Origin of the sequence: Stenotrophomonas testudinis, from assembly GCF_024499815.1 — a bacterium.
Lineage (GTDB): Bacteria > Pseudomonadota > Gammaproteobacteria > Xanthomonadales > Xanthomonadaceae > Stenotrophomonas.
Genome location: NZ_JAMOKY010000003.1, coordinates 55997 through 170691 on the forward strand (window position 1 = coordinate 55997; position 114695 = coordinate 170691).

101 protein-coding genes, 1 tRNA gene and 1 pseudogene (2 of these 103 running past the window's edge) are annotated in these 114695 nt (G+C 66.9%); 55 read left to right on the forward strand and 48 right to left on the reverse strand.

Annotated features, from left to right (window positions below; translation table 11 throughout):
• The 3 genes in view from NQ204_RS02900 to NQ204_RS02910 are tightly spaced (each overlapping or abutting the next) and all read right to left on the reverse strand, a layout consistent with a single transcriptional unit that may run on beyond the window.
• Positions 1–16, reverse strand: partial view of a hypothetical protein gene (locus tag NQ204_RS02900; protein ID WP_256643028.1) — the 5' portion only. The gene continues 1010 nt to the left of window position 1, outside the view; only the first 16 of its 1026 coding nucleotides appear in the window; the start codon lies at positions 14–16; its stop codon lies off the left edge, out of view.
• Positions 13–888: an ABC transporter ATP-binding protein gene (locus tag NQ204_RS02905; RefSeq protein WP_108769286.1), complete on the reverse strand. Its 876-nt coding sequence runs from the start codon at positions 886–888 to the stop codon at positions 13–15. The genes NQ204_RS02900 and NQ204_RS02905 overlap by 4 nt, the downstream gene beginning before the upstream one ends.
• On the reverse strand, positions 888–1247 hold the full coding sequence (locus NQ204_RS02910; protein WP_116864484.1) for a GntR family transcriptional regulator: 360 nt from the start codon (positions 1245–1247) through the stop codon (positions 888–890). Before NQ204_RS02910 ends, NQ204_RS02905 begins: the two co-directional genes overlap by 1 nt.
• A gap of 611 nt (positions 1248–1858) precedes the next feature.
• On the opposite strand from NQ204_RS02910, the gene NQ204_RS02915 reads away from it, so the two are divergent.
• The 6 genes from NQ204_RS02915 (at position 1859) to NQ204_RS02940 (ending at position 7944) form a co-directional block, all read left to right on the forward strand.
• Positions 1859–2446: a glutathione peroxidase gene (locus NQ204_RS02915; protein WP_108770710.1), complete on the forward strand. Its 588-nt coding sequence runs from the start codon at positions 1859–1861 to the stop codon at positions 2444–2446.
• A gap of 95 nt (positions 2447–2541) precedes the next feature.
• The gene (locus NQ204_RS02920; protein ID WP_116864482.1) at positions 2542–3519 is read left to right on the forward strand and encodes an FKBP-type peptidyl-prolyl cis-trans isomerase; all 978 of its coding nucleotides are present in this window, start codon (positions 2542–2544) and stop codon (positions 3517–3519) included.
• A gap of 22 nt (positions 3520–3541) precedes the next feature.
• Positions 3542–4888, forward strand: coding sequence for a UDP-glucose dehydrogenase family protein (locus NQ204_RS02925; RefSeq protein WP_256643029.1), 1347 nt, complete (start codon positions 3542–3544; stop codon positions 4886–4888).
• The gene (locus tag NQ204_RS02930; RefSeq protein WP_116864480.1) at positions 4881–5120 is read left to right on the forward strand and encodes a SlyX family protein; all 240 of its coding nucleotides are present in this window, start codon (positions 4881–4883) and stop codon (positions 5118–5120) included. Before NQ204_RS02925 ends, NQ204_RS02930 begins: the two co-directional genes overlap by 8 nt.
• A 10-nt stretch (positions 5121–5130) precedes the next feature.
• Positions 5131–5820 carry a DUF2058 domain-containing protein gene (locus tag NQ204_RS02935; protein ID WP_256643030.1) on the forward strand — a complete coding sequence of 230 codons (690 nt, stop codon included), beginning with the start codon at positions 5131–5133 and terminating at the stop codon, positions 5818–5820.
• Between the two features lie 51 nt (positions 5821–5871).
• Positions 5872–7944: an acyltransferase family protein gene (locus NQ204_RS02940; RefSeq protein WP_256643031.1), complete on the forward strand. Its 2073-nt coding sequence runs from the start codon at positions 5872–5874 to the stop codon at positions 7942–7944.
• A 15-nt stretch (positions 7945–7959) separates the two neighbouring features.
• Here NQ204_RS02940 and NQ204_RS02945 read toward each other — a convergent pair whose 3' ends face one another.
• From NQ204_RS02945 to NQ204_RS02960, 4 genes are all read right to left on the reverse strand, one after another.
• On the reverse strand, positions 7960–9147 hold the full coding sequence (locus NQ204_RS02945) for an MFS transporter (protein ID WP_116864477.1): 1188 nt from the start codon (positions 9145–9147) through the stop codon (positions 7960–7962).
• 79 nt (positions 9148–9226) lie between these two features.
• A complete protein-coding gene (metH, locus tag NQ204_RS02950; protein ID WP_256643032.1) occupies positions 9227–11911 on the reverse strand; it encodes a methionine synthase in 2685 nt (894 codons plus the stop codon).
• Positions 11908–13002: a homocysteine S-methyltransferase family protein gene (locus NQ204_RS02955; protein WP_116864475.1), complete on the reverse strand. Its 1095-nt coding sequence runs from the start codon at positions 13000–13002 to the stop codon at positions 11908–11910. The genes metH and NQ204_RS02955 overlap by 4 nt, the downstream gene beginning before the upstream one ends.
• 7 nt (positions 13003–13009) lie before the next feature.
• Entirely contained in the window at positions 13010–13939 is a 930-nt protein-coding gene (locus tag NQ204_RS02960) for an ArsR/SmtB family transcription factor (RefSeq protein ID WP_108769275.1), read from the reverse strand.
• Positions 13940–14102: 163 nt separating this feature from the next.
• On the opposite strand from NQ204_RS02960, the gene NQ204_RS02965 reads away from it, so the two are divergent.
• Both NQ204_RS02965 and NQ204_RS02970 read left to right on the forward strand, forming a co-directional pair.
• Complete coding sequence (locus tag NQ204_RS02965) at positions 14103–15251, forward strand: acyl-CoA dehydrogenase family protein (protein ID WP_116864474.1); 1149 nt, start codon at positions 14103–14105, stop codon at positions 15249–15251.
• Positions 15252–15444: 193 nt separating this feature from the next.
• Complete coding sequence (locus NQ204_RS02970; protein ID WP_116864473.1) at positions 15445–15732, forward strand: hypothetical protein; 288 nt, start codon at positions 15445–15447, stop codon at positions 15730–15732.
• A 256-nt stretch (positions 15733–15988) separates the two neighbouring features.
• On the opposite strand, the gene NQ204_RS02975 is transcribed toward NQ204_RS02970, so the two are convergent.
• Genes NQ204_RS02975 through NQ204_RS02985 form a run of 3 tightly spaced genes read right to left on the reverse strand, consistent with a single transcriptional unit; the run spans position 15989 to position 21093 of the window.
• Positions 15989–19159, reverse strand: coding sequence for a multidrug efflux RND transporter permease subunit (locus NQ204_RS02975; RefSeq protein ID WP_256643033.1), 3171 nt, complete (start codon positions 19157–19159; stop codon positions 15989–15991).
• Between the two features lie 15 nt (positions 19160–19174).
• The gene (locus tag NQ204_RS02980) at positions 19175–20437 is read right to left on the reverse strand and encodes an efflux RND transporter periplasmic adaptor subunit (RefSeq protein ID WP_256643034.1); all 1263 of its coding nucleotides are present in this window, start codon (positions 20435–20437) and stop codon (positions 19175–19177) included.
• Positions 20437–21093, reverse strand: coding sequence for a TetR/AcrR family transcriptional regulator (locus NQ204_RS02985; RefSeq protein ID WP_116865200.1), 657 nt, complete (start codon positions 21091–21093; stop codon positions 20437–20439). Before NQ204_RS02985 ends, NQ204_RS02980 begins: the two co-directional genes overlap by 1 nt.
• A 275-nt stretch (positions 21094–21368) precedes the next feature.
• On the opposite strand from NQ204_RS02985, the gene NQ204_RS02990 reads away from it, so the two are divergent.
• The 3 genes from NQ204_RS02990 to NQ204_RS03000 all read left to right on the forward strand — a co-directional run bounded on the left by NQ204_RS02990 (position 21369) and on the right by NQ204_RS03000 (position 28317).
• The gene (locus NQ204_RS02990) at positions 21369–26345 is read left to right on the forward strand and encodes an NAD-glutamate dehydrogenase (protein ID WP_116865201.1); all 4977 of its coding nucleotides are present in this window, start codon (positions 21369–21371) and stop codon (positions 26343–26345) included.
• A gap of 205 nt (positions 26346–26550) precedes the next feature.
• Positions 26551–27324 (forward strand): NAD kinase, encoded by a 774-nt coding sequence (locus NQ204_RS02995; RefSeq protein ID WP_116863280.1) that lies wholly within the window; start codon positions 26551–26553, stop codon positions 27322–27324.
• 48 nt (positions 27325–27372) lie between these two features.
• On the forward strand, positions 27373–28317 hold the full coding sequence (locus tag NQ204_RS03000; RefSeq protein WP_108769267.1) for a 5'-nucleotidase: 945 nt from the start codon (positions 27373–27375) through the stop codon (positions 28315–28317).
• A 73-nt stretch (positions 28318–28390) separates the two neighbouring features.
• Here the strand turns inward: NQ204_RS03000 and NQ204_RS03005 are convergent, their stop codons facing one another.
• From NQ204_RS03005 to asnS, 12 genes are all read right to left on the reverse strand, one after another.
• Positions 28391–28942, reverse strand: a complete 552-nt coding sequence (locus NQ204_RS03005) for a DUF2939 domain-containing protein (protein WP_256643035.1) — start codon at positions 28940–28942, stop codon at positions 28391–28393.
• 42 nt (positions 28943–28984) lie between these two features.
• Positions 28985–29977 (reverse strand): aldo/keto reductase, encoded by a 993-nt coding sequence (locus NQ204_RS03010; RefSeq protein WP_256643036.1) that lies wholly within the window; start codon positions 29975–29977, stop codon positions 28985–28987.
• Positions 29977–30663, reverse strand: a complete 687-nt coding sequence (locus NQ204_RS03015) for a DUF2461 domain-containing protein (protein ID WP_256643037.1) — start codon at positions 30661–30663, stop codon at positions 29977–29979. Before NQ204_RS03015 ends, NQ204_RS03010 begins: the two co-directional genes overlap by 1 nt.
• A complete protein-coding gene (gene sbcB / locus NQ204_RS03020; RefSeq protein WP_256643038.1) occupies positions 30660–32099 on the reverse strand; it encodes an exodeoxyribonuclease I in 1440 nt (479 codons plus the stop codon). The genes NQ204_RS03015 and sbcB overlap by 4 nt, the downstream gene beginning before the upstream one ends.
• Complete coding sequence (locus NQ204_RS03025; RefSeq protein WP_116863285.1) at positions 32099–33466, reverse strand: FAD-dependent oxidoreductase; 1368 nt, start codon at positions 33464–33466, stop codon at positions 32099–32101. The genes sbcB and NQ204_RS03025 overlap by 1 nt, the downstream gene beginning before the upstream one ends.
• A 31-nt stretch (positions 33467–33497) precedes the next feature.
• Positions 33498–34772: a kynureninase gene (gene kynU / locus NQ204_RS03030; RefSeq protein ID WP_116863286.1), complete on the reverse strand. Its 1275-nt coding sequence runs from the start codon at positions 34770–34772 to the stop codon at positions 33498–33500.
• 138 nt (positions 34773–34910) lie between these two features.
• Positions 34911–35432 (reverse strand): 3-hydroxyanthranilate 3,4-dioxygenase, encoded by a 522-nt coding sequence (locus NQ204_RS03035; protein ID WP_116863287.1) that lies wholly within the window; start codon positions 35430–35432, stop codon positions 34911–34913.
• A gap of 19 nt (positions 35433–35451) precedes the next feature.
• A complete protein-coding gene (gene can / locus NQ204_RS03040; RefSeq protein WP_116863288.1) occupies positions 35452–36114 on the reverse strand; it encodes a carbonate dehydratase in 663 nt (220 codons plus the stop codon).
• A gap of 71 nt (positions 36115–36185) precedes the next feature.
• Entirely contained in the window at positions 36186–36824 is a 639-nt protein-coding gene (locus tag NQ204_RS03045; RefSeq protein ID WP_116863289.1) for an FMN-binding negative transcriptional regulator, read from the reverse strand.
• Between the two features lie 10 nt (positions 36825–36834).
• Positions 36835–37149: a hypothetical protein gene (locus NQ204_RS03050; RefSeq protein ID WP_108769257.1), complete on the reverse strand. Its 315-nt coding sequence runs from the start codon at positions 37147–37149 to the stop codon at positions 36835–36837.
• Positions 37150–37156: 7 nt separating this feature from the next.
• Complete coding sequence (locus NQ204_RS03055) at positions 37157–37456, reverse strand: hypothetical protein (protein ID WP_108769256.1); 300 nt, start codon at positions 37454–37456, stop codon at positions 37157–37159.
• A gap of 33 nt (positions 37457–37489) precedes the next feature.
• Positions 37490–38884 (reverse strand): asparagine--tRNA ligase, encoded by a 1395-nt coding sequence (gene asnS, locus NQ204_RS03060; RefSeq protein WP_116863291.1) that lies wholly within the window; start codon positions 38882–38884, stop codon positions 37490–37492.
• 129 nt (positions 38885–39013) lie between these two features.
• On the opposite strand from asnS, the gene NQ204_RS03065 reads away from it, so the two are divergent.
• From NQ204_RS03065 to zipA, 6 genes are all read left to right on the forward strand, one after another.
• Positions 39014–39352 carry a HesB/IscA family protein gene (locus NQ204_RS03065; protein ID WP_108769254.1) on the forward strand — a complete coding sequence of 113 codons (339 nt, stop codon included), beginning with the start codon at positions 39014–39016 and terminating at the stop codon, positions 39350–39352.
• Between the two features lie 196 nt (positions 39353–39548).
• Positions 39549–39986, forward strand: coding sequence for a 30S ribosomal protein S6 (gene rpsF / locus NQ204_RS03070; protein ID WP_049445625.1), 438 nt, complete (start codon positions 39549–39551; stop codon positions 39984–39986).
• Positions 39987–39997: 11 nt separating this feature from the next.
• Positions 39998–40228, forward strand: a complete 231-nt coding sequence (gene rpsR, locus NQ204_RS03075; protein WP_002804494.1) for a 30S ribosomal protein S18 — start codon at positions 39998–40000, stop codon at positions 40226–40228.
• Positions 40229–40333: 105 nt separating this feature from the next.
• The gene (rplI, locus tag NQ204_RS03080) at positions 40334–40786 is read left to right on the forward strand and encodes a 50S ribosomal protein L9 (protein ID WP_079222386.1); all 453 of its coding nucleotides are present in this window, start codon (positions 40334–40336) and stop codon (positions 40784–40786) included.
• A gap of 251 nt (positions 40787–41037) precedes the next feature.
• Positions 41038–44541 carry a chromosome segregation protein SMC gene (gene smc, locus NQ204_RS03085; RefSeq protein WP_256643039.1) on the forward strand — a complete coding sequence of 1168 codons (3504 nt, stop codon included), beginning with the start codon at positions 41038–41040 and terminating at the stop codon, positions 44539–44541.
• A 46-nt stretch (positions 44542–44587) separates the two neighbouring features.
• A complete protein-coding gene (gene zipA / locus NQ204_RS03090; protein ID WP_108769252.1) occupies positions 44588–45325 on the forward strand; it encodes a cell division protein ZipA in 738 nt (245 codons plus the stop codon).
• A 117-nt stretch (positions 45326–45442) separates the two neighbouring features.
• Here the strand turns inward: zipA and NQ204_RS03095 are convergent, their stop codons facing one another.
• Together NQ204_RS03095 and NQ204_RS03100 are read right to left on the reverse strand one after the other, a co-directional pair.
• On the reverse strand, positions 45443–45880 hold the full coding sequence (locus tag NQ204_RS03095; protein ID WP_116863293.1) for an REP-associated tyrosine transposase: 438 nt from the start codon (positions 45878–45880) through the stop codon (positions 45443–45445).
• Between the two features lie 168 nt (positions 45881–46048).
• Positions 46049–47161, reverse strand: coding sequence for a pyridoxal phosphate-dependent aminotransferase (locus NQ204_RS03100; RefSeq protein ID WP_256643040.1), 1113 nt, complete (start codon positions 47159–47161; stop codon positions 46049–46051).
• Between the two features lie 200 nt (positions 47162–47361).
• Here NQ204_RS03100 and ligA point away from each other — a divergent pair, with 200 nt between their 5' ends.
• The 9 genes from ligA (at position 47362) to NQ204_RS03145 (ending at position 61340) form a co-directional block, all read left to right on the forward strand.
• On the forward strand, positions 47362–49827 hold the full coding sequence (gene ligA, locus NQ204_RS03105) for an NAD-dependent DNA ligase LigA (protein WP_256643041.1): 2466 nt from the start codon (positions 47362–47364) through the stop codon (positions 49825–49827).
• Between the two features lie 52 nt (positions 49828–49879).
• A complete protein-coding gene (locus NQ204_RS03110; protein ID WP_256643042.1) occupies positions 49880–50365 on the forward strand; it encodes a GNAT family N-acetyltransferase in 486 nt (161 codons plus the stop codon).
• An 11-nt stretch (positions 50366–50376) separates the two neighbouring features.
• The gene (gene epmA, locus NQ204_RS03115) at positions 50377–51318 is read left to right on the forward strand and encodes an EF-P lysine aminoacylase EpmA (RefSeq protein ID WP_207776467.1); all 942 of its coding nucleotides are present in this window, start codon (positions 50377–50379) and stop codon (positions 51316–51318) included.
• Between the two features lie 174 nt (positions 51319–51492).
• On the forward strand, positions 51493–52191 hold the full coding sequence (locus tag NQ204_RS03120) for a DUF3011 domain-containing protein (protein WP_488192336.1): 699 nt from the start codon (positions 51493–51495) through the stop codon (positions 52189–52191).
• Between the two features lie 47 nt (positions 52192–52238).
• Positions 52239–53303, forward strand: a complete 1065-nt coding sequence (gene mtnA / locus NQ204_RS03125; protein WP_116863299.1) for an S-methyl-5-thioribose-1-phosphate isomerase — start codon at positions 52239–52241, stop codon at positions 53301–53303.
• Positions 53304–53563: 260 nt separating this feature from the next.
• Positions 53564–56278 (forward strand): DNA gyrase subunit A, encoded by a 2715-nt coding sequence (gene gyrA / locus NQ204_RS03130; RefSeq protein ID WP_256643043.1) that lies wholly within the window; start codon positions 53564–53566, stop codon positions 56276–56278.
• 215 nt (positions 56279–56493) lie between these two features.
• Entirely contained in the window at positions 56494–59034 is a 2541-nt protein-coding gene (locus tag NQ204_RS03135) for a membrane-bound PQQ-dependent dehydrogenase, glucose/quinate/shikimate family (protein WP_256643044.1), read from the forward strand.
• A gap of 89 nt (positions 59035–59123) precedes the next feature.
• Positions 59124–59783, forward strand: coding sequence for an XAC2610-related protein (locus tag NQ204_RS03140; RefSeq protein WP_256643045.1), 660 nt, complete (start codon positions 59124–59126; stop codon positions 59781–59783).
• Between the two features lie 144 nt (positions 59784–59927).
• Positions 59928–61340, forward strand: a complete 1413-nt coding sequence (locus tag NQ204_RS03145; protein ID WP_256643046.1) for a serine hydrolase domain-containing protein — start codon at positions 59928–59930, stop codon at positions 61338–61340.
• A 114-nt stretch (positions 61341–61454) separates the two neighbouring features.
• Here NQ204_RS03145 and NQ204_RS03150 read toward each other — a convergent pair whose 3' ends face one another.
• Both NQ204_RS03150 and NQ204_RS03155 read right to left on the reverse strand, forming a co-directional pair.
• Positions 61455–61847 (reverse strand): DUF3037 domain-containing protein, encoded by a 393-nt coding sequence (locus NQ204_RS03150; protein ID WP_116863303.1) that lies wholly within the window; start codon positions 61845–61847, stop codon positions 61455–61457.
• On the reverse strand, positions 61825–62601 hold the full coding sequence (locus NQ204_RS03155) for a HipA family kinase (protein WP_108769241.1): 777 nt from the start codon (positions 62599–62601) through the stop codon (positions 61825–61827). Before NQ204_RS03155 ends, NQ204_RS03150 begins: the two co-directional genes overlap by 23 nt.
• A gap of 156 nt (positions 62602–62757) precedes the next feature.
• On the opposite strand from NQ204_RS03155, the gene NQ204_RS03160 reads away from it, so the two are divergent.
• From NQ204_RS03160 to NQ204_RS03195, 8 genes are all read left to right on the forward strand, one after another.
• Entirely contained in the window at positions 62758–63087 is a 330-nt protein-coding gene (locus NQ204_RS03160) for a hypothetical protein (RefSeq protein WP_256643047.1), read from the forward strand.
• Between the two features lie 181 nt (positions 63088–63268).
• Entirely contained in the window at positions 63269–65731 is a 2463-nt protein-coding gene (locus NQ204_RS03165; protein ID WP_116863305.1) for a S9 family peptidase, read from the forward strand.
• A gap of 122 nt (positions 65732–65853) precedes the next feature.
• On the forward strand, positions 65854–66180 hold the full coding sequence (locus tag NQ204_RS03170) for a hypothetical protein (protein ID WP_116863306.1): 327 nt from the start codon (positions 65854–65856) through the stop codon (positions 66178–66180).
• An 18-nt stretch (positions 66181–66198) separates the two neighbouring features.
• On the forward strand, positions 66199–66540 hold the full coding sequence (locus NQ204_RS03175) for a hypothetical protein (RefSeq protein WP_116863307.1): 342 nt from the start codon (positions 66199–66201) through the stop codon (positions 66538–66540).
• A 136-nt stretch (positions 66541–66676) separates the two neighbouring features.
• Complete coding sequence (locus NQ204_RS03180) at positions 66677–69064, forward strand: GH92 family glycosyl hydrolase (protein WP_256643048.1); 2388 nt, start codon at positions 66677–66679, stop codon at positions 69062–69064.
• Between the two features lie 93 nt (positions 69065–69157).
• Positions 69158–69577: a hypothetical protein gene (locus NQ204_RS03185; protein ID WP_116863309.1), complete on the forward strand. Its 420-nt coding sequence runs from the start codon at positions 69158–69160 to the stop codon at positions 69575–69577.
• An 8-nt stretch (positions 69578–69585) separates the two neighbouring features.
• Positions 69586–70380 (forward strand): SGNH/GDSL hydrolase family protein, encoded by a 795-nt coding sequence (locus NQ204_RS03190; protein WP_256643049.1) that lies wholly within the window; start codon positions 69586–69588, stop codon positions 70378–70380.
• 31 nt (positions 70381–70411) lie between these two features.
• A complete protein-coding gene (locus NQ204_RS03195; RefSeq protein ID WP_256643050.1) occupies positions 70412–70879 on the forward strand; it encodes a hypothetical protein in 468 nt (155 codons plus the stop codon).
• A gap of 9 nt (positions 70880–70888) precedes the next feature.
• Here the strand turns inward: NQ204_RS03195 and NQ204_RS03200 are convergent, their stop codons facing one another.
• Positions 70889–71434 (reverse strand): thioesterase family protein, encoded by a 546-nt coding sequence (locus tag NQ204_RS03200; protein WP_116863312.1) that lies wholly within the window; start codon positions 71432–71434, stop codon positions 70889–70891.
• A 69-nt stretch (positions 71435–71503) separates the two neighbouring features.
• Between NQ204_RS03200 and NQ204_RS03205 the strand changes: the two genes are divergently transcribed.
• From NQ204_RS03205 to NQ204_RS03220, 4 genes are all read left to right on the forward strand, one after another.
• On the forward strand, positions 71504–72085 hold the full coding sequence (locus NQ204_RS03205; RefSeq protein WP_116863313.1) for a TetR/AcrR family transcriptional regulator: 582 nt from the start codon (positions 71504–71506) through the stop codon (positions 72083–72085).
• Between the two features lie 79 nt (positions 72086–72164).
• The gene (locus NQ204_RS03210; RefSeq protein ID WP_256643051.1) at positions 72165–72944 is read left to right on the forward strand and encodes a hypothetical protein; all 780 of its coding nucleotides are present in this window, start codon (positions 72165–72167) and stop codon (positions 72942–72944) included.
• 71 nt (positions 72945–73015) lie between these two features.
• Positions 73016–73804 carry a hypothetical protein gene (locus NQ204_RS03215; protein ID WP_256643052.1) on the forward strand — a complete coding sequence of 263 codons (789 nt, stop codon included), beginning with the start codon at positions 73016–73018 and terminating at the stop codon, positions 73802–73804.
• A 22-nt stretch (positions 73805–73826) separates the two neighbouring features.
• Positions 73827–74345, forward strand: coding sequence for a hypothetical protein (locus NQ204_RS03220; RefSeq protein WP_116863316.1), 519 nt, complete (start codon positions 73827–73829; stop codon positions 74343–74345).
• A 39-nt stretch (positions 74346–74384) separates the two neighbouring features.
• On the opposite strand, the gene NQ204_RS03225 is transcribed toward NQ204_RS03220, so the two are convergent.
• The 5 genes from NQ204_RS03225 to hutI form a co-directional block, all read right to left on the reverse strand.
• Positions 74385–76493, reverse strand: coding sequence for a TonB-dependent receptor family protein (locus tag NQ204_RS03225; protein ID WP_256643053.1), 2109 nt, complete (start codon positions 76491–76493; stop codon positions 74385–74387).
• A 227-nt stretch (positions 76494–76720) separates the two neighbouring features.
• A complete protein-coding gene (gene hutU, locus NQ204_RS03230) occupies positions 76721–78388 on the reverse strand; it encodes a urocanate hydratase (RefSeq protein ID WP_256643054.1) in 1668 nt (555 codons plus the stop codon).
• Complete coding sequence (hutG, locus tag NQ204_RS03235) at positions 78385–79239, reverse strand: N-formylglutamate deformylase (protein ID WP_256643055.1); 855 nt, start codon at positions 79237–79239, stop codon at positions 78385–78387. The genes hutU and hutG overlap by 4 nt, the downstream gene beginning before the upstream one ends.
• Entirely contained in the window at positions 79236–80777 is a 1542-nt protein-coding gene (gene hutH / locus NQ204_RS03240; RefSeq protein ID WP_256643056.1) for a histidine ammonia-lyase, read from the reverse strand. Before hutH ends, hutG begins: the two co-directional genes overlap by 4 nt.
• The gene (gene hutI / locus NQ204_RS03245; RefSeq protein WP_256643057.1) at positions 80774–81997 is read right to left on the reverse strand and encodes an imidazolonepropionase; all 1224 of its coding nucleotides are present in this window, start codon (positions 81995–81997) and stop codon (positions 80774–80776) included. The genes hutH and hutI overlap by 4 nt, the downstream gene beginning before the upstream one ends.
• 67 nt (positions 81998–82064) lie before the next feature.
• On the opposite strand from hutI, the gene NQ204_RS03250 reads away from it, so the two are divergent.
• The 4 genes from NQ204_RS03250 to NQ204_RS03265 all read left to right on the forward strand — a co-directional run bounded on the left by NQ204_RS03250 (position 82065) and on the right by NQ204_RS03265 (position 84851).
• A complete protein-coding gene (locus tag NQ204_RS03250) occupies positions 82065–83435 on the forward strand; it encodes a formimidoylglutamate deiminase (protein ID WP_256643058.1) in 1371 nt (456 codons plus the stop codon).
• Between the two features lie 31 nt (positions 83436–83466).
• Positions 83467–84195, forward strand: coding sequence for a histidine utilization transcriptional repressor HutC (hutC, locus tag NQ204_RS03255; protein ID WP_256643059.1), 729 nt, complete (start codon positions 83467–83469; stop codon positions 84193–84195).
• 72 nt (positions 84196–84267) lie between these two features.
• Positions 84268–84450: a type II toxin-antitoxin system HicA family toxin gene (locus NQ204_RS03260; protein ID WP_116862632.1), complete on the forward strand. Its 183-nt coding sequence runs from the start codon at positions 84268–84270 to the stop codon at positions 84448–84450.
• Positions 84451–84458: 8 nt separating this feature from the next.
• Positions 84459–84851, forward strand: a complete 393-nt coding sequence (locus tag NQ204_RS03265) for a type II toxin-antitoxin system HicB family antitoxin (RefSeq protein WP_108769219.1) — start codon at positions 84459–84461, stop codon at positions 84849–84851.
• A gap of 48 nt (positions 84852–84899) precedes the next feature.
• Here the strand turns inward: NQ204_RS03265 and NQ204_RS03270 are convergent, their stop codons facing one another.
• The 3 genes from NQ204_RS03270 to NQ204_RS03280 form a co-directional block, all read right to left on the reverse strand.
• Positions 84900–85934, reverse strand: coding sequence for a restriction endonuclease (locus NQ204_RS03270; RefSeq protein ID WP_116862634.1), 1035 nt, complete (start codon positions 85932–85934; stop codon positions 84900–84902).
• A gap of 238 nt (positions 85935–86172) precedes the next feature.
• On the reverse strand, positions 86173–86664 hold the full coding sequence (locus NQ204_RS03275) for a phasin family protein (RefSeq protein ID WP_116862635.1): 492 nt from the start codon (positions 86662–86664) through the stop codon (positions 86173–86175).
• Between the two features lie 81 nt (positions 86665–86745).
• Positions 86746–87021: a polyhydroxyalkanoic acid system family protein gene (locus tag NQ204_RS03280; RefSeq protein WP_108769216.1), complete on the reverse strand. Its 276-nt coding sequence runs from the start codon at positions 87019–87021 to the stop codon at positions 86746–86748.
• A 124-nt stretch (positions 87022–87145) separates the two neighbouring features.
• Here NQ204_RS03280 and NQ204_RS03285 point away from each other — a divergent pair, with 124 nt between their 5' ends.
• The 4 genes from NQ204_RS03285 to aroA all read left to right on the forward strand — a co-directional run bounded on the left by NQ204_RS03285 (position 87146) and on the right by aroA (position 91858).
• Complete coding sequence (locus NQ204_RS03285) at positions 87146–87955, forward strand: FHA domain-containing protein (protein ID WP_116862636.1); 810 nt, start codon at positions 87146–87148, stop codon at positions 87953–87955.
• Positions 87956–88150: 195 nt separating this feature from the next.
• Entirely contained in the window at positions 88151–89236 is a 1086-nt protein-coding gene (gene serC / locus NQ204_RS03290) for a 3-phosphoserine/phosphohydroxythreonine transaminase (RefSeq protein WP_256643060.1), read from the forward strand.
• 51 nt (positions 89237–89287) lie between these two features.
• Positions 89288–90478 (forward strand): prephenate dehydratase, encoded by a 1191-nt coding sequence (gene pheA, locus NQ204_RS03295; RefSeq protein ID WP_116862638.1) that lies wholly within the window; start codon positions 89288–89290, stop codon positions 90476–90478.
• 72 nt (positions 90479–90550) lie between these two features.
• A complete protein-coding gene (aroA, locus tag NQ204_RS03300) occupies positions 90551–91858 on the forward strand; it encodes a 3-phosphoshikimate 1-carboxyvinyltransferase (RefSeq protein ID WP_116862639.1) in 1308 nt (435 codons plus the stop codon).
• A 196-nt stretch (positions 91859–92054) separates the two neighbouring features.
• Here the strand turns inward: aroA and NQ204_RS03305 are convergent, their stop codons facing one another.
• Both NQ204_RS03305 and NQ204_RS03310 read right to left on the reverse strand, forming a co-directional pair.
• Positions 92055–92618, reverse strand: a complete 564-nt coding sequence (locus NQ204_RS03305) for an energy transducer TonB (protein ID WP_116862640.1) — start codon at positions 92616–92618, stop codon at positions 92055–92057.
• A 118-nt stretch (positions 92619–92736) separates the two neighbouring features.
• A complete protein-coding gene (locus tag NQ204_RS03310; RefSeq protein ID WP_116862641.1) occupies positions 92737–93375 on the reverse strand; it encodes an energy transducer TonB in 639 nt (212 codons plus the stop codon).
• Between the two features lie 113 nt (positions 93376–93488).
• Between NQ204_RS03310 and serS the strand changes: the two genes are divergently transcribed.
• The gene (gene serS, locus NQ204_RS03315; protein WP_256643061.1) at positions 93489–94769 is read left to right on the forward strand and encodes a serine--tRNA ligase; all 1281 of its coding nucleotides are present in this window, start codon (positions 93489–93491) and stop codon (positions 94767–94769) included.
• Positions 94770–94802: 33 nt separating this feature from the next.
• Here the strand turns inward: serS and NQ204_RS03320 are convergent, their stop codons facing one another.
• Both NQ204_RS03320 and NQ204_RS03325 read right to left on the reverse strand, forming a co-directional pair.
• Positions 94803–95165, reverse strand: a complete 363-nt coding sequence (locus NQ204_RS03320) for an SH3 domain-containing protein (RefSeq protein ID WP_116862643.1) — start codon at positions 95163–95165, stop codon at positions 94803–94805.
• Between the two features lie 148 nt (positions 95166–95313).
• Positions 95314–95898 carry an FMN-dependent NADH-azoreductase gene (locus NQ204_RS03325; RefSeq protein WP_079222337.1) on the reverse strand — a complete coding sequence of 195 codons (585 nt, stop codon included), beginning with the start codon at positions 95896–95898 and terminating at the stop codon, positions 95314–95316.
• Positions 95899–96024: 126 nt separating this feature from the next.
• On the opposite strand from NQ204_RS03325, the gene NQ204_RS03330 reads away from it, so the two are divergent.
• Entirely contained in the window at positions 96025–97017 is a 993-nt protein-coding gene (locus tag NQ204_RS03330; RefSeq protein WP_079222336.1) for a LysR family transcriptional regulator, read from the forward strand.
• Between the two features lie 78 nt (positions 97018–97095).
• Here the strand turns inward: NQ204_RS03330 and NQ204_RS03335 are convergent, their stop codons facing one another.
• A complete protein-coding gene (locus tag NQ204_RS03335) occupies positions 97096–98154 on the reverse strand; it encodes a DUF4241 domain-containing protein (RefSeq protein ID WP_256643062.1) in 1059 nt (352 codons plus the stop codon).
• A 125-nt stretch (positions 98155–98279) separates the two neighbouring features.
• On the opposite strand from NQ204_RS03335, the gene NQ204_RS03340 reads away from it, so the two are divergent.
• Positions 98280–98369: transfer RNA gene (locus NQ204_RS03340), tRNA-Ser, on the forward strand.
• A 169-nt stretch (positions 98370–98538) separates the two neighbouring features.
• Complete coding sequence (locus NQ204_RS03345; RefSeq protein WP_116862697.1) at positions 98539–98931, forward strand: BLUF domain-containing protein; 393 nt, start codon at positions 98539–98541, stop codon at positions 98929–98931.
• Here NQ204_RS03345 and NQ204_RS03350 read toward each other — a convergent pair.
• Both NQ204_RS03350 and acuI read right to left on the reverse strand, forming a co-directional pair.
• Positions 98907–101687 (reverse strand): UvrD-helicase domain-containing protein, encoded by a 2781-nt coding sequence (locus tag NQ204_RS03350; protein ID WP_256643063.1) that lies wholly within the window; start codon positions 101685–101687, stop codon positions 98907–98909. The two genes, NQ204_RS03345 and NQ204_RS03350, sit on opposite strands and share 25 nt — an antisense overlap.
• 150 nt (positions 101688–101837) lie before the next feature.
• Complete coding sequence (acuI, locus tag NQ204_RS03355; RefSeq protein ID WP_256643064.1) at positions 101838–102827, reverse strand: acrylyl-CoA reductase (NADPH); 990 nt, start codon at positions 102825–102827, stop codon at positions 101838–101840.
• A gap of 102 nt (positions 102828–102929) precedes the next feature.
• Here acuI and NQ204_RS03360 point away from each other — a divergent pair, with 102 nt between their 5' ends.
• The 5 genes and pseudogenes from NQ204_RS03360 to NQ204_RS03380 all read left to right on the forward strand — a co-directional run bounded on the left by NQ204_RS03360 (position 102930) and on the right by NQ204_RS03380 (position 106932).
• Positions 102930–103277 carry a winged helix-turn-helix transcriptional regulator gene (locus NQ204_RS03360; RefSeq protein ID WP_116862647.1) on the forward strand — a complete coding sequence of 116 codons (348 nt, stop codon included), beginning with the start codon at positions 102930–102932 and terminating at the stop codon, positions 103275–103277.
• A 414-nt stretch (positions 103278–103691) separates the two neighbouring features.
• Positions 103692–104099: a hypothetical protein gene (locus NQ204_RS03365; protein WP_256643065.1), complete on the forward strand. Its 408-nt coding sequence runs from the start codon at positions 103692–103694 to the stop codon at positions 104097–104099.
• 75 nt (positions 104100–104174) lie between these two features.
• The gene (locus NQ204_RS03370; protein ID WP_256643113.1) at positions 104175–105038 is read left to right on the forward strand and encodes a Smlt3025 familytype IV secretion system inhibitor; all 864 of its coding nucleotides are present in this window, start codon (positions 104175–104177) and stop codon (positions 105036–105038) included.
• Positions 105039–105062: 24 nt separating this feature from the next.
• Positions 105063–106380: pseudogene (locus NQ204_RS03375) on the forward strand (XVIPCD domain-containing protein).
• 96 nt (positions 106381–106476) lie between these two features.
• On the forward strand, positions 106477–106932 hold the full coding sequence (locus tag NQ204_RS03380) for a hypothetical protein (RefSeq protein WP_256643066.1): 456 nt from the start codon (positions 106477–106479) through the stop codon (positions 106930–106932).
• 109 nt (positions 106933–107041) lie between these two features.
• Here the strand turns inward: NQ204_RS03380 and NQ204_RS03385 are convergent, their stop codons facing one another.
• The 6 genes from NQ204_RS03385 to NQ204_RS03415 all read right to left on the reverse strand — a co-directional run.
• Positions 107042–108727: an ATP-binding protein gene (locus NQ204_RS03385; protein WP_256643067.1), complete on the reverse strand. Its 1686-nt coding sequence runs from the start codon at positions 108725–108727 to the stop codon at positions 107042–107044.
• Positions 108728–108801: 74 nt separating this feature from the next.
• On the reverse strand, positions 108802–109995 hold the full coding sequence (locus tag NQ204_RS03390) for a GAF domain-containing sensor histidine kinase (protein ID WP_256643068.1): 1194 nt from the start codon (positions 109993–109995) through the stop codon (positions 108802–108804).
• A 91-nt stretch (positions 109996–110086) separates the two neighbouring features.
• Positions 110087–111826: a sensor domain-containing phosphodiesterase gene (locus NQ204_RS03395; protein ID WP_116862652.1), complete on the reverse strand. Its 1740-nt coding sequence runs from the start codon at positions 111824–111826 to the stop codon at positions 110087–110089.
• Between the two features lie 210 nt (positions 111827–112036).
• On the reverse strand, positions 112037–114157 hold the full coding sequence (locus tag NQ204_RS03400; protein ID WP_305888265.1) for a methyl-accepting chemotaxis protein: 2121 nt from the start codon (positions 114155–114157) through the stop codon (positions 112037–112039).
• A gap of 144 nt (positions 114158–114301) precedes the next feature.
• Positions 114302–114571 (reverse strand): hypothetical protein, encoded by a 270-nt coding sequence (locus tag NQ204_RS03410; RefSeq protein ID WP_256643069.1) that lies wholly within the window; start codon positions 114569–114571, stop codon positions 114302–114304.
• A 70-nt stretch (positions 114572–114641) separates the two neighbouring features.
• A protein-coding gene (locus tag NQ204_RS03415; RefSeq protein WP_256643070.1) for an SOS response-associated peptidase crosses the window boundary here: on the reverse strand, positions 114642–114695 show its 3' portion. The gene runs 690 nt beyond the window's last position; the window shows 54 of its 744 coding nt (coding positions 691–744); its start codon lies beyond the right edge, outside the window — the gene reads right to left on this strand; it ends in the stop codon at positions 114642–114644.

Genomic DNA, 114695 nt, shown 5'->3' on the forward strand with positions numbered 1-114695 from the left:
GGTTGACGGCATTCATGCGTAGGTCCCCTTCATGACAGCGACGAACAGATCGGCCAGGCCCGCGTTGCGGGTCTCGCCGAGGGTAGAAAGCTGGCTGCGCGGCACGCCGTCATACAGCAGCACGGTCTTGCCGAAGGCCTGGCTGCGCTCGTCGATCGGCTTCAGTGCGCGGGCGGTGTCCAGCTGGTCGGCACCCACCAGCAGTTCGGTGTAGCGCTCGCCCACCTCGTCCATTTCCGCGCTGAGTACCACGCGGCCATCGCGGATGAACATCACGTCGCTGAGGATGTGCTCGATCTCTTCCACCTGGTGGGTGGTGACGATGATCGTCTTCTGTTCGTCGAAGTAATCCTCCAGCAGGCGCTGGTAGAACTCCTTGCGGTACAGGATGTCCAGGCCGAGGGTCGGCTCGTCCAGCACCAGCACGCGGGCGTCGATGGCCATCACCAGGGCCAGGTGCAGCTGCACGATCATGCCCTTGGACAGCTCGCGCACGCGCTGCTTCGGCTGCAGCTTGGTGTTGGCCAGGAAGCGTTCGCAGCGGGCGCGGTCGAAGCGCGGGTGCACGCCGGCCACGAAATCGATGGCCTCGCGCACCTTCAGCCAGCGCGGCAGCACGGCCACGTCGGCGATGAAGCAGATGTCCTTCATCAGTTCATCGCGGTGCACGCGCGGGTCGCGGCCCAGCACGGACAGCTCGCCTTCCACCGAGGTCAGGCCGAGGATGGCCTTCAGCGCGGTGGTCTTGCCGGCGCCATTGGGCCCGATCAGGCCGACGATGCGGCCTGCCGGAATGGAGAAGCTGGCGTTGTCGAGGGCAACGGTGTTCTTGTAGGCCTTGCGCAGGCCCTTGGCGGTAATGACGGCGTCGCTTGCTACGGTACTCATCAGATCTTCCCCTGGGGCAGCAATTCGTCGAGGTTCAGGCCCAGGCGCTGGATGCGCTCCAGGACGGCTGGCCATTCTTCATTGAGGAAGCGTTCGCGCTCGCTGCTGCGCAGCTGCGTGGCGGCCGCCTCGGTCATGAACATGCCCAGGCCGCGGCGCTTCTCGACCAGGCCTTCATCGGCCAGTTCCTGGTAGGCGCGCGAAACGGTGATGGGATTGAGCTGGTAGTCGGCGGCCACCTGGCGCACCGAAGGCAGGGCGTCGCCCGGCTTGAGGATTCCGTCGAGCATCATGGCGATCACGCGCTCCTTCAACTGGCGGTAGATGGGAGCGCCGTCGCTCCACTGGATGTCGCTCATATTCAGCTCCGTGGGGTCAGCGGCTGTGCGAACGAGAAGTACGGCATGGACAGGGAGCTGTGCAGCCGACGCGGGGGAGGGGGAGAGGGTTCGGCGTTCCCGGCCGTGAAGGGTGCTGCGTCCTGCGGGGTGTCGGGGGAGGAGGGCGCCTGTGGCGCCGGCAGGGCCAGCCAGAGCAGGGCCAACAACGTCGAGACGGCCGTGACCGCTGGGGCGGTATGGCGGTGTCGCATCCGGATGTTCATGGTTTCCCCCTGTCTCAGGTGACTGGTGTTGTATGCAACTATAACACCGGCACGCCGTCGTGCAAGCCCCGCTTCCACCCAACTGATGGCAGGGGTGGTCACTGTTCCGAAATATCACGTCACGTGATTGATCTGAATGGAAAAAGGCGTCGCACAGCCGGCCCGTTCCGGCCTGCTTCCATTCAGCAACATTGATGCTAGGTCATCAAAGGTGCGCTGGCCGGGGCTTACGGCGGCAGCCGCCACGCCGTGCAAAGTGCGGCCCGCCCTGCAACGGCAGGCGCTCCGGGCCCCGGTGCTATAGTTCGGCCGATTCCCGGCCCGAGCTGGCCGGAGCCCTGAAACAGCTACTGCGGAATGACCCTCATGCCTCTGCCGACTGCTTTCCCGCGCCGCCTCCGCGGCTTGTCCCTGTTGACCGTCCTGGCCTTCGGCCTGGCCGGCTCGGCCACCGCCCTGGCCGCCGACCTGCTCGATGTGAGCTACCGCCCGCTGGCCGGCAAGCAGCAGGTCAACCTGGAAAAGCGCTACCACGGCCAGGTGCTGCTGGTGGTCAACACCGCCAGCAAGTGCGGCTATACCCCGCAGTACGAAGGCCTGGAGGCGCTGCACAAGCAATACGCCAGCAAGGGCTTTGCCGTGCTCGGCTTCCCGTCGAATGATTTCAAGGGCCAGGAGCCCGGCGACGAGAAGCAGATCCAGGATTTCTGCACGCTGACCTACGGCGTAAAGTTCCCGATGTTCGAGAAGGTGCACGTCACCGGTCCGGAGGCCACGCCGCTGTACCAGCGCCTGACCGCCGCCACCGGCGTCGCCCCGGGCTGGAACTTCCACAAGTACCTGGTCGGCCGCGATGGCAAGGTCATCGCCCAGTTCGCCAGCAAGGTCACCCCCGACGATCCGCAGCTGAAGGCGGCCATCGACAAGGCACTGGCCGCACCGGCCGTGCATTGAATGAAAGCACGCACGCCTCGACATCTCCGGCGTGCGTGCGACAATGACCGTTTCGCGCCGACGTCGGCGCCCAGACACTTCCAGGAATGCAGCGAATGAAGATGGGAATGCGCGGCGCAGCGGCGTCGGTTCTGATTCTGGCGATGGGCACCTCCGGTGTCGCCCTGTCGCAACAACCGGCCGCACCGGCGGCCGCCAAGGAGACCGCAACCTTGAATTCCCCCAAGCAGAAGCTCGGCTACGCCATCGGTCTGGATGTGGCCAAGTCGTTCGCGCCGATCGCCGATGAAATTGACGTGGCTGCGCTGCGTACCGCCGTCGAGCGTTCGTTCGAAGGCCTGCAGCCGCAGATCACCCAGGACCAGGCCAAGGCCACCGATGCGGCCCTGCGCCAGGTCGTGATGGCCCGTAACGGCCAGCAGGTTCCGGGCATGGCCCCGGGCTCGCAGCCGGCCAAGGTCGACCGCGTCAAGGTCGCGCAGATGATCGGTTCGTACTCGGTCGGCCCGTCGCTGGCCCAGCTGAAGGACGACATCGACACCGCCTCGCTGTTTGAAGCGATCAGCACCGGCCTGACCAAGGGCCAGCCGAAGATGACCGAAGCGGACGCGACCGCCACCATCCAGGCGTTCATGGGCACCAAGCAGGCTGAAATGCAGGCCAAGGCCGCCCAGGCCGCGCAGACCAACCGTCAGGAAGGCAATGCATTCCTGGCCAAGAACAAGACCCAGCCGGGCGTGGTGACCACCGCCTCGGGCCTGCAGTACCAGGTGATCCGCCCGGGTAGCGGCGAGCGCCCGCTGCCGACCAGCAAGGTGCGCGTGAACTACGAAGGCAAGCTGCTGGACGGCACCGTGTTCGACAGCTCCGCGGGTCGTGGCCCGGCCGAATTCGGCCTGGACCAGGTCATCAAGGGCTGGACCGAGGGCGTCGCCCTGATGCCGGTCGGCTCCAAGTACCGCTTCTGGATCCCGGGCGACCTGGCCTATGGCGAGAACGGCACCCCGGGTGGCCCGATCGGCCCGAACGCCGCACTGACCTTCGACGTCGAGCTGCTGGGCGTTCTGCCGTAAGCCGCCAAGAGTCAGCACGGACATGCGCGTTGCGATTTTCGGTACCGGCTATGTCGGTCTGGTGACAGGTACCTGCCTGGCCGATGCCGGCCACCAGGTCATCTGCGTGGACATCGACCAAGCCAAGGTCGATGGCCTCAACCAGGGCGTCATCCCGATCTACGAGCCGGGCCTCGAGCCGATGGTGAAGGCCAACCATGCCGCATCTCGGCTGGCGTTCACCACCGATGCCGCAGCGGCCATCGGCCACGGGCAGGTGGTGTTCATCGCCGTCGGCACGCCGCCGGACGAGGATGGCAGCGCCGACCTGCAATACGTGCTGGCCGTGGCCCGCACCATCGGCCGGCACATCAGCGTGCCGACCGTGGTGGTCAACAAGTCGACGGTGCCGGTGGGCACCGCCGGCAAGGTGCGCGCGGCGATCGCCGAAGAGCTGGCTGCGCGTGGCGCGGACATCGCCTTCGACGTGGTGTCCAATCCCGAGTTCCTGAAGGAAGGCGATGCGGTCGCGGACTGCATGCGCCCGGACCGCATCATCATCGGCGCCTCCAGCGCCGAATCGGTGGCGGTCATGCGCCGCCTGTACGCACCGTTCAACCGCAACCACGACCGCGTGGTGGAAATGGACGTGCGTTCGGCCGAGCTGACCAAGTACGCAGCCAACGCGATGCTGGCCACCAAGATTTCGTTCATGAACGAAATGGCCAACATCGCCGAGCGCGTCGGCGCCGACATCGAGCAGGTCCGCCAGGGCATCGGTTCGGACCCGCGCATCGGCTGGCATTTCATCTACCCGGGCGCCGGTTATGGTGGCTCGTGCTTCCCCAAGGACGTGCAGGCGCTGGCCCGCACCGCGCAGCAGTATGGCCTGGCGCCGAAGCTGCTGGACGCGGTAGAAGCGGTCAACGAGGCGCAGAAGGGCCACCTGTTCGAGCTCATCCAGCGCCACTACGGCGCGGACGCCAGCCTGCGCGGGAAAACCTTCGCCGTGTGGGGCCTGGCCTTCAAGCCGAACACCGACGACATGCGCGAGGCCTCCAGCCGCCGCCTGCTGGCCCAGCTGTGGGACGCCGGTGCGCGCGTGCGTGCCTACGACCCGGAAGCCACCCATGAAGCGCAGCGCATCTTCGGCCACCGCGACGACGACCTGGTGTTCTGCGGCACTGCCGAAGACGCACTGCAGGGCGCCGATGCGGTGGTCGTGGTGACCGAGTGGAAGCAGTTCCGCAGCCCCGATTTCCAGGCGCTGCGTTCGCAGCTGCAGGATGCGGTGGTGTTCGATGGCCGCAACCTGTACGACCCGTCCGAGGTCGAGGCTGCCGGTCTGTCTTACTACGGCATTGGCCGGGGACGTTCGTTGCATGTCTGATACATCGAGTGAACGCGAGCAGGCGCTGGAAGCGCGCCTGGTCGAACTGGAAATGCGCGTGTCCTTCCAGGAACACGCGCTGGCCGAATTGAGCGATGCGCTGGCCGATGCACGCATGCAGGGCAGCCGCAATGCCGATGTGCTGCGCGTGCTGCTGGAAGACCTGGGCAAGGTCCGCAATGCATTGCATTCTTCTGATCCGGCGAGCGAACCGCCGCCGCCGCACTACTGATCTGATTCCTATGAGCGATACCCTCCGCGACCAGCTGATGGGCCTGGGCTTCAAGCCGGCACCCAAGCCCGAGCGCAAGAATGATGGCCCCCGCCGTGATGGCCGCCCGCAGGGCAAGGGGGGCAATGGCAATGGAAAGCTGCAGGGCGCTGGCAAGGGCGAGCACACGCCTGGCGAGCGTCGTGGCCACGGTCATGGCGGCCCCGGCAAGCCCGGCAAGCCCGCCCAGTCGCGTGGCCCGGGCCAGCAGGGCCCGCGCAAGCCGCGTACGGCCGAAGAGATGGACCTGGCCAAGGCCTACGCCATCCGCGCGCAGAAGGAAAAGGAAGAGCGCATCGAGACCGAGCGCCTGAAGCAGGAAGAAGCGCGCCAGCGCCGCGAGGCCAAGGCCAAGCTGGAAGAACTGCTGAAGGACAAGGGCCTCAATGACGAGGCGGCCGACATCGCCCGCCACTTCCCGTATGGCGGCAAGATCAAGCGCATCTACGTGACCGCCGCGCAGCTGACCGCACTCAATGCGGGTGAGCTGGGCGTGGTCCAACTCAACGGCCGTTACCTGCTGGTGACCGCCGAGCTGCTGGCGCAGTCCGAAGCGGTGTTCGCCGCGTCGGTGGCGCTGAAGGTCGATCCGAACGCGCCGGCCGAGGAAGATCCGTACGCGGACCCGCAGTTCCAGGTGCCGGACGACCTGGTCTGGTAATGGATTGAGTTGCCTGCCACGCCCGCCGACGTGGCAGTTGCGGGAGGCAGGATGACGGCTGAGGCAGGGCGCGGTTACGTACCGCATATCGATGGACTGCGTGCGATCGCCGTATTGGCGGTCATCGTGTTCCACCTGGACCCGGCCTGGCTGCCGGGCGGGTTCACCGGCGTGGACGTGTTTTTCGTCATTTCCGGTTTCGTGGTCAGTGCGTCGGTGCATCGCCTGCCGCCACTTTCGCTGGGTGCTTCGATGCTGCGCTTCTATGCGCGGCGCATCCGTCGCATCGCACCGGCACTGGTCACCTGCCTGCTGGTCACCGCGGTGGCCAGCGTGCTGTTCATTCCCGAATCGTGGTTGAGCGAGGCCAGTGACAAGACGGGCCTGATGGCCTTCTTCGGCCTCAGCAACTGGGTGCTGGCTGCGGTCGGCAACGATTATTTCGCGCCCAAGGCCGAGTTCAATCCCTATACCCACACCTGGTCATTGGGCGTGGAAGAGCAGTTTTACCTGCTGTTCCCGCTGTTGTTCCTGGCCTGGGCACGGGGCGCGCGTGGGCGCTGGCTGAGCCTGGGCCTGTTCCTGCTGGTCAGCGCGGCATCGTTGCTGCATGCGGCGCTGCTGGGCCTGCGCGACGTGCCGCCTTCCTGGGCGTTCTACGCCACGACCACGCGGTTGTGGCAGCTGGGCGTGGGCGTGCTGCTGTTCCAGCTGCTGCATGTGCGCGCATCGCTCGACCCGCTGACCCAGCGCTCGCTGGCCCGTGGTGCGTGGGTGTTCCCGCTGCTGGCCGCGCTGTCGCTGGCCCTGCTGGGCTGGGCGTTGTGGACGGCGCGCGCTGGACACTCACCGTGGCCCGATGGCCTGCTGCCGGCGTTCGCCACGGCGGGCCTGCTGTGGTCGCTGCATCACCATCCGCGGGCCTGGATCGGCCGGGTGCTGGCCAGCGCGCCCATGCGCCGCATCGGCCTGCTGTCCTACTCGCTCTACCTCTGGCATTGGCCGGTGTTCGTGCTGATGCGCTGGACCGTGGGGCTGGAAACACCGCTGCAGATGCTCTCGGCGACGTTGCTGGTGGCGCTGCTGTCCTGGTTGTCGTGGCGCTGGGTGGAACAGCCCTTCCGTGGCCCGTTGGCGCCGCGCGCGACGTCGCTGCGCTGGGTGGCCTGTGGCGCTGCCGCGCTCGTGCTGGCCGGCGCCCTGCAGATGCTGCTGTACTCGCAGGCATCGCTGCTGTCATTCAGCACCGTCAGCCGCAATGCAGCGGACTGGTACGCCAGCAGCAGGAGCGTGGCTGATGATTTCCCGGGGTGCGCGCTGGTCACCGGCAAGCATCGCTTCGAAGGTGGCAGTGCCCGCACCTATGCGCGCGGGCGCTGTGATCGTCCTGTTCCCGCGGCCGCACCCGCCCGTGTGTTCGTGGCCGGTGATTCGCATGCCATGGCCTACATCGAGCTGCTGCAGCGGCTGGCGCTGGATTCCGGTGCGCAGGTGTCGCTGTATGGCCGTGGCGGCTGCCCGCAGGTCAGCCTGCAGAAGTGGCGCGGAGCGGGCGCCGGCTGCGAAGCATTCGACGCGGCCGTGTTCGCCGACATCAGCCAGCGGGCGCAGCCCGGCGACGTGGTGGTGCTGGTGTCACTGCGCGTTCCGCGCCTGTCCGACCAGTTCGTGCTGTTCGATGCCGCGGCGCAGCTCGCGGGCGAGCGCACCCCGGAAGCGGCTGCAGGTCGCGACGTGGAGGTGGCCGAGGCGATCGCCCAATGGAAGCCATTGGCCGAGCGCGGCGTGCGCATCGTGATGGAGGCACCCAAGCCGGTGCTGCCAGCACCCCCATACCGGTGTTCGGATGCGTTCAACGCCGACAATGAAGTCTGCCGCAATGGACTGGTCAGCACCCGCGCGGACATGGAGGCGCTGCGTGCGCCCATGCTTGGCAGCCTGCAGCAGGTGGTCGCTGGCCTGCCGGGTGCGGTGATGTGGGACCCGCTGCCGGTGCTGTGTGATGCCACCCTGTGCCCGGCACAACGCGATGGCCGGCCGCTGTACTTCGATGGCGACCACGTCAGTGGCTATGGCAACCGCGTGCTGCTGCCGTCACTGCAGCAGGTCCTGCGCCAGCCCTGAAGCGGCGCATGGCGTTCACTCCGCGCGGGCGACGCGACGCCGCGCGCGGATCAACGGCAGGCTCAGCGCGAAGAAGCACAGCAGGGCGCCGACCAGGGCGAAGCCGCTGCCGGCCAGGAACGCCGTGCGGCCGTTGTCGATGGTCCACAGCTGGCCAGCGATGAGTGCGCCCAGCACGCCACCGACACCGGACGAGAAGCCATACAGAAGGCCCTGGCCATGGCCGTTGAGGCGGCCGGGGAAATAGGTCGCCAGCATCTGCATCGCCGCGGCGAAGAACGCGGCGAAGCCCAGCGCGTGTGCGGTCTGCGCCACCAGCATCACCGGCAGGTTTTCCGGGAACAGCGCGGTGACCGCCCAGCGCAGGCAGGAACTGACCAGTGCGATCAGCAGCATCCAGCTGGCGTCGTAGCGGCGGAAGAAGCGGCCGATGGTGAAGAACACGCCCACCTCGAACACCACGCCGATGGTCCACAGCAGGCCGAGGGTAAACGTGCGGTAGCCGTGGTGGTCCATGTAGACCGAGAAAAACGTGTAGTACGGGCCGAACGACAGTTGTTCCATGAAGGCGGCGAGGAAGAACGCCAGCACCGGCGGGCGGCGCACGATCTGCCAGAAGCCGCTGGCATCGCCCTCGGCCTTGCCGATATCGCGCGCGTACTGGTTGCTGAAGGCCGAGACCACCAGCAGGGCGAACAGCGGCAGCATCATCCACGGCAGCAGCCCGGCGCGGTTGCCGTTGCCATCGCCTTCGATCAGCCAGCCGAACAGGGTGACGATGGCGATGAATCCCAGCGAGCCCCAGACCCGGATCAGCCCGTAGCGATGGCTGTCGCTGCCCAGGTGGGTAAGGGTGATCGACTCGAATTGCGGCATCACCGCGTTGTAGAAGAAGCAGAACACCACCATCGACGGGTACATCCACGGCTGCGGCAACGGTAGCAGGAACACGGCGAAGCTGAGCAGGGTCAGCACGCAGCCCACGCGCAGCAGGCGGATCGGGCGCGGTGAGGCGGCGGCCAGTGTGGTCCAGGTGCTGGGCGCGATCACGCGCGTGGCGTACCACAGGCCCATCATCACGCTGATGGCGGTCACGCTCATGCCGCGCGCGGTCAGGAACAGGCTCCAGTAAGGCGTGAAGGCGCCCAGCGCCGCGTAATAGAACAGGTAGAAGCTGGACAGGCGGGCGGCGGGAACGGTCATCGCGTGAATCATGCACGGTAGCGCCGGGCCATGCCCGGCGGACGGGAGATGAGGCCGGACATGGCCCGGCGCTACCGCCTCATTCGGGGTCGTAGTCGAGGTTGGAGGCGAGCCAGCGCTCGGCCTGGGCGCGGTCGACGCTCTTGCGGCGCGCGTAGTCGCTCACCTGTTCGCGGCTGAGGCGGCCGACCACGAAGTACTGGCTCTGCGGGTGGCTGAGGTAGTAACCCGATACGGCGGCGGTGGGCAGCATCGCGAAGCTCTCGGTCAGCTCCATGCTGGCGTTCGCTTCGGCCTGCAGCAGGTCGAACAAACGGCGTTTCTCGCTGTGCTCGGGGCAGGCCGGGTAGCCCGGTGCCGGGCGGATGCCGCGGTACTGCTCGTCGATCAACGCCTCGTTGTCCAGCGTCTCGGCGTGGTCGTAACCCCAGAATTCCGTGCGTACGCGCTGGTGCAGTCGCTCGGCCAGCGCCTCGGCGAAGCGGTCGGCGAGGGCCTTCAGCAGGATCGCGTTGTAGTCGTCATGGTCGGCCTCGAAGCGCGCGACGTGGGCGTCGATGCCGATGCCGGCGGTCACCGCGAAGGCGCCGATCCAGTCCTGCTTGCCACTGTCGGCCGGGGCGATGAAGTCGGCCAGGCAGAAGTCGGGGCGCTCGGCCGGCTTGTCCACCTGCTGGCGCAGGAAGTGCAGGGTGGTCTCGCCCTCTGGGTGCTGCACGCTCACGTCGTCGCCGACGCTGTTGGCCGGCCACAGGCCGAAAACGGCCTTGGCCTGCACCCACTTCTCGCCGACGATGCGGTCGAGCATCGCGCGTGCGTCGCGGTACAGCTCGCTGGCCTGGGTGCCGACGATCTCATCGGTGAGGATGGCCGGGTACTTGCCGGCCAATTCCCACGCCTGGAAGAACGGGGTCCAGTCGATGTAGTCGACCAGTTCGGCCAGCGGGTAATCATCGAACACGTGCAGGCCCGGCTGCTTCGGTGCCGGCGGGATGTAGTTCGCCCAGTCGCCCTGGAACTTCTGCCCGCGTGCGTGTTCCAGCGTGACCAGGCGCTTGGCATCGCCGCGGTTGCGGTGGCGCGCGCGAATCTCGGCGTAGTCGGCTTCGTTGGCGGCAACGAAGGCCTCGCGCAGGTCGCGCGAGATCAACGACTGGGCCACGCCGACCGCGCGCGAGGCATCCTTCACCCACACCGTGGGCGCCTTGTAATGCGGGTCGATCTTCAGCGCGGTGTGTGCGCGCGAGGTGGTGGCACCGCCGATCAGCAGCGGCAGGTCGAAACCCTGGCGCTCCATCTCGCGGGCGACGTGGCTCATTTCTTCCAGCGAGGGCGTGATCAGCCCGGACAGGCCAATCAGATCGGCGTGGTGTTCGCGCGCGGCATCGAGGATCTTCTGCGCCGGCACCATCACGCCCAGGTCGACCACCTCGAAGTTGTTGCAGGCCAGGACCACGCCGACGATGTTCTTGCCGATGTCGTGCACATCGCCCTTCACCGTGGCCATGATGATCTTGCCGTTGCTGCGCGCGGTGTCGCCGCTGCGGGCCTTTTCGGCTTCGATGTACGGCAGCAGGTAGGCCACCGCCTTCTTCATCACGCGCGCGGATTTCACCACCTGCGGCAGGAACATCTTGCCGGCGCCGAACAGATCGCCGACCACGTTCATGCCGTCCATCAACGGGCCTTCGATCACGTCCAGCGGGCGGCTGGAGGCCTGCCGGGCCAGTTCGGTGTCTTCTTCCACGAAGGCGTCCAGGCCGTGCACCAGGGCGTGCGCCAGGCGCTGCGCCACCGGCTTTTCACGCCAGGCCAGGTCTTCGGTCTTCACCGCGCCTTTCTTTCCCTTGTAACGTTCGGCGATCTCCAGCAAGCGCTCGGTCGAATCGCTGCGGCGGTTGAGGATCACGTCCTCCACGCGCTCGCGCAGCTCCGGTTCCAGCTCGTCGTAGATCGGCATTGCGCCGGCGTTGACGATGCCCATGTCCATGCCGGCGGCGATGGCGTGGTACAGGAACACCGAATGGATGGCCTGGCGCACCGTTTCATTGCCGCGGAACGAGAACGACACGTTGGAGACGCCGCCGGACACGTGGCAGTGCGGCAGGGTCTGCTTGATGATGCGGGTCGCTTCGATGAAGTCGACCGCGTAGTTGTCGTGTTCTTCGATACCGGTGGCGACGGCGAAGATGTTGGGGTCGAAGATGATGTCCTGCGGCGGGAAGCCGATGTCATCGACGAGGATGCGGTAGGCGCGGGTGCAGATCTCCACCTTGCGCGCGCAGGTATCGGCCTGGCCGGCCTCGTCGAAGGCCATCACGACCGCGGCCGCGCCATAGCGCAGCACCTTGCGCGCGTGCTCGCGGAACAGCGCCTCGCCTTCCTTCAGTGAGATCGAGTTGACCACACTCTTGCCCTGCAGGCACTTCAGGCCCGCCTCGATCACGCTCCACTTGGAGGAATCGACCATCACCGGGATGCGCGCGATGTCCGGCTCGGACATGATCAGGTTGAGGTAGCGGGTCATCGCCGCTTCCGAATCGATCAGGCCCTCGTCCATGTTGACGTCGAGGATCTGCGCACCGCTGGCCACCTGCTGGCGCGCGACGTCCACGGCTTCCTCGTAGCGGCCTTCCTTGATGAGCTTGCGGAACTGCGCGCTGCCGGTGACGTTGGTGCGTTCGCCGACGTTGACGAACAGCAGGTCCGGGGTGATGACCAGCGGTTCCAGGCCGGACAGTCGGGTGTAGGGCGAAGTGCTCATGCGGCCTGCTGCTCCTGTGCGCCGGGCAGGGCGCGCGGCGGCAGGCCTGCCACGGCCTCGGCAATGGCGCGGATATGGTCCGGGGTGGAGCCACAGCAGCCACCGACGAGGTTCAGCAGGCCGTCCTCCGCGAAGCCACGCAGGGTGGCGGCCATTTCCTCGGGGGTCTCGTCGTACTCGCCGAAGGCATTGGGCAGGCCGGCATTGGGGTGCGCGCTGACATGGCAGTCGGCCACCTGGGACAGGGTTTCCACGTGCGGGCGCATGGCATCGGCACCCAGCGCGCAGTTCAGGCCGATCGACAGCGGGCGCGCGTGGGCCAGCGAGGCATGGAAGGCATCGGCGGTCTGCCCCGACAGAGTGCGGCCGGACGCGTCGGTGATGGTGCCGGAGATCATCACCGGCAGGCGTGCGCCGCGCGCATCGAAGGCCTCTTCCAGCGCATACAGCGCGGCCTTGGCGTTGAGCGTGTCGAAGATGGTCTCGACCATCAGGGTGTCGGCGCCACCATCTATCAGGCCTTCGATGGCTTCGCGGTAGGTGTCGCGCAGCTCGTCGAAACTTGTGTTGCGGAAGCCGGGATCGTTCACGTCGGGGCTGATCGAGGCGGTGCGGCTGGTCGGCCCGATCACGCCGATGACGAAGCGCGGCTTGTCCGGCGTGGTCGCTTCGACGGCATCGCAGCAGGCGCGGGCGACGGCGGCGCCGGCCTTGTTCAGCTCGTACACCAGATGTTCGAGGTGGTAGTCGGCCTGGCTGACCGAGGTCGCGTTGAACGTGTTGGTTTCCACCAGGTCCGCGCCGGCCTGCAGGTAGGCGGTGTGGATGTCACCGATGACCTGCGGCCGGGTGAGCAGCAGCAGATCGTTGTTGCCCTTCAGGTCGTGGCCTTCCGGCGCGGCGTGGTCGCAACCGGGGCCATGGTCGTGGTCGTAGCCGCCGGCGAAGCGCTCGCCGCGGTAATCGTCTTCCTGCAGGTCATGGCGCTGGATCATCGTGCCCATCGCCCCGTCGATGATCAGGATGCGTTCGCGCAGTGCGGCGAGCAGGGCATGGGCACGTTCGGGATGCAGCCAGGGCAGGGCGGACACGGCGACCTCAGGGCTTGTTGGCGATCAGCGAGATGACTTCGAAATGCGGCGGGCGTTTTTCGCGGGTCACGGTTTCCAGGCTGGAAACCTGCAGGCCGGCCTTGTCGACGAACCTGCGCAGTTCCTTGTCGCTGAAGCCGAGGTTGACGTGGCCATAGGCTTCCACCGCGGCCTTGTGCTCGTGGCGGGCCAGGCTGCACAGCAGCAGGCGGCCGCCCGGGCGCAGCACGCGCGCGGACTCGGCCACGGCCTGCGCCGGCTTGCTGGCGTAGGTCAGGGCGTGCATCAGCACCACCAGGTCGAAGCTGCCGTCCTTGAAGGGCAGGGCGTGCATGTCGCCCTCGCGCACCTCCACGTTGGGAAGGCGGCGCAGGCGCTCGCTGGCGGCGGCCACCACGCGCGCGCTGGTGTCGATGCAGACGTAGCGGCTGGCGTGCGGGGCCACCAGTTCGGCCAGCACGCCGTCACCGGAGGCGATGTCGAGCACGTCACCGGTTTCCAGCAGCGGCAGCGCGGTGCGGGCCAAAGCTTCCCAGGTGCGGCCCGGCGAGTAGTGGCGCTCCATGTCGCCGGCCACGCTGTCGGCCCAGTTCTGGTCGGCGGCGCGGCTGGCCATCACCGCAGCGACGCGTTCGGCATCCTGGCGCAGCAACGGATCGTCGCTTCCGTTGCTCAATGCATGCCACAATGCGCGCTGCGCCGGGTCCAGCTGGGCATCGTCGAAGCGGTAATAGGCCGACACGCCGGCACGGCGGTCGCGGACCAGGCCGGCTTCCTTCAGGCGCGCCAGGTGGGTCGACACCCGCGGCTGCGCCAGCCGGGTGATCGCCGACAGCTCGGCCACGGTCAGCTCTTCCTGTTCCAGCAGCGCCAGCAGGCGCACGCGGGTGGCGTCGGCGAACACCTTCAGGCGGGTCGACCAGTCTTCCAGATCCATAAATATCTACCTATCGCGATATAGAGATATATTCGCCGACGGCGGCGGTTCCGGTCAAGCCGCCACACCCTCCAAGTCAGCCGCCGTTGCCCGGCCCCGGTACAATCGAGCCACCTGGGCGCGCAGTGCGTGGCCCCTATCATCATGTACCTGGGAGGGTGTTGTGGATTTCAGCTTTACTGAAGAGCAGTTGATGCTGCAGGACGTGGCGCGGCGCATCGCGCAGGAGAAGATCGCCCCGAGCGCGGAGCACCATGACCGCACCGGCGAGTTCCCCCTTGAGAACATCCGCCTGCTGGGCGAAAACGGCCTGATGGGCATCGAAGTGCCGACCGAGTACGGCGGCGCGGGCATGGACCCGGTGGCCTACGTGCTGGCGATGGTGGAGGTCGCCGCTGGTGATGCTGCGCACTCGACCATCATGTCGGTCAACAATTCGCTGTTCTGCAACGGCATCCTGACCCATGGCAGCGAGGCGCAGAAGCAGAAGTACGTGCGCGCCATCGCCGAAGGCGAGGCCATCGGTGCGTTCGCCCTGACCGAGCCGCAGTCCGGTTCGGATGCCACGGCCATGCGCTGCCGCGCAGTCAAACAGGCCGACGGTACCTATGTCATCAACGGCAAGAAGAGCTGGATCACCTCCGGCCCGGTGGCCAAGTACATCGTGCTGTTCGCGATGAGCGAGCCGGACAAGGGCGCGCGCGGCATCACCGCCTTCCTTATCGACACCGACAACGCCGGCTTCGGCCGCGGCAAGACCGAGCCGAAGCTGGGCATCCGTGCCTCGGCCACCTGCGAGATCGAGTTCAACGACTACGTGGCCCAGGCCGACGACGTGCTCGGCCAGGAAGGCGAGGGCTTCAAGATCGCCATGGGCGTGCTCGACGCCGGCCGCATCGGCATCGCCTCGCAGGCCATCGGCATCGCCCGTGCCGCCTATGAGGCCACCCTGGAATACGTGAAGGACCGCAAGGCCTTCGGCGCCGCCATCGGCACCTTCCAGATGACCCAGGCGAAGATCGCCGACATGAAGTGCAAGCTGGACGCCGCCCTGCTGCTGACCCTGCGCGCGGCCTGGGTGAAGGGCGAGGGCAAGCGCTTCAGCAACGAAGCGGCCATCGCCAAGCTGACTGCTTCGGAAGCCGCGATGTGGATCACCCACCAGGCCGTGCAGATCCACGGCGGCATGGGTTATTCCAAGGAAATGCCGCTGGAGCGTTACTTCCGTGATGCCAAGATCACCGAGATCTACGAAGGCACCTCGGAAATCCAGCGCCTGGTGATTGCCCGCAACGAGACGGGCCTGCGCTGAGTTCGAGCGGCCGCGCCGCCGCAATGGCGGCGCGGCCGATGGATATGCAAGCGCCGTGGCATTGGATGTCTGTAGTGCCGAGCCCATGCTCGGCTCAGGTACACGCAGCCGAGCATGGGCTCGGCGCTAAAGAAAGCGATCGCCCGCCCTTGCCCCGCTACAATGCAGCCCATTTTTTGCATGGAGCTGCACGATGATCTATCGCGGTTGGGGATTCATGACGCTGGTGACACCGATCGCGGTGATCCTGCTGCTGGCGTACTTCTTCCCGCACGACGGTCCGAAGGGCAACATCCCGCTGCAGCAGGTGCTGCTGGGCGGTGGCATCGGCGCTGGCGTGAACGTGCTGCTGGGCCTGTGGCTGAACCGTGCGCCGCGACAGAAGGGCGAGGCGGCACCGCATCATTTCTTCTTTGTGCCGATGCAGTGGGTGGCGCTGGTGATCGTGGCCGTGTGTGCGGTGATCGCGCTGCTGCGCTGAGGGGTTGGAGCTTCCTGGAGAGCCGAGCCCATGCTTGGCTCACGCGGCCAGTAGATCCACCCCCATGCGTGGATGCGCCGTGGCGTTGGCCATCTGTAGAGCCGAGCCCGTGCTCGGCTTCGGTAAAGGAAGCCGAGAATGGGCTCGGCTCTACAGGAAGCAAAAGCAGCCGAGCGTGGGCTCGGCTCTACAGAAACCTGCAACAGAAAAGGCCCCGGATCGCTCCGGGGCCTTTTCATTTCAGCTTACCGCCGGATCAACGATCCGGACGGTGTGCGGCTTCCGCGTCGCGCTGGCGCTCCATGAACTCCTTGGAGGGTTCATCCAGCTTGTCGCCCAGCATGCGGCGCACCACCACGAAGAACACCGGGATCATCAGCAGGCCCAGCAGGGTAGCAAACAGCATGCCGCCGATCACGCCGGTACCGATGGCGTGGCGGGAGTTGGCGCCGGCGCCGGTGGAGATGGCCATCGGGATCACGCCCATGATGAACGCGAACGAGGTCATCAGGATCGGGCGGAAACGCAGGCGGGCCGCTTCGATGGTGGCATCGCGCAGGGTCTTGCCCGCTGCACGCTGCTCCACCGCGAACTCCACGATCAGGATCGCGTTCTTCGCGGCCAGGCCGATCACCGTGATCATGCCGATCTTGAAGAAGATGTCGTTGGGCAGGCCGCGGATCATCGACAGGCCGATGGCACCCAGCACGCCCAGCGGCACGACCAGCAGCACCGCCACCGGGATCGACCAGCTTTCATACAGAGCGGCCAGGCAGAGGAACACCACCACCACGGACAGCACCAGCAGCAGCGTCGCCGCGTTGCCCGCCAGGATTTCCTGGTAGGACATGCCCGACCAGTCATAGCCGTAACCGGCCGGCAGGTCGTTGTTGACGATGTCTTCCATCGCGGTCATCGCTTCACCCGAGCTCTGGCCCGGGGCCTGCGAGCCGACGATGTTGATGGCCGAGTAACCGTTGTAGCGGCTCAGCGATGGCGGGGCCGACACCCATTCCGACTTGACCACCGTGTTCAGCGGGATCATGGCGTTGGTGCCGTCGGCATTGGTGGTCAGGCTGGAGGGGCTGTAGAAGCTCTTCAGCGATTCCTGGCCGGTGCGGAACGGCGCGTCGGCCTGCATGGTCACGCGCTTGATGCGGCCCTGGTAGAAGAAGTCGTTGACGTACACCGGGGCCAGCATCAGCTGGATGGTGCTGTACACGTCCGACACCGACATGCCCATCGACTGCGCCTGTACGCGGTCGACATGCAGCGCCAGCTGCGGAGCATTCTCCAGGCCGTTCGGACGCACGCCGGCCAGCTTGTCACTCTCCTGTGCGGCCTTGCCCAGCAGGATGTTGCGCGCCTGGGTCAGCTGTTCATAGCCCTGGCCGCCACGGTCCTGCAGCCACATGTCGAAGCCGCCAAACTGGCCCAGGCCCTGCACGGTCGGCAGGTTGACCACGAAGATCTGCGCTTCCTTGATGCCGTAGAACGCGCCGTTCATGTTCTGGATGAACTCCGGAACGGTAACTTTGCGCTCGTCCCACGGCTTGAGGCGGATGAAGCCCATGCCGACGTTCTCGCCCGAACCGACGAAGCTGAAACCCGCGATCTGCATCAGGCCTTCATAGCCTTCCTGGTCCTTCAGGATGCCGCGCATCTGCGAGAAGACTTCGTTGGTCTGGCCCTTGGTCGAGCCCGGCGGCAGCTGCACGATGGCCAGTGCGTAGCCCTGGTCTTCTTCAGGCAGGAAGCTGCCCGGCATGCGGGTGAACAGGAAGCCGCACAGCGCGGTCAGCACCACCGCCAGGATCATCCAGCGCGGCGCATGCTTCACCGCCGAGGTGATGTGGCCGACGTAGGTCCCGCTGATCTTGTCGTAGTACTTGTTGAAGGTACGGTAGACGATGTTCGGGTTGTCGTTATGGGTCGGCTTCAGGAAGGTCGCGCACAGGGCCGGGGTGAAGCCCAGCGCCAGGAACGCGGAGAACGCCATCGAGATGGCGATGGTCAGCGCGAACTGCTTGTAGATCTCACCGGCCGCACCGCCCTGCAGGGCCGAGGGGATGAACACCGCTGCCAGCACGACGGTGATCGCCACCACCGCGCCGGTGATCTGGGTCATCGCCTTCTGCGTGGCCGGCTTCGGCGCCAGGCCTTCCTCGGTCATGATGCGTTCGACGTTCTCGATCACCACGATCGCGTCATCGACCACGATGCCGATCGCCAGCACCATCGCGAACAGGGTCAGCTGGTTGATGGTGAAGCCGATCAGCCACATGCCCAGGAAGGTACCGAGCAGGGCCACCGGGATGACCAGGGTGGGGATGATCGTCGCGCGGAAGTTCTGCAGGAAGATCAGCATTACCAGGAACACCAGCAACACTGCTTCGAACAGCGTCTTGACCACTTCCTCGATGGAGATCTTGACGAAGGTGGTGCTGTCGTACGGCGAGAACCAGCTGACGCCAGCCGGGAAGCTCGGCTGCAGCTCGTCCATCTTGGCGCGCACGGCATCGGCCACGTTCAGGGCGTTGGCCCCTGGCAGCAGCTGGATGGCGAACGCACCGGCGGCCTGCCCGTTGTACTGGGTATCGAAGCCGTAGTTGTTGGCACCGAAGGCGACGCGGGCGATGTCCTTGAGCAGCACGCGCGAGCCGTTGGCATTGGCCCGCAGGATGATGTTCTCGAACTCTTCCGGCGAGCTGAAGCGACCTTCGGCCGAGACGGTTGCGGTGAAATGACCGTCCGGCGAGGGATCCGAACCCAGCGAACCGGCGGCGAACTGCACGTTCTGCGCGCGCACGGCAGCCAGCACTTCGCTGGCCGACAGGCCGTAGCCCTGCATCTTCTCCGGGTTCAGCCAGATGTTCATGGCGTACTCGGAACCGAACTGCTGGGTGCTGCCGACGCCGGGGATACGCGAGACCTGGTCGAGCACGCGCGAACCGACGATGTCGTTCAGCGCGTCACGGCTGATCGTGCCGGTATCCGAGCGCAGGCCGACCACCATCAGGAAGCCGGCGTTGGCCTTGGCCACCACCACGCCCTGCTGGGTCACTTCCGAAGGCAGGCGCGGCGTGGCCAGCGACACCTTGTTCTGCACCTGCACCTGGGCGATGTCCGGATCGGTACCGGTCTCGAAGGTCAGGGTGATCTGCGCACGGCCGTTGGAGGACGAGGACGAGCTGAAGTACAGCAGGTGATCGATACCGGTCAGCTGCTGCTCGATCACCTGGGTGACCGATTTTTCAGTGGTGTCCGCGCTCGCGCCCGGGTAGGTGGCCTGGACGGTCACCTGCGGGGGGGCGATGTTGGGATAGGACTCGACGCCGAGGTTGAGGATCGCGATCACGCCGCTGAGCGAGATCAGGATCGCCACCACCCAGGCGAAGACTGGATGTTCGATGAAAAATTTAGGCATGACGGAAGGTTCCCGTTACTGCTTGTTCGATTCGGTGGCGGCCGGCTCGGCCTTGTCGGCCGCCTCGGGCTTGGCCGGCGCCTTGTCGGCGCCGCCTGCGGCGGCGGCAGCCGGGGCTGCACCGCCGGCGGCGGGCTGGCCGTTGGCATCCTGGCCCGGGGTCCAGGGCTTGGCCGTGGCCGGCGCCCCTTCCTTGACCTTCTGCACGCCAGCCACCACGACCTTGTCACCGGCGGCCAGGCCGTCGCTGACCATCCAGTTGCCACCCTGCGCGCCTTCGGTCTTCACGTTCTTGCGCGCGACCTTGCCGTCGGCGCCGACCACCATCACGAAGCCGCCGGCGCTGTCACGCTGCAGGGCCTGCTGCGGGATCAGGAAGGCGTTGTTGCGCTCGCCCAGGTTGGCCTGGAAGCTGACGAAGGCACCCGGCAGCAGGATCTTCTGCGGGTTCGGCAGCACCGCGCGCAGCGAGACCGCGCCGGTGGTCGGGTCGACCGTGGTCGAGGAGAAGTCCAGCGTGCCGGCTTCGCCGTAGGCGCTGCCGTCGGACAGCTTGACGTTGACGGTGGCCTTGCCGTCGCCGGACAGGGCCAGGGCGCCACGCGCCTGCTGCGCACGCAGCTGGCTCAGCTCGTCCACGCTCAGCGAGAAGTTCACGTACAGCGGGTCCAGCTGGTCCACGGTGGTCAGCAGGGTCACGTCACCCTGGCCGACCAGGGCACCTTCGGTGACCTGCTGCTTGTTGGCCACGCCGCTGATCGGCGAGGTCACTTCGGCATAGCCCAGGCTGATGCGCGAGGAGGTGACCGAGGCTTCAGCCTGCTTCACCGCGGCCAGCGCGGTGCGCTCGGCGGCTTCGGCGCTGTCCAGGTCGGACTTGGACACGTACTGCTGCGGCGCCAGCGAGCGGGCGCGGTCGGCGGCGACCTTGGCGTTGGCGTAGGTCGCGCGGGCCGAGGCCAGCTGTGCTTCGGACGCGTTGAGGCTGGCGCGCAGCGGTGCCGGATCGATCAGGAACAGGGTCTGGCCCTGCTTGACCTCGCTGCCTTCCTGGTAGACGCGCTTGAGCAGCACGCCCGGCACGCGCGCGCGCACGTCGGCGCTGCGGAACGGCGACAGGCGGCCGACCAGTTCACGCTGCAGTGGCAGGGTCTGCGGCTTGGCGTCGATCACGCCCACCTCCGGCGGCGGGGGCGTCTGCTGTTCCGGCTTCTTGCAGGCGGCCAGCGCGACAGCAACGGCGCACGTCAAGGCAAGGGTGCGGAGTGGGGCGGTCATCAGGAGGAACTCCGGGGTTGGTTTGTAGTGGGGGCCGGTGACGGCGTTGGCGCGAACGCGCGCAGGAAGCTGTCGACCGAGAATTCTGCCCAGCGCCGACGCAGCTGCGCGTCATCGCGATGGGGGGTATGGAAGCGCTGTTTGTCGAAATCCTGACCGGCGATCATGCTCAGCAGCAGTTCGGCCATGAAGTGCGGGTCGTCATGCCGTAGCTGGCCACGCATGCAAACGGTTTCAATCCATTCAGCAAGATGAAGCGTCAAAGCGCCGGCACCATGCCGGTACAGCGTACGCGCCTCTTCGGGGAACTGCGCGGCATCGGCAGCGATCACCCGGCAGGCCTGTCCCACGTGCGGCTGGTTGAAATGCTCCAGGAAGTCGATGGCGAACTGCAGAAGGCTGGCACGCAGGTCGTCAGTGCGGAGTGCACGGACCATGGCCCCGGTGGCGTGGCCGACGTGGCGCTGCATCACCCGCCGCAGCAGATCCTGTTTGCTGCCGTAGCGCGAATACAGCGTCTGCTTGGAGCAGCCGGCGTGCTGGGCCACCGCATCCATGCTGATCTGCATGCCCTGGTGGGCCAGCAGTTCGCGCACGGCATCGAACACGCGCTGATCGCGCGCATCCAGGGCAGCGGGGAGGTAGGCCGGGTTCACTCGGTGGACTATACCGTCCAGTTCAGCATTGTGGAATCGTGCCAATAGTCCTGTCCGTCCTGATACCGGGCGCCGTGCGCGCTTATTGCGGTAACACGGTTTGCCGATCCTGTCGGTAACGCGATGCCGGTGGTGGACGCCATACCCGTGCGAACTGAATAGGCGTCTAAACCGCAGCAAACCCGGCATTTCATTATTCCGTCCTGCAGCAAGGCCTTTTCCTGCAACAGGGCTACAATTTCATTTTCCCAACTGAGCAAGCGCCCCGCTCTGCCATGAAACCGCAAAAAACCGCAGCCAAGACCGTGAAAAACAAAACCAAGCCAGCTGAGTCGGAGGTCGCAGTGACCGCTGGTTTCTCCCTGGAGCCGGTCTACACGGCCTTGCGCAAGCGTTACCCCGCGGCCGCGCAGGCCGAGGCAGTGGCATTCGCCGCCGCGTTCTACAAGCGCATGGAGTCGGACGAGTTCCCGCACCACACCGCTGAAGAGTGGGCGGCGCTGGCGGCAGACACCCTGGAGTTCGCCCGTGCACGCAAGGCCGGCAAGGCCAACGTGCGCGTGTTCAACCCCACCGCCAAGGCCAATGGCTGGGAATCGCCGCACACCGTGCTGCAGATCATCAACGACGACATGCCGTTCCTGGTCGACACCGTGACCATGTCTCTGGCCGAGCAGGGCGTGGGCGTGCACGTGCTGGGCCACCCGGTGCTGCGCTTCACCCGCGACAAGGCCGGCAAGCTGGCCAAGGTCGGCGAGGGCGATGCCGAGTCGGTGATGCTGCTGGAAATCGACCGCCAGCCGGCCGAAGCCATGGCCGCCATCGAGCAGGCCATCAACAAGGCGCTGGATGAAGTGCGTGCCATCGTGCGCGACTGGCAGCCAATGAAGGACAAGGCGCTGGCGCTGGCCGACGACCTGGGCAGCCGCACGCTGCCGGTCGACGATGCCTCGCGTGCCGAAGCACAGCAGTTCCTGCGCTGGGCCGCCGACAACCACTTCACCTTCTTCGGCTACCGCGAATACCGCGTAGAGAAGCAGGGCAAGGAAGACGTGCTGGCGCCGCTGGACGACACCGGCCTGGGCCTGATGCGCGGCAAGGACAAGTCCGCCGCCCGCCCGGTCAAGACGCTGGCCGCGCAGGGCCTGAACACCACGTCCGGGCTGAAGGACGCGCTGATCCTGACCAAGACCAATGCCCGTTCGCGCGTTCACCGCGCCGGCTACATGGACTACATCGGCGTGCTGGAGTTCGACGCCAAGGGCAGGATCATCGGCGAGCAGCGCTTCCTCGGCCTGTTCACCTCCAGCGCCTACAACCGTCGCCCGTGGGAAATCCCGCTGGTGCGCCAGCGCCACGAATACGTGATGACGCAGTCCGGCCTGGCCCCGGCCAGCCACAGCGGCAAGGCCCTGCGCCACATCCTGGAAACCCTGCCGCGCGAAGAACTGTTCCAGTCCAGCGAGGACGAACTGCTGCGCACCGCCATGGGCGTGCTGGGCCTGCAGGAGCGCGTGCGCAGCCGCCTGTTCCTGCGCCGCGACAAGTACAGCCGTTTCATTTCCGCGCTGGTCTACCTGCCGCGCGAACGCTTCAACACCGACGTGCGCCTGCGCATCGAAGCGATGCTGAAGGAAGCGCTGCACGGCGAGTACGTCGACAGCTCGGTCGTGCTGGGCGAATCGCCGCTGGCCCAGGTGCACCTGATCGTGCGCCCGAAGCCGGGCGAAATGCTCGACGTCGATACCGCCGAACTGGAGCAGAAGCTGGCCCAGGTGCTGCGCAACTGGCAGGACGACCTGCGTGAAGCGCTGGTCACCCGCCATGGCGAGACCGAAGGCCTGCGCATCGCCGCCCGCATCGGCAAGGCGCTGCCGGCCGGCTACATCGAAGACAACAGCACCGCCGTTGCCGCCAATGATGTCAGCCAGCTCGACGCCCTGACCGGCCCGGACGACCTGCGCCTGAGCCTGCAGGCCGTGCCGCGCGAAAGCGGCGATGGCCTGCGCCTGAAGCTGTATCGCCAGCTGGATGACATCCCGCTGTCGGACGCGCTGCCGATGATGGAAAACATGGGCCTGCGCGTGATCGCCGAGCGTCCGTACCGCCTGTCGGTCGACAACGCGCCGGTGTACGTGCAGGACTTCGAGGTCGAATCGACCGCCGGTGCCATCGACGCCGGCCGCGTCGATGAAGCCTTCGGCGAGACCTTCGCCCGCGTCTGGCACGGCGATGCCGAGAACGATGGCTTCAACCGCCTGGTGCTGGCCGCCGGCCTGCACTGGCGCCAGGTCGCCATGCTGCGTGGCTACTGCAAGTACCTGCTGCAGACCGGCGTGCCGTTCTCGCAGGCCTACGTGGAAGGCACCTTCTCGCGTTACCCGCTGCTGGCCCGCCTGCTTGTGGAACTGTTCGAAGCCCGCTTCGATCCGGCGACCGGCCACGAGAGCAAGGATGACATCGCGGCCGGCCAGGCCCAGCTGAAGGCCCACTTCGATGTGCTGGCCGCTGGCGACGACGCCACCCAGAAGGTGCTGAAGACCGTGGTCGATGCCCGCAAGGGTGACCGCGATGCGCAGATGCAGGCCGCGCGCGAAGCGCTGCTGAAGCTGATGGACCGCGTGTCCAGCCTGGACGAGGACCGCATCCTGCGCTCGTTCATGGGCGTGATCGACGCGACCCTGCGTACCAGCTACTACCAGACCGATGCCAACGGCCAGCACGGCCACGTCATCAGCTTCAAGTTCGATTCGGCCCTGGTGCCGGACCTGCCGAAGCCGCGCCCGTACCGCGAAATCTTCGTCTACGGCCCGCGCGTGGAAGGTACCCACCTGCGCTTCGGCGCCGTGGCCCGTGGCGGCCTGCGCTGGTCGGACCGTCGCGAAGACTTCCGTACCGAGGTGCTGGGCCTGGTCAAGGCGCAGATGGTCAAGAACACCGTCATCGTGCCGGTCGGCGCGAAGGGCGGCTTCTTCGCCAAGACCCCGCCGGTGAACGGTGACCGCGACGCGGTGTTCGCCAACGGCGTGGCCTGCTACAAGCTGTTCATCCAGGGCCTGCTGGACATCACCGACAACATCGTCAACAACAAGATCGTGCCGCCGGTGGATGTCGTGCGCCACGACATGGACGATCCGTACTTGGTGGTGGCGGCCGACAAGGGCACCGCGACCTTCTCCGACATCGCCAACGGCCTGGCCATCGCGCACGGCTTCTGGATGGGCGATGCGTTCGCATCCGGTGGTTCGGTCGGGTACGACCACAAGGGCATGGGCATCACCGCCCGCGGTGCGTGGGAATCGGTCAAGCGCCACTTCCGTGCGCTGGGCCGTGACAGCCAGAGCCAGGACTTCACCTCGGTCGGCGTGGGTGACATGTCCGGCGACGTGTTCGGCAACGGCATGCTGCTGTCGCGCCACATCCGCCTGGTTGCTGCGTTCGACCACCGCCACATCTTCCTGGACCCGAACCCGGATGCGGCCACCTCGTTCGTCGAGCGTGAGCGCATGTTCACCGTGCCGCGTTCTAGCTGGGCGGACTACGATGCCAAGCTGATCAGCAAGGGCGGCGGCATCTTCCCGCGTACCCTGAAGTCGATCGAGATCACCCCGCAGGTGCGTGAAGCGCTGGGCCTGGACGAGAACGTCAAGGCGATGTCGCCGAACGACCTGATGAGCGCGATCCTGAAGGCGCCGGTCGACCTGCTGTGGAACGGCGGCATTGGTACCTACGTCAAGGCCGCCAGCGAGCAGCACAGCGATGTCGGCGACCGTGCCAACAACGCCCTGCGCGTGAATGGTGGCGAACTGCGCTGCAAGGTGGTGGGCGAGGGCGGCAACCTGGGCATGACCCAGCTGGGCCGCATCGAAGCCGCCCAGGCCGGCGTGCTGCTCAACACCGACTTCATCGACAACTCGGCCGGTGTGGACACCTCCGACCATGAAGTCAACATCAAGATCCTGCTCAACGATGTGGTGCGCGCCAAGAAGCTGACCGTCGAGCAGCGCAACAAGCTGCTGGCGTCGATGACCGACGAGGTCGCCGACCTGGTGCTCAATGACAACTACCGCCAGAACCAGGCCCTGAGCCTGATGGAGCGGATGGCGGTCAAGCGCCTGGGTTCCAAGCAGCACTTCATCCGCACCCTGGAACAGCAGGGCCTGCTGGATCGCCAGATCGAGTTCCTGCCGTCCGATGCCGAGCTGTCGCAGCGCAAGGCACGCGGCCAAGGCCTGACCCGTCCGGAACTGTCGGTACTGCTGTCCTACTCGAAGCTGGTGGCGTTCGCCCAGCTGCTGGATTCGGACATCCCGGAAGATCCGTACCTGTCCAAGGAACTGCAGCGCTACTTCCCGACCCCGCTGCAGAAGAAGTACGCCGATGCGATGGAGCGTCACCGCCTGAAGCGCGAGATCATCGCCACGGCCGTGACCAACCAGACCATCAACCGCATGGGCGCCACCTTCCTGATGCGCATGCAGGAAGACACCGGCCGCACCATCGCCGAGGTCGCCAAGGCGTACACCATCAGCCGCGAAACGCTGGATGCCCGCGCGCTGTGGGCACAGATCGACGCCCTCGACGGCACCCTGCCGGAGTCGGTGCAGATCGACGCACTGGAAGTGATCTGGAAGCTGCAGCGTTCGTTCGTGCGCTGGCTGCTGTCGCGCCCGGGCCCGATGCCGGGCATCACCGAGGCGGTCAACCGCTACCAGGGTCCGTTCAACGACATCCGCGTTGCTTCGGGCGTGCTGCCGGATTCGCAGCGTCCGACCTACGAAGCCCTGGTGGCCGAGTGGAAGGAAAAGGGCCTGCCGTCCGCGCTGGCCCAGCAACTGGCCGAACTGCACTTCCTGGAACCGGCGTTCGACATCATCGAACTGGCCCGCACCCGCAAGCTGAAGCCGGTGGACGTGTCGAAGATCCACTTCCGCCTGGGCGATGCCCTGCAGCTGCCGTGGCTGTTCGAGCAGATCGACGCGCTGGAGGTCAACGGCCGCTGGCACGCGGTTGCCCGTGGCGTGCTGCGTGACGAGCTGGCCGCGCACCACCGTAACCTGGCCGGCCAGGTGCTGGGCACCAAGGGCAGCAGCGCTGAAGCCAAGGTCGCCAGCTGGATCGGTCGAGACGACAGCAGCCTGCGCTTCACCCTGTCGATGCTGGCCGAACTGGCCGAGCAGAAGACCCTGGACTACCCGACCGTTTCGGTCGCGGTGCAGCGCCTGGGCCAGCTTGCCGCGCATGGTGCGTAAGTGATGTAACGCCGGGCCTCGCCCGGTGAGCGTGAAACGGAACGGCCCCGCGAAAGCGGGGCCGTTCTGTGTTGGGGGTCTGCCGTTCGCCGGGCATGGCCCCGCGCTACCGGGGCGCGGGGGGCCAGGTAGCGCCGGGCCACGCCCGGCGAGCGCAGCGGCGCTCGGTTATGCTCTCCCTCATGCCTTCCCCCCGGATCCACCGATGAGCGACACCCCCCGCATCGCTTTCCTGGCCAGCACCACCGAAGCGGCACAGATGGCCCGCGCGGCGATGGTTTCCCGCTATGGCGACCACGCGCCCGACCAGGCTGACGTGCTGTGCCCGCTGGGCGGCGACGGCTTCATGTTGCAGACGCTGCACCGGCACGGCCGCCTGGGCAAGCCGGTGTTCGGCATGAAACTGGGCACCGTCGGCTTCCTGATGAACCAGTACCGTGCCGAGGATGACGTGGTCGCGCGTATCGCCCGCGCCGAGCCGGCCAACCTGCGGCCGCTGGAAATGGTGGCGTTGACCGAGTCCGGCGCGAGCACCGGTTCGTTGGCCTACAACGATGTCTCGCTGCTGCGGCAGACCCGCCAGGCGGCGCACATCGGCATCGACCTCAATGGTCAGGAGCGGGTGGCCGAGCTGATCGGCGATGGCGTGCTGGTGGCCACCCCGGCCGGCAGCACCGCCTACAACTATTCGGCGCACGGCCCGGTGCTGCCGCTGGGCTCGCACACCATCGCGCTGACGCCGTTGGCCCCGTACCGGCCGCGGCGCTGGCGCGGTGCCATCCTCAAGGCCGACACCGAAGTGCGCTTCCGCGTGCTCGACCCCTACAAGCGCCCGGTCAGCGTCACTGCCGATTCGCACGAGACCCGCGACGTGGTGGAGGTGACCATCCGCGAGTCGAAGGAGCACCGGGTCACCCTGCTGTTCGACCCGGAACACAATCTGGAAGACCGGATCCTGAGCGAACAGTTCGTTTTTTGACGACAATACGCTGCCGGCCCCCGCCGATCGCTTGAAGGACCCCCACCGATGGGCGACAACTCCCCCCGTCTGCTGACCGTCGCGGTGACCTCGCGCGCGCTGTTCGATCTGGAAGAAAGCCATGCGCTGTTCGAGAGCGATGGCGTGGCGGCGTACGCCGAGTACCAGCGCCAGCACGAGGACGACATACTGGGCCCTGGCGTGGCATTTCCGGTGGTGCGCAAGCTGCTGGCGCTGAACCAGGGCGCCAGCCCGGAAAACCCGCGTGTCGAGGTGATCCTGCTGTCGCGCAACTCGGCCGACACCGGCCTGCGCATCTTCAATTCGATCCAGCACTACGGGCTGGGCATCATCCGCGCGACCTTCACCGCCGGTGAGCCGACCTGGCCCTACGTGAAGCCGTTCGGCACCGACCTGTTCCTGTCGGCCAACCCCGAATCGGTGCGCAGTGCGCTGCGCCATGGCATCGCGGCGGCGACGATCCTGCCCAAGCCGCCGGGCGAGACCGCCGCGGCCGCTGCCGACCAGATCGACATGGGGCGCCCGGCCGGCCAGCTGCGCATCGCCTTCGATGGTGACGCGGTGATCTTCGGTGACGAGAGCGAGCGCATTTCGCGCGAGCAGGGGGTTGAAGCGTTCGGCCGCCACGAACGCGAGCGCGCCCGCGAGCCGCTCAGTGGCGGTCCGTTCCGAGGCTTCCTGTCGGCTCTGCATACCTTGCAGGAGGTGTTCCCGGTCGGCGACAGCGCCCCGATCCGCACCGCGCTGGTGACCGCGCGCTCGGCGCCGGCGCACGAGCGGGTGATCCGTACCCTGCGCGAGTGGGGCGTGCGCCTGGACGAGGCCCTGTTCCTCGGTGGCCGCCACAAGGGCCCGTTCCTGCAGGCTTTCGGCGCGGACATCTTCTTCGATGATTCGCAGCACAACATAGACAGCGCCCGCGAACACGTGGCCGCCGGCCACGTCCCGCACGGCGTGGCCAACGAGGGCTGAGCCCGGCGCTACCGGATGGGGCGGGCCGCAGCGGTAGCGCCGGGCCATGGCCCGCGAGCGCAGCGGCATGGAGCTACGGGCTGCCCGACATCCCCAGCTGCAGGTCCACCACCTTCCAGCGCAGGCCCTGGGGTTCCAGCACCACCCTCATCGGCGGTTCGCCCGGGCCGCGCTGGACGTCCACCACGAAACGGTCCAGCGCTTCGAAATGATGTTCGGCGTTCTTCAACGGCCGCGCCGGTTCGGTCGCGCCGAACGCGTCGCCGCCCTGCAGTTCATTGCGGCCGCGCTTCCACAGCACGTGGCCCTGCAGCATCGCGCCGATGCCGGTCGGCGTGACCATGGTGTCCACCGCCGCACCACCCAGCTGGTCACCCAGCCCGTACAGCAGCGCGCCAAACGGGCTGGCCGCCACGTCCGGCCCGGCCTGCCGCACCAGGTAGTCGTTGAGCTGGGCGCGCAGGCTGCTGCGTACGCGCGGGAAGTCGACGTAGCGCTCGAGCTTGGCGGTATCGCGCTGTTCGATCGCCTTGGACAGACCATGCACGGCCAGGTATGGGCCGCTGAACCACCAGGCGACGACGGCCAGGGCGAGGGCAAGCAGGATGCCGATGAGCTTCTTCATGGCACCCAGACTGCCGCAACTGCGGGCGCCGCGGGTTAAGCGTCAGTGACTGGGCGAGCCGCTGCCATCGCCGAAGGCCGCCACCAGCCGCTGCCGCTCGGCGCCCTGCAGCGCCTGCACGTGGGTCTGCAGCACCTGGTTCAGACTGGAGACGCGGGTGGTGCCAAGGATGCCGCTGGCCACGCCGGGGTGCTGCAGCACATAGGCAAAGGCGGTCTGCGCCGGGTGCTGGCTGTGCACCGAAGCCACCGCGCGGCGCATCGCGCGGGCGCTGTGCATCAGGGCACGGCTGCTCGGCTTCAGCCATGTGCGCGCGAGGTACCAGGCGTCGGCCGGCCGTGGCATGCGCGGACGGGCTGGCAGCAGGTGGCCCTGTGCGAGCACGGTCCCGGCCAGCACGCCGATGCCCGCCGCCTGCAGCTGGTCGATCAGCGGCTCGCGGTCCTGCTGCAGGGCGTTGTAGTCCAGCAGCACCACGTCGAAGGCCTCGGGGTGCTCGATCATCCAGCGCAGCGTGCTGGCCGAATGGGTATTGATGCCCGTGTGGCGGACCAGCCCGCGCTCGCGCAGGCGCTGCAGCGCGGCCAGCAGATCATCGTTGATGTCGTGCTCGCTGGCGCCGTGCAGCTGGTAGATGTCCAGATACTCCAGGCCAAGGTTGCGCAGCGAGGCCTCGCAGCTGGCGGTGATCGCCGCGGCAGAGAAATCGCGCTGCTCGACGCCGCTGATGCCGGCCTGGCCGGTCAGCGTGCCGCCCTTGCTGGACACCACCAGCGACTCACGCGGCACGCGCGCCAGCAGTGGGCGCAGGATGCGCCCCAGGCGCGGTTCGGCATGGAAGCCCGAATAGTTGTGGCCGGTGTCGAGCAGGTTCACGCCCTGTGCCAGTGCGTGTTCGACCACGGCGGCCGCGTCGCTCTCGGCGAAGCGACGGTGGCCCCAGAAGCCGGAACAGCCCAGGCCGATCGGCGACACCTGCAGGCCGGTGCGGCCCAGCAGGCGTCGCTGCCGGGCCAGGGGCAGTTCCTGCGACATCAGAATTCGAGGTCCAGCGCAGCGCAGAGGTAATCGACGAACGGGCCCAGCGCGGCCAGGTCCTTGCCCAAGGTGGAGAGCAGGCGCGGGCCGGTCATGGTGTCGTCGTCCAGCGTGCGCCACATCACCCAGTTGCGGTGCTTGAGGTCGTCGATGAACTCGAAGTCGGCCGGGAAGCCGCGCGGCGGACGCACCAGCTTCTCGGTCTGCTCGAAATCGAAGCGCTTGCGCAGGGCGGGCGCATGCGCGGCCGCCTTCCAGCTGCCCGGGTTGTCGAGGATGAAATGGCGGATGCGCCGCTGCGTGTCCGGCTCGGGGTGCCACAGGCCGGCGCCGACGAAACTCTCGCCCGGCTGCAGGTGGATGTAGAACGAGGGCGCAGCCACTTCGCGGCGGCGCTCATGGAACAGGCGCGCACCCTGCCAGGTCTTGTACGGCGACTTGTCGTGGGAAAAGCGTGCGTCGCGGTGGATGCGGAACAGCGAGCCACCGACACCGCGCGTGTCCGAACGGAAATGGTCGCTGACTTCGGTCAGTGCCGGCTGCAGGTCACCCAGCAGGCGCAGGAAGGGCTGCCGCACATGGTCTTCGTACTGCTTGCGATGGTCGTTGAACCAGGTCTTGTCGTTATGCCGCGCCAGGCTGCGCAGGAACTTGAAACTGGCGTCGGAGAAATACGTGCTCACAGCGTCTCCTGCAGGTGGTGGCCCCAGTCGCGCAGCGACTGCAGCAGGCCGGTCCGGCGCGCGTCATCGGGCGCTTCGGCGGCCAGCGCCTCGATCTGCTGCTGGTACTGGGGCAGGTTCAGTTCGCCCAGGCCGTTCTCACCGAGCAGGCGCTGGCGGCGGTAATCCTGCCAGCGCTCGCGTTCAGCCGGTGCGAGGCTGTCGGGATGGTTGCGTGCGCGGTAGCGGAACAGCAGCTCGGGCAGGCGAGGGTCGCGGAAGCGGCCTTCCAGCGCGGCCAGCTGCTGCGGCGCACTGGTGCGGGCCAGGGCCAGCAGCGGCTTGTCGCCGGCGCCGAGGAAACCGTCATACAGCGATGCATCCACGTCGGACACGCTGGCCGGCCGCGGCTGGTTGAAGACCTGGCGGGCCTTCTCGGCCAGCTGCGCGGCAACTTCGCGCAGGCGCGCGGCCTTGGCCTCGATCGCCGCCACGTCCAGGCCCAGACGGGCGTGGTCGTCGGCGCGCAGATGGTTCCAGGCCACCAGCGCCGGCACCTTGTTCAGATGCACTTCCTTCAGCGGCACGCGTGCCACGCCCTCGGGCAGTTCGCTGGCGCGCATGTACAGGCGCTGCGCGATCACGTCGGCCGGCAGCTCCAGCAGGTCGTCGGTCTCGCCTTCCAGATCGAACACGATCACCCGGTTGTTGATGGTCGGGTGCACCGCCAGCGGCAGCACCGGCGCGGCGCAAAGGCGGCTGGCCGGGTAGCGCATGGAAATGTGCAGCACCGGGTTCATCGCGGCCACATCCAGCAGGCTGCCGACGAAACGCTTGTCGCGCAGCTTCAGCGCGTACTCCCACAGCCGCGGCTGCGACTGCTTGAACAGCCGCGCCATGCCGATGGTGGCGCGCACGTCCGACAACGCCTCGTGCGCATCGCCTTCGCGCACGCCGTTGGCTTCGGCCAGGTGCTCCAGCTTGAAGGAGGTGGCGCCATCCTCGCGCAGCGGCCACTGGATGCCGTCCGGGCGCAGCGCTCGCATCATCCGCAGCATGTCCAGCAGGTCCCAGCGGGAGTTGCCGTTGCGCCACTCGCGCTCGTAGGGATCGTAGAAGTTGCGGAACAGCCCGTAGCGGATGAACTCGTCGTCGAAACGCAGGGTGTTGTAACCGAGTGCGCAGGTGCCGGGGCGCGACAGCTGCTCGTTGATGCGGTCGAAGGCTTCGGCTTCGCTGATGCCCTCGGCCATGGCCTGCTGCGGGGTGATGCCGGTCACCAGGGTGGCCATCGGCGAAGGCACCAGGTCATCGGCCGGGCGCACGAAGAAGCTGACCGGCGTGTCGATCACGTTGAGATCGGCATCGGTGCGCATCGCCGCGAACTGGGCGATGCGGGTGCGGCGCGGGTCCTGGCCGAAGGTTTCGAGATCGTAGAACAGGAAGCTGTCGGCCATCAGTGTGCGCCCTCCAGGACCGGCAGCTGCGCGTGAATCTGCGCTTCCAGCGTGGCCCAGTCGATGTTGTCCAGTGAATCATGACCGGCGGTGGCCGCCACCAGCAGGTCGCGCTGGATCTCCGTGCGGCGCAGCGCTTCGGCATACGGCGTGTGCAGGAAGGTGACCATGGTGTAGTGGGGCACGAAGCGCGTCGGCCAGCGCCGCTGCAGTTCCTGTTCCAGCTCGCGCTGCAGCAGGAAGGCCGGGTCGGCCACGCGGTCGCGCATCTCCAGATAGTTCTCCAGCGCCATCTGCTGGATCGCGCGCGCGTTCGGCTTGCGCTCGGCCTCGAAGGCGGCGAAGGCGCCTTCCAGGTCATCGGCGTCGTGCAGGTGCCGCGCCAGCGCCACGCAGTCCTCGAAGGCGCAGTTCATGCCCTGGCCGTGGAAAGGCACCATCGCGTGCGCGGCATCGCCGATCAGCACGGCGCGACCGGCCTGGTGCCAGCGCTCAAGGGTGAGTGTGCCGAGCAGGCCGGGCGGATGCTGTTCCCAGTCCGCGCGCAGGTCCGGGATCAGCGGCAGCGTATCGGCAAACTCGCGGGCAAACAGCGCTTCGGCCTGCGCACCGGTGTTGACCGTGGCAAAGCTTGGATCGCCCTTGTTCGGCAGGAACAACGTGACGGTGAAAGTGCCTTCGTGGTTGGGCAGGGCGATGCACATGTAGTGGCCGCGCGGCCAGATGTGCAGCGCATTGCGCTCGATGCGGAAGCTGCCGTCGGCCGCTGGCGGGATTTCCAGTTCCTTGTAGGAATGGTCGAGGAAGGCGATGTCCTCACCCAGTGGCGCACGCCGGTTCATTGCACCGCGCAGTGCCGAGCCGGCGCCGTCGGCACCGATCAGCGTGTCGAAACGGATGTCGTGCGGGCTGTCGTCGCGGTCATCGATGAAGCGGGCGTAGCCGGCATCGAAATCGACCGTGTGCAGGCGGCGGTGGAAGTGCACGGTGGCACCGGCCTGTTCGGCCAGTTCCAGCAGCGTGGTGTTCAGGTCGCTGCGGTGGATCGACCAGATCACTTCGCTGTCGTCGCGCCCGTAGCGCTGCAGCTGCGGTTCGCCCTCGCGCGGGTGCACCATGCGCCCGCGCATCATCACCGCGCGGGCCATCACCTCGTCCTCCACGCCAGCCTGGCGCAGCGCGTTGCGGCCGCGCTCGGCCAGCGCCAGGTTGATCGAACGGCCGCTTTCGTAGTCGGCCACGCGCGGGTCGCCGCGGCGCTCGTACAGGGTGATGCGCCAGCCCTGCCGTGACAGCAGGATGGCCAGCAGGGAACCGGCCAGGCCGGCACCGATGATGCTCAACGAGCGGGATGCGTGTGCGATCAACGAACTGTCCAGAAGCAGGGGAGGGGGCGGCTTAGAGGCCGGCCCAGGCTTCCACTTCCTCGACGAAATGGTGCACGTCCAGGTAGCGGTTGTAGAGCGGGGTGGGCGAGATGCGGATCACGTCCGGTTCGCGCCAGTCACCGAGCACGCCGATGGCGCGCAGGTGTTCGAACAGGGCGCGGCCACGCTCGCGGCCGGCGAGCACGCGCAGGGAGAGCTGGCAGCCGCGGCGTTCCGGTTCGGACGGGGTGACGATGTCCAGCACCTGCGGCAGGCGCGCACGCACCAGCGCGTCGAGCAGGCCGGTCAGGGCCAGCGACTTGCGGCGCAGCGCTTCCATGCCGGCACGCTCGAACAGGTCCAGCGATGCGCGCAGCGGGGCCAGGCCAAGGATCGGCGGGTTGCTCAGCTGCCAGCCTTCGGCACCGATGGCCGGGGTGAACTGCGGCGCCATCTGGAAGCGGGTCGCTTCATCGTGGCCCCACCAGCCGGCAAAACGCGGCAGGGTGGTGTCGCGGTGGTGGCGTTCGTGCACGAAGGCACCGGCCACGGCGCCCGGGCCGCTGTTGAGGTACTTGTAGTGGCACCACACGGCGAAATCCGGCGCGACATCGTGCAGGTGCAGCGGCAGGTTGCCCACCGAGTGGGCCAGGTCGAAGCCGATGCGGGCGCCGTGCAGGCGCGCGAGGCGGGTGATCGCATCGAGGTCGAAGGCCTGGCCGGTGCGGTACTGCACGCCCGGCCACAGCACCAGCGCCAGGCGCGCGCCGTGCTCGCCGATGGCGCGCTCGATAGCGGCCATCGAGATCGTGCCGTTGGCTTCGTCCGGCTGCACTTCCACCAGGCACTGCGCCGGGTCGAAACCATGGAAACGGATCTGTGCTTCCACCGCATGGCGGTCGGTCGGGAACGCGCCGGCCTCCATCAGGATGACCGGGCGCTCGGTGGTGGGGCGGTAGAAGCTGACCATCATCAGGTGCAGGTTCACGCTCAGCGTGTTCATCGCCACCACTTCGCTGGGCAGCGCGCCGACCACGCGGGCCAGCTGTGCGCTGACCAGGCGGTGGTAGGACAGCCACTGGGTGGGGCCGGTGAAGTGGCCTTCCACGGCCAGCTCGCCCCACTGCTTCATCACTTCCTGCACGGCGGCCTGCGCGCCACACGGCTGCAGGCCCAGCGAGTTGCCGACGAAGTAGGTCTGTTCACCGCCGCCATGGCGCGGAATCAGGAATTCGTTACGCAGCGGGCGCAGCGGATCGGCGGCGTCCAGGGCGATGGCGTGGGTGCGGCTGAGCAGGTCGGACATGGTCGGGCAACAGGCTGCAACGGGGCTGCCAGTGTAGCGCTTGGCGGCGTGCCTGCCGCCGAACCTGTAGGGCCGAGCCCATGCTCGGCTGCCGGGCCACGAAGCCGAGCATGGGCTCGGCTCTACAGGGGCAGGTGCTCAGCCCGCCGCAGGCGTCGGCAACGGGTCCACGTGCCCGCACTCACTGCAGGTGCGCAGTTCCAGGCTGGCCTGGTAACGCGCGAACACCTTGGGCAGGTCGGTCTCGATGTTCTGCAGCGGGAAATACTCTTCGTGCAGCTTGTGGTTGCAGCGCTCGCAATGCCAGATCACGCCGTCCTTCTCGTGCGGCAGGCGCTTGCGCTCGACCACCAGGCCGATGCCGCCGGGCGGGCGCCGCGGCGAATGCGGCACCTTGGCCGGCAGCAGGAAGATCTCGCCGGCGCGGATCGGGATGTCACGCACCGCGCCGTCTTCCTGCACCTTCAGCACCATCTCGCCTTCAAGCTGGTAGAACCACTCCGGGCCTTCGTCGTAGTGGTAGTCGGTGCGCGAGTTCGGCCCGCCCACCACCATCACGATGAAGTCACCGTTGTCGATCATCTTGTTGCCCACCGGCGGCTTCAGCAGGTGGCGGTGTTCTTCGATCCAAGCGTGCAGGTTGATCGGCGAGGCGAGCATTGTCGGTTTCCCCGGAAGGTCAGTCGCGCTTGCCTTGGCGCGGCACGTACGAGAGGGCCTTTTCGTAGGCCGGCTGCAGTTCCTCCTGCGAACCCACGTCGATGCCCATCTCGCGCACGCGGCCGTCCTTCAGGCTGTACACCCAGCCGTGCACCATCAGCTTCTGGCCACGGGCCCAGGCGTCCTGAACGATGGTCGAGCGGCACAGGTTGGCGACCTGCTCGATCACGTTCAGTTCGCACAGGCGGGCGTGCCTGAGCTCGTCGGTCTCGATGGCATCGATGATCGCGGTGTGCTTCTGCATGACGTCGCCCACGTGGCGCAGCCAGTTGTCGGCCAGGCCGACGCGGGTGTTGTGCAGGCAGGCGTGCACGCCGCCGCAGCCGTAGTGGCCGACGATCAGGATGTGCTTCACCTTCAGCTGGTCAACCGCGTACTGCACCACGCTCAGGCAGTTCAGGTCGGTGTGGGCCACGACGTTCGCCACGTTGCGGTGCACGAACACTTCACCCGGTGCCATGCCGATGATCTGGTTGGCCGGCACGCGCGAATCGGAACAGCCGATCCACAGGTACTCCGGATGCTGCTGCTTGGCCAGCTGGTGGAAGAACTCGGGATCCTCCTTTTCGATGCGGTCGGCCCAGTCGCGGTTGTTCTGCAGCAGCTTATGGATGTCTTTCATGTTCGGGTCCCTGGCGTCGGGTGGGCGAGGAGCGTGGCCATCCGGCCGCGCCGTCGCGGGCAACAATGCGCTCAGTCGTTGGCGGCGGTCTGCGCGCGATGCCAGCGCATCCACTGCGCCAGCTCGGTGAAATGCGGGGTGTCGAGCTTTTCCAGTTCGGCGATCACCGCCTGCTGGTTGGCCTCGGGGTGGTTCTGGCTCAGTTTCAGCTTCAGCTGCACCTGCTCGACCTGGAAGCGGAAGCCGATGATGCCGCGCAGCTGGCGACGGTGGTCGTCACGCTGCGGCTCGAACTGCCAGTCCTGGCCGACGCTGGCTTCGAAGCGGTCGCCGATGTCGGAGACCAGCTGGGCCAGTTCGTCGGTGTCGTCTAAGCGCTGCAGCTGGCCGCGCAGTTCAGCGGCGGCGTAGTTCCAGGTCGGCACGCGCGAGGCGGCTTCCTTGTCCGGATACCAGCTGGCCGACACATAGCCGTGCGGGCCGTCGACCAGCACCTTGGCCGCGCCGTCGTGGCGCGACTGCGGGTTGGCGCGGGCCCAGTGGCCGCGCAGTTCAACTTGGTTGCCCTCGCGCCGGTACAGCACCGGCACCCGGGTCAGTTCGGGCAGGCCGTCGGCGCCGGTGGTGAGCACGGTAACGAACGGATCACGCGCCAGCAGGCGATCGAGCCAGAGCAGGTCGGTCTCAGCGAAGTCGCGTGGGGTGAACATGGTTTGCGCCTCAGGCGCGCGCGCCGAGCGACTGGATCATGCGCCCGCGCAGGCCTTCATCGCTGCCGGCCTGCGGTGGCTGCACTTCGTGCAGGCTGAAGCCACGCACCAGGGCATCTTCTTCGTCCAGGCCGTCGTACTCGACGAACTCGGCGTCGAACAGCTGCGAACGGGCGGTGTCCTCGCTGTCATAGCTCAGCGTATTGCCGTCGCTGTCGAGCACTTCGGCGGTGCCGGCCGGGCGCACGCGCAGGCGGGCCCAGATCAGGGTGTTGCCGAGGCTGGCCAGCCACCAGCTGTCACGTGCGTCGTTGTTGTCGTTCATGTATGTGTTACCAGAGCGAGACCAGCCAGAGCAGGGCGGCCATGCCCAGTCCGGCCAGCAGGGTCAGCAGCGATACCCAGGCCGGCGTCGCCAGCCCGGACAGCGAACGGTCCGGCTGCTGGCGGTAATCGCGGCGCAGCAGCCAGGCCAGGGCATCGGGCTTGAGGAAGGCGCCATTGCCGAAGCGCGCCGCGAGCGCCGGATGGCGGTCGCGCACGTGCACCAGGGTCAATGGCCAGAAGATCACGAAGGCACTGAACCCGGCCACTGCGACGCCGACGAAACAGAGGGCGAAGAACAGGGTCATGGGGGCAGTACCTCCGTGGTCGTATGGATTAGCTTAGAAGTCCGCGCTGCCCGGGGCACGCGGGTAGGGGATCGCATCGCGGATGTTGGACAGGCCGCAGACGTAGACCACCAGGCGCTCGAAGCCGAGGCCGAAGCCGGCGTGCGGCACCGAGCCGTAGCGGCGGAAATCGCGGTACCAGCTGTAGTGTTCGCGATCCAGGCCGAACTGGGCCATGCGTGCGTCCAGCACGTCCAGGCGCTCTTCGCGCTGGCTGCCGCCGATGATCTCGCCGATGCCCGGGGCCAGCACGTCCATCGCGGCGACGGTCCTGCCGTCGTCATTCAGGCGCATGTAGAAGGCCTTGATGTGCTCGGGGTAGTTGGTCACCACCACCGGGCGGCCGACGTGTTCCTCGGTCAGCCAGCGCTCGTGCTCGGTCTGCAGGTCCAGGCCCCATTCGACCGGGAAGTCGAACTTCTTGCCCGACTTCTGCAGCAGGCTGACCGCATCGGTGTAGTCGATGCGCTCGAACGGTGCGTTGATGAAGTCTTCCAGCTTGGTGATCGCGTTCTTGTCCACGCGCTCGGCAATGAAAGCCAGGTCGTCACCGCGCTCGTTCAGCACGGCACGGAACAGGTACTTCAGGAACTCTTCGGCCAGGCGTGCGTCTTCGGCCAGGTCGGCGAAGGCGATTTCCGGCTCGATCATCCAGAACTCCGCCAGGTGGCGGGTGGTATGGCTGTTCTCGGCGCGGAAGGTCGGGCCGAAGGTGTAGACCTTGCTCAGCGCCAGGCAGTAGGCCTCGACGTTCAGCTGGCCGGACACGGTCAGGAAGGTTTCCTTGCCGAAGAAGTCGCGGCTGAAGTCGATCGCGCCCTTCTCGTCGCGCGGCAGGTTCACCATGTCCAGGGTGGACACGCGGAACATCTGGCCGGCGCCTTCGGCGTCGGAGGTGGTGATGATCGGGGTGCTGATCCAGTTGAAGCCGTTCTCGTGGAAGAAACGGTGCACGGCCTGGGCGAGGCAGTTGCGGATGCGGGTGACCGCGCCGAACAGGTTGGTGCGCGGGCGCAGGTGCGCCACTTCACGCAGGAACTCCGGCGACATCGGCTTGGGCTGGATCGGGTAGGTGAGCGGGTCTTCGACCCAGCCGACCACTTCCAGCGCGCTGGCCTGGATCTCGAACGACTGGCCCTTGCCCTGCGACTTCACCAGGGTGCCGGTGGCGATGACCGAGCAGCCGCTGGTCAGACGCTTGATCTCGTCGAAATTGGCCAGCGTGTCGTTGGCCACGACCTGGATCGGAGCGAAGCAGGAACCGTCGCTCACATTGACGAAGGCCAGATTTGCTGAACCGCGCACCGTGCGCACCCATCCGCGTACCGTGACTTCGCCGCCTTCCGGGATCTTCCCGGCAAGCGCATGTTCAACGCTGACCACCGTCATGACTTGAATCCTCTGCTGATCGACTCGATCTGTGAACACGGGAGTTTACCGGTTGCAGCGTTCTGCTTGCGAGGCATTTTTCGCGACCCTGGCTCCTTATAATGTCCCCGTACCCCTGGAGTGAGCCTTATGGCCGTCAGCCTGACCCCCATCGCCTTCGAGCGCGTGCAGCGCTTTGTTGCCCAGACCCCCGGCGCCCTGGGCCTGCGCTTCGGCGTGACCAAGACCGGCTGCTCCGGCTGGGGCCACGTGACCGACCTGGCCCGTGACGAGCGCGAGGGCGACACCGTGTTCGACCAGGAGGGCGTGAAGATCTACGTCGACGCCAAGAGCCTGGCCTTGGTGGACGGGACAGTGATCGACTTCGGCAAGCACGGCCTGAGCGAGACCTTTACGTTCAGCAACCCGAACGCCACCGCTGAATGCGGCTGCGGCGAGAGCTTCACCACCGACGCCGACAAGGCCTGAGCCTGGTCCTGCCGCCGCCGGGCATGACCCGGCGCTGCCGGGTTCAGCTTCGCCGGCCCCGGCCGGTTGCCCGGCACCCCCATCTGCGCCATAATGCGCGGCTTCCTGCCTTCCTGGCGGGAACCCTTGCCCCACCGCGGTATCCACGGCGGGGGGCTGTCCGGCCGCAAGGCCACATCCGAAAGGTAGAAAAAACATGAGTCGTCATTACGAAATCGTGTTCATGGTCCACCCGGACCAGAGCGAGCAGGTCCCGGCCATGATCGAGCGCTACAAGTCGCTGGTCGAGAACGGCAACGGCACCATCCACCGTCTGGAAGACTGGGGCCGCCGCCAGCTGGCGTACCCGATCCAGAACCTGGTGAAGGCGCACTACGTGCTGCTGAACATCGAAGCCGACCAGGCCGTTCTGAACGAACTGACCGAAAGCTTCCGCTTCAACGACGCCGTGCTGCGCAACCTGGTCATCAAGCGTGACGAGGCTGACACCGAGCAGTCGCTGATCATGAAGAGCAAGGACGAGAAGGGTGACAAGCCGGAGCGCGGTGAGCGCCGTCGTCGTGACGACGAAGAAGGCGAGTCCACCACCACCGCTGACAACGAAGCCGGCGACGACGCCGCTTCTGCCGCCTAAGGAGCCTTCCCATGTCCAAGTTCTTCCGTCGCCGCAAGTTCTGCAAGTTCACGGCTGAAGGTGTCAAGGAGATCGATTACAAGGATCTCAACACCCTGCGCCAGTACCTGACCGAGAACGGCAAGATCGTGCCGAGCCGCGTCACCGGTACCAAGTCGAAGTACCAGCGTCAGCTGGCGACCGCCGTCAAGCGCGCTCGCTTCCTGGCCCTGATCCCGTACACCGACAACCACGACGTCTGATGCCCGGCGGGGCGTCCCGGTGCCGCCCCCGCTGTGCCAGCTATTCGGACAGCCTTTGTTGCGGGGTATCGCCTCGCTAACGAATAACTTATCTGGAGCAATACCATGCAGCTGATCCTCCTGCAGAAAGTCACCAACCTCGGCAACCTGGGCGACCTGGTCGACGTGAAGCCGGGCTACGGCCGTAACTTCCTCGTGCCGCAGGGCAAGGCCGTCCCGGCCACCGAGAGCAACAAGGCCGAGTTCGAAGCCAAGCGCGCCGAATACGAAGCCAAGGCCCAGGCCATCCACGCCGATGCTGACGCCCGCAAGGCCAAGCTGGAAGGCGCGAGCGTGACCATCGCCGCCAACGCTTCGACCGAAGGCAAGCTGTACGGCTCGGTCGGCGCCCGCGAAATCGCTGATGCCTTCACCGCTGCCGGCTTCGAGCTGAACAAGAGCGAAGTCATCCTGGGCGAAGGCGCCTTCCGCAACATCGGTGAGTACGACGTCCTGGTGCACCTGCACGCCGACGTCGAAACCACCGTGAAGGTTGTGGTTGAAGCCGAAAAGGCCTGATTCCAAGCCGAAAGGCCTGGTGTCACCAGAACGGGCGCCCGCAAGGGTGCCCGTTTTGTTTTTGCGGGCCCCTGTCCGCACGGCCGGCCCCGGGGAATGTTCCACGCCCCCCCCCCGTAGAACATGCCTCGTAGAACCGGTCCACATCGGTATACTCAGGGCGTCACACCCGTTCCACGGCCAGCGATCCCAGCAGGATCAATGACTTGGAGGGTAAGCAGGCCGCTCGCCGGCCCCAGTCCGGAACCTCTATGCGTCTTTCCACGATCAAGCTGTCCGGCTTCAAGTCGTTCGTCGATCCGACCACCCTGCACCTGCCGACCAACATGACCGGCGTGGTGGGGCCCAATGGCTGCGGCAAGTCGAACATCATCGACGCCGTGCGCTGGGTCATGGGCGAAAGCTCGGCCAGCCGCCTGCGCGGCGATTCGCTGACCGACGTGATCTTCTCCGGTTCCAACGCCCGCAAGCCGGTCTCGCAGGCCACCGTCGAGCTGATCTTCGATAATTCGGACCACACGATTTCCGGCGAGTACGCCTCGTTCAACGAAATCTCGGTCAAGCGCACCGTCAGCCGCGACGGCAGCAGCAACTATTATCTCAACGGCACCAAGTGCCGCCGCCGCGATATCACCGATCTGTTCCTGGGCACCGGCCTGGGGCCGCGCAGCTACTCGATCATCGAGCAGGGCATGATCAGCCAGATCATCGAGGCGCGACCGGAAGACCTGCGCGTTTACCTGGAAGAGGCCGCCGGCATCTCCAAGTACAAGGAGCGCCGCAAGGAAACCGAAACCCGCATCCGCCATACCCGCGAGAACCTCGACCGGCTGGGCGACCTGCGCGACGAGATCAGCAAGCAGCTCGAGCACCTCAAGCGCCAAGCCCGGCAGGCCGAGCAGTACCAGGCGCTGCAGGAAGAGCGCCGGGTCAAGGACGCCGAGTGGAAGACCTTGGAATTCCGCGGCCTCGACGGGCGCCTGTCCAAGCTGCGCGAAGGCCTGTCGCAGGAAGAAACCAAGCTGCAGCAGCTGATCGCCGACCAGCGTGAAGCCGAAGCGCGCATCGAGACCTCGCGCGTGCGCCGCGAGGAGGCCGCCGACGCGCTCAATACTGCGCAGGCTGCCGTCTACCAGGTGGGCAGCACGCTGGCCCGTGTCGAGCAACAGATCCAGCACCAGCGCGAACTGTCGCAGCGCCTGCACAAGGCGCGCGACGAGACGCGGCAGGCACTGTCCGAGCTCGGCCAGCACATCAGCGGCGACGAAGCCAAGCTGATGGTGCTGCGCGAAGCCGTCGACGATGCCACCCCGCAGCTGGAAGCGCTGCAGGAAGAGAACGAGATCAAGCAGGAAAGCCTGCGCGAGGCCGAAGACCGCCTGGCCAGCTGGCAGCAGCGCTGGGAACAGCACACCTCGCAGAGCTCGGAAGCCTCGCGCGCCGGCGATGTCGAGCGCACCCGCGTGGACTACCTGGACAAGCAGATCCTCGATGCCGACCGGCGTCGTGAAGCCCTGGCCGCCGAACGTGCCGGGCTGGACGTGGACGCACTGGAAGAAGCCTTCGAGCAGCTGCACCAGCAGCACGACATGCAGAAGACCGCGCTGGATGAGCTGAGCGAAGACGTCGAGCTGCGCAAGCAGGGCGTGGCGGCCGTGCAGGAACAGCAGCGCAATGGCCAGGACGAACTGGCCGAACTGCGCAAGCAGGCCAACGGCCTTCGCGGCCGCCTGGCCTCGCTGGAAACCCTGCAGCAGGCCGCGCTGGGCCAGGAGCAGGGCGCGGCAGTCGCCTGGCTGAAGGCGCGCGGGCTGGACTCGGCGGCGCGCGTCGGCGAACGCCTCGATGTCGACGCTGGCTGGGAAAACGCGGTGGAAAGCGCGCTTGGGCAGTTGATCGAAGGCGTGCTGGTCGATGACCCGGCCAGCCTGGTCGACGCGCTTGGTGAGCTGGGCGACGGTCACCTCGCGCTGGTCGCCAATGACGATGCCGAACTGAAGGTTGCACCTACCTCGCTGGCCGCACGCGTGCGTGGCCCGGTGGCGATCCGTCGGTTGCTGGCACACCTGCATGCGGCCCGCGACCTGTCCGAGGCGAAGGCGCTGCAGGCTACCCTGCCCGACGGCGATTCGATCATCACCCAGGGCGGTGAGCGCCTGGGCCAGGGCTGGCTGCGCGTGTCGCGCTCCGGTGCCGCCCAGCAGGGCGCACTGCTGCGCGAACGCGAGATCAACGAACTGCGCGAGCAGATCGAACAGCTGCAGGACCGCGAGGCCGCGCTGGAAGAACAGCTGGCCGGTTTCCGTGAGCAGTTGCTGGCCGCGGAGCAGCAGCGCGAAGACGCGCAGCGCTCGCTGTACCAGGCCCACCGCGCGGTGTCCGAGCTGGCAGGCCAGCTGCAGGGCCAGCAGGGCAAGGTGGAAGCGGCGCGCACGCGTATCGATCGCATCGAAGGCGAGCTGTCGCAGCTGCTGGAAACGCTGGAGGTCAACCGCGAGCAGGCGCGCGAGGCGCGCTCGCGACTGGAAAATGCCGTCAGCAGCATGGGCGACCTGGAGTCGACGAGGCAGGGGCTGGAGGGAGAGCGCCGCCAGCTGACCGAGGCCCGCGACCTGGCCCGCGAAGCGGCACGCGCGGTGCGCGAACGCTCGCATGCGCTGGCCCTGACCCTGGAATCGCAGCGTGCCCAGGTGGCTTCGCTGAGCCAGGCGCTGGAGCGCATGAGCACCCAGCGTGACCAGCTGGATTCGCGCCTGGGCGAGCTGCATTCTCAGCTGGATGAAGGCGATTCGCCGGTTGAATCGCTGCAGGCCGAGCATCAGAACGCGCTGGAAGAGCGCGTGCGTGCCGACCGCGTACTGACCGAGGCACGCACGCTGCTCGACGGCATCGACGCCGAGCTGCGCAACTACGAACAGACCCGCCACCAACGCGACGAACAGGCACTGGCCCAGCGCGAGCGCATTTCGCTGCGCAAGCTCGACCAGCAGGCGCTGGTGCTCAGCGCCGAGACCCTGCAGGGCGCAGTGGAAAAGGCCGGTTTCGTGCTGCAGGACGTTCTCAACGCGCTGCCCGACGATGCGCGCTTGGGCGACTGGGAACAGGCCGTGCACCAGATCGATGGACGCATGCGCCGGTTGGAACCGGTCAACCTGGCCGCCATCCATGAGTACGGCGAGGCCTCGCAGCGTTCGGACTACCTGGATGCGCAGCACACCGACCTGACGACCGCGCTGGAAACCCTCGAAGACGCCATCCGCAAGATCGACCGCGAGACCCGCGGCCGCTTCAAGGACACCTTCGACCGCGTCAACGCCGGCGTGCAGGCGCTGTACCCGCGCCTGTTCGGTGGCGGCCATGCCTACCTGGAACTGACCGGTGAAGACCTGCTCGACACCGGCGTGACCATCATGGCGCGGCCGCCGGGCAAGCGCGTGTCCAGCATCTCGCTGCTGTCCGGTGGCGAAAAGGCGATGACCGCGGTGGCGCTGGTGTTCGCCATCTTCCAGCTCAACCCCGCGCCGTTCTGCCTGCTGGACGAGGTGGACGCGCCGCTGGACGAGGCCAACGTCGGCCGCCTGGCCAACATGGTCAAGGAAATGAGCGAGAAGGTGCAGTTCCTGTTCGTCAGCCACAACAAGGCGACGATGGAGGCCGCGCACCAGCTCTCGGGCGTGACCATGCGCGAGCCGGGCGTCAGCCGCCTGGTCAGCGTGGACCTGGAAGAAGCCGCGCGATTGGCGGGCGCGGCATGACGTGCCATTCTAGTTACCTGAATGAACTAGCCGGAGTACCTACCGAATGACCGACACGGCACTGTTGCGCATCGGCATCCTGGCCGCCGGCCTGCTGCTGGTGGCTGCGATCTTCCTGTTTGGCCGCCCGAAGAAGAAGCCGCAGGGGCGCCGCGTGGAAAGCGCCGAACCGGCCAGCGGCGAGCGTCGCGAGCCGGTGCTGGGCGAAGACGGCGTGGCCTTGGCAGAGAGCCGAGGCGAGCCGGGCCTGGGCGACGAAGGCCAGCAGGCCGAACTTGGCCTGGCCGATACCGATCCGGGCAGCAGCGATCTGGGCAAGCGCGCGACGCAGGACTTCGACAAGATCGTGTCGTTGTTCGTGGCCGCCCGCGCCGGTGAGCAGCTGCGCGGCGAGGATATTGTGGTGGCGGCCGAGAAGACCGGCCTGGTGTTTGGCCACATGAACGTGTTCCACCGCCTGGTGGAAGGCCATCCCGAGCGCGGCCCGATCTTCTCGATGGCCAGCATCATGAAGCCGGGCAGCTTCGACATGGCCAACATCCGCGCCATGGAAACCCCGGCCATCGCCTTCTTCCTGACCCTGCCGGCGCCGCTGACCGCGCTCGATGCCTGGGAAAAGATGCTGCCGACCGTGCAGCGCATGGCCGAGCTGCTTGATGGCGTGGTCCTGGATGACAGCCGCAACGCGCTGGGCCGCCAGCGCATCGCGCACATCCGCGATGAGCTGCGTGCGTACGACCGCCAGCACCAGGCGCCGCCGCTGACCAAGACCCCGCGCTGGTAAAGGCCCAAAGGTAGAGTCGAGCCATGCTCGACTGCCTTTTGTAGAGTCGAGCCATGCTCGACTTGTGCATACCCGGCCAAGCCTCAGTCGAGCATGGCTCGACTACAAAATCGGCCATCAATCCAACCAACGGCACCACGCAAACGGATGTTCGCCGAGCTGTGCCGCCAGTCCGGCACGGACAGGATTCGCCGCGATGTACAGCGCTTGGTTTCTCAATGATTCATCACATCGCACTGCGTGGTCATGATAGCCGCGCTGCCAAAGTGGCCCGTCGATGCCGATCAGTCGGCTACAGCGCGATTTCATCATCTGCACCGATGCGGCAAGGGTTCCTGAGCGTAGTTGCATCAACCAATGCACGTGATCTGGCATGACCGCCCACGCGAGGTTGAGGCATCGCCGCTCTTGCTGAATCCACTGCAGGCCCGCTACAACGACGGCGGCCCGCTGTGGATCATCAAAGTGCCGATGGCGCTGGTGAGCGACCGTGGTGATCGCGTAGACGTTCTGCAGTTGCGACCAACGGCCTTTCAGGAGACGTGGACTGGGCATGCCTCAGCATTGGCTGGCTGAAGTAGCTTGGGTATCGCTTGAATGCGGTCAGGCTTGTAAGAAAGGCCCCAGTCGAGCATGGCTCGACTCTACAAAGGGCCAGGCCGCGCTCCAGTCGAGCATGGCTCGACTCTACAGAGGGCCGGATCGGCTTCCACCCGGATGGGGTTACGCCGGTACGCCGGCGACCTTCGCGAATGCCTGGCGGAACGCCGCCATTTCTTCTTCGGTACCGACGGTCACCCGCACGCGCTGCGGCCAGATCGGCCAGCTGCGGCCGATCACCACGCCGTTGTCGGCCATCGCCTTGGCGAACGCGTTGCCGTCGCGCTGCACATCCACCACGAAGCAGTTTGCTTCGGACGGCACGCAGCTGAAGCCGCGCTTGCCCAGCCAGGCGATGGTGGCCTGGCGCACTTTCGCATTCTGCAACCGGCGCTGCGCGATCAACTGCGGGTCCTGCAGGCTGGCCAGTGCGGCCGCCAGCGCCGGCACCGGCAGCGGGTTCTCGCCCAGGCTGGCCAGTTCGCGCAGGCGGTCGGGGTGGGCTGCCGCCACGCCCAGCCGCAGGCCGGCCATGCCGTACAGTTTGGAGAACGTCCGCAGCACGATCAGGTCATCGCGCTGGGCGACCTGTGCGATCAGGCTGGGCTGGTCGCTGTACTGCAGATAGGCCTCGTCCAGCAGCACGCGGGTGGCGGACGGCTTGTTGGCCAGCAGCCACGCCAGCTCGGCCGGCGGGCTGATCGAGCCGGTCGGGTTGTTGGGATTGCAGACGTAGATCAGCCCCGTCGGCTGCGAATGCGCGGCTGCTGCCATTGCGCGAAGGTCGTGCGCACCGTCATTGCGCAGTGGCATTTTCTGCACCTGGGCGCCGCGCGCTGCAGCCATGTCACCGAGGGTTTCGAAGGTCGGGTCGGCAACCACCAGTGCCGCCTGTGGGCCGGTCCACAAGGTGGCCGCACGGTTCAGGGGCTCGCTGGAGCCGGGATACAGTCGCACGTGGCCGGCTGGGATGCCGGCCTGGGCGACAAAGGCATCGCGCACCTGTCCAGCCAGGGCGAACTGGTAGCGACCACTGCCGGCGATGCTGTCGCGTGCGGCCTGCTGGGCGGCGGGCGAAGGGCCGTAGGGGCACTCGTTGAAGTTGAGCAGGACCGGGCCGGTGGCGGGAGCCGGGGCGGGCTGCGCCTGGCCGAGGCGGGGCAGGCCGCTGCCAGCGGCGACGAGGCCGACACCGGCCAGTTGCAGGAAGTGGCGGCGGGAAGTGGACAGGTTCACGGGCAGGATTCCGAAGGGCAACCGCCGCACGCTAACCCTGGTGGGAGCGGGCGGCAAGCGGGGATTTTGTAGAGTCGAGCCATGCTCGACTGCTCTACCGGCCCAGTCGAGCATGGCTCGACTCTACAGGGGCGGGCATGACGAGGCCTGACACCCAAGCGCGGTAGAATTCACGGCCATCCCAGAAGTATCGGATCCCGATGAGCTCCAGCCCCGCCGAACGCGCCGAAGACCTTCGCCGGCAGATCGCCCAGGCCAACCGCGCCTACCACGAGCTGGACGCGCCGGAGATCCCCGACATCGACTACGACCGGCTGGTACGCGAGCTGGAAGCGCTGGAGCAGGAGCACCCGGAACTGGCCCGCGCCGACAGCCCCACCCAGCAGGTGGGCGCGCGTCCGTCCGGGCGCTTCGCCGAGGTGCGCCACGCGGTGCCGATGCTGTCGCTGTCCAATGCCTTCAGCGATGAGGAAGTGGCCGATTTCGTGCGCCGCATCGACGAGCGCCTGGGGCGCCGCAGTCTGCATTTCTCGGCCGAACCGAAGATGGACGGCCTGGCGATCAGCCTGCGCTATGAAGACGGCCAGTTCGTGCTGGGCGCCACCCGTGGCGATGGCAGCACCGGCGAGGACGTGACCGCCAACCTGCGCGAGATCGGTGACATCCCCAAGCGCCTGCACGGCCAGGACTGGCCGGACGTGCTGGAAGTGCGCGGCGAGGTCTACATGGCCCGTGCCGATTTCGAGGCCTACAACGATCGCGCGCGCCTGCACGGCGGGAAGGTGCTGGCCAATCCGCGCAATGCCGCGGCCGGTTCGCTGCGCCAGTTGGATGCGAAGATCAGCGCGCAGCGCAGGCTCAGCTTCTTCGCCTACGGGACCGGCGAAGTGCAGGGGGGGGAACTGCCCGATACCCATTCGGGCACGCTGGCGCAGCTGGGTGCCTGGGGCTTCCCGGTGAGCGAACTGTGCAAAGTGGTCGACGGCATCGATGGCCTTCTCGGCTATTACCGTGACATCGGCGAGCGCCGCGACGGCCTGCCGTTCGATATCGATGGCGTGGTCTACAAGCTGGATGACCGCGCCGGCCAGCAGGCGATGGGCTTCGTCTCGCGCGCACCGCGCTGGGCCATCGCGCACAAGTTCCCGGCGCAGGAACAGAGCACCACCGTGGAGGCGATCGAGATCCAGATCGGACGTACCGGTGCCGCGACGCCCGTCGCGCGCCTGGCGCCGGTGGCGGTCGCCGGTGTGATCGTGTCCAACGCCACCCTGCACAATGCCGACCAGATCGCACGCCTGGACGTGCGCGTGGGCGACAGCGTGATCGTGCGCCGCGCCGGCGATGTCATTCCCGAAGTGGTCAGCGTCATCCTCGACCGTCGTCCGCAGGGCACCACCCCGTGGCAGATGCCGACCCGTTGCCCGGTGTGTGGCTCGGAGATCGTGCGCGAGGAAGGTGCCGCTGCGTGGCGCTGCTCGGGTGAACTGTCCTGCCCGGCGCAGCGCAAGGAAGCCATCGCCCACTTCGCTTCGCGCCGCGCGATGGATATCGACGGCCTCGGTGACAAGTACATCGAAACCCTGGTCGACGCCGGCATCGTCAAGCGCGTCGCCGACCTGTACCAGCTCACCCGCGACCAGCTGCTGCACCTGAAGCTGGTGCTCGATGCGGAGGATCCCTCGGCGCTGGCCAACAATCTGAAGCCGCATCTGCCGGCCGAAGGCAGTGGCGACGTGCTGAAGGCCGTGCTCAAGCTCGACGGCCAGGATCCGGCATGGCGCGCGCAGGCGCTTGTGCAGCCGGTCGCCTTCGTATGGAACATCAAGAAAATCGCAACCAAGTGGGCGGACAACCTGATCGCCGCCATCGATGCCAGCCGCGAGGCCAGCCTGGAGCGGCTGCTGTTCGCACTCGGCATCGAACATGTGGGCGAGAGCACGGCCAAGGCGCTGGCGCTGTGGTTTGGTGATCTGGCGTTGATCCGCCGCCTGCCGTGGCCGCTGTTCAAGCGCGTGCCGGACATCGGTGGCGAAGTGGCGCGCTCACTGGGTCACTTCTTCGAGCAGCAAGGCAACCAGGACGCCATCGATGCGCTGCTGCAGGTCGGCCAGGTGCGGATCCGCGATGCCCATCCGCCGAGCGCGAAGCTGCGCGAGGGCCTGGACCTGGCCCAGCTGCTGGTGGAAGCCGAGATTCCCGGCATCACCCGCCTGCGTGCGGAGAAGCTGGTGGCCGTGCTGCCCAGCGCACAGGCCGTACTCGACGCCGAGCACGGCCAGTTCGTCAATGCCGGCCTGCCCGATGACACCGCGCGCGGCGTCGCCCAGTGGCTGGACACCGACGGCCATGGCGCGATGCTGCTGGCGGCGGAAACCGAGATGCAGCACATCCTGGCCAAGGCGCCGGCGCTGGCCGAGGTCGTGGCCGGTCCGCTGGATGGGCAGACGGTGGTGCTCACCGGCACGCTGTCCCAGCTCACCCGCGATGCCGCCAAGGACCGCCTGGAGGCGCTGGGCGCCAAGGTGTCCGGCAGTGTCTCCAGGAAGACCAGTTTCCTGGTGGCGGGCACCGAGGCCGGCTCCAAGCTGGACAAGGCGCAGTCGCTGGGCGTGCCGGTGTGGGATGAAGACCGCCTGCTGGCCTACCTGGCCGAACACGAATGATGACCCCGCCGGGCGCCACGCGCGCCCGGCCTGATGCACGAGAGGACACCCGATGCAGACCGCTCCGCTGGATTTCCGCCTGGCCACCCGCGCCGATGAGGACGTGCTGATCGCGTTGATGCGCGAGTTCTACGCCGAGGACAAGATCGAATTCGATGACGCACGCGTACGCCGCGGCGTCGATGCGCTGCTGGCCGACCCGCGCAACGGCGAAGCGCTGCTGTGGCTGGACGAGGCGCGCGAGGTCTGCGGCTACGCGGTGATCGCGATGGGCTTCAGTCTGGAGCAGGGCGGGCACTTCGTGCTGCTGGACGAGCTGTACCTGGCGCACCGCGCGCGCGGCCGCGGCCGTGGCAAGCAGGCGCTGGCCACCTGCGAACAGCGTGCGCGCGGGCGCGGTGTCAGCCGCATGCGCCTGGAGGTGAATCACCACAACGAGCTGGCGCGGCGCCTGTACCTGGCCAGCGGCTACATCGATGACACCCGCGATCTGCTGACCCTGCCGCTGGACCATCCGCGCCCGGAGGGCATTCTGTGAGCGAGGCCCTGATGCGCGCGCTGCAGCAGCGTGCCGCGCTCAACGCGCTGCTGCGCCGCTTCTTCGCCGAGCGGGACGTGCTGGAAGTGGAAACGCCGATCCTGTCGGTGGCTGGCAACACCGAGCCGAACATCGACAGTTTCCATACCGATTTCAGTGGCCATGTCGATGCCGGTGGCCGCCGCCGTTGGCTGCGCACCTCTCCGGAATTCCCACTCAAGCGCCTGCTCGCCGCCGGCGTGGGCGACTGCTACGAGCTCGGCCGGGTGTTCCGCAACGGCGAGGCGGGTGGTCGCCACAATCCCGAGTTCACCATGCTGGAGTGGTACCGCGTGGGCTGGGATCACCATCGCCTGATGCAGGAGACCGCCGAGCTGGTGCGCGAAGCACTGGCGCTGGTCGGGCGCACGGCGACCCTGCGCGTGCTCAGCTACCGCGAGCTGTTCCAGCAGCACGCCGGCGTCGATCCGTTCGTTGCGGACGAAGCGGCGTTGCGCGCGGCGCTGGGTGAGGTGCACATCGACCCGGTCGGCCTGACCCGCGATGACTGGCTGGACCTGCTGATGACCCATCGCATCCAACCGCACTTCGATGACGCGGTCATGACCGTGGTCCACGACTGGCCGGCCAGTCAGGCCGCGCTGGCACGCATCCGCGCGGGCACGCCGCCGCTGGCCGAGCGCTTCGAGTTGTACCTGGGTGCGGTCGAGCTTGCCAACGGCTATCACGAGCTGAACGACGCCGGCGAACAGCGTGCGCGCTTCGAGCGTGACCAGCAGCGCCGGCACGAGCGCGGCCAGGTGCAGCCTGCGCTGGATGAGGCACTGCTGTCCGCGTTGCCTGCCATGCCGGCCTGTGCAGGCGTGGCGGTGGGCGTGGACCGCCTGCTGATGGCGATGAACCGCACGCCGCGCATCGCCGATGTCCTTGCGTTTGATTTCGCCCACGCCTGAACGACCGCGCGCACTCTGCGCCTGAACAAAAACAACGGATTTCGCGCTTGATTCAGCAAACACGATGATGGTCTTATCACGCCTGATGCAGGACACTGGCATCGTGGTTCATCCGCTCCGTTGGGGAATGCTTTGGTCAAGTGGTTTGCGGTCGTCGCGGCACCGGTGTACTCCATGGCGATATGGGGCGGCCTGCTGCCGTCGTCGGCGTCTGCCCAGGCGGCGGGCTACGAGGGCGAAGTAGTGACCTGCGAATCGCGCGACATGGGCTGGGTGCACTGCGACATCGACGTCAGCAACGGCGTCGACCTGGTGCGCCAGCTGTCGAGCAACACCTGCATCCGTGGCAGTGAGTGGGGCACCGACCGCAGTGGCGTGTGGGTGACCCTGGGCTGCCGTGCCGAATTCCGTGCGCGCGGCGCTGAAGCTGCCGCCAGCTCCGCCGCTGCCGGCGAAGGCAAGAGCAAGCACCTGGTGCGCCGCGTGGTGCGCTGCGAATCCAATGGCCGCCCGCAGAGCTGCCCGGTGCGGCTGGATGGCGCGCCGGTGCGACTGCTGCGCCAGCTCTCGGTGCTGCCGTGCCGCGAAGGGCAGGGCTGGGGCTACAAGCGCAATGAAGTCTGGACCAGCCGCGGCTGCCAGGGCGATTTCGAAGTGGCCGACGATGCGGGTCGTTTCGTCGACGTGGCCCGCAAGCTGACCTGCGAATCCAAGTCCAAGCGGCGGCGCTTCTGCGGCGCCACCATTTCCACCGAGGCCAAGGTCATCAAGCAGCTGTCCGGCACAGCCTGCGAGGAAGGCAAGACCTGGGGCTGGAGCCGCAACGGCATCTGGGTGGACGGCGGCTGCCGCGCCGAATTCTCGGTGAATTGAGCCCGGGCAGGCTCCAACCACGCGGGGCGTGGCCCTACAATGGGCCCATGAACACTGCCACCGACCTCGACTACGCCCGCTACGACCATATCCGCCCGATCCTGTGGACCGGCGATGCCCTGCAACTGCTCGACCAGCGCAAGCTGCCGTTCGTGGTCGAACACGTGGTCTGCCATGACAGCGACGACGTCGCCACCGCCATCCACGCGCTGACCGTGCGCGGTGCGCCGGCCATCGGCATTGCCGCCGCCTGGGGCGTGGTGCTGGCGGCGCGCGAGGTGCAGGCCGCCGACGGCGCGCATGCGCTGCAGCAGCTGGAACCGCCCCTGCAGCGGCTGAACGCCTCGCGCCCGACCGCGGTGAACCTGGCCTGGGCGCTGGCCCGCATGCGCCGTTGCCTGACCGCCGCCGGTGCCGACTGGAAGGCGCTGCTGGAAGCGGAGGCTCAGGCCATCGCCGAGGAAGACCTGGCCGCCAACCGCCACATGGGCGCGCTGGGCGCGGGCCTGATCGACGCCGGCAGCGGCGTGCTGACCCATTGCAACACCGGCTCGCTGGCCACCGCCGGCTTCGGTACCGCGCTGGGCGTGATCCGCGCCGGCATGGCCCAGCACCGCATCGCCCGCGTGTTTGCCGGTGAAACCCGGCCGTGGCTGCAGGGCGCGCGCCTGACCGTGTGGGAGCTGCAGCAGGACGGCATCGATGCCACCCTGATCGCCGATTCCGCCGCCTCGCACCTGATGAAGACCGGTGCGGTGCAGTGGGTGATCGTCGGTGCCGACCGCATCTGCGCCAACGGCGATACCGCCAACAAGATCGGCACCTACCAGCTGGCCATCGCCGCCCGCCACCACGGGGTGAAGTTCATGGTCGTGGCCCCGTCCTCGACGGTGGACATGGACACCGTGGACGGCAGCCAGATCGAGATCGAACAGCGCGACCCGGGCGAGCTGTATGGCGTGGGCGGTACGCGCACCGTGGCCGAGGGAATTGCCGCCTGGAACCCGGTGTTCGACGTCACCCCGGGCGAGCTGATCGACGCCATCGTGACCGAGCGCGGGGTCATCCTGAACCCGACCGCCGAGAACATGCGCGCCGCCTTCGGCGGTTGATGCAGGTGGGGGAGGGAGGTCTGTAGAGCCGAGCCCATGCTCGGCTCAGCCGGCCATTCCACCGCAGCCGAGCACGGGCTCGGCTCTACAAGGGCTGCGGTACCCCCTAAGTTCCTGATTTGTGCCGGTAAAATCCCCGTAAAGGAAGGCGGAAAACGGCCTGTTGTGGTAGTATCCACAGGTTGAATCGAGGTTCCGGCACGACCCCCTCCCGCAGAGGGCTGCGCCGGACTGGACCGCTACCAGACAACGGAACCCGAATGGCAGAAACCGCCAAGGAAATCATCCAGGTCAACCTGGAAGACGAGATGCGCAAGAGCTACCTCGATTACGCCATGAGCGTGATCGTGGGCCGCGCGCTCCCGGATGCGCGCGACGGCCTCAAGCCGGTGCATCGCCGCGTGCTGTTCGCGATGAACGAGTTGAACGCGCACAGCAACAAGCCCTACTTCAAGTCGGCGCGTATCGTCGGTGACGTCATCGGTAAGTACCACCCGCATGGCGATCAGTCGGTGTACGACACGCTGGTGCGTCTGGCACAGCCGTTCTCGCTGCGTTACATGCTGGTCGATGGCCAGGGTAACTTCGGCTCGATCGATGGCGACTCCGCCGCGGCGATGCGATACACCGAAGCGCGCATGTCGCGCCTCGCGCATGAGCTGATGGCAGACATCGACAAGGAAACCGTCGATTTCCAGCCCAACTACGACGAAAAGGAACTGGAGCCGACGGTCATGCCGACCCGGTTCCCGAACCTGCTGGTCAACGGTTCGGCCGGTATCGCGGTGGGCATGGCCACCAACATCCCGCCGCACAACCTGAGCGAGTCGATCAACGCCTGCATTGCGCTGATCGACAACCCGGAGATCGACGTCGACGGCCTGATGGAGTACATCCCGGGCCCCGATTTCCCGACCGCCGGCATCATCAACGGCACCGCCGGCATCGTCGCCGGCTACCGCACCGGCCGTGGCCGCGTGCGCATCCGTGCCCGTGCCGATATCGAAGTGGCCGAAAACGGCCGCGAATCGATCATCGTCACTGAAATTCCTTACCAGGTGAACAAGGCGCGTCTGATCGAAAAGATCGCCGAGCTGGTCAAGGAAAAGAAGATCGAAGGCATCAGCGAGCTGCGCGATGAGTCCGACAAGGACGGCATGCGCATCTACATTGAGATCAAGCGCGGTGAATCTGCCGAGGTTGTGCTGAACAACCTGTACCAGCAGACGCAGATGGAATCGGTGTTCGGCATCAACATGGTGGCGCTGGTCGACGGCCGCCCGCAGTTGATGAACCTCAAGCAGATGCTCGAGGCCTTCGTCCGCCACCGTCGCGAAGTGGTCACCCGCCGCACCGTGTTCGAGCTGCGCAAGGCGCGTGCCCGTGCCCACGTGCTGGAAGGCCTGACCGTGGCGCTGGCCAACATCGACGAGATAATCGAACTGATCAAGACCTCGCCGAACCCCAACGAAGCGCGCGAACGCATGCTCGCCCGCCTGTGGGAGCCGGGTCTGGTCGGTTCGATGCTGGGCGCCGCCGGTGCCGAAGCCTCGCGTCCGGACGACCTGCCCAAGGGCGTGGGCCTGATCGAGGGCGGCTACCAGCTGACCGAGATCCAGGCCACGCAGATCCTGGAAATGCGCCTGCACCGCCTGACCGGGCTGGAGCAGGACCGCCTGACCGACGAGTACAAGCAGCTGCTGGAAGTGATCGCCGGGCTGATCCACATCCTGGAAGATCCCGACCGCCTGCGCCAGGTCATCCGCGAGGAACTGGTCAACGTCATGGCCGAGTTCGGCGATGAGCGTCGCACCGAGATCCGCCACAGCGAAGAAGACCTGGACATCCTCGACCTGATCGCGCCGGAAGACGTGGTGGTCACCGTGTCGCACGCCGGTTACGTGAAGCGCCAGCCGGTAAGCGTGTACCGCGCGCAGCGCCGTGGTGGTCGTGGCCGCAGTGCCGCGTCGACCAAGGAAGAGGATTTCATCGAACAGCTGTGGCTGGTCAACACGCACGACACGCTGCTGACCTTCACCAGTTCGGGCAAGGTGTTCTGGCTGCCGGTGTACCAGCTGCCCGAAGCCGGTTCCAACGCCCGTGGCCGTCCGATCATCAACTGGATCCCGCTGGAGCCGGGCGAGCGCGTGCAGGCCGTGCTGCCGGTGCGCGAATACGCCGATGGCCAGTTCGTGTTCTTCGCCACGAAGAACGGTACGGTCAAGAAGACCCCGCTGGGCGAATTCGCCTTCCGTCTGGCCCGCGGCAAGATCGCGATCAATCTGGACGAGGGCGATGCCCTGGTCGGCGTCGGCCTGACCGACGGCGAGCGTGACATCCTGCTGTTCGCCTCGAATGGCAAGACCGTGCGCTTCGGCGAGGACAAGGTCCGCTCGATGGGCCGTACCGCCACCGGCGTGCGCGGCATCAAGATGCCGGCCGGCGAGGAAGTGGTCAGCCTGATCGTGGCCGAGAGTGCCGGCGGCAGCGAGGACGAGAACGAGGACGACAACGGTGTCGACGAAATCGCAGCCAATGGCGATGCGGTGATCGACGGCGCCGACGACGCCAGCCTGCGTTACATCCTCACCGCCACCGAAAACGGCTACGGCAAGCGCACCCCGCTGCCGGACTACCCGCGCAAGGGGCGTGGCACACAGGGCGTGATCGGCATCCAGACCACCGAGCGCAACGGCAAGCTGGTCGCCGCAGTGCTGATGGGCTCGGATGACGAGGTCCTGCTGATCTCCGACGGCGGCACCCTGGTGCGTACCCGTGGCTCTGAAATCAGCCGCGTCGGCCGCAACACCCAGGGCGTCACCCTGATCCGCCTGTCCAAGGACGAGAAGCTGCAGGCGGTGGAGCGCATGGATGCCTCGATCGACGAGGACGAGGACGAGGTGGCTGCCGCCGCCCCGGCCGCGACCGACGGCGCCCCGGCTGCTGCCAGCAGCGAGGACGGCGCGCAGGAGTGATCCTGCCGCGATGAGAGATACCCGACGACGCCGGCCTTGTGCCGGCGTCGTTGTTTGCGGGATCTGGCCAAAACGCACTACGGGCGTTGCCGCCCGCAAAAAACGCATTCATTTCACAGGCAGGGGCGGATAACGGTGGGTGAACCAGCGGACGATGCCGTCCGCGGTGAAATCCCCCGTCCAACCGACCTGATGGTCGTGCCCTGGAGCCAGAAATGCCTGCCGCCCCCACCGCTGTTCCGCCTGATGGCCAGACCCTCCCGCCGCGTCGTCGGCACCCGGTGGCCACCGTTCTCGCCCTGTTGCTGATCCTGCTCGGCGCAGTCATCGGCGGCCTGGGCGTCTGGCTGCTCACGCTGGGCGGTTCCTGGTACTACGCCATCGCCGGCATCGCCATGCTGGTCAGCGGCGTGCTGCTGTGGGGCAACCGCCGCAGCGCCGCGCTGCTGTTCGCCCTCATCTTCGTCGGCACCCTGCTGTGGACGTGGTGGGAATCGGGCAGCACCTACTGGCGCTGGGTGCCACGGCTGGGCCTGGTGACCGCACTGGCGATCGTGATGGCCCTGCTGGCGCCGACCCTGCAGCGGCCTTTCCCGCGTCGCGCATCGCGTGGTGTTGCGGCGGTCTTGATGCTGGTTTTCGTGGCGGCCTTCGCGCTGGCCTTCGTGCCGCATGGCGAAGTGCGTGGCGACCAGCCGTTCCCGGACGCGGCGGCCTCGACCGGCATCGATCCCACCGAGGACGCCACGGGCCTGCAGCCCTCTGACCGGCCGGCCGACGGTGACTGGGCCGCGTGGGGCCGCAACAACGCCGCGACGCGGTTCTCGCCGCTGCATCAGATCACCCCGGACAACGTGGCCACGCTGCAACCGGCCTGGCAGTTCCGCACTGGCGACCTGCCGGAAAACCGCTGGGGCGCGGAAACCACGCCGCTGAAGATCGGTAACCGCCTGTTCCTGTGCACCGCGCGCAATCAGCTGATCGCGCTCGACGCCAGCACCGGCAAGGAGATCTGGCGCTTCAACCCGAAGGTAAAAGACGCGTCGATTCCCTATACCGCAGCGTGCCGCGGCGTGTCCTACTACGAGCAGCCCAGTGGCGCCGCCGTGGTCGATGCCGCACTGGCAGACGCGGCCGCCGATCTGGCACTGCCGGCGCCGCCGCCGACCCCGGGCGCGGCCAGTTTGCCCGGCAACCGCCCGGCCTGCACCGCGCGCATCATCGAAGGCACCCTGGACGGCCGCATCATCGCAGTGGACGCGGACAGCGGAAAGCCGTGCGCCAACTTCGGCAACAATGGCCAGGTCGACATCACCCTGGGCATGGGCAAGACGCCGCCTGGTTACGTCTCCATCACCTCTCCGCCGGCCATCGTGCGCGGCGTCATCGTCACCGGCCACCAGGTGCTGGACGGCCAGCGCCGCGATGCACCCTCGGGTGTCATCCAGGCCTACGACGCGGTGACCGGCAAGCTGCGCTGGGCATGGGACATGGACCAGCCGGAACTGACCGGCCTTCCGGCGCAGGGCAAGGAGTACACGCGCGGTACGCCGAACATGTGGACCACCGCCACCGGCGACGAGAAACTGGGCCTGGTCTACCTGCCGATGGGCAATTCCGCAGGCGATTACTGGAGCGGTTCACGCACTGAAAACCAGAACAAGTACGCGACCTCGCTGGTGGCCATCGACGTGACCACCGGCAAGCCGGCATGGCATTTCCAGGCCGTGCGCAAGGATGTCTGGGACTACGACATGGGCTCGCAGGCGAGCCTGATCGACTACCCGACCGCGCAGGGCAAAGTGCCGGCGATCCTGCTGCCGACCAAGCAGGGCGACATGTATATCCTCGACCGCCGCACCGGCCAGCTGCTGACCCCGGCCGAAGAGCGCAAGGTCCCCGGTGGTGGTGCGGAGCCGGAGCAACGCTCGCGCACCCAGCTGTTCTCGCTGTATCACACGCTGCGCCGCGAGCACGATCTGACCGAGCAGGACATGTGGGGCATCACCCCGATTGATCAGCTGGTGTGCCGCATCCAGTTCCGCAAGGCGCACTACGAAGGCTTCTACACGCCGCCGAGTGCAGATCATCATTCGATTGAATACCCCGGCTACAACGGCGGTTCGGACTGGGGCAGCGTGGCCATCGATACGCGTCGCGGCGTGATCGTGGCCAACTACAACGATATGCCCAACTACAACCGGCTGGTGCCGCGCGCGGAAGCCGACCGCAAGGGCTGGCGGCCGCGCGAGGAGATCACCCACGACAAGGGCGGTGCCGAGGGTGCAGGTGACCCGCAGGTCGGCACGCCATACGCCATCGACGTCAATGCTGGCTGGCGCCTGCCGTTCACCGGCCTGCTGTGCAAGCAGCCGCCTTACGGTGGCATCCGCGCGGTCGATCTGCGCACCGGCAAGCTTCTGTGGGACCGTCCGTTCGGCAGTGCACGTGGCAATGGCCCGTTCGGCATCCGCTCCGGCCTGCCGATTGAGATTGGTACGCCCAACAACGGTGGCGCGGTGGTGACCGCCAGCGGACTGATCTTCATTGCCGCCGCCACCGACGACCTGCTGCGCGCGATCGATCTGAAGACCGGCAAGGAGCTGTGGCACGTCAAGCTGCCGGCCGGTGGCCAGGCCAACCCGATGGTGTACGAGCAGGACGGCCGCCAGTACGTGGTGATCGTCGCGGCCGGGCACCACTTCATGGAAACGCCGAAGGGCGATTACGTAATGGCGTACGCCTTGCCGAAGTGACGTGATGGGTGGGCGACACCCCAACGCCAACCTCGCGGGGCTGGCGTTGGGCTAGGACGGCCGCACGCTTGGTCTGCGAAGGAATCGCCATGTTCGTGCGTTGTCCTGCTTCCCGCCCACTGTTCTGGGGCCTGCTGATGCTCTTGAACGTGGCGTCCGCGCAGGCCGCCACCCACACCGCCGATGCCGCGCCGGACGACCAGGGCAGGATCACCCTGCAGCCAGGCCAGGGCGAAATCTCGCCTGCGCTGCAGGTCGTGTTCAAGGTGGCCGACTGCAGTGGCACCGACAATGTGACCACCTGCCAGGTGCAGGCCATGGATGTGACCCGCAGTGGTCGCAAGGTGGCGGTCACCGGCGTGCAGCCGCGCCTGACCCGGGCGGGTGCCGGTGCGCAGGACGCCGCATCGGTGCTGCTGACCGTCGCGGACTTCAATGGCGATGGCGCGCAGGACCTGCAGGTGTGGCGGGACGACAACGGTGTCTACAACGTTTCCGTCCATGCGTTCTACCTGTTCGATGCCAAGGGCAACCGCTATGTGCGGGCCACGGCGCTGGAAGCGGCCATCGGCGGGCGCGATATCGACCACATCGAAAACGGTCGGTTTGTCCTTCGCGCGAAGGTCAGCCCGTGCGAGCGCGAAGACAAGGTGATCCAGCTGCGAGGTACCCGGCCACGGACACTGCTGGAACGCCGTTACGATACCTGCAAGGGTGAGCGACCGACCGAGTCGCACCTGCTGGAGTAGCGTCGACCGTCGGTCGACGGTCCTCTGCGATCAGCTGAAAACCCGCGCTGCGCGCGGCAGTCGACCAACGATCGACGTTACCCCCTCGCCAGGCGCCAGCGTTGGGCTAGGATGGCCGCACGCCTCGTCTGCGAAGGAATCGCCATGTTCGTGCGCTGTCTTTCCGCCCGCCCCTTGCTGTGGGCGCTGTTGATGCTGCTGTGCATGAGCGCCGCGCACGCTGCATCGCCCGCACCTGGGGCACGGCGTGCCGCCGATGACTGGCTGGCTGCCTTCAATGCGGGCAGTCTTGAGAAACTGCAGGCGTTCGCCGAACGGTACGCCAAGAAGGACGGCAGCACCCCGCAGGATTACCTGGAGTTCCGCGAGTCCACCGGCCCACTGAAGCTGCTGGAGGTGCGTGAGAGCACGCCACTGCAGGCGAAGCTGCTGGTGCTGGCGCAGCAGACCGAGCGTGCGATGCTGGTGACTGCGGAGATGGATCCCGCCCATCCGGAACGACTGAAGCTGTTCCAGCTGGAAGGCACGCCCACGCCGGAAAAGTACCAGCCTGCCCGTGTCGCCTTGCCGGTGTTGATGGCTGATGCCCGCGCAAAGCTGGACGCCTTGGCCGCTGAGGACGCGCTGTCGGGTAGCGTGCTGGTGGCGCGGAACGGGCGCGTGCTGCTGGACTGGCACGCAGGCCTGGCCGACCGCGGCGCGAACAAGGCGGTCGATGCACAGACGCAGTTCCGCCTGGCCTCGTCCAACAAGATGTTCACCTCGGTGGCCATTCTGCAGATGGTGCAGGCCGGTAAAGTCAGCCTTGACGATTTGATCGGCAGGCACCTGCCGGACTATCCGAACAAGGCCGTCGCCGATACCGTGACCGTATGCCAGCTGCTGACCCACACCAGTGGCCTGGGTGATTTCTTCGGCGATGATTTCGACCAGTACTCGGCGTCGTTGAAGACGCTGGATGACTACGTGCAGCGCTTCGCCAAGGATGCGCCGCAGTTCACGCCCGGCAGCCAGGATGCCTACTCCAACTACGGTTTCATCGTGCTTGGCCGCATCATCGAGGCCGTTTCCGGGCAGTCGTACTACGACTACATGGACGCGCACATCCTGCGACCGGCAGGAATGATGGACACGGGCTTCGAGCCGGAAACGGTGGACGTTGCGCAGCGCGCTGTCGCCTACACCAGGAAGGACGGGAACTGGGTGCGCGAAACGAAGACACTGCCCTGGCGCGGCATGTCGGCCGGTGGTGGGTACAGCACCGCCGCAGACATGCTGAAGTTCTGCGAGGCGCTGCGCAGCGGCAAGCTGCTGTCGCCGGCGCTGCTGCAGCAGGCCACCACCGCGCAGAACCACAAGGGCTGGTACGGCTACGGCTTCGTCGTGCAGGGGCAGGGCAGCCAGCGCCAGTACGGGCACGAGGGTGGGGCGCCGGGGTCGAACAGCGCCATCGTGGTGTTGCCCGAGCAGGGCTACGTGGTCATCGGCCTGGCCAACGTTGATCCGGATGCGGTCGGCAATGTGGTCAATTACATCGCGCGGCTCTTGCCGCTGTAGCGCAGGCGCCGCGCCCGGCTGGAGGTAGAGTCGACCGTTGGTCGACTATCGCGTACAGCGCGGGGTTTCAGCGGGTCGCGAGGGACAGTCGATCAACGGTCGACTCTACCCCCGTCAGCGCGGCACCCGCACCATCTTTGTCATCAGGTGCTCGACTACGCCCTCCGGATCGGCCGTGCGGCCGACGTGCGTGCTCGACATCTGCACGATCGAGCTGCGCTTGGCCGTAAGGAAATGGAAGCGCGCACGCGCGGGCAGCTGTGCGATCGGGCCGGCGTTGGCGTCGCCGCGGCAGATCGCCACGATGGCATCCAGCCACGGCTGCAGCGCTTCCAGGTCAAGCGCCGGCGCGAACGCCCGCAGGCGCGCTGCATCGATCTCGATCGCGGCTTCCAGATGGCGCGCGCCGGGGCAGGAGACGATCACCCCGACGTTGATGAACTCTTCGCGTTCCACCCGCGGTACCACGCGGATGACCGCATAGTCATACGTGTGCAGCGTGGGCACGGACGGCCTCCTGCACGAACACCGCACGCACCTTCAGGCGGTGCTTGAGGTAGTTGATGTAGCCCTGGCGGTAGGCCTGCGGGCTGTCGAACGCCGGTTCGTCCACCAGCCAGCTGTCCGGCACCAGGCCAACGATGCGCTCGATTTCCGCATCGGGCAGGCGCGCGGCCAGCTCGGCATCCACCTCGGCAATGCGGCTGGCAAACGGCAGCAGCACGTGGTCGCGGATCAGCACGAAGGGCTTTTCGCAGGCGTCGCCGGCGTTGGCCCAGTCGTGATGGAAGTACATCGCCGCACCGTGGTCGATCAGGTACAGCTTGCGGTGCCAGACCATCAGGTTGGGGTTGCGCGTGGTGCGATCGACATTGCTGGTGAACGCATCGAACCAGACCAGGCGCGAGGCCAGGTCCGCGTCCACCGGCATTGCGGCCGGATCGTAGTTGATGGCGCCGGGCAGGTAGTCCAGGCCCAGGTTCAGGCCCTCGCTCGCACGGATCAGGTCCTGTATCTCCGGGTCAGGTTCGGTGCGGGCGAATTCGCTGTCCAGCTCCACGAACAGGATCTCCGGAATCGGCAGGCCGACCGAGCGGGCCATTTCGCCGGCGATCAGCTCGGCGATCAGTGCCTTCGGACCCTGGCCAGCGCCACGGAACTTGAGCACGGCCATGCCATCGTCGTCGGTCTCGACCACGGCGGGCAGCGAGCCCCCTTCGCGGAGCGGGGTGATGTAGCGGAGTGCGTGTACGGTGCGCATGAACGAATTCTACTGCAGTCTTCACTTCACCCTGCTGCCTGCGGTGGCAGCATCCAGCCTCGGGGAGCATGAACCGGCCAGGATGGCCGTGGTGTACGAGAGCTGCCATCCTTCAAGCGTTTCCACGATGTACTTGCAGGCATTGGAGGTGCACCCATGAATGACGAACCCATTCCCCTGCTGCCGATCCTGGACGACGCCAAGGTCGAACAGATGATCGGCAAAGTGGTGCTGGTGGGTATTACCCGTTACGGCGGCGATGGCCAGATGCGCGACCAGCAGCAGTATTCGGGCACGGTGCTGCGCATCAGTGCCGAGGAAGGGGTGGTGTTGGCTGACGAGGCCGATGGCCATGAACGTTACCTGCCACCGATGCTCGACCAGTACCGGCCAGCGGAACCGGGTGAGTACCGGCTGCGCTCGGGCGGCGAGATCGTGGTCGACCCCGATTACCTGACCACGTGGGACCTGCACGCGCAGCAGTGAATGCTGTCCTTTGTCCGCCGGGCATGGCCCGGCGCTACCGGAGGTTGCCGACGTCGATGGTAGCGCCGGGCCACGCCCGGCGAGCATTGCTTCCGGCCCATTCACAACCCACCCCGGGGTGCTAGATTCGGCCGATGCCCGCTGTCTGGCGGGTGCCCAATCACACCCCAGGGGATCAAGGATGCTCATCCATCGCACCTCTCTGGCGGCGGCCATTGCCGTTGCCACCGTCGGCCTGCTGGCCGCTGGCCCGGCGCTTGCCGACTACGCAAAGCCGCCGGAGCACCTGCTCAAGGTGCTGAAGGCACCGCCGCCGCCGGCACCGAACGTCGACCCGAGCGGGCAGCGCCTGCTGCTGACCACCGCGCAGACCTATCCGTCCATCGCCCGCGTGGCACAGCCGTACCTGAAGCTGGCCGGCGTGCGCCTGGAGCCGAAGAACCGCAGCCGTCACGACACCCCCGGTGGCTACGGCATTCCGGCCTGCGTGGCCGATTTCAGCGTGGTGGAAATCGCCAGCGGCAAGACCACCAAGGTCGATCTGCCGCAGGGCTGTGCCGGTGCGGCGCAGTGGTCGGCCGATGGCAGCCACTTCGCGTTCCAGAACGCGGTCGATACCAGCGTGCAGCTGTGGGTGGGTGATGCAGCCACCGGCCAGGTCAAGCAGGTGCCGGGCGTGCAGCTCAATCCGATCTTCGGCAGCACCGTGCAGTGGCTGGGTGGCAGCCAGAACCTGCTGGTGAAGCTGGTGCCGGCCAACCAGGGCGCAGCCCCGTCCGACGGCGGCGTGCCGACCGGCCCGGACGCGCAGGAATCGCTGGGCAGCAGCGGTGAAAGCAGCACCTACGAAGCCCGCGACACGCTGACCAGCGCACATGACGAAAAGCTGTTCGCCTATTACGGCGCCTCGCAGCTGGCCGTGGTCGACACCACCAGCGGCAAGGTGCGCCCGGTCGGCAGCGCCGCCATCTTCAACGACGTCAGCGCCGCGCCCGATGGCGTGCACGTGCTGACCGAATCGATCAAGCCGCCGTTCTCGCACGCGGTGACCTACCAGCGCTTCGCCAACGACGTTGCGGTGCTGGACATCGCCAGCGGCAAGACCACCGCCATCGCCAGCCTGCCGCTGGCCGACCGCGTGCCGGTGCATGGCGTGCCGGAAGGTCCGCGTGGCTTCGACTGGCGCTCCACCGATCCGGCCACCCTGGTCTATGCGGAAGCGCTGGACAAGGGTGACTGGAAGGTGACCGTGCCGCACCGTGACCGCGTGCTGATGCTGAAGGCCCCGTTCAATGGCAAGCCGGTGGAAATCGCCCGCACCGCACAGCGTTTCGAAGGCCTGGCCTGGTCGGCGGATCCGGCCGTGTCCTTCATGTTCGAGAACGACGAGAACCGCCACTGGGTGCAGACCCGCATCGTCGATGTCGACCAGCCGAAGAAGGAAGGCCGCCTGCTGTGGGACATGTCCAGCGATGAGCTGTACGGAGACCCGGGCAACCTGGTGTTCAAGCGCCTGCCCAACGGCGCCGCGGTCGTGCGCCAGGAAGGTAATTTCGTGTTCCTGCGCGGGCAGGGCGCTTCGCCGCAGGGCGACCGTCCGTTCCTCGACCGCCTGGACCTGGGCTCGCTGAAGAGCGAGCGCCTGTTCCGCAGCGATGCCGATGCGTATGAGCAGTTCCTCGGTTTCAGCAGCACCCCGGGCCGTTATCTGACCTGGCACCAGTCGGTGATGGACGCGCCGAACGCGTTCGTGCGCCAGCAGGGTGAGGCGGTTGCCGCAGCGAAGGAGGGCGAGGCGCAGTTCGCGTCCACCGCCACCGCGCTGACCAGGCTGGTCGACCCGACCCCGGAAGTGCGCCAGATCAAGAAGCAGCTGGTGACCTACAAGCGCGCCGACGGCGTGGATCTGTCCTTCACCCTGTACACCCCGCCGGGCTACAAGGAAGGCCAGCGCGTGCCGGCGATCCTGTACGCGTACCCGGCCGACTTCGCCAACGCCGCCCAGGCCGGCCAGGTGTCCGGTTCGCAGCAGACCTTCACCCGCCTGCAGCCGTACCGCCTGATGCTGCTGGCCGGCTACGCGATCATCGACAACGCCTCGTTCCCGATCGTCGGCGACCCGAAGACTGCCTATGACACCTACCTGGAGCAGCTGGAAGCCGACGCCAAGGCGGCGGTGGACAAGGCCGTGGACATGGGCGTGGTCGACCGCAACCGCATCGGCGTCACCGGCCACAGCCATGGTGGTCTGATGACTGCCAACCTGATCGCCCACACCAACCTGTTCAAGGCCGGCGTGGCGACCAGCGGTTCGTACAACAAGACGTTCACCCCGTTCGGCTTCCAGAACGAGCGTCGCTCGGTGTGGCAGGCGCAGGACGTGTACCTGAAGGCCTCGCCGTTCTTCTACGCCGACAAGATCAAGCTGCCGCTGCTGCTGGTCCACGGCGAAGACGATGCCAACCCGGGCACCGAGCCGTTCCAGTCGCGCAAGCTGTACCAGGCCATCCGTGGCAACGGTGGCACCACCCGCCTGGTGATGCTGCCGAACGAACCGCACTGGTACACCGCGCTGGAATCGAACGAGCAGCTGGTGTCGGAGATGCTGAACTGGTTCGACACCTACGTGAAGAACGCGAAGTAACGTCGAGCCTGCTCGATTGCCAGCGTAGAGTCGAGCCATGCTCGACTCTATGCTGGCAATGCCATTGCGTTGCCGCAACGCTGCGGTACGCTGCAGCACTGGTGTTGCCACGGATGCGCTCAATGAAAACCATCGTTCTTGCTGTGTTCCTGTCACTTGCCATCGCACCGGCCATCGCGTCGGCGCAGGATATGACCGGTCAACTGGCTGCGCTGGGCATCACCGCCGGCATGCCCTATGCCAAGGCCAAGCGTCTGCTTGATGCAGCGGGCTGGCATGCCACGCCGCTGGAATCAGGGCAGGCCCCGCTGCCGGACTTCCCCGAGATCGAATGCGGCCAGGGCCGCGATGCGGTCTGTTCGGCGGGCTTCCACAAGAACGATCGATCGGTGGCGATGATCATCGGCACCACGCAGGCGGGGCAGCCGTTCGTGCAGGGCACGTACTGACCGCGCACGGACGTCGCCATGAAAAACGCTGCACGTGGACGTACCGGATGGGGATGGCTGCTGGTCGGCCTGTTGTTCAGCGGCACCGCTGCGGTGGGCTGCACCGCACTGGGCCGGTTTGCGATCCCGCAGTTCGCTCAGCAGTTTGCCGAAGCGGGCCAACCGTTGCCCGCGATCACCCAGTTCTTCGCAGGCAGCTACGGACTGGCCTGGCTTGGCCCGTTGCTGGTGATCGCCGCCTGGCTGGCAGGGCGGGCGCGGCTGTCGGCGTTGGTCGGCAGCGTGACGCTGATGGTGGCTACCCCGCTGGCCATGTTTGCGGCCTACCTGCCGCTGTTCAAGCTGGGCACGTTGTACTGACCAGCGCGCGGCCCGGTGGCTGCGACCATGACCGGATACCGCCAACCATGACCTCCGGCCCGTCGCCGGGCGCTCGGGCGCGTACTACCCTCAGTGGTTCAAGGCGCGTGGGTGCCTCCTTCCACTGGAGTTGTCGATGTCCCGTTCGTTGCTGGTCGTCGTTTCCGCTGTCTTGACGCTGTCCCCGCTGCCGTTGCTGGCCGCCAGGGCACCCGCGCAGGACCTGGCCGCCGAGGTCAATCCTTTCATCGGCACCACCAACGCCGGCAACGTCTACCCGGGGCCGACGGTACCCTTCGGCATGGTGGCCTTCAGCCCGGAAATGACCGCACTGCCGGGCAAGCGCTTCCCGATTGCCGCGCCCGGTGGCTATGAGTGGCGCAGCAACGGCGTGCGCGGTTTCAGCCTGACCCATGTCAATGGCACCGGCTGCACCGGCGCCAGCGGCGATATTCCGTTGATGCCTATAACCCTGCCGGTCGAGCTGTCGCCGTCGTCGGCCGATGCCGGCGTGCGCTATACCAGCCTGCTGGACCACGCGAAGGAAACCGCCAGCCCCGGCGCCTACACGCTCACCCTCGACAATGGCGTGGCCGTAAGCCTGGCAGCCACGGCGCGCACCGCGGTGGGCCAGTTCCAGTTCCCCGCCGACAAGCCGGCCAACCTGCTGTTCCGCACCTCCGACAGCGAAGTGGGCAGCGGCGATTCGACCATCATCATCGACCCGGCCACGCGCACCGTGCGCGGTTCGGTCACCAGTGGCAACTTCTGCGGCTACCTCGCCGAGGACCGCCGCGAGAGTTACTACACCCTGCATTTCGTCGCCGAGTTCGACCAGCCGTTCGAAGTGGGCGGCACCTGGCGCGATGACACCGTGCAGGGCGGCGCGCGCGAGGGCGGCGGTGGCACCACCTATGGCAGCAAGGGCCACCCGCCGGCAGGCAAGGGCGCGGGCGGTTGGATCAGTTTCGATGCCAAGCGCACGCCGCAGGTGACCGCGCGCATCGGCATTTCCTACGTCGATGAAGCCGGCGCGCGGGCCAACCTGCGCCGCGAGAGTCCGCAGGGTACGACCGTGGCGGCCACGCAGGCGGCCACCCGCGCGAAGTGGAACGATCTGCTGGGCCAGGTGCGGGTGCAGGGCGGCACGCCCGACGAGCGCACCGTGTTCTACACCGCGCTGTACCACGCCATGCTGGCGCCCAACCTGCACAGTGATGGCGATGGCCGTTACCGCGGCATGGACGGCAAGGTGCATGCGCTGGCCAAGCGGCAGCAGGCGCAGTACGCCAACTACTCGGGCTGGGATGTGTACCGCTCGCAACTGCAGCTGCTGACCCTGCTGCAGCCGCAGGTGGGCTCGGACGTGGCGCAGTCGCTGCTCAACCAGGCCGACCAGAATGGCGGCGTCTGGGATCGCTGGACCCACATCACCGGCGCCACCGGCGTGATGAACGGCGATCCGTCGCCGCCGTCGGTGGCGGCCATCCATGCCTTCGGCGGCCGCAGCTTCGACCTGCAGCGCGCCTACGCCTCGCTTAAGAAAGCAGCGACCGTGCCCACCGCGCGTGATCTGGACAAGCGCGGTTGCCCGGTGCTGTGCGTGGGCCAGCGCCCGGGCCTGGACCAGTGGCTGGCCCTGACGTACATGCCGGAAGGCGCACCGGGCTGGGGCAGTGCGGCCGATACGCTGGAAATGGTCAGCGCCGATTTCGGCCTGTCCGAGCTGGCCCTCGCCGCCGGCGATGCGCAGGGTGCAAAGCAGTTCCGTGAGCGTTCCGGCTGGTGGCGCAATCTCTACAACCCCAAGGCCACCGCGCAGCAGGGCTACATCCAGCCGCGCAATGCCGATGGCAGCTGGCCGGCGTTCGACCCGGCCGCCGACGACGGTTTCGTCGAAGGCAGTGGCGCGCAGTACCTGTGGATGGTGCCGTTCGACCCGGCGGGCCTGTTCGAGGCGCTGGGTGGCCGCGCGGCCAGCATCGCGCGGCTCGATGCGTTCTTCCGCAAGCCCGACGGTGCGTGGGCAGTGACCAAGTCCGGCCCGCTGCACGCCGAGCTGGACAACGAACCGTCCATCGCCGCGCCTTGGCTGTACAACTTCCTCGGCCAGCCATGGAAGACCCAGGAAACCGTGCGCCAGGCGATGCGGCAGATCTGGACCAATACGCCCGAGGGCATGCCTGGCAATGATGATCTCGGCCAGATGTCCTCGTGGTACGTGTGGTCGGCGCTGGGCCTGTACCCGGTGTATCCGGGCCGAGCGGACCTGGTGATCGGCAGCCCGCTGTTCACCGAAGCGGTGATCACCCGCCCGGGCGCGAAGATCGTGGTGCGTGCACGCGGCGCAGCGATGGAAGCGCCGTACGTGCAGTCGCTGCAGGTGGATGGCAAGGCCAGCAATGCCAGCTGGCTGCCGGCCAGCTTCGTGCAGCTCGGCGGCACCCTCGACTTCGAACTGGGCAGCACGAAGAACGAGCAGTGGGGCGCGCAGGACGTACCACCCTCGCACGGCCCCCGGTAAATCCACCCCATGCGTGGATGAAACATCGCACGGCCGGGCGCCACCCGGTCGTGCTAGCCTGACCGTGCAACAGACAAGCGGCAGGAGGTTCCCATGGAAATTCCACAGGACGTGTACGAGCACGTACTGGGCGTGGCGGTCGAAATGGCCAATGCCAGCACCCACGGCGATACCCGCAGCCAGTGGCGGCTGCACGACGAACTGCGGCAGTACTGCGACGCGATGGCGGTGGAAGGCCGCGACCATCCCTTCCTCTGGGAAACCCTGGGTGACTTCACCAGCGACAGCGGCGTGGCCATCGGCTACTACGAGCGCGCGCTGACCCAGGCGCGCCAGCTGGGCGTGATCGAAGGCGAAGCGTCGATCTGCCTGGAGCTGGCACGGCGCCACATCGACCAGGGTGAAAAAGAGCGCGGTTACGAGTTTGCGCTGCTCGCCGACGAAGCCGCGCGGCAGACCGACGACCTCGATCTGCGCCGCGAAATCAGTCAATTCCTACTGGAAAACACATGAGTCCTCGCATGATTCTGATCCGCAGCTGCATCGCAGCCTTCGCCGCTCTTTGTGCACTGCACGCGCATGCGCAGACGGGCGCCGTTGCGATCAACCCGTTGCTGACCAAGCCTGCCTCGGCAGTCACGCCTGAAGAAGTGACTGGCATGCAGCAACGGCTTGCCGACTGGCCGGAGCTCAGCCGCTATCGCGAGGCGAACGCGCGCCTGCCAGCGAAACAGACAGGTGTTTCCCGGATCGTGTTCTATGGCGATTCGATCACTCAGAACTGGGGCGAAAAAGACCCCAGTACGTTCTTCCCAGGCAAGGGATACATCAACCGCGGTATTGGCGGGCAGACGTCGCCGCAACTGCTGCTGCGGTTCAGCCAGGATGTCATTGCCCTTAAGCCGGAGGTCGTGGTGATTCTGGCAGGGACCAATGACCTGGCGGGCAATACCGGGCTGGCCACCCAGTCCATGATTGAAGACAACGTGCATGCGATGGTGGACCTGGCCCGGGCGCACGGCATTGGCGTGGTCCTTGCCTCGGTGCTGCCCGTGAGTGATTACCCTTGGCTGCCCGGGACATCACCCGCACCCAAGGTGCGTTCATTGAACGCTGCGCTTGAGCGGTACGCTGCCGCGAAGGGAGTCGTGTATCTGGATTACTACAGCGCGCTGACCAATACAGCAGGCGGAATTGACCGGTCGTTGGCCTTTGACGGCGTCCATCCCACCGCGGCGGGGTACGCAATGATGGCGCCGCTGGCCGAAGCGGCCATTGCACGCGCGCTGGAGGCGCTCCCGGCGTCGCGCCGCTGAGCGCTTATCAGGCTCTGATCGAGAGTGCATGATGGCCGCTGTCTCCGACAACGTGCTCGAGGCCGTGGCGCGCGCCGTGTTCAAGCGCAGCCCGGTGCTGGTCACCGAACTCTATTCAAGCGCTGGCGAGCAGCCGCGCCGCTACGATTCTGCCGAGGCCCTGTGCGAACACGGCAGGGCATTGCAGTGGGTCTCAGGCGGCATGTTGCTGATCGGCGTGCAGTACGCGGACATGGGCGGCGCCGTACGCGTGCGCCCGTTTGACAGCGGGCGCGGTGACTCCGCGCGGGTCATGGTGTCCGGCTGGGGGCTGATCTCGATCCTGCTGCCGATGGCCATCGATGTGAACGTCAGCGCGAAAGTGCAGGCCCTGACCGAGCGCGCCGCACTGGCCCGCGAGCGCGGCGCGCTGGACGTTCCGCCGGTGTGCGACTGGAACTGGAAAGCGGTGGAGTCGCACAAGCGTCGCTTGCAGGATGTACTCCGGAAAGCCCTGTAAGGCGCCCGCTCAGTCGTCGTCGCGCTTCAGCGCCGTATCCGCCGCCAGTAGCGCCTGCGCGGCCGCACTCAGTGGCGGCGAGGGCGGCGTATCGCAGCCAATGGCCGCCATCATCCGTTCCATCCCGACGAACCTGCGCGCGCGGCGGTCGTAGATGCCGGTGACCAGCAGCGCGCGGGTGGCAACTTTCTGCTCCCGCCCGACCAGCACGCGCTGCTCCATGATGATGCGCGTACCGACCCAGCCGGCCAGCCGCGTTTCCAGCGTGAACTGCTGGAAGGGCTTGAGTTCGCGCCGGAACTGGATGGTGCCCGCACCAACGATGGGTGCCCACTTCTCACGCAGCGCCACCTTGCCCAGGCCCATGCGCAGGATCAGGTCCAGCCGGCCCAGGTCGAAGATGTTCCAGTAGCGGCCGTTGGTCATGTGCAGGTTGCTGTCCAAGTCGTTGGGCAGCACCCGGAACGGCAGCCGCGAGACCCCGAACGGGGCCTCCAGCTTCGGCCGGAACAGGCTGCACAGCAGCAGGTGGAGCAGGCGGAACCAGAGATTCATGACTATGACGACTGTTATAGGACGGGCGATACGCTAATCTATGACGACTGTCCTAGCAAGGTGAGCGGCATGAGCCCGCGAGCGTCCGATGCCCCCCAGCGCGTGATCGATGCGGCCGCCCAGATGCTGGCGCGGGTCGGGCTCAATGCCACCAGCATCCGTGAGGTGACCAAGCTGGCCGAGGCGCCGCTGGGCTCGACCTACCACCATTTCCCGGGCGGCAAGCAGGAGCTGCTGGCCCGCGCCACGCAGATGGCAGGCGACAAGGTGGAAGCGCTGCTGGTGGAGCTGCTGCGTGGCGGCGCCGTGCCGGGCCTGCAGCAGTTCCTGGCGATGTGGCGCGAGCGCCTGCTGCGCACGCAGTTCCGCGCCGGCTGCCCGGTGCTGGCCGCGGCGGTGGAAGAACCGGTCGAAGCGGTCGCGAGCCAGCCACGCGCGGCAGCGGCCGAAGTGTTCGCGCGCTGGCAGGGACATCTGGCCCAGGCCTTCGTGGCCGACGGCCATGCGCCGGAGCAGGCGGCCGCGCTGGCCAGCCTGGTCATCGCCAGCGTGGAAGGTGCGGTGGCCATGAGCCGCGCGCTGCAGGACATCGCCCCGTTCGACCAGGTGGCCGCCCAGCTGCTGAAGGCAGCCGCGCCGCCCACACGCTAGAATCGACCCGAACGCACCCACGCGTGCCCGGCAAGGATGTCCGCATGCTGCACTCCCTGTGGTCCGGCCCAGCGCCGGCATGAAGCAGACCAAGCGCTTCAAACGCACGCCGTTGAAGCTGCCGATGACACGCAGCAGTGAAGTCGCCCGCGCGCGTCGGCAGCTGCAGTACCACGGGTGGCCGCGCCTGCAGATGGCGCTGATCGTGTTGCTGACAGGCGGCGCCGGTTTCCTCGCCTCGCACGCGCTGCGCCTGGCCGGCCTGGACAGCATGCTGCTGCGTTATCCGCTGGCGATGCTGCTGGCCTATGCCGTGTTCCTGCTGCTGATGTGGCTCTGGATCCGCTGGCGCTGGGGTGCGGTGGCTGACGGTGCTGCCGAGGTCGCCGGCAATGGCGGCGGCGGTGGCAGCTCCCCACGCGCGGGCCCTTTGTGGGGCGGCAGCGGCGGCCACTCCGGTGGTGGCGGTGCTTCGGCGTCGTGGGCTGAAGCCTCGACCTCATCCATCACCGGCACCGATGGTGCGTCCCTGTTGGAGGTTGCAGACGGGGGGGCCGGATTGCCACTGCTGGCCGTGCTCTGTCTTCTCGCGCTGGTGGCCACCGTGCTGCTGGCCAGCGTCTGGGTGGTGTGGTCGGCACCGGTGCTGATGGCTGAGCTGCTGGTGGACGCCGCCATTGTCGGTGGCCTGTACCGGCGCATGCAGGGCATGGGCGCGCAGGGGTGGTGGCGGTTGTGCCTGTCGCACACGTTCTGGCCACTGCTGGGCCTGGTGGTGTTCTTCGCCGTGCTGGGCTGGAGTGCACAGCAGCTGACGCCGGAGGCGGTCAGCCTGATGCAGGTGGTGCAGGCGCTGTAGCGTTGCTGCGCGTGCCCGCAGGGGCGCGGTCCTTCTTCAACACAGGGTGCTCCAGCACCGGGTGGGTGGTCATGACCAGGTACGTTGCATGGAAGCGCATATGGGCCATCGCCGCTGTGGTCTCGGCAGTAGCGTTGCTGTGCCTGGCCTGCACGCTGAAACCCTGGCAAAGCGCGTCCCTCGGGCCGCCGACGGTGAACCTTGGCACCGCGCAGATGCAGGCGGAGATCATGGCGCTTGCGATCAGGAACCCCATCCTGCCACCGCCGCCCCGGTCGTTGCCGGTGCCCATGGCGATGGGGGGCCGTGGGACTGCAAGGGCAGACCGCTGGCGCCCCGAGGTGCAACCGCAGTTGTCCGATCCTGTGCCTGCCGCAACCATCGTGATCGACCACACACTGCCGTACTGCCTGCCGGAAGGTCATGCCTGGTTCTGCCAGGACGACGATGACCTGGTGGACTGGGTAGAGGAGCGCCCGATGTACCTGCTGCGCCGGCAGCTGCAGGCACAGCTGCCGCTGGCCAACCGGCGCAGCAGGCGGGTAACGGATGCAGCGCTGGAGGGCGCTGCGCATCTGGGTTTCGTGCAGCTGCGTACGATCCAGAAACAGGGTTGCCAGCGGTCCGCAACGGAAGAGAGCCTTGAAGAAAGCGTGATCCTCCTGCTGTCGACGCCGGTGTTCAGTGCGGACAACCAATGGGCCATGATCGCCGTGGCCGCTGACTACTGTTCAAGCATCGGGGGCCAGCGTTCCCGTATGCTGTTCCACAGGGAAGAGGGGCAGTGGGTGCTTGAAAGGCCCGAACTGGCCCTATCGGGAATCCGTCGAGGGCGGGCGTTGTGGCCCGGCCGGGAATGAGTCAATAGCCAAGGAGAGGCACATGCAATCTGCTGCACGCAGTAACAGGATGTGGTGTTGGATGATGGGCGCGATGTTCGCGCTGTTGATGCCCTTCACCGTGATGGGCCAGGCCGCACCTCCTGCGGCGCAACCGACCGTCGATACCGCCATCGCTGCCGAAGAGGTGAAGTGCCCCGCCTGCACCTACGAACGCATCGGCCGAAAGGTCGATATCGGTCTGGTTGCCTTGATGGCCGCGCTGATCATCGGCGTGCTGTTCGCCGTCTCCCGCGAGTGGGGAACGCCCTCGCAGCGCTGGACCTGCCGCAGCACGGCCCTGTTCCTGGCGGCGATGGGCTTGGTGTTCGTGTGGCGCGCCGGCAGCGTGCTTTACCTGGGCTACAGCCCGTGGCAGGAGGTGCCGTCGCTGGTCATCGCAGGGTGGGTCGATGGCCTTCTGACCACCTCGCCGCGCTGGCTGATGGCCCTGCTGCTGATGGCGGCGGCCCCGCTCATCTGGAGGCGCAGCGAGCAGCTGCCACGCTGGCGCATCGCCTGAGGCAGCGCCGGGCAATGCCCGGCGTTTCCACGCTGGCGCTCAATCAAAGCGCCAGCGCAGCCCTGCATACACGCCGCGGCCTTCGCCCGGCGTCGAGCGCGCGACATCCTTGCCCGCGTCGTTGTAGCCCGGGGTGACCGTGGCCGCGTAGTGGCGGTCGCCGATGTTGCGCATTTCCGCCCAGGCCTGCCAGCGGCCACCCGGCGCGTCGTAGCCGATGCGGCTGCCGAAGATCACGTGGCTGTCGGCCCAATAACTGTTGGCGTAGTCCACCGCGATGCGCGAGGCGTATTCGGTGTTCAGTGCGGCGTACAGGCCGGAGGCACGGTCGAAGCGCAGTTCGGCCTGGTAGCTGTGCTGCGGCAGGCCGGGCAGGCGGTTGCTGCCGAAGCGTGCGTCGTGGCGGTAGCGGAAGTCGCTGAAGGTGTAGGCCTGGCGCACCGACAGGCGGCCCGGCACACCCTGCCACAGCGTGCTGTCCAGCCCGGCCTCGATGCCGCGGTGCACGGTGGGGCTCGCGTTGTTCTCTGCAACGAACAGGTTCGGCACCGGCTGCAGCTCGACGCTCAGCAGTTCGTGGTTCACGTGCGCGTAGTAGCCGGTCAGTTCCCAGCGGCCCAGCGCGGCTTCGCCACGCGCGCCCAGCTCCAGCGCGGTGGCGGTCTGGCTCTGCATCGGCACCGGCGTGCGCTGGCGGCCGGTCGACGGACCGTTGCCGGCGCCGAAGAACTGGTTCGAACCCCAGATCATCGACCACGGGTGCGGCGCTTCCACCGAGCGGCTGAGGTTGCCGAACCACTGCGTCTGCGCACTGTGCTGCCAGGTAAAGCCCAGGCGCGGCGCGTAATCCCAGTCGTGGTCACGCAGGCGGCCGCCGCTGGTGGGCCAGGTCACCTGCACATCGCTGCGGGTGTTGATCAGCGCCAGACCGGTCTGCACGCGCAGGCGATCATTCACGGCCAGGTTGTTGCCGATGTGCAGCGTGCTCTGGGTGCCGAGATGGCGGAAATCACGCGTGCGGGTGCCGGCCGCATAGCCGTTGCTGGCAAAGCGCAGCGACTCGCGCACGTTGGCATCCAGGTCATGGGTCACGCGCAGGCCGACGGTGGTTTCGCTGTCCAGGCCGAACAGCGGATGACGGCGACGGTAGTCCAGCGTGGCGTTGAGGTCGGCGTAGTCCAGCTGCTGGCGGTAGAGGCTCTCGCCCAGGTCCATCGGGTACTTGTGGTAGACCAGCCCGGCCTGCAGCGAGGAATCTTCGTCGATCTGCAGCGTGGTGATGTTGCCGATCCAGGTGCTGCCCGGCTGCGGACGGCGCGCGTCGATGGCGAGGTTGGCCGGGTTTGCCGCGCGCGGGTCGTTGCGGATCTGGTCGCGGGTCAGGCGCCCGGGCGTTTCGTGATTGGTCTCGCGGTAGCGCACGAAGAAGCGGGTCTGCAGGTCCGGGCTGATCTGCCAGCCGATGTTGGCCACCGCGCCTTTGCCGTCGCCGCGCGCGTGGCGCTGGTAGCCGTCGAACTCGCTGTCGGTGTAGGCCAGGAAGTAATCGACATCGCCACTGACACCGCCCCAGCTGATTCCGCGCTTCTGGTAGCCGCGGCTGCCGGCCTCGTAGTGCAGCTGCACGCCGGCCGAGTCTCGGCCGCTGCGGCTGACATAGTCGATGGCGCCGCCCAGCGCCAACGCGCCGCGCTCGAAACCATTGGCGCCGCGCAGCACTTCCACCCGCGACAGCCACAGCGGTTCCAGCAGTTCGTAGGGCGTGCCGCCCGGTCCGGTCAACGGCAGGCCATCGAGGGAGACAGCAATGCCCGAGGCATGCGCGCCCGGCCCACGGTTGATGCCCGAGCCGCGGATCGACACCTTGGTGCCCTCGTTGCCCGGCGACTGCGCGCTGATGCCCGGCTGGTAGGCCAGCACATCGGCAGTGCTGGCCAGGCGGCTGTCCGCCTTGGCCACGTCGATCACGTTGCTGGCGCCCGGCACGCGCTTCAGCGCCTCGCGCGCCTGCGCGCTGGCATCGGCGGCAGTGACCTGCACGGCATCGAGGGTGGTGGCCTGTGGGGCGGCTTGGGCGGTGGTGGCGAGGCCGAGGGACGCGGCCAGGAACAGCAGGGACGGGGTGGGGCGGTAGGACGGAAGCGACATGCGGACAGGCTGTAAACCACGAGAGTGGCGCGCAAGTTAACAGGTCGCGGGCGGTACGTCACCCCTGCAAGCAAAGCCGAGCATGGGCTCGGCTTTACTTGGATTGCCGGGTAGCGCCGGGCTATGCCCGGCGGCACAGAGATCCCTGGTGGTGCCGGCCGCCGGCCGGCAACGAGCGGATCCCAGGGCAGAGCCGGCCAGCGGCCGGCACTATCGATGGAACTTGATCAGCCCAGGATCCCCGGCAGATACAGCCCCTTTTCCTTCGCGCACTCCACCGCGATCTCATACCCGGCATCGGCATGGCGCATCACCCCGGTGGCCGGGTCGTTCCACAGCACGCGCGCAATCCGCTTCGCCGCCGCCTCGGTGCCATCGCAGACAATCACCATGCCGGCGTGCTGCGAAAAGCCCATGCCCACGCCGCCGCCGTGGTGCAGCGACACCCAGGTCGCGCCGCTGGCGGTGTTGAGCAGGGCGTTCAGCAGCGGCCAGTCGGACACCGCATCGGAACCATCGGCCATCGCCTCGGTCTCGCGGTTCGGCGAGGCCACGCTGCCCGAATCCAGGTGGTCGCGGCCGATCACCACCGGCGCCTTCAGTTCGCCGTTGGCCACCATCTCGTTGAAGGCCAGGCCCAGTCGATCGCGGTCGCCCAGACCCACCCAGCAGATGCGCGCGGGCAGGCCCTGGAACTTGATCTTCTCGGCGGCCATGTCCAGCCAGCGGTGCAGGTGCGGGTTGTCCGGAATCAGCTCCTTCACCTTGGCATCGGTCTTGGCGATGTCTTCCGGGTCCCCGCTCAGCGCGGCCCAGCGGAACGGGCCGATGCCGCGGCAGAACAGCTGGCGGATGTAGGCCGGCACGAAACCGGGGAAGTCGAAGGCATTGGCCACGCCTTCTTCCAGCGCCATCTGCCGCAGGTTGTTGCCGTAATCCACGGTCGGCACGCCCAGCGCATGGAAGCCGAGCATGGCGCGGATGTGGTTGGCCATCGACGCACGCGCAGCCTTTTCAACTTCCTTCGGTGCGGAAACACGCTTCTCGTCCCACTGCTCGACCGTCCAGCCCTGCGGGAGGTAGCCGTTCACCGGGTCGTGCGCCGAGGTCTGGTCGGTCAGCAGGTCCGGCTTGATGCCGCGTTCCAGCAGTTCGGCCAGTACGTCAGCCACGTTGCCCAGCAGGCCGACCGATTTCGGCGTGCCCGCCTTGCAGGCTTCATCGATCAGCCGCAGCGCCTCATCCAGGTTGTCGGTCCAGGTGTCCAGGTAGCCGGTGCGCAGGCGCATGTCGATGCTGCTCTTGCGGCACTCCACGGCCAGGCACGAGGCGCCGGCCATCACCGCGGCCAGCGGCTGCGCGCCGCCCATGCCGCCCAGGCCACCGGTGAACAGCCACTTGCCGGTCAGGTCGCCACCGAAATGCTGGCGGCCCATTTCCACGAAGGTTTCGTAGGTGCCCTGCACGATGCCCTGCGCGCCGATGTAGATCCAGCTGCCGGCGGTCATCTGGCCGTACATGGCCAGGCCCTTCTTATCCAGCTCGTTGAAGTGGTCCCAGGTGGCCCAGCGCGGCACCAGGTTGGAATTGGCGATCAGCACGCGCGGTGCATCGGCATGGGTGCGGAACACGCCCACCGGCTTGCCCGACTGCACCAGCAGGGTCTGGTCATCCTCCAGCCGCTTGAGCGTTTCGACGATGGCATCGAAGCTTTCCCAGTCGCGCGCGGCGCGGCCGATGCCGCCGTACACCACCAGTTCCTGCGGGCGCTCGGCCACGTCCGGGTGCAGGTTGTTCATCAGCATGCGCAGCGGCGCTTCGGTCAGCCAGCTCTTGGCGTTCAGCGTGGTGCCGGTGGGCGCGATGATGGTGCGGCTGGGGTCGTTGCGGGTCATGCGGCGCTCCGGTTCGTAGCGAATTCAAGGCAGGCAGTGAGCACCTGCGCCAGCGTGTGGCGCAGCGGTGCGGCGTGTTCGGGGTCGAGCGGGGTGGGCCAGCTGTGCTCGTCCACCTGGTCGGGCAGGGGTTCGTGCATGTAGCCACGGCAGGCCAGTTCCATCTGCAGCGTGTGCACGCCGCCGGCAATGTCGCTGTAGTGGCGGGTGATCCAGCCGCCCTTGAAGCGGCCGTTGCGCACCTGACTCATGCCGCTGATCTTCAAGAGGTTCTCCACCACATCGCTCAGTGCGTTGTCGCAGGAGGTATCCGGTGCACCGGACGGACCGGCCGTGCCCAGGTTGAACTGCGGCAGTTCGCCGTCGAACAGGTGCGGGATATGCGAGCGGATCGAATGCGCGTCATACACCACCACCGTGCCGTGGCGCGCACGCAGGCGTGCGATCTGCACGGCCAGCGCATCGTGGTAGGGCGCGAAATACGTGTCGCGGCGGCGGCCGATCTCCGCTTCATCCGGCTCGCGGCCGGCGTGGTACAGCGGTTGGTTGTCGAAGGTGGTCAGCGGGCACAGGCCGGTGGTGTTCTGGCCCGGGTACAACGACACGCCGCTGGGGTCGCGGTTGAGGTCGATCACCGAACGCGAGATCGCCGAGCGCACGGTGGTCGCGCCCATGCCGCGCACGAAGTCGTACAGCTCGTGCACCCACCAGTCGGCATCGCGCCGCGCCAGCCACGGCGAGTGGTAATCGCCCATCAGCTCGTGCGGTAGCTCGCTACCGGTGTGCGGGAAGCTGACGATCAACGGGGCATCGCCCTCGTGCACCGTCAGCCATTCGGGGAGGGCGTTCATGCCTGCGGCTCCACGGTCGGCAGCAGCGCACCCAGGCCCTGCGCCAGCGCGCCGCTGCGCACCAGGTTCGTGGCGATCACCATGTCCGGGTGGAAGTAACGGTCTTCTTCCAGCGTCGGCACCTGCGCGCGCAGGGTGGCGCGCACGGTTTCCAGTGCGGCGCTGGAGCGCAGCGGCGCATGGAAATCGCAGCCCTGCGCCGCAGCCAACAGCTCGATGCCGATCACGTTGGCCGCGTTCTCGGCCATCTGCATCAGGCGGCGGGCACCGTGCGCGGCCATCGACACGTGGTCTTCCTGGTTGGCCGAGGTGGGAATGGAATCCACGCTGGCCGGGTAGGCGCGCTGCTTGTTTTCAGAGACCAGCGCGGCGGCGGTCACCTGCGGAATCATGAAGCCGGAATTCAGGCCGGGGCGCGGGGTCAGGAACGCGGGCAGGCCGGACAGCGCCGGGTCCACCAGCATCGCCAGGCGACGCTCGCTGATCGAACCGATCTCGCACACGGCCATCGCCAGCATGTCGGCGGCGAAGGCCACCGGCTCGGCGTGGAAGTTGCCGCCGGACAGCGCTTCGCCGGTTTCGGTGAACACCAGCGGGTTGTCGGTCACGCCGTTGGCTTCGATTTCCAGCGTGGTCGCGGCCTGGCGCAGGATGTCCAGCGCCGCGCCCATCACCTGCGGCTGGCAGCGCAGGCAGTACGGATCCTGCACGCGCACATCGTTGTCGCGATGCGATTCGCGGATGTCCGAACCCTGCATCAGCGAGCGCAGCGTGGCGGCAGTGGCGATCTGCCCGCGCTGGCCACGGATGGCATGGATGCGCGGATCGAACGGCGTGTCCGAGCCCTTGGCTGCTTCCACCGACAGCGCGCCGGTCACCAGCGCGGCCTGGAACACGGTCTCGATCTCGAACAGGCCGGCCAGCGCATAGGCGGTGGAGAACTGGGTGCCGTTGAGCAGGGCCAGGCCTTCCTTCGCGCCCAGTTCGATCGGCTGCAGGCCGGCACGTGCCAGTGCGTCGACCGCCGGCAGGCGTTCGTCGCCGATGAAGGCCTCGCCTACGCCCAGCATTACGCTGGCCAGGTGCGAAAGCGGTGCCAGATCACCCGACGCACCCACCGAGCCCTGCGCGGGCACCACCGGCAGCACGCCCTTCACCAGCATCGCTTCCAGCAGGAGCAGGGTTTCCTCGCGTACGCCCGAAGCGCCCTGCGCCAGGCTCACCAGCTTCAGCGCCATCATCAGCCGCACCACGCTGGCCGGCATCGGCTCGCCCACGCCGGCGGCATGCGAAAGCACGATGTTCCGCTGCAGGGTGGCCAGGTCTTCGCGCTCGATGCGCACGCTGGCCAGCTTGCCGAAGCCGGTATTGATGCCATACACCGGCGCGCCCTTGGCGACGATGGCGGCGACGGCCGCTGCGCTGGCGCGCACCACCGGCAGCGCGGCCGGGTCGAGCGCAAGCGGCGCACCGCGGTAGACCTGCCGCCACTGGGCAAGGGTGACATGGCCGGGGCGAAGAACCAGGGTGTTGCTCATGTGTTGCTCCAGGAAGCAGGCAGGTCGGGCTGCCCGCGCACCACGCGCGCGTGCAGCGGGTTGAATCCCATGCGATAGACCAGGTCGGCCGGCGCGTCGATGTCCCAGATCGCCAGGTCGCAGTCCAGGCCCACCGCCAGGCGGCCGATGCGCTCGCCGCGGCCCAGCGCGCGCGCCGCTTCACGGGTGAAGCCGGCAATGCATTCGTCCACGGTCAGGCGGAACAGGGTGGCGCCCATGTTCATCGCCAGCAGCGGACTGGTCAGCGGCGAGGTGCCGGGGTTGCTGTCGGTGGCCAGGGCCAGCGGCACGCCGGCCGCACGCAGCGCGGCAATCGGGGGCAGGGTGGTATCGCGGGTGAAATAGAAGGCGCCGGGCAGCAGCACGGCCACGGTGCCGGCGGCGGCCATCGCGGCAATGCCGGCATCATCAAGGTGTTCGATATGGTCGGCCGACAGCGCACCGAAGCCGGCGGCCAGTTCGGCGCCATGCTGGTTGCTCAGCTGTTCGGCGTGGATCTTCACCGCCAGCCCGTTCGCACGCGCCGCCTCGAAAACCTGCCGCGCCTGCGCCGGCGAGAACGCGATGTTCTCGCAGAACACGTCCACGGCCTCGGCCAGGCCTTCGGCAGCAATGGCCGGGATCATCACGTTGCACACATCGTCGGTGTACTCCTGCGCCTCGCGCCCCGGCGGTACCGCATGCGCGCCGAGGAAGGTCGGCACCACGTTCACCCGGCACTCCTCGCCCAGTGCGCGGGCCACCTGAAGCTGCTTGCGCTCGTCGTCCAGGGTCAGGCCGTAGCCGGATTTGATCTCGACCGTGGTGATGCCTTCGGCGCGCATCGCCAGCAGGCGATGGCGGCTTTCCGCGGCCAGCTGCTGCGGCGAGGCGGCGCGGGTGGCGCGCACGGTGGAGACGATGCCGCCGCCCGCGCGGGCGATGTCGGCATAGCTGACGCCCTGCAGGCGCTGCTCGAATTCATTGGCGCGGTTGCCGGCGTAGACCAGGTGGGTGTGGCAGTCGACCAGGCCGGGCGAGATCCAGCGGCCTTCGCCATCGATGCGGGTGGTCGGCTGCAGGTGCGCATCGCTGCCGGCCGGGCCGACGTGGGCGATGCGGCCCTCGGCGCAGGCCAGTACACCATCGGTGATGAGACCCAGGCCCTCGCCATCGAGGGTCATCAGGTGGACGTTGGACCAGAGGGTATCGACGTGCATGGCATCCACAACGCGGCTGTGCTTATATGTCTATACAATATAGACGTCCATTTCGGGTTGTCCAGCCATGTCCGATTCGCGTTCCCCGCACTGTTTCCATGCCACCCACGCCCTGCTGGCCGAGGGCTGGGCGCGCGACGTGCGCCTGCAGGTGCAGGGCGGCCGCATCGCCCGCATTGAAACGGGGCAGGGCTCACAGGAGGGTGATACCCGCGTTGGCCTGCTGCTGCCGGGCCTGCCCAACCTGCACAGCCATGCTTTCCAGCGCGGCATGGCTGGCCTGACCGAGATCGGTGGCGGCGACGGCGACAGTTTCTGGAGCTGGCGCGAGCTGATGTACCGCTTCCTGGCCCACCTGCGCCCGGAGGCGGTGCAGGCCATCGCCGCCCAGGCGTACATGGAGATGCTGGAAAGCGGCTTCACCCGCGTCGGCGAGTTCCATTACCTGCACCACCAGGCCAACGGCCAGCCCCATGCCGACCCGGCCGAGATGAGTGCGCGCATCGCCGCCGCCACCGAGCAGACCGGCATCGGCCTGACCCTGCTGCCGGTGTTCTACGCCCACGCCGATTTCGGTGGCGCACCGCCCAACCCTGCACAGCGGCGGCTGATCCATGACGTGGACGGGTTCGCGCGGCTGCTGGAAGGAGCGAAGACCGCTCTGGCCACGCTGCCCGACGCGGTGCTGGGCATTGCCCCGCACAGCCTGCGCGCGGTCACGGGCGAGGAACTGGACGCCCTGCTGCCGCTGACCACCGGCCCGGTGCACATCCACATCGCCGAGCAGGTGCGCGAGGTCGAGGCCTGCCTGGCATGGAGCGGCCAGCGGCCGGTGCAGTGGCTGTACGACAATGCCGCCGTCGATAAGCGCTGGTGCCTGGTGCATGCCACCCACATCACCGATGCCGAACGTGCGCGGATCGTTGCCAGCCAGGCCGTGGCCGGCCTGTGCCCGATCACCGAGGCCAACCTGGGCGATGGCCTGTTCCCGATGCAGGCGTTCGCGCGCGAGGGCGGCCGCTTCGGTGTCGGCTCGGATTCCAACATGCTGATCGATGCCGCCGAGGAGCTGCGCCTGCTCGAGTACGGCCAGCGCCTGGCGCTGCGCGGGCGCAACGTCCTCGCTCCGGATGCCACGCGCAGCAGCGGCCGTTTCCTCTTTGAGGGTGCGCTGCAGGGCGGCGCCCAGGCGCTGGGCGTGGCCGCCGGCCTGCAGGTCGGGGCCAGCGCCGATCTGCTCGAACTGGACCCCGCACACCCGGCGCTGCAGGCGCGACAGAATGACGCATGGCTTGACAGCTGGGTCTTCGCTGCACGTAATGGCGCGCTGCGTTCGGTCTGGCGCCATGGCCGCCAGGTCGTGGCCGATGGCCGCCACCTGCAGCGCGAGGCCATCACCACCGCCTTCGCCGCTGCCCTGCGTGGCGTGCTGGGCTGACCGCCTCCCGCTCATCGAGACCCCCACACCCGTGAAGGCCAGCAAGTCCGCCACGCTCAACCAGCGTATCCGCAGCGATCTGGAAAGCCGCATCCTCAGTGGAGAGTGGGCGCCGGGTTTCCGCATCCCGTACGAGCACGAGCTGATGGAGCAGTACGGCTGCTCGCGGATGACGGTGAACAAGGTGCTGACCGCGCTGGCCGAGAGCGGCATGATCGAGCGCCGCCGTCGCGCCGGTTCGTTCGTGGCGCGGCAGCCTCCGCACCTGGAACAGGTGGCGCTGGAGATTCCCGACATCGCCATGGAAGTCGGCTCGCGCGGCCATCAGTACGCCTATCGGCTGCTGCAGCGCGAACTGCGCCTGGCCGAGCCGGGCAATGCCGGCGAGGTTGAGCTCGCCCGCAGCGAGGCGTTGTTGGCGATGCGCTGCCTGCATCTGGCCGATGGCCGGCCGCTGGCGCTGGAGCACCGGTTGATCAGCCCGGTGGGCGTGCCCGAGGTGCTGGAGATCGATTTCAGCACTACCGCGCCGGGCAGCTGGCTGCTGCAGAACGTGTCCTGGACCCGCGCCCAGCACCGCATCAGCGCCTGGGGCGCGGACGCGGCCTCGGCCAAACTGCTGGACGTGAAGCCGGGCACTGCCTGCCTGGTGATCGAGCGCCTGACATGGCGCGGCGACCAGCCGATCACCCGCGTGCGGCAGATGTTCCTGGGCGATGCCTGGGACCTGGTGGCACGCTTCGCGCCGGGCGCGCGGTAAGTCGGACAGCCGGGCGCTCACCTGTCGCCTTGAACTCTGTCGGTGCGTGTGTACGATGTGTAAGGTCCGCGTATGAAAAGCGGGGACCTCATCCGGGAACTACGCGCGGCGGGTTGGACCTGCCGTCGGATTCGTGGCTCCCACCATGTGTTCGTACATCCGCGTTGCCCGCACATCATTACCGTGCCGCATCCCAGGAAAGATCTGGGAATTGGCCTGGTCCAGGCAATCCGGAAGCTTGCTGGGCTGACGTAGAGGGTCCCATGCGATATCCAGTCTTGATCGAAGCCGGTGACGAACGCACAGCCTGGGGCGTGGTCGTGCCCGATCTGCCGGGTTGTTTCTCTGCGGCCGACACGCTTGATGACGCCCTCAGTTCGGCGGAGGAGGCCGCGCTTGCGTGGATTGACGCCGCGCTTGATGCAGGGCGCTCCATCCCGACGCCGTCTGCGCCGCAGAAGCTCGTGGCCGATGCTGGTACTGGGACTCAGTGGATTCTCGCTTACATCAACATTGATCCCGCCCTGCTGGACGATACCGTCGAGCGGGTCAACATCAGCCTGCCGCGGCGGATCCTCGCAAGGTTGGATGCGCAGGCCAAGGCGGCCGGCGAATCGCGTTCGAGCTACATTGCCCACCTTGCCGCGTTGCGTTGACGCCACGGCATCATTTGCCCATCCACGCCATGCGTGGATGATCCCCCATCAATACGTAGCGCACTGCCGCCAACGAACCGGCTCATCCACGCCCGGGCGGGCGTTGAGCTGCACGCGCACGTTGCGCAGGGCGGGGTAACGCAGCACTTCCTGGCAGACCCGCGGCCATACGGCTTCCAGCTCGCCGGTGCGGTTGATGGCGAGGGTCTGCCGGGTCAGCCAGACGCCGCTGGCGATACCGGGCTGGTGGGCCAGTGCACGTGCCAGTTCGGCCTGGTAACGGTCCAGGGTCGCGATATCGGGATTGAGCTCGTTGCGGTCGTTGTCGGCGGGCGCAGCAGGCGCAGCCTCAGCCGGAGCCTCCGGTGCAGGCACGTCCTCCGCGTCTGCCAGCGGCGCAGCGTCCGGCTGCACGTCGGTGGCGACCGGCGCCGGCGCGGCTGCTGCCGGCGGCGGCGTGCTGTCGACAGCGGCTCCGCTGGATTCCACGTGCAGGCCCTGCAGGCCCAGCCCGACCAGCAGGCCCAGAGTCACCGCACCCAGCGCGGAAATAGCGATGCGACGCAGCGCCTCCCGACGGGCCGTCGAGCGCACGCGCGTCTCAATCTCGGCCGGCAGGTAGGGCTGCAGCAGCGGCCACAGGCGCGGGCCATCCAGAACTTCGACCGACTGCTTTTCGGCAGCAGTCAAGCCATCGCGCTCGACCCGGCCCTCGGTGATCAGCAGGCCACCCTTGGCGCCGCCCAGGCGCGCGACGGCGCCCAGCTCGTTCACCGCGGCCGTACCGATGCGGTAGGCCAGCCCGTGCTTGCAGGAGACCAGCCAGGTATTGGGGCCATCGCTGAGCAGGAAATCACTGCTCGGCTCGCGCACTTCGTCGGTTGGGTCGGCCACTTCGCGCAGGCCGCGTCGCTCGCGCAGCATCCGCTTGATCAGTGTCGAGAATTCGCGCCAATGCATGCCCGCCAGGGCCTGCAGCCCCAGTTGCATTTCCGTTCGCCGCCGCTTGACCCACCACAGATAGACGATGGCCAGGGTGCAGGTAAGCAGGGCCGACAGCAGGGCCAGAATCCAAGGGAGCATGCAGGAAGGGAGCGGAAGGGGCGAAAACCGAAGACGACAGTGTAAAGGCCACGCAGTCATATTGCGTCAGGGCCTTCCCGACACGAATTGTGATGTAGCCCGCAGATCCGCGTGGCGCAGGCACGAAAAAACCCGCCAATCCTGAAGCCGTGAGGGGAGGGAACAAACGGCAGCCGAAGCGATTGGCGGGTTTCTCGCGATTGTCAGTGAATTTTTATTGCATTGCAACAATCGAAGGTCAGGGCACGCCGCCGGGCGACTGGTGGCTTCCCGGCGCCGGCGCATCACTGCCCGAAGCCGCGCGGTTCTCCAGCTTGGCCAAGCGCGCGTGCAAGGCATCGAGGCGGGCCTCGAGTGCGGCCACGTCACTGGCAGTGGGGACGTGCATGCGCTTGAGCACGCCCTGCACCTGGTCGTCGAAGGCCTTTTCCACCTTGTTCCAGGTGCCAGAGGCCTTTTCGCGGGCCTCGTCGAGGGAGGTCTCCACGTTGTCGCGCCAGCCCGGACCCTCCTCACCGCTGCGCTCGCGGCGGCGGGATTCCCAGGCTTCGCCTTCCTTCACCAGGCCATCGAAGAAGCGGCTGCCTTCGGCCTGTGCGCGGCCCAGTGCACCCAGGCCAGCCAGCCAGACCTGCTGTGCCGAATTGCTGAACTTGCGCGAAAAGCGCTCGGCCTGTTCGCCGAACGAAGCGTCGTCGTCGCGGCGGTCGTCATTCTCGTACTGGTTCATCGCGCTTCCCGGGGCAGTTGGACCTGTCCCCGAGGGTAGCGCGCACGAACGTTGCAGGGCCGTGATGGCCGCTGCCTGGGTTCAGCCCAGCTTTTCCTTCAGCACGCGCTGGATCTCGGTTTCCACCATGCCCTTCATGGCCGACAGCAGGAAACCCAGCTTGGCGGTCACGCGCACGGCGCCCGGCTGCAGCTCGATGGCGCCGTCCACGCCGCTGCCGCTGAAGTTCAGCACGTCGGCGGCCCAGCTGGATTTCAGGCCGAAGCGCTCGCCCAGCTTGGCGGCAACCTGTTCGATCGCCTCGCGGGCCTGTGCATCGGGCAGGGCGTGGGCGTGGCGGACATCGATGGTGGACATGCAGGCTCCTGGCGCTGGGCGGGGATATCAAAGAGGGCGGCCATTGTGCGCATCGGCGGGCGCCACGCCAAGCGCCCGTCGCCGGTTCTTCTGCGTTGGCGAGCAACCTGCTAGTCTGCGCCGCGTGCAGAACCTGCTTGTTCACTTCAGTCAACAACAACAGCCCGACCAGCCCCTGCGGCCCGGGGTGCAGCGCATCGTGCGCCAGGCAAACGGCAGCGTGCGGCTGGGTGACCCCGGTCATGGCGCGCTTCTGCTGGCCCAGTTCTGCATGGACGATCGTGGCCTCTGGCTGCAGGTCGGCAACGGCATCCGCAGCATCCACGTGAACGGCCGCCCGGTGCGGCGCATGGCCCTGCTGCGCGCAGGCGATGCGGTGTATGTGGATGGCGTGGAGATGGTCCTGCAGGGTGAGGTCGAGAGCCTGCTGCAGGCACCGTCGCCGTCGCCGGCCAGTGATGGCATCGCCGATGAGCAACGCCTGCTGCGCGGTGTCGGCGGCCTGCACCATGGCCGCAGCTACACCCTGTCGCGCCCGCGCCTGGTCGGCCGTGGTGGCGATGTTGATATCGAGATCGACGACCCTGCCTTTGCCGAGCAGCACGCCCGTGTGGAAGTGCATGGCGATCGCGTGCTGCTGCGCGACCTGGGCAGTGCCGATGGCACCCGGGTCAACGGCGTGGCCGTGCGCCACTGCTGGCTGCAGCCGGGGGACCAGGTGGTCTTCGATGGGCAGCACCGTTTCGTGCTGGAAGTACCGCACGATCCGCGCCGGCGCCCGCTGCCGGCCGAGGACGACGCCAGCCAGAATGCAGAGCAGGTGGCGGACGCGCCCGTGGCGCCTCGCCGCGTGCGGCGTTGGCCGTGGCTGCTGGTCAGTGCGTTGCTGCTGGCGGGTGTGCTCAGCCTGCTGCTCTGGTTCGGCGCGCGCTGATCCGCGTCCGCCGGGCATGGCCCGGCGCTACCGGCCTTCGCTCTGGTAGATGCCAACCTTGGTTGGCAGGGTTGGCGGCTACCGGTGCTGTGCGCGCGGCAAATGGATACCAATGAAACCAAATTTCCCTTGCCGCACCAGGCCGCAAGGCTGGTGCACTGCGGCATACTAGGGGTCTTGCCCCACAGGTGTCACATGACGCGCGCGTTCAACTTCAGTGCCGGCCCTGCAACCTTGCCGGAATCGGTCCTGCGCCAGGCGCAGGCGGAAATGCTGGACTGGCACGGTGCCGGCGCCTCGATCGTGGAAATGAGCCATCGCGGCCCGGAGTTCATGTCCGTGGCGGCCGAGGCCGAGGCCGACCTGCGCCGCCTGCTTGATATCCCCGACGACTATGCCGTGCTGTTCCTGCCCGGCGGCGCCACCACCCAGCAGGCGCTCATCCCGCTCAACTTCGCCCAGGCCGGCCAGCGTGCCGACTACGTGGTCAGCGGCCACTGGGGAAAGACCGCGGTCAAGCAGGCCAGCCCCTACGTGGGCGTCAACATCGCCGCCAGCAGCGAAGCCAATGGCTACCGCGCGCTGCCGGCACGCGACAGCTGGCAGCTCTCGGCCAATGCCGCCTACGTGCACATCACCGCCAACGAGACCATCCACGGCGTCGAGTTCCGTGATGTACCCGACACCGGTGACGTCCCGCTGGTGGCCGATTTCAGCTCGTCCATCGCCAGCGAACCGCTGGATGTGCGCCGCTATGGCGTCATCTATGCCGGCGCGCAGAAGAACCTGGGCCCGGTCGGCATCGCGGTGATGATCATCCGCCGCGACCTGCTCGAGCGCAGCGGCCAGGCCCGCGCGGACATCTTCGATTACCGCTCGCACGTCGCCCGCGATTCGATGCTCAACACCCCGCCGACCTGGAACTGGTACCTGGCCGGCCTGGTGTTCAAGTGGATGCTGGCCGAAGGTGGCGTGGTCGAGTTCGCCAAGCGCAATGCCGCCAGGGCCGCGCTGGTGTACGGCGCCATCGATGCCTCCGGCGGCTTCTATCGCAACGAAGTCGCGCACTCGGCGCGCTCGCGGATGAACATTCCGTTCTTCCTGCCCAACGCCGATCTCGATGCCCGCTTCGTGGCCGAAGCCAAGGCCGCCGGCCTGCTGGCCCTGAAGGGCCACAAGGTGGTCGGTGGCATCCGCGCCTCGCTGTACAACGCCATGCCGATGGCGGGGGCCGAGGCGCTGGTCGCCTTCATGGCCGATTTCCAGCAGCGCAACGGCTGAGCAATGAACGGCGCGCACCCTCGGGTGCGTGCCCCGCAACAAGGAATTCCGATGGCAAGCAAACCCAGCAAGAAGTCGCCGAAGAAGGGCGGGTCCGCCAAGGCCGCCGCCGCGCCCAAGGGCAAGGCCGCGTCCAAGACCACCCCGGTGCCGACCCAGGCGCCGCTGGCACTGGCCGATGTGCGCTCCAAGATCGACCAGATCGACCGTGACATCCAGAGCCTGATCGCCGAGCGTGCGCAGTTCGCCCACCAGGTCGGCAAGGCCAAGGGTAAGCTCGCCGCCGCCGTCGATTACTACCGACCCGAGCGCGAAGCGCAGGTGCTGCGCATGGTGGTGGACCGCAACGAAGGCCCGCTCAGCGATGAAGTGCTGGTGCACGTCTACCGCGAAATCATGTCGGCCTGCCTGGCCCAGCAGGAACCACTGAAGATCGGCTACCTCGGCCCGGAAGGCACCTTCAGCCAGCAGGCTGTGCTCAAGCACTTCGGCCGCTCGGCGATGGGCCTGCCGATGGCCAGCATCGAAGAAGTGTTCCAGGAAGTGGAAGCGGGCAGCGCCGATTTCGGCGTGGTGCCGGTGGAAAACTCGGGGCAGGGCACCATCCAGATCACCTTGGACATGTTCCTCACCTCCAACCTGAAGATCTGCGGTGAAGTGGAACTGCGCGTGCAGCAGTACCTGATGTCGCGCAGTGGCCGCCTGGAAGACATCGAGCGCGTCTACGGCCACCCGCAGTCCTTCATGCAGACCTCGGCGTGGATGCGCGCCAACCTGCCCAAGGCCGAGAAGATCCCGGTCGCCAGCAACGCCGAAGGTGCGCGCCGTGCGCGCAACGCCGACGACGCGGCCGCTATCGGTGGCGAGAGCGCCGGCCACGTGTACGGCCTGAAGAAGGTCGTCACCAAGCCCATCCAGAACGATGCCGACAACACCACCCGTTTCCTGGTGGTAGGCCGCAACATCTTCCCGACCTCCGGCCACGACCGCACCTCGGTGCTGGTGTTCATCCATGACAAGCCCGGCGCGCTGTTCGATGTGCTCAGCCCGTTCGCCCGCCATGGCATCAGCATGAACCGCATCGAGTCGCGCCCGTCGCACCACGGCAAGTGGGAATACGGCTTCTTCATCGACCTGGCTGGCCACATCGACGACGCGCCGATGCAGGCCGCGCTGGCCGAGCTGGAAGCGCACTCGGCGCAGATCAAGGTGCTGGGTTCCTACCCGGTGGCCGTGCCCTGATTGCCGTTGCGGCCGCGTGCCGCGCCCATTGATGCACCGCCGGCGTGCCGGCGTTTACGGAATGATCGAACGATGAGCAACGCGCAACACTGGATTGCCCGCAAGGGCCAGCCGCTGCAGGGCAGCCTGACCATTCCCGGCGACAAGTCGGTCTCGCACCGCTCGGTGATGTTTGCCGCGCTGGCCGATGGCACATCGCATATCGAGGGCTTCCTGGAAGGCGAAGACACCCGTGCCACCGCGCGCATCTTCAGCCAGCTCGGCGTGCGTATTGAAACCCCCAGTGCCTCGCAGCGCGTGGTGCACGGCGTCGGCATCGATGGCCTGCAGGCGCCCAGCGCGCCGCTGGACTGCGGCAACGCCGGCACCGGCATGCGCCTGCTGGCCGGCCTGCTGGCGGGCCAGCCGTTCGACTGCACGCTGGTTGGCGATGAGTCGCTGTCCGGCCGTCCGATGCGCCGTGTCACCGGCCCGCTGTCGCAGATGGGCGCGAAGATCGACACCGAAAGCGATGGCACCCCGCCGCTGCGCGTGCATGGTGGCCAGTCGCTGCAGGGCATCGATTTCGCCTCGCCGGTCGCCAGTGCGCAGGTGAAGTCGGCCGTGCTGCTGGCCGGCCTGTACGCGCAGGGCGAAACCAGCGTGGTCGAACCGCACCCGACCCGCGATTACACCGAGCGCATGCTCTCGGCGTTCGGCGTGGACATCGAGTTCTCGCCGGGCAAGGCCCGCCTGCGCGGCGGCCAGCGCCTGCGCGCCACCGACATCGTGGTGCCGGCTGATTTCTCCTCGGCCGCGTTCTTCCTGGTCGCCGCCAGCATCATTCCGGGCTCCGAGCTGCGCCTCAAGCAGGTTGGCCTCAACCCGCGCCGCACCGGCCTGCTGCACGCGCTGCGCCTGATGGGCGCGGACATCACTGAAGAAAACCCGGCCGAGCAGGGTGGTGAGCCGGTGGCCGACCTGGTGGTGCGCCATGCGCCGCTGAAGGGCGCGCGCATTCCGGAGGCACTGGTGCCGGACATGATCGACGAGTTCCCGGCCCTGTTCGTGGCGGCTGCCGCAGCCGAAGGCCAGACCGTGGTGACCGGCGCCGCCGAGCTGCGGGTGAAGGAATCGGATCGCCTCGCCGCGATGGCCACCGGCCTGCGCGCGCTGGGCGTGCAGGTGGATGAAACCGACGATGGCGCCACGCTGCACGGGGGCATCACCCTGGGCAGCGGCACCATCGAAAGCCACGGTGACCACCGCATTGCCATGGCGTTCGCCATTGCCGGCCAGATCAGCGGCGGCGAAGTGCGCATCAACGACATCGCCAACGTCGCCACGTCCTTCCCGGATTTCGACGGCCTGGCCCGCAGCGCCGGTTTCAACCTGGCCTGAGGTCGCCGCGACGCCGCTGCGCTCGCCGGGCATGGCCCGGCGCTACCATTCGGCGTCGACCCCGGTAGCGGCGGTTTCAACCTGGCGGCATATCCGGTAGCGCCGGGCCATGCCCGGCGGTCTCCGACCCCGGCACAAAAAAAGACGGAGGCCGAAGCCTCCGTCTTCCGATCGATCACGAACCCCTCGCTCGCGATCAACGCTGCTCGGTACGGAAATCCACCGGCACGCGCACCACACTCGCCACGGCACGACCGTTCTGCATGGCCGGCTGGAACTTCCAGCCCTGCACGGTGCGCAGCACCGAGCGATCCAGATCACGGCTGCGCTCGCCACTACGCGACACGATGCTCGCCTCGGTCACGTTGCCGCGGGTATCCACGTTGAGGCTGGCCACCACGCTGCCCTGCACGCCGTTACGCAGCGCGGTTGCCGGGTAGGTCGGCTTGTCATTGCTGGCCAGCGGGCTGGCCTGACGGTTGCGTACGGCCGGGGTCGCCTTGCGCTGCTCGCTGGCCGGGGCCGCGTTGCGCGCTGCCGGCGCAGTCGCTACCGGGGTCTCGCTGGCCGGCAGCATGCGCTCGCCCATGGGGGCCGGCGCCACGTCTTCCTGGTTCGAGAACCGCAGCCACATCAGTGCAGCGGCAAACATGGCCACGATCAGCGCCAGCCACAACCAGGGTGAGGTGCGCTGCGGGCGCTCGCTCACATCCTGCTGCAAATGCGGGGAATGAAGGTGTTCATGGGTAGTAGCACTCATTGCAGACTCCTCGCGTCAGTAACGACGCACAAAGTCTTGCTCGAGGAGATGTAGCGGTGTGTCAGCGTTGCGTCAACGCAACCGGCAGGGTTCAGCTTGCCTGCCGGGAAGCGTTCAGTTACTGCGGCTTGAAGTCGAACGGCACTTCAATGGAGCCCGGCACTGGCTGGCCATTGCTCAGCGCGGGGCTGAAGCGCCAGCGGCGCACCGCATCGGTTGCGGCGCGGTCCAGCTCGCGCGAGCCGCTGCGCTGGATCACGGTGATGTTGTTGGCATAGCCGGTGGCATCCACGTCCACCCGCACCACCACACTGCCGGATTCGCCACGGCGCAGCGCACCGGCAGGGTAGGACGGCGGCGGCGACTGGCCTGCCACGGGCATCGGCTGGCTGTTGCCCGTGGCAGGCGCGGCGCTGCCCGGGGCGGCCGGGGCCGGCTCGGTACTGGCCGGCGGCGGCGGGGCGGTTTCCACCAGCTTCGGTGCTTCTTCCTGCACCGGCGCCGGCTTGGCATCGGGCATGTCGCTGGAGCCGGCCGCGGCGGGCAGGGGCTCGGGCAACGGCTCGACCTGCGCGGTTTCCTGCGGGGTCTGCGTGGCCGGGTCATCGGCGCGGAAGAATTCCTTGTCGCGGCCGGTCAACCAGACCACCACGAACAGCAGAACGCCTACGCCGAAGGCGATGCCGGCGATCTTCAGGGCGTTGCGCGGGATATGCACGGTGAACGACTTGGCAGGCGATGAGCGGGGTGCAGACATGGACCGGACCAGCAGGGAATGCCCCGATTCTGCCACGGCGGGAATGAACCGGGCGGCAGAAATCCGTATAACAGGCGATAATCCCGTTCCTGATACCCACCACGACACCCGCCATGCTTGATCCAGCCCTGCTCCGCCACCAGCCCGCCGACCTCGCCGAACGCCTGCGCACCAGCCGCGGCTTCGAGCTCGACGTGTCTGCCCTGGAGTCCCTGGAGGCCGATCGCAAGCGCATCCAGGTGCGGACCCAGGAACTGCAGAGCCTGCGCAACAGCCGTTCCAAGGCCATCGGCCAGGCCAAGGCCAAGGGCGAGGACGTGTCGGCCATCATGGCCGAAGTGGCCGCGTTCGCAGACGAGCTGAAGGCCTCGGAAGTGGCCCTGGACGAGCTGCGCGAAAAGATCGACACCATCGCCGCCGGCATCCCGAACCTGCCGGCCGATGACGTGCCGGCCGGCGCCGACGAGAACGACAACGTCGAGCAGGCGCGCTGGGGCACCCCGCGTACCTTCGATTTCCCGGTGCTGGACCACGTCGAACTGGGCGCCCGCAACGCCGGCCTGGACGCCGAGACCGCGGCCAAGCTGTCGGGCTCGCGCTTCACCGTACTGCGCGGTCAGGTCGCCCGCCTGCACCGTGCCCTGGCCCAGTTCATGCTGGACCTGCACGCCGGCGAACACGGCTACGAAGAAACCAACGTGCCGTTGCTGGTCAACGCCGATTCGCTGCGTGGCACCGGCCAGCTGCCGAAGTTCGAGGACGACCTGTTCAAGACCGCCGTGGGCGATTCCACGCGCTACCTGATCCCGACCTCGGAAGTGCCGCTGACCAACCTGGTGCGCGACGAGATCATCGACGCCGAGCGCCTGCCGCTGCGCGTGACTGCCCACTCGATGTGCTTCCGCGCCGAAGCCGGCAGCGGCGGCCGTGACGTGCGCGGCATGATCCGCCAGCACCAGTTCGAGAAGGTCGAGCTGGTGTCGATCTGCCGCCCGGAAGACAGCGACGCCGAACACACCCGCATGACCCGCTGCGCCGAAGTCGTGCTGGAAAAGCTGGGCCTGCCGTACCGCAAGGTGCTGCTGTGCACCGGCGACATGGGCTTCTCGGCCATCAAGACCTACGATCTGGAAGTCTGGCTGCCCTCGCAGAACACTTACCGCGAAATCAGCTCGTGCTCGAACACCGGTGATTTCCAGGCCCGCCGCATGCAGGCCCGCTGGCGCAACCCGGCCACCGGCAAGCCGGAGCTCGTGCACACCCTGAACGGCTCGGGCGTGGCGGTCGGCCGCGCGATGATCGCGGTGATGGAGAACTACCAGAACGCCGACGGCACCATCACCGTGCCGGACGTGTTGAAGCCCTACATGGGTGGCGTCGAAACCATCGGTTGATAACCGACGCAACTCATACCTGTAGAGCCGAGCCTATGCTCGGCTCTTTTTTTGTGCTCGCACCTTCTCCAACGGCACCCACCCGGGCTCGCCCGTTTCCGGCACGCACCACGCCCAGCCATTCAGCGTGCGCACCCCGCGCAACACCTGCCCCGGATCCACATCCAGCTCCCGCGCGCAGTAATCCTCCGTGGCAAACGCGCCACCCTGCGCATCGCGCCCGATCACCGGCGCCGGCACGAATCCCCGTTCCTGACCCTCGGCCTGGCACAGAAACCAGTCCTCCCAGCCCTCAGGGCCCTCATAACGCTCGCCCACCACCAGCGCCTGTCCACGGCGCAGGGTGATCGGGTGCGGAAACTCGCTGCGATGCGCAGCCGTCACGATGTAGTTCATGCCCCCAGCCTACCGGCCCCGCACAACAAAAAAACGGCCCCGCAATGCGGAGCCGTCGGGGTGGGCCGGGATGGGGGAGGGGCTCCCGGCCCGCAATCAGCGCCCCCGACGAGGAGGGGGGAGGGCGCCGATCGCTGGAACGCAGTACTTACGCAGCCACTTCTTCGGCAGCGTGCGACGGCAGGGCCGACAGCGCGCCGGCAATGGCGTCTTCGCGGTGCTTCGGCGAGTAAGCGATGCCCTCGGCACGCACGAACTCGACGTTGTCGATGCCCATGAAGGCAAACACCTGGCGCAGGAAGGGCTCCTGGAAGTCAGCCGGCGAATCGGTGTAGATGCCGCCACGGGCGCTCACCACGATCACGCGCTTGCCACCGGCCAGGCCCACCGGGCCGTTCTCGGTGTACTTGAAGGTGCGGCCGGCCACGGCAACGCGGTCGATCCAGGCCTTCAGGGTGGACGGGATGCTGAAGTTGTACATCGGCGCGCCGATGACCAGGATGTCGGCGGCCAGGAACTGCTGCATCACCTGTTCAGCGTCGGTCGCCTCGGCGGCATCGACACCGGCCAGCGAGCTGCTGCGCAGATGCGGTACCGGATTGGCGTCAAGATCGCGATAATCGACCTGCAGGCCGTCGATCTGGTTCTTGAACTGGGCGACCACGGCAGCGGTCAGCTGGCGGGACACGGAATTGTCGCCAAGCACGCTGGCGTCGAGATGCAGAAGCTTCATGGCAGTCACCTATGTTCTGGAGGGGAAGGGCGGTGTTTGCCGCCGACGGAGAGAACGATAGGTTGTTGCACGGGCAGGATAAAGGTGATTCAATGCCACGAATTGTTCTAGATATGGAACTCGGGTATGCATGACCTGAATGACCTGTACTACTTCGCCATGGTCGTTGACCACGGCGGTTTCGCTGCCGCCGAACGCGCCCTGGGCATCCCCAAATCGCGCCTGAGCCGCCGTATCAGCCAGCTTGAGACCGACCTGGGCGTGCGCCTGCTGCAGCGTTCGACGCGCCGCTTCGCCGTTACCGACGTCGGCACCAGCGTGCATCGCCATGCACAGACCATGCTGGCCGAGGCCCAGGCCGCACGCGAGGTGGTTGACCGCCTCAGCGCCGAGCCGCGCGGCGTTGTGCGCGCCAGCGTGCCCGTGTCGCTGGCGCAGATGCAGCTGCCCAAGCTGCTGCCCAAGTTCCTCGAGCAGTACCCGAAGGTCCGCCTGCAGCTGAACATCAGCAACCGCCGAGTGGACATCATCAATGAAGGCTACGACGTGGCCCTGCGCGTGCGTTCGCGCCTGGATGACGACGGCAGCCTGGTGATGCGCAGCTTCGGGCAGGTGCAGGAACTGCTGGTGGCCAGCCCGAAGTACCTGGACCGCGCCGGCCGCCCGAAGGATCCGGAGGAACTGACCCAGCACGTCACCCTCAGCATCAGCGAAGATGAAGCGCGCCAGCGCTGGGAACTGCATGGCCCGGAAGGCGAAGTGCGCCGGGTGGACCTGCAGCCGCGCGTGGCCGGCTTCGATTTCCCGCTGCTGCAGAGCATGGTGAAGGACGGTTTCGGCATCACCATGCTGCCGGAAACCGTCTGCGCCGAAGCCGTGCGCAATGGCGAACTGGAAGTGGTGCTGCCGGACTGGTCGTTGCCGCAGGGCGTGTGCCACGCCGTGTTCGCCTCGCGCCGCGGCCTGCTGCCGGCGGTGCGCGTGTTCATCGATTTCCTGGCCGAACACCTGCCGCCGCAGCTGGAGGCCTCGCGCCTGGATTGCGGTGGCGCGTGCGAGAAGGCCAAGGAGAAGATCAAGGCCAGTGCGCTGGGTGCACTGGCGGTGGATGCGGGCTGAGGGGTGCCCTTCGACGCTGACGCTGATCTTTGAACGGTAGCGCCGGGCCATGCCCGGCGTTGCCGTTTCCGGCGCCAGTTACCTGCGCCCGAACAACCGAGCCCAGAAGCCGGGCCGCGCCTGTTCCGGCGTTGTAGTCCTGGTAATGACCGGCGCCTCCAGCACGGCCATCAGCTCCGGGCTGCGTGGCTTCTTCAGGAAGCGCGCATAGTCGCGGTAGCTGGTCACCTTGTTCATGTGCAGGCGCTCGGGCATCGCTGGTTGCGCGCCGCCTTGCAAGAGTTCCCTTAATGCCTGCGGGCGGTCCAGGCGGATCGCCTCGAACAGGGCAGTACCGCCGCAGCCGGGTTCGATCTGGTTGGCCCGCTGTGGCGCATCCTTCAGAAGCGCGCGCAGCGCATCCGTGTCATCACGCTCGACGGCAGCCACCAACTGCGCCAGGGCCTCGGCTTCCTCAGGCGCCAGACTGTCGCGATAGGCCTGATCGGCGATCTCTCGCGCGTCGCGCCCCTCACCGCCTTCGATGCACAGGAAATCGGTTACCAGTGCCACCGGGATGCCGGATGTGTCCAACGCCCAGTAGCTGGGGTAGACGCCATCGCCCCAGCCACTGGTGAACACGACCAGGCCGTGCGGGGAGTCCTGGCCCCAAGGGCGGTACTCGGCGCCTTCATCCAGGCCGTCGTGGTCAATCAGCGCATCGGACCATGCTTCGTTGCCCTGATCGATCAGCGCAAGCAGCGCCTGCTGGGTATCGGTATCCATGAAACAACCGATGCCGGCGTCGACCGGGTAGCCAATGAAGCTGTCCTCATCCAGGCCGGTCAGGTCCTGCGTGGTCCAGCGCGCCATCTGCCAGTGCAGGGCCGATACCGTGAGTGCCTGGCGCGGTTTGAACCAGACCACGGCCAGCGCCGGGCGGCCGCTGTGCACGATGATCTCGACCGGATGCAGGCCCGCCGGGACGGTGTAGTCGGCCAGCGCTGGGGCCTCGGCCTGGACCAGCGGATCGCAGACCACCAGGTGCCCGCTGCTGACCGGCAGATGGCCGGCGAAGCTTCGGGTCAGGGCGACCGCGGCCAGCTGGGTGTCGTCCAGCAGGCAGGTGCGCAGGTTCGCCAGATCGAGGTGGGCCATGGCGGCTCCGGTTGCAGGTGATGCCCCACCGTGCCGGATGCGAAGGGCAGGAGCAAGGGTGGTCTTGGGCAAATGCGCTTCACGTGCGAGAATACGCCGCTGCCCGGGCAACCGGGACCCCGATTGGAGAGATGGCCGAGCGGTTTAAGGCACCGGTCTTGAAAACCGGCGAAGGGTTAAACCTTCCGTGGGTTCGAATCCCACTCTCTCCGCCAGATGATAAAACGCCCCGACAGGGGCGTTTTTGCATCCTGCAGTCTGACTCTCCGCCCGGCCTCCGGTAGCGGCGGCAATCTCCGGGCGTCAACGTTCTCACGCAGACCGGTGATAATGAACTAAGTTGCTTGTGTTCCAGGGAGGTTGCACGCCCTTAAGGTACCCGCCGTGTGTTACATCGGCCAAGCTGTTGCTGGGCTTGCCCGAGCGCGGGTCAGGCAGATCGGCCGGGGTTCCACTGACTTCAATCGGGGCGTGGATGTCACCGGCGTTCTGCTGTTGGATGGCGCGCGCTTTCTCCAATACTTCGAAGGGCCACATGATGGCGTTGAGGCGGTACTGGAGCGCATCCTGGGCGCCGAGGATCGCCGCGACGTGGAAGTGCTCGCCAACGGCAATGTCCCTCTGTGCTATTTCCCGCACCGTTCCATGCGCATCATTTCAACGTCGGCATCTGCTCTGCAACATGCCGCGACAACTGATTGGAGCGCATCTGGCCCGGATACAGTTCAGCGGCTCGCCGCGCTTGTTCCGCTTCACCGCGGCGAGCGCGGCCCATGAAGGCTGGCTCCACGCGGGCCCTTCGGCTTGTTATGGCACAACGGGTAACTCGAACACGACCGGAACGCCCCATGCGGCCCATTCCGCTCCACAAACACCCCCACCTTGCACACCGGGCAGCGCTCTTCGTTGATGGCCGCACCTGAGATCCCGGTCACCTCCACAACGCCTTCCTCCACCAGCTCATCCAGGAAGGGCGAATGCTTGCCCTGCAGGGTAAACATCGCCACGCTGCGCCGCGCACGCGTCAGCGCCACATAGAACAACCGCCGCTCTTCGCTCAGCGGGTAGGTATCCCCATCCGGCATCGCCAGTGACAGCACCGGGTCATCCGCGCGCAGGCTCGGGAATCCACGGTTCACCATGGCCGGCAGGATGACGTAGTCCGCCTCGCGCCCCTTCGATCGATGGGCGGTCAGGAACTCAACCTCCATCGTGCTGCCAAACAGCGTCTTCCAATCCGCAGGCAGCGCACTGCGATCCGCCCGATAGCGGCCCAGCACAAACACGCGAACGCGCCCATCGCGCCCCTGCGGCACCGCCCCGGACAGCAACTGCTGATGCAGCTTGGCCAGGTACTGGCGCACGCCATCCTGAACTTCCTCACGCCGGGTCATCTGGAAGGCCTGCAGCACCGGCCCAATCGCTGGCGCAGCGGAACGCACCGCCTTGGCAATCTGCGCAGGATTGCGGCTGATGAAGCGGCTGGAGATATCGCACAGTTCCTGCGGGCAGCGGAAGGTCTGCTCCAGCTTCAGCACCTGGGCATGGCCCATCCATTCGCGGAAGCCGGTCATCACTGAAACGTCCGCACCGGCGAAGCGATTGATCGACTGCCAGTCATCGCCCACTGCAAACAGGTGGTGGCCCGGCTGGCTGACCAGCGCACGGCAGAGGCGGGCGCGGGCACGCGAGGCATCCTGGAACTCGTCGGCCATCACCAGGTCGTAGGGCGATTGGTAATGCCCTTGCTCCAGGATGCCGGCAGCCATGTTGAGCATGTCCTCGAAGTCGATGCCGCGCTCGTCCGCCAGCGCCTCGTCCCAGGCCTGGAAGACAGGTGCCGCGATTTCCAGGAACCGCCGATGCCTTTCCTTGAACTGGTCCTCGGGCATCTGCTGCAGGCGCGCGGCCAGATCGTCCAGCGTCAGGCAGTTGCTCTTGGCGTGGGCAATGAAGGTCCGCATCAGGCCGATCAGGTCCGCATCCGGCATCGGCTTTGCGCCCTCGCTAGGCAGCTCACGGTCGGGGTTGGGGTCCAGCTCGACATCGGCGTCGCCGAGTTTCTCCGCAAGATGTTCCAACGCATGCCCGCTGCGCAGGCCGAACGAGGTTGTCTCCACCAGCGCAGTGCCGCGCGCCACGTGCTGCTGGCGCTTCCACTGCATGCCTTCAGCGTAGTTGGCGAAGTGCTTCGGCGGCTGGCCGTTGGCATCCAGCGCAAAGTGCTCGTGATACAGCGCTGCGTCCGGGTAATAGAAGTCCGGTCGATACTGGCGATGGGTATCGGTGGCGGTATCGAATTGGTACCGGCGCTCGTAGTCGTACGCCACGCCGTTGTAGAACAGCCAATCGGCAATGACGCACTCTTCCAGGCTTTTCACCCGCTCGCCCTGCAGGGTGCGGATGTAGGGCGTGCCGTCGCGGTCGTAGCCATCGGCCATCATCTCCGCACCGAACGGCGGAAGATCCCGCCCGAACACCAGGCGGAACATGTCCCAGTGGGTACGGAAGTGGATCGAACGATCCTTCAGGTCGTCCACCAGTTCGGCCAGCTTGTTGAAGCCAAGCGTGGCGTCGATGGCCCATTCGGGAATGTCGGGCTTGCGGCCGGTGGCCTTGCCGATGATGGCCAGGCCCAGCGCATGGAAGGTCCGGGCTTCGACCACGGTGTCGCCCATGCCGAGCCGGTCGAAGGAGCGCTGCGCGCGCTCCTCCAGTTCCCTGGCCGCATCCTTGTTGAAGGCGAGCATGACGATCCGCTCGGGCTCAACGAACCCGCGATCGATGGCATAAGCGGCCTTGGCGACCATGGTGGAGGTCTTGCCGGAGCCCGCCGAAGCGACGACCTGCACGCAGTTGTCGAAGCAGATGACCGCGCGCGCCTGTTCCTCGGTCAGCGGTTTGCTTTCGACGCGGTCCAGGAAGTCCTTGGCCAGCACCAGCTCCCGGGTCGCCATGGTGGAATTGGCGTCGGCCCATACGGCGGGCCAATCCAGCTGCCAGTCGTGCAGGGCATCCAGCGCGGCCCGGTGGCTGTGCGAATGCAGATCGTCGTGCAGGTCTTCATCAAGGAACAGCCGTTCCAGCTCGGCCGGAGACAAGGGCAGGGTGGGGCGCTCGGCCAGCAGCGTCTGCTGCTGTTCGTGGGTGATCCAGCGGCGGCCGGCGCTGCCCCTGTCAGTGAGGGCGTCGGCCTCGGCCAGCCACGATTGGATCTGCTCCAGCATGTCCGCAAAGAGTGCCTTGCGCCCGCGCGTGGTGCGCGCAAAGAGCACCTGCTGGACAGCAGCCGCGAGGCGGGAAGCCTGGCCGTTGGGCAGGCCGTCCACGGACAGCGTGTCGCCGTCATCGCTCTGCAGCGCAACCCGGGCCCAGAACAGGCCCGGAAGAACCCGCACACGCTGGTCGCCGTCCACGTGCTGCCGGTACTGCCGGCCCTCGATCAGCAGCTCGACATGCTCGCCATCCAGTCGCAGCCGCCAGTTCGGCGAACGGGTCACACGCTGGCCCCAGCCGGAGGGGCGCCATTCCATAGACATCCAGATACTGCCTTGCGTACGTCACTGGGCGTAAAGCGCCCTTACAGCTCCATGATAAGGGGGCTTGGTGCCGTGCGCAGAGCTTCTGGGTAAGGCAGGCCCGCAGCCAGCGATGGCGTTGCACCACCGCTGGCCCGATCGCCGTCAGGCGTTCACATCCACCACGATCCGCCCGCGCACCTTGCCCGGGATGATCTGCTCGTACACATCCAATACTTCGGCCAAGCCGATCAGCTGCACCGTGCTTTCCAGCTTCTGCGGGTCCAGGTCGGTGGCGAGGCGATCCCATGCACGCTGGCGTACGTGCTGCGGGGCATTCACCGAATCGACGCCGGCCAGGGTCACGTTGCGCAGGATGAAGGGCAGCACCGAGCCGTGCTGCGCATCGCTCTGCGCCAGGCCGCAGGCGGCCACGGCGCCGCGGTACTTGGTCTCGGCAAGCGCGTTGACCAGGGTCGGGCCGCCGGCCACGTCCACCACGCCGGCCCAGCGCTCGGCGCTGATCGGCTTCTTGCGCGGCTCGGAAAGCTCCGCGCGGTCGATGATCTCCGTCGCGCCCAGGCTGTGCAGGTATTCGGCATGTTCGGGGCGGCCGGTAGCGGCCACCACGCGGTAGCCCAGCTTGGACAGAATGGCTACGGCAATCGAGCCCACGCCGCCGTTGGCGCCGGTTACCAGCACATCGCCTTTTTCCGGGGTTACGCCCGCGTCTTCCAGTGCCAGCACGCACAGCATGGCGGTATAGCCGGCGGTGCCGATGGCCATGGCATCGCGGGTGGTCAGGTTGCCGGGAATCTTGTTCAGCCACTCACCGCGCACGCGGGCGCGCTGGGCCAGGCCGCCGTGGTGGCCCATGCTCAGGTCCCAGCCATTGAGCACCACGCAATCACCGGCCTTGAAACCGGCATTGCTGGATTCCAGCACCACGCCGGACAGGTCGATGCCGGGAATGAGCGGAAACTTCTGGATGACCGGGCGCTCGTTGGTCAGCGCCAGCGCATCCTTGTAAGTGAGGGTCGAATAATCAACCTGCACCAGGACATCGCCATCCATCAGGTCGGCCTCGTCAAAATCCACCAGTTCGGTGGAAACACGGTCGTTCGTCTTGCTGGAAAGCAGTGCCTTGAACTTCATGGTGGGGCCTCACGTTCAGTGGATGGGGCCATGCTAGGCTCGCACCGTTATTGCGACAAGAACGATGGTTTTTCGTAGGTACTATGGTTTTCCGGAGTATGTATGCGTAGCAAGCGTTGGGACGGCAAGAGCGGCTGCGCCGTGGAGGTAACGCTGTCGGTGATGGGTGGGGTGTGGAAGCCGGTCATCCTGTTCCACCTGATCAAAAGCAAACGCCGATTCATGGAACTCACACGGCGGGTGCCCAATGCCACCCAATCCATGCTGACCAGCCAACTGCGTGAGCTGGAAGCCGATGGCGTGGTGATCCGCCATGTCTACCCGGAAGTGCCGCCGAAGGTGGAGTACGAGCTTTCTGAGTTCGGACGCACGCTGGTGCCGGTGCTGCTGGCCATGCGCGAGTGGGGCGAAACCTATCGCGGTTACCAGAGCACGCTTGAGGACAGCTGAGGGCGGAGGTGTGTCGCATCTGCCACATCGGCGAGGAGCGGAATGACGGTTGCATGGATGACGCCTGCAGGCCGGGAGCGCCATTCGATGGGCAATTCGCCACTGCATGACGCAAGCGCCTCAATTACAGCGAAGTAGGGAGTTTTCCTGCTTTTCAACCGCCGAACAGTACGCCAATCATCGCCTCGCCAAGGCACTCGCCCTGGCCGGGATTGGCGTCCCGAACTTACGAGATACATGGCGTCGGGCTTGCAGCTGAAACTGCAGTCACGACAATGCACCGCAAGCCAGTTCATGGCGGACGGTGCGTGGGGATCTTGCGATCCGCCGGCTTTCGTATCTCGTATCCGGCACGCCAACCCGCACCGTCCGCCACCTTGCATCTGCAGGTGGCCACACCGTGAGGTTGCCGCCATGTCTGACCGTCTTCCCGACTATCCCCGCCTGCACGCGCTGCTCGGCGCAGCCCTGCGCGATCTTCCCAATGCCGTAGCCGAAACGCTTGAGGATGCCCTCTGCGAATCCGCTGAAGGTGCGCCATCATCCGCGTTCTTTGCACACCTCAAAGCCCACGGAAAAAACCTGCGTGCCGATGGCGAGGCGTGGACCGAAACCTGCCTCAGCCCCGGCCGGGCATTCGACCTGGCTCTGGCCACCCGCAGCGCTTCAGGCATCACCGCGTTGACCGCCGTGCTGCACGCCGCGCACGTGGCGCGGGAAAGCGATGACACCGCATGCTGCCCCTCCGCGGCGGTGATTGAAGGGCTGTTCAATGCCTGCCAGATGCTGTCGCTGCAGGTGGAGCGCAGCCTGGTGCCCTGAAGGTTGGGACGCCGTTCCTGTCTCGTTGACACCCGGTTCCCTATAGTGGCCCCGGAACCCTGCTATGGAATGGCCATTCACGTGATGTCCCCCGGCCGCTGCCTGGCACTGGCACTTGCTGTCGCAGCAACTGCCAGTGCATGCGCACGTCCGCCGTCCAACGAACACGAAAGAAATCCTGCCATGTCGGGCGCAACCCAGACCGGCCGTACCCTCAATGGGCATACCTACACCGACGCGCCAGTGGATGTGAAACTCGGTCCGACGACGTTCCGGTTTCCCGCTAATTATCTGGACAGCCAGATCGCGCCCTGGCCGGGCGAGGGCGTTACCCTGGTGATTGAATGGCCGGATATGAAGCCAACGGCGCCAGGTGCGCGGGCCGATCCCCGGACCAATGATTTCCGTAAGGAGATTTCGGTCAGGATCAACTACGTTGACCGTGTTCCCGTTGAGGGGTTGCTGGAACGCTATGCGTCCAATGAATCGATTACCGAGGCCGGTTCGTTGGAACGGGAAGACTCCCGGGAGCGGCTCGATCTGCGCACGGCGCTGCCGGAGATGCTGGGGCTGACGCCCTATGCCATTGATGAGGCCAGGATGGTTCAGTATGTCAAGCTTTACCAGGAACGCGGCGGAGCCCCCCCCGTTCGCAATCCAGCCTTTGAGAAAGATTGGTACGCCGCGCGGCAGGCTGATGGTCGAATTACGAGCTTCATCAAGTGTGATGCGAAGGCGCATTTCGCTGATGGCGTGCGCCTGGTGGGCGGCAGCGTGGTTCAGGAGCCGGGTGTACGCGCTGCGAGCTGCGTCCACTATTTCGTCGATCTGGACGACAAATTGTCTGTCAGATTGGATTACAAGCGGGTGTTTCTGAAGGATTGGAAGCGTATGGAAGACGCTGTCAGAAGCGTGCTTTCGAGCGCGCGATCCAATTGATCCAAGGAATGGAAGGAGTCTGGTATGAGTGGGTTGACCGAGCATGACCTGAGGATCCTGCGCAATTACGCAAAGGACGGTAACCGCGAGCTCTATTGGAATTATCTCTCGCAGCTACCGGGGGCAGACGGTTACGGGACGCTGGCACTGGGTGTGGTACGCAATGACAGTCTTCCGGGCAGGGTGGCCAACAGCTATGCGCAGAGCGACGCGAGCACGCAGCATGATGAGGGCTCCCGCTTTCCCAACACCCGCCTGAGCGAGCGCCAATGGGAGGCATTCGGCAGGACCCTGCTGGAAAAAAAATCTGGAGCTCCGCCAGGAAAGGATGGAGGACCACCGTCCGGATCTGGCCCTGAACCTGCCTGGCGCCGATGTGATGCTGGCACACGATCGTTCCTTCAATGATCACGGCTTGGACCCCAACTGCCGGACCCCGCGCGTGCTGCTGCAGGCTGCGCTAGGTCCGCAGAAGATGGAGCAGATCTGGACCAGCATGCTTAACAACGACTACCGAGGCATGACGCGCGCATGGGACACCAGTACCGATGCCCTAACGCAGATGGGGAAGTGGAAGGGCGGTCGCTATGTGCTCACGTTGACGGCGCATGAAGCCGTCCAAGCCCTTGAAGGTCGCTCGTCGGTCGACCCAAACGTGATCGGCGGCAGCAGCCACTACGCCATGTACTTCGAGGGGGAGAAGAAGTGGACCAGTGTCAGCGACGGTGGTGGCCATGTGACGATGAGCGAGATCACCGATCCCGCACGCATTGCTGAACTCAATGATGCGCGCGAGGTGCGTCTGGAGCGCCAGCAGAAGGCCACCCAGTTCCATCCAGACGATACGTTCCGCACGATCACCCGCAGCCCGTTCACGGCGTCGGTCGACGATCTCCCGGACCCCCGCCTCGCCCCGACCCGGTTGGCCGATATCGGCCCGGGCCATGCCGAATACGGTCTGCTGCAGCAGGTCAGGCAGGGCGTGGCGGTTCTGGATGCGCAGGCAGGGCGCACGCATGATGAAAGAAGCGAGCGCCTGACCGCCAGCGTGATGGCGCTGGCGCGCCGGCACAACCTGGAGCGGGCCGACCACGTGATGTTGAGCGCGCAGACAAGCGACAACCCTGCCGGCCGCAACGCCTTTGTGGTGCAGGGCGAGCCAAACGATCCCGCGCATCTGCGCGCGTCGATGCCGACGGATCTCGCGGTGCAGACACCGGTCGAGCAGTCGCTGCAGCGCCTGCAGGTGGCCAGCGTGGACCGCGAGCAGAGCCAGGTGCAGCGCCAGCAGCAGGAGATGGACCTGCAGACACGGGACAACCCATCCATGCGGATGGGCTAGGCGCCATGACGACGTAACCGAAGCCTCACGCCGCCTTTGCAACTCCGCGTGCGGCCATTGCTAAGTTCGCTTGCAACTCATTCAAGGAATTCAGCAATGACCCGGAAGTCCCCGCGTGTCCTGCTCGGCCTCTGCCTGGCCCCGGCGCTGGCCTTCGCCCAATCCGACCGCCAGGTGGCCGAAGACATGGTCACTCGTGCCGCCAACGTGTGCCCCGGGCACAGCACCGAGCGCACCGCGCCTACGGTGAATAAGGTGCCCGTGGGCGCGTTGCGGGTGATGCTCGACCGCGGCTTGGTGATGTGCCCGGATCGCCGGCTGGATGCTTCGGCGCCGGCGGTGTTCTATGGGCGTGTGGGTGTGTTCGGGTGGAACCCGGAAGTGCCCGAGGCTGCGACGGTTGTCGTGGCGAAGATCGACCAGATGACCCGCAAGGATGAGTACCCGGTGGAGACGCTGGTGTGGGATGCGAAGGGCATGGCGTTGACCCAGCAGACCGTGCCGGCGTTCGAACCGCGGCCGGGTGCGGCGGTGTTGTACAAGGTGCGCTGATTCATCAGCGTTCTAGCGCCGGTAGATGCTCACCTTGGTGGGCGCTTCTGGTCGCACGCGCGGTGACAGAATCGTGCCCACCAAGGTGGGCACCTACCAGGCGATGCGACTACCGCTGATGCTGCCCCGATTCGCTGATGACCTGGGCCAGCTGTTTCAGCGTGTAGGGTTTGCGCAGCAGGGTAAAGCCATGCCCTGGGTCGCGCGCCAGCAGCTCGCTGTAACCGCTGGTGAGGATGACGGGCAGCCAGGGGAACCGCTCCCGGATCGTGCGCGCCAGGTCCAGGCCATTCACCCCCGGCATCACCACGTCGGTGAACACCACCTGGAAGCGATGGGCATCGCGTTCCAGCTCGGCCAGTGCGTCAGCGGCATTGCGTGCCAGCACCACCTGGTAATCGAGTTCACGCAGGGCGGCCACGGCGAACTCGGCCACGTCGATGTTGTCCTCGACCACCAGCACGCACAATCCGTGGCCATGCACCAGCCCGTCGTGCTGCACGGGCCGCGGCGCGCTCTCGCTGCCCTGGCTCAGTGGCAGGTACAGGGTGAACCGTGTTCCGGTGCCGGGCTGGCTGTGCACATCCACTTCGCCTTCGGATTGCTTGACGAAGCCGAACACCTGGCTGAGGCCCAGCCCCGTTCCCGCACCGACGTCCTTGGTGGTGAAGAAGGGCTCGAAGATGTGGTCGAGCACCGCAGGTTCGATGCCGGTGCCAGTGTCACTGACGCTGATGGCGGCGAAGTCGCCCTTCATCGGCGCGGCAAAACGGACGGAGGGCACCGCAGTCACCCGCTGTACGTCGATGGTGACGTTGCCATGGCCGGTGATGGCATCGCGGGCATTGACCACGATGTTGATGAGTGCCGTATCCAGCTGGCTACGGTCCAGCAGCACCTGCAGCGGGGTGTCGGGCAGGGTGATGGCGACCGAGACGCGGGCGCCAGCTACGGTCGTGATGATATCCGCCAGCGCGTGCACACTCTCGCGCAGGTCGAACACTTCCGGTGACAGGCTCTGCCGGCGGGAGAAGGCCAGCAGCTGGGAGGTCAACCGCGTTGCACGCTCTGCAGCGGTGACGATGGAGTGCACATACCTGCCGCGCGGATCCTCGGGCTGCGCGGTGTGCAGCAGCATGTCCGCCGAGCCGGTGATGACCTGCAGCAGGTTGTTGAAGTCATGTGCCACCCCGCCGGTGAGCTGGCCGATGGCCTCCAGCTTCTGCGCCTGGCGCAATTGCTCACGCGCGCGCACCAGCTCAAGGTGGGCTTCGCGCGCTTCCTGGGTAATGGCCGCCACCTGGCGGCTGTGCAGGGTACGCTCGATCACCCGTTCGGTCTGTTCGCTCACCACGCACAGCAGCCCGGCAACCTCGCCATCGGCCATCCGCAACGGCGAATAGGAGAATGTCCAGAAGGTCTCCTTCATGGCGCCGTCGCGATCCATCATCAGTGGCAGGTTCTGGAAACTGCGGCTGGTGCCGGCAAAGGCATCGGCAATGGCGTGCCGCACGTCTTCCCACACATCAGCCCAGACCTGCCGCAGGCCGCTGCCCATGGCGCCGTGCAGCTTGCCGCCCAGCATCGGCAAGTACGCATCGTTGAAGAAGAACGTCATCTCCTCCACGCCCCACGCGATCCAGAGCGGCTCCGGCGAGTCAAGGATCATGGACAGCACGGTGCGCAGTTCGACCGGTGCGGCGGCAGCGGCCGGCGAGCGCGCCCAGTCACTGTCCTGCAGCAACCGGTACGCGAGCTGCCCGGGCTCAGACGCCGGGAGGGGGAAGGAAGACATGGCCGCTCTGGGCAGGAAGGTGCAACAGGGTAGCGGGTCGGGCGTGTAGCCGCTCTGCACGCGATACGCCGGCCTCAGAGACGCACGGTCAGCACGGTCCCTTCGTCGCTGGAACTGGTCACGGTGAGCGTGCCGCCATGGGCCTTGGCAATCTGCGCGGCGATGTACAGGCCCAGCCCAAGGCCGGAATCCAACCGCCGTTCCTGCGGCCGCGCAAAGGGTTCGAACAGGTGGCCCATCTGCGCCGCCGGGATCACGCCTTGGTTGGCCACGCTGATTTCGATGCCCGCGCCCACGCTGCGGCCCTTGACGTGTATCGGTTGTCCGGGGGTGCCGTGGATGGCGGCGTTGATGACCAGGTTTGCCAGCAGCTGGCACAGCCGTGCGGCGTCGCAGACGAAGGTGACGGGCAGTTGCAGGTCAACCTCGCAATTGCGGCCATGAAAGGGGCGCATGGCCTCGCGGCAGGCCATCGCGAGCACGCCGGACAGGTCCGACCAAGGCTCCAGCTTCAGCGCGATGCCGGTGCCAAGGCGGCCCCGTGCGAAATCCAGGGTGACATCGATCAACTCGGCGATGCGATCGGCACTGTCGTTGATGTGGCCCAGTACCTTCTGCTGCGAATCGGTCAATGCCCCCAGGCCCAGCAGATCGACGCCGGCGCGGATGGCCTGCACCGGGTTGCGCAGGTCGTGCGCCAGCACGCCGATGAACTCCTCGCGCTGCTTGGCCACGCGCTGCAGCTCGGCATTGGATTGTTCGTACTCGGCCAGCTGCCGGCCAACCATATCGCCCTGTTCCTTCAGGCCGTCGATGGTGCGGCTGTCGGCATCGTGGCTGCGCAACGCGTCGATCTGTGCGGCCACCAGCGTCGCCACGTCGTTCATCGACTGCACCTGTTGCTCGTCGACCGGCTTCGGCTCGGGATCCAGTGTGCACAGGGTGCCGAAGAGGGAGCCATCGGCCAGCAGCACCGGCACCGAGATGTAGCTGCGGAAGCCGTACATGCCCGGAATCGGGCTGTCGATGAACAACGGATGGGCAAGCGCATCGCCGAACCAGACCGGAGCCCGCGAAGACCTCACGTCCTTGCAGAAGGTGCGGTTGATATCGAGGATCATGCCGCTGGAAATACCCAGGCCCGCGCTGTCGATGCTCTGGATCGAACGCCAGGTGCTTTCGGTGACTTCCCCGACCAGGGCAACGCGCATGCCGGTGATCCTGCATGCCAGGTCCAGCGAGGGCCGGAAGTCGATTCGGGTGGGCATGGCAGCTGTTCCGGGCAGCACGGTGGGCCATACAAGTATAGCGAGCGCTACCGCCGTAGAGTCGAGCAGCGGCAGTTGAGCAAGCTCGACTCTACGGGGCGGGAAGAACCGCTCCGAATCGTTCGCTGAATGCTTCAGCCGTCATCGGCCGGGCCAACGCGAATCCTTGGATTTCATCGCAGCCCAACGCCTGCAGCCGGGCCACCTGTTCGGCCGTCTCGGCACCTTCGGCCACGGCGCTGTAGCCCAGGCGCTGCGCCAGGCCGATGATGGCCTCGGCCTTCAATGCCGCCCGCGGGTCCTGGCAGAGGCGGTCGATCACCGTCTTGTCCAGTTTCAGCGTGCTGATCGGCAGCTCGGACAGGTAGCCGAAATTGCTGTAGCCGCTGCCAAAATCGTCGACGGCGATGCGCAGCCCGGCCGCGGCCATCTGCCGCAGCTGTTGGCCGGCGGGGGAATCCACGCGCAGCCACTGGCTCTCGGTTATCTCCACTTCGACATCCCCACACGACAGGCCCTTCTGCTCGATTGCACGGATCAGGCGCAGCGCGGCATCGTCCTCGGCCATGTCGCGGGCCGAGTAGTTGATAGACAGCAGCAGGCTGATGCCTGCCTTTCGCCAGGCCACCAGCTGGTCCAGTGCGTTGTCGGTCACCCAGCGGGTGATGCCCTGCATGACCGCCGTACGTTCGAATACCGGGATGAACTCGGCCGGGCTGACTGCCCCCAGTTGCGGATGGTTCCAGCGGATCAGTACTTCGGCGGCCACCGGCAAAAGATCCGACGCGCGGAAGCGGGGCTGGTAGACCAGGTGGAACTGCTGTTCCTGCAGGGCCACCCGTGCGTCGGTGGCCAGCCTATAGCCCCGCCGCGTGCGCGCATCGCGGGTCTCGGAATACCAGCGGAATGGCGAACGACTGTTGATGGCGGCATTCAGGCCGACCAGCATGCGGCGGATGATTTCGTCTGCATTGTGCTGGCCCAGCGTGACGCCACAGATGCCCGCGTGGAACGAAGGGGCCATCGGCACCTGCGCGGCCATCATCGGTCGGGTCACGCGTTCCTGCAGTTCTGCGACCAGGTCTTCGACGGCCTTCGACGATGACAGCTCCACCACGAAGGCAAACCGTGCGACCCCTACGTGATAGACCTCGGCCATGCCGTCCAGGGCAACGCGCAGGCGCACGCCGATACGCCGGATCAACGTTTCCAGCGGCGCCATGCCCAGCACCTGCCCGGCCTCGGTGGAGGTCGTTGCGTCGAAGACATCGATCAGCACTGCGTGCAGGAAGGTGTCCGGCTCGCGCTTGGCCTTGGCGGCCAGGTCCAGGGCGAACTGGTGCCGGTCGGGCAGGCCGCTGACGGGGTCGCGGCGGCCAGTCAGGGCGCGCAGCTCCAGTTCGTTCATGGCTGCGCTGGCCAGGGTCTGCAGCTGCCGCCGCTCCGCTTCGGAGAACTGCCGGGGGGCGTCGTCCATGATGCAGAACGCACCGATGGCCACGCCGTTGCGCGCCACCAGCGGCGTGCCTGCATAGAAGCGAAGCCTGGTCTCGCCTGTCACCAGCGGGTTGCTGGCATGCCGTGGGTGCTTGCGCAGGTCATCGATGACCAGGGTTTCCGGGGCGCCGATGGCCGAGGCGCAGATCGAATCACGGATATGTGTTTGTGCGATCTGCAGGCCCCTGCGCGAGACCAGTCGCTGCCGGTCGACGTCCAGCAGCGAAACGAATGCGACGGGCACCTTGAAGGCGTGAGTGGCCAGCTCGGTGAGGCTGTCCAGGGCTGCACCGGAAACCTCGTCCAGGGCGTTGAGGCCGGCCAGGGTGGACATGCGTTCTTGTTCGGGGGAGGGCATCAGGACCACATCGAAACGTACAGAGGGACTGCACAGGCTTGACGGCGACAGCGCAACCACAATGTCGCGCCGCCGCGGTCGGGGGAAGGGGCGCAGGCCGTGGCCTACTGAATGCTTCAGGCCTGCACTTTGAGGGTAGGGCGAGGCAGATGCGGGCAGTGTGAGTGCCCGCAATACCCCATGAGGTCAGGCGGCGCGCTTCAGCGCAGCGCCAGCCTGTGCCGATACCCGGAACACGGCACAGGCCCGGTCCAGATCTGCCGCCTGCCCAGCCATCGCACGCGCCGCGGCGCTGGCTTCCTCGACCAGTGCGGCATTCTGCTGGGTGGCCTCGTCCATCTGCGAGATGGTCTGGTTGACCTGCTCGATGCCGGCCGCCTGCTCGGCGCTGGCTTGGGCGATCTGCTGCACCAGGTGTCCGGTCAGGCCCGCGGCATCGGTCAACTGTGCGATGGCGGCCTCGGTCTGGCGGGCGATACCGATACCGGCCTCGACCCTGTCGGTGGAATCTTCGATCAATGCCTTGATGTCCTTGGCCGAAGCCGCCGCACGCTGCGCCAAGCTGCGCACTTCGCTGGCCACCACCGCGAATCCGCGCCCCTGCTCGCCTGCACGGGCTGCTTCGACCGCGGCATTGAGGGCGAGAATGTTGGTCTGGAACGCGATGCCGTCAATCAGGCTGATCATCTCGCCGATCCGCAGCGACGAGGCATTGATCTGTCCCATCACGCGAACCACGTCCTGTACCGCCTGGGCGGTCTGCTGCAGGGCTTCGCCGGCGCTGCGCGAGGCTGCATGGGCCTGCTGTGCGTGTTCGGCATTCTGGCGCACAGTGGAGGTCAGTTCCTCCATGGAGGCTGCGGTCTCTTCCAGGTTGGCGGCCTGGCTTTCGGTGCGCCGCGACAGGTCGGTGTTGCCGGCGGCAATTTCATCGGATGCGCTGGCGATTGAACCGGAGGCTTCCTGGATGCGGCGGATGATGCCCGCCAGATTCTCCGCCGTGCGGTTGGTGTCGCGCTGCATGGTGGCGAACACGCCCTGGAAGTCGCCCTTGATGCGGCGGGTCAGGTCGCCCTCGGCCATCGCACCCAATACTTTGGACAGCGCGCCGAGGCTGCCATCGGCGGTGGCCATCAGGCGGTTGAGGTCTTCGATCATGCGGCGGAAATCGTGACGGTAGGCCGTGGCATCGCCACGCACGCTGAAATCGCCGGCCGCAGCCGCCGACGCCAGGCGCTGGATGTCCTGGTTGATTGCATGCAGGCTGGCCTTGGCGGCATCCATCGATTCATGCAGGATCGCGCGGCTGCCCGGCAGGCGCCGTGCGTCGCGGCTCAGGTCACCCTGCGCGTACTGGTTCAACACGTCGATGGCATCGACGATTGCATCCAGATGCTCGAACACCATCGTGTTCATGCCTTGCGCCAGTTCGCCGTAGACACCAGGGAAATCCACCGGCATGCGGTGGCTGATGTCCTCGCCGGCATGCTTGCCGATCATCAGCTGGGTCTGCTGCGAGAAGCGCTGCAGCAGGCCGATCATGCCGTCGGTGGCGCGCAGCATCTGGCCCACTTCATCGGGACTGTCGTCCTGGTGGCGGACGCTGAGGTCGCCACGGGTGACCGCATTGATCGACGCCTGCACCTGGGCCAGCGGGCGGGTCAGGCTGCGCGAGATCAGCCACGCCGCGATGATGCCCAGGCCCAGGCTGAGGACGCCGAACAGGCTGAGCAGCCCGGTGGTGCGTGCGGCCAAGGCCTGCATTTCCGTGGCGGCTTCTTCCACCAACTTCTGCTGCAGATCGGCGAACTCCGCAAGGGCAGCGTTCCAGTCGGCGGCGGCAGGGCCGGCGCGGGTCAACAGCACGGTGCTGGCAGCGTCGAAGTCGCCGGCCTGCATCGCTGCATCCAGGTCGCGGTTGAGTGCGACGGTGGCCTGCTGCTTCTGTGCGACCTTGATGCGCATGGTTTCGGCCAGCGGGCTGGTGGCCGGGCGTTCGGTGAAGTGGGCCCAGATCTGGTCATATCGCGCGGACATCGCGTGCGCCTTCGCAAGATCTGCTTCCAGGCCCTGGCCGCGCTTGATCAGCATGTCGCGGCGCAGGAGCAGCAGCTCCTTGTTGATGATGAGCATGTCGTACAGCTCGCCCATGCGGGTCACGCGCACGTTCACCGCGTTGTCGAACTGTTGGCGCTGCTGATGGTTGCTGTGCAGGGCGATCGCAAGAATGGTGGCGATCAGAAGGAGCAGGATGGAAAAACCCGCAGTGAGGCGGGTGCCAACCTTGAAGCAGCGCAGCGTGTTCATTTTGTGAAATCCGGTAGTCGTTGTAGGCCCGACTGCCGGGCGTGTCTGCACAGGAGGAAGTCCCGGCAAGCAGTACAACGGTAGCGGCGGCGCAGCCTGAAGCTTTAGCGCCGCGGTTTGGATTTTTTTGGAAGCGCCTGCGGATCAGGCAATGCAGAGCACGAACACCGCCGACAGCGCGAGCATCAGCACGAACACGCGCCGGCTCAGGGCCAGGCACGCAAGGCCTGCCGTCAATGCCCAGGCGCCCAGCAGGACGCAGGCCAGCAGCCACAGGCCCATGCCCATCAGCGAGCCGGACACCACGCCGGACATCGCCAGTGCTTTGAACAGGCCAATGCCCAGTACGCTGCCGAGCATCCCCGCCTGCAGGGCGATGGCATCATGACGGGCAGGGGCAGGGCGGTGATGCATGGGCTGCACTGTGCAGCAAGCCACATCCACGCGATGTGTTTTTAAAGGGGTCCGACCCCGGGCCCATCACTTACGCATGGTCATCCAGCGCATCGCCATCCCAGTCGGGCAGCGCGTCGTCAGC

Coding starts and splice junctions, on each gene's coding strand:
- ligA (WP_256643041.1), top strand. CDS start 47,362: ATGAGCTCCAGCCCCGCCGAACGCGCCGAAGACCTTCGCCGGCAGATC.
- NQ204_RS03320 (WP_116862643.1), bottom strand. CDS start 95,165: ATGAACTACATCGTGACGGCTGCGCATCGCAGCGAGTTTCCGCACCCG.
- hutU (WP_256643054.1), bottom strand. CDS start 78,388: ATGACCCGCAACGACCCCAGCCGCACCATCATCGCGCCCACCGGCACC.
- NQ204_RS03095 (WP_116863293.1), bottom strand. CDS start 45,880: ATGCCCAGTCCACGTCTCCTGAAAGGCCGTTGGTCGCAACTGCAGAAC.
- NQ204_RS02925 (WP_256643029.1), top strand. CDS start 3,542: ATGCGCGTTGCGATTTTCGGTACCGGCTATGTCGGTCTGGTGACAGGT.
- NQ204_RS03360 (WP_116862647.1), top strand. CDS start 102,930: ATGCGTAGCAAGCGTTGGGACGGCAAGAGCGGCTGCGCCGTGGAGGTA.
- NQ204_RS03385 (WP_256643067.1), bottom strand. CDS start 108,727: ATGTCTTCCTTCCCCCTCCCGGCGTCTGAGCCCGGGCAGCTCGCGTAC.
- acuI (WP_256643064.1), bottom strand. CDS start 102,827: ATGAAGTTCAAGGCACTGCTTTCCAGCAAGACGAACGACCGTGTTTCC.
- NQ204_RS03350 (WP_256643063.1), bottom strand. CDS start 101,687: ATGGAATGGCGCCCCTCCGGCTGGGGCCAGCGTGTGACCCGTTCGCCG.
- NQ204_RS03035 (WP_116863287.1), bottom strand. CDS start 35,432: ATGCTCGCCTCGCCGATCAACCTGCACGCTTGGATCGAAGAACACCGC.
- NQ204_RS03190 (WP_256643049.1), top strand. CDS start 69,586: ATGATTCTGATCCGCAGCTGCATCGCAGCCTTCGCCGCTCTTTGTGCA.
- NQ204_RS03205 (WP_116863313.1), top strand. CDS start 71,504: ATGAGCCCGCGAGCGTCCGATGCCCCCCAGCGCGTGATCGATGCGGCC.
- NQ204_RS02960 (WP_108769275.1), bottom strand. CDS start 13,939: ATGGATCTGGAAGACTGGTCGACCCGCCTGAAGGTGTTCGCCGACGCC.
- NQ204_RS02905 (WP_108769286.1), bottom strand. CDS start 888: ATGAGTACCGTAGCAAGCGACGCCGTCATTACCGCCAAGGGCCTGCGC.
- NQ204_RS03005 (WP_256643035.1), bottom strand. CDS start 28,942: ATGAAGAAGCTCATCGGCATCCTGCTTGCCCTCGCCCTGGCCGTCGTC.
- hutH (WP_256643056.1), bottom strand. CDS start 80,777: ATGAGCAACACCCTGGTTCTTCGCCCCGGCCATGTCACCCTTGCCCAG.
- kynU (WP_116863286.1), bottom strand. CDS start 34,772: ATGTCCGACCTGCTCAGCCGCACCCACGCCATCGCCCTGGACGCCGCC.
- rplI (WP_079222386.1), top strand. CDS start 40,334: ATGCAGCTGATCCTCCTGCAGAAAGTCACCAACCTCGGCAACCTGGGC.
- NQ204_RS02935 (WP_256643030.1), top strand. CDS start 5,131: ATGAGCGATACCCTCCGCGACCAGCTGATGGGCCTGGGCTTCAAGCCG.
- NQ204_RS03395 (WP_116862652.1), bottom strand. CDS start 111,826: ATGTCCACCCTGGCCGGCCTCAACGCCCTGGACGAGGTTTCCGGTGCA.
- serC (WP_256643060.1), top strand. CDS start 88,151: ATGACGCGCGCGTTCAACTTCAGTGCCGGCCCTGCAACCTTGCCGGAA.
- NQ204_RS03365 (WP_256643065.1), top strand. CDS start 103,692: ATGTCTGACCGTCTTCCCGACTATCCCCGCCTGCACGCGCTGCTCGGC.
- epmA (WP_207776467.1), top strand. CDS start 50,377: ATGCGCGCGCTGCAGCAGCGTGCCGCGCTCAACGCGCTGCTGCGCCGC.
- NQ204_RS03160 (WP_256643047.1), top strand. CDS start 62,758: ATGAATGACGAACCCATTCCCCTGCTGCCGATCCTGGACGACGCCAAG.
- NQ204_RS03140 (WP_256643045.1), top strand. CDS start 59,124: ATGTTCGTGCGTTGTCCTGCTTCCCGCCCACTGTTCTGGGGCCTGCTG.
- NQ204_RS02940 (WP_256643031.1), top strand. CDS start 5,872: ATGACGGCTGAGGCAGGGCGCGGTTACGTACCGCATATCGATGGACTG.
- rpsF (WP_049445625.1), top strand. CDS start 39,549: ATGAGTCGTCATTACGAAATCGTGTTCATGGTCCACCCGGACCAGAGC.
- NQ204_RS03250 (WP_256643058.1), top strand. CDS start 82,065: ATGTCCGATTCGCGTTCCCCGCACTGTTTCCATGCCACCCACGCCCTG.
- NQ204_RS02995 (WP_116863280.1), top strand. CDS start 26,551: ATGAGCGACACCCCCCGCATCGCTTTCCTGGCCAGCACCACCGAAGCG.
- NQ204_RS03010 (WP_256643036.1), bottom strand. CDS start 29,977: ATGTCGCAGGAACTGCCCCTGGCCCGGCAGCGACGCCTGCTGGGCCGC.
- NQ204_RS03390 (WP_256643068.1), bottom strand. CDS start 109,995: ATGCCCACCCGAATCGACTTCCGGCCCTCGCTGGACCTGGCATGCAGG.
- NQ204_RS03170 (WP_116863306.1), top strand. CDS start 65,854: ATGAAAACCATCGTTCTTGCTGTGTTCCTGTCACTTGCCATCGCACCG.
- NQ204_RS03410 (WP_256643069.1), bottom strand. CDS start 114,571: ATGCATCACCGCCCTGCCCCTGCCCGTCATGATGCCATCGCCCTGCAG.
- asnS (WP_116863291.1), bottom strand. CDS start 38,884: ATGACGGTGGTCAGCGTTGAACATGCGCTTGCCGGGAAGATCCCGGAA.
- mtnA (WP_116863299.1), top strand. CDS start 52,239: ATGAACACTGCCACCGACCTCGACTACGCCCGCTACGACCATATCCGC.
- NQ204_RS03180 (WP_256643048.1), top strand. CDS start 66,677: ATGTCCCGTTCGTTGCTGGTCGTCGTTTCCGCTGTCTTGACGCTGTCC.
- NQ204_RS03000 (WP_108769267.1), top strand. CDS start 27,373: ATGGGCGACAACTCCCCCCGTCTGCTGACCGTCGCGGTGACCTCGCGC.
- NQ204_RS03380 (WP_256643066.1), top strand. CDS start 106,477: ATGACCCGGAAGTCCCCGCGTGTCCTGCTCGGCCTCTGCCTGGCCCCG.
- hutG (WP_256643055.1), bottom strand. CDS start 79,239: ATGAACGCCCTCCCCGAATGGCTGACGGTGCACGAGGGCGATGCCCCG.
- NQ204_RS03120 (WP_488192336.1), top strand. CDS start 51,493: ATGGCGATATGGGGCGGCCTGCTGCCGTCGTCGGCGTCTGCCCAGGCG.
- NQ204_RS03265 (WP_108769219.1), top strand. CDS start 84,459: ATGCGATATCCAGTCTTGATCGAAGCCGGTGACGAACGCACAGCCTGG.
- can (WP_116863288.1), bottom strand. CDS start 36,114: ATGAAAGACATCCATAAGCTGCTGCAGAACAACCGCGACTGGGCCGAC.
- NQ204_RS02920 (WP_116864482.1), top strand. CDS start 2,542: ATGAAGATGGGAATGCGCGGCGCAGCGGCGTCGGTTCTGATTCTGGCG.
- serS (WP_256643061.1), top strand. CDS start 93,489: ATGCTTGATCCAGCCCTGCTCCGCCACCAGCCCGCCGACCTCGCCGAA.
- NQ204_RS03055 (WP_108769256.1), bottom strand. CDS start 37,456: ATGACCCTGTTCTTCGCCCTCTGTTTCGTCGGCGTCGCAGTGGCCGGG.
- rpsR (WP_002804494.1), top strand. CDS start 39,998: ATGTCCAAGTTCTTCCGTCGCCGCAAGTTCTGCAAGTTCACGGCTGAA.
- gyrA (WP_256643043.1), top strand. CDS start 53,564: ATGGCAGAAACCGCCAAGGAAATCATCCAGGTCAACCTGGAAGACGAG.
- NQ204_RS03135 (WP_256643044.1), top strand. CDS start 56,494: ATGCCTGCCGCCCCCACCGCTGTTCCGCCTGATGGCCAGACCCTCCCG.
- NQ204_RS02975 (WP_256643033.1), bottom strand. CDS start 19,159: ATGCCTAAATTTTTCATCGAACATCCAGTCTTCGCCTGGGTGGTGGCG.
- NQ204_RS02990 (WP_116865201.1), top strand. CDS start 21,369: ATGAAACCGCAAAAAACCGCAGCCAAGACCGTGAAAAACAAAACCAAG.
- NQ204_RS03045 (WP_116863289.1), bottom strand. CDS start 36,824: ATGTTCACCCCACGCGACTTCGCTGAGACCGACCTGCTCTGGCTCGAT.
- NQ204_RS03200 (WP_116863312.1), bottom strand. CDS start 71,434: ATGAATCTCTGGTTCCGCCTGCTCCACCTGCTGCTGTGCAGCCTGTTC.
- NQ204_RS02930 (WP_116864480.1), top strand. CDS start 4,881: ATGTCTGATACATCGAGTGAACGCGAGCAGGCGCTGGAAGCGCGCCTG.
- NQ204_RS03260 (WP_116862632.1), top strand. CDS start 84,268: ATGAAAAGCGGGGACCTCATCCGGGAACTACGCGCGGCGGGTTGGACC.
- aroA (WP_116862639.1), top strand. CDS start 90,551: ATGAGCAACGCGCAACACTGGATTGCCCGCAAGGGCCAGCCGCTGCAG.
- NQ204_RS02915 (WP_108770710.1), top strand. CDS start 1,859: ATGCCTCTGCCGACTGCTTTCCCGCGCCGCCTCCGCGGCTTGTCCCTG.
- NQ204_RS03210 (WP_256643051.1), top strand. CDS start 72,165: ATGAAGCAGACCAAGCGCTTCAAACGCACGCCGTTGAAGCTGCCGATG.
- NQ204_RS03145 (WP_256643046.1), top strand. CDS start 59,928: ATGTTCGTGCGCTGTCTTTCCGCCCGCCCCTTGCTGTGGGCGCTGTTG.
- NQ204_RS03215 (WP_256643052.1), top strand. CDS start 73,016: ATGACCAGGTACGTTGCATGGAAGCGCATATGGGCCATCGCCGCTGTG.
- NQ204_RS03155 (WP_108769241.1), bottom strand. CDS start 62,601: ATGCGCACCGTACACGCACTCCGCTACATCACCCCGCTCCGCGAAGGG.
- NQ204_RS02945 (WP_116864477.1), bottom strand. CDS start 9,147: ATGACCGTTCCCGCCGCCCGCCTGTCCAGCTTCTACCTGTTCTATTAC.
- NQ204_RS03275 (WP_116862635.1), bottom strand. CDS start 86,664: ATGAACCAGTACGAGAATGACGACCGCCGCGACGACGACGCTTCGTTC.
- NQ204_RS02970 (WP_116864473.1), top strand. CDS start 15,445: ATGATCTATCGCGGTTGGGGATTCATGACGCTGGTGACACCGATCGCG.
- NQ204_RS03220 (WP_116863316.1), top strand. CDS start 73,827: ATGCAATCTGCTGCACGCAGTAACAGGATGTGGTGTTGGATGATGGGC.
- NQ204_RS03165 (WP_116863305.1), top strand. CDS start 63,269: ATGCTCATCCATCGCACCTCTCTGGCGGCGGCCATTGCCGTTGCCACC.
- NQ204_RS03050 (WP_108769257.1), bottom strand. CDS start 37,149: ATGAACGACAACAACGACGCACGTGACAGCTGGTGGCTGGCCAGCCTC.
- NQ204_RS03325 (WP_079222337.1), bottom strand. CDS start 95,898: ATGAAGCTTCTGCATCTCGACGCCAGCGTGCTTGGCGACAATTCCGTG.
- pheA (WP_116862638.1), top strand. CDS start 89,288: ATGGCAAGCAAACCCAGCAAGAAGTCGCCGAAGAAGGGCGGGTCCGCC.
- NQ204_RS02910 (WP_116864484.1), bottom strand. CDS start 1,247: ATGAGCGACATCCAGTGGAGCGACGGCGCTCCCATCTACCGCCAGTTG.
- NQ204_RS03400 (WP_305888265.1), bottom strand. CDS start 114,157: ATGAACACGCTGCGCTGCTTCAAGGTTGGCACCCGCCTCACTGCGGGT.
- NQ204_RS03335 (WP_256643062.1), bottom strand. CDS start 98,154: ATGGCCCACCTCGATCTGGCGAACCTGCGCACCTGCCTGCTGGACGAC.
- NQ204_RS03110 (WP_256643042.1), top strand. CDS start 49,880: ATGCAGACCGCTCCGCTGGATTTCCGCCTGGCCACCCGCGCCGATGAG.
- NQ204_RS02980 (WP_256643034.1), bottom strand. CDS start 20,437: ATGACCGCCCCACTCCGCACCCTTGCCTTGACGTGCGCCGTTGCTGTC.
- hutI (WP_256643057.1), bottom strand. CDS start 81,997: ATGCACGTCGATACCCTCTGGTCCAACGTCCACCTGATGACCCTCGAT.
- NQ204_RS03305 (WP_116862640.1), bottom strand. CDS start 92,618: ATGAGTGCTACTACCCATGAACACCTTCATTCCCCGCATTTGCAGCAG.
- NQ204_RS03195 (WP_256643050.1), top strand. CDS start 70,412: ATGGCCGCTGTCTCCGACAACGTGCTCGAGGCCGTGGCGCGCGCCGTG.
- sbcB (WP_256643038.1), bottom strand. CDS start 32,099: ATGGCCGACAGCTTCCTGTTCTACGATCTCGAAACCTTCGGCCAGGAC.
- metH (WP_256643032.1), bottom strand. CDS start 11,911: ATGAGCACTTCGCCCTACACCCGACTGTCCGGCCTGGAACCGCTGGTC.
- zipA (WP_108769252.1), top strand. CDS start 44,588: ATGACCGACACGGCACTGTTGCGCATCGGCATCCTGGCCGCCGGCCTG.
- NQ204_RS03175 (WP_116863307.1), top strand. CDS start 66,199: ATGAAAAACGCTGCACGTGGACGTACCGGATGGGGATGGCTGCTGGTC.
- NQ204_RS03330 (WP_079222336.1), top strand. CDS start 96,025: ATGCATGACCTGAATGACCTGTACTACTTCGCCATGGTCGTTGACCAC.
- NQ204_RS03280 (WP_108769216.1), bottom strand. CDS start 87,021: ATGTCCACCATCGATGTCCGCCACGCCCACGCCCTGCCCGATGCACAG.
- NQ204_RS03065 (WP_108769254.1), top strand. CDS start 39,014: ATGGCCGTCAGCCTGACCCCCATCGCCTTCGAGCGCGTGCAGCGCTTT.
- NQ204_RS03270 (WP_116862634.1), bottom strand. CDS start 85,934: ATGCTCCCTTGGATTCTGGCCCTGCTGTCGGCCCTGCTTACCTGCACC.
- smc (WP_256643039.1), top strand. CDS start 41,038: ATGCGTCTTTCCACGATCAAGCTGTCCGGCTTCAAGTCGTTCGTCGAT.
- NQ204_RS03310 (WP_116862641.1), bottom strand. CDS start 93,375: ATGTCTGCACCCCGCTCATCGCCTGCCAAGTCGTTCACCGTGCATATC.
- NQ204_RS03225 (WP_256643053.1), bottom strand. CDS start 76,493: ATGTCGCTTCCGTCCTACCGCCCCACCCCGTCCCTGCTGTTCCTGGCC.
- NQ204_RS03185 (WP_116863309.1), top strand. CDS start 69,158: ATGGAAATTCCACAGGACGTGTACGAGCACGTACTGGGCGTGGCGGTC.